This is a genomic window from Salinicoccus jeotgali (genome assembly GCF_055379195.1).
The window spans coordinates 457859-573201 of the sequence record NZ_AP043830.1; the positions used below are offsets into that span (position 1 = coordinate 457859).

The 115343-nt window shown below is 47.9% G+C and carries 113 protein-coding genes, 1 tRNA gene, 1 riboswitch and 1 other annotated feature (2 of these 116 running past the window's edge); of the genes, 78 read left to right on the plus strand and 36 right to left on the minus strand.

Translation table 11 applies throughout. The features are described from left to right. Positions 1–432 carry the 5' portion of an ABC transporter ATP-binding protein gene (locus tag ACZ43I_RS02335; protein ID WP_344703404.1) on the minus strand. Its footprint begins 273 nt before the window's first position, so only the first 432 of its 705 coding nucleotides appear in the window; its start codon is at positions 430–432; its stop codon lies off the left edge, out of view. Between the two features lie 310 nt (positions 433–742). On the opposite strand from ACZ43I_RS02335, the gene ACZ43I_RS02340 reads away from it, so the two are divergent. The 5 genes from ACZ43I_RS02340 (at position 743) to ACZ43I_RS02360 (ending at position 6267) form a co-directional block, all read left to right on the plus strand. Then, complete coding sequence (locus ACZ43I_RS02340; protein ID WP_344703402.1) at positions 743–1591, plus strand: DUF72 domain-containing protein; 849 nt, start codon at positions 743–745, stop codon at positions 1589–1591. Between the two features lie 69 nt (positions 1592–1660). Continuing rightward, complete coding sequence (locus ACZ43I_RS02345) at positions 1661–2482, plus strand: sulfite exporter TauE/SafE family protein (protein ID WP_344703400.1); 822 nt, start codon at positions 1661–1663, stop codon at positions 2480–2482. A gap of 10 nt (positions 2483–2492) precedes the next feature. After that, complete coding sequence (locus tag ACZ43I_RS02350; RefSeq protein ID WP_344703398.1) at positions 2493–3809, plus strand: bifunctional metallophosphatase/5'-nucleotidase; 1317 nt, start codon at positions 2493–2495, stop codon at positions 3807–3809. Positions 3810–3856: 47 nt separating this feature from the next. Then, positions 3857–4021: riboswitch (Lysine riboswitch) on the plus strand. 99 nt (positions 4022–4120) lie between these two features. Next, the gene (locus ACZ43I_RS02355) at positions 4121–5713 is read left to right on the plus strand and encodes a Na+/H+ antiporter NhaC family protein (protein ID WP_344703396.1); all 1593 of its coding nucleotides are present in this window, start codon (positions 4121–4123) and stop codon (positions 5711–5713) included. Positions 5714–5952: 239 nt separating this feature from the next. Continuing rightward, positions 5953–6267: a YutD family protein gene (locus ACZ43I_RS02360; RefSeq protein ID WP_344703394.1), complete on the plus strand. Its 315-nt coding sequence runs from the start codon at positions 5953–5955 to the stop codon at positions 6265–6267. 152 nt (positions 6268–6419) lie between these two features. Here ACZ43I_RS02360 and ACZ43I_RS02365 read toward each other — a convergent pair whose 3' ends face one another. Next, on the minus strand, positions 6420–6686 hold the full coding sequence (locus tag ACZ43I_RS02365; RefSeq protein ID WP_344703393.1) for a DUF3055 domain-containing protein: 267 nt from the start codon (positions 6684–6686) through the stop codon (positions 6420–6422). A 90-nt stretch (positions 6687–6776) separates the two neighbouring features. Between ACZ43I_RS02365 and ACZ43I_RS02370 the strand changes: the two genes are divergently transcribed. The 4 genes from ACZ43I_RS02370 to ACZ43I_RS02385 all read left to right on the plus strand — a co-directional run bounded on the left by ACZ43I_RS02370 (position 6777) and on the right by ACZ43I_RS02385 (position 9576). Beyond that, positions 6777–7208, plus strand: a complete 432-nt coding sequence (locus tag ACZ43I_RS02370) for a DUF86 domain-containing protein (protein ID WP_344703391.1) — start codon at positions 6777–6779, stop codon at positions 7206–7208. Then, complete coding sequence (locus ACZ43I_RS02375; protein WP_344703389.1) at positions 7198–7971, plus strand: TIGR01457 family HAD-type hydrolase; 774 nt, start codon at positions 7198–7200, stop codon at positions 7969–7971. The genes ACZ43I_RS02370 and ACZ43I_RS02375 overlap by 11 nt, the downstream gene beginning before the upstream one ends. Next, positions 7972–8928, plus strand: coding sequence for a 2-hydroxyacid dehydrogenase (locus ACZ43I_RS02380; RefSeq protein ID WP_344703387.1), 957 nt, complete (start codon positions 7972–7974; stop codon positions 8926–8928). 108 nt (positions 8929–9036) lie between these two features. After that, the gene (locus ACZ43I_RS02385; RefSeq protein WP_344703385.1) at positions 9037–9576 is read left to right on the plus strand and encodes a biotin transporter BioY; all 540 of its coding nucleotides are present in this window, start codon (positions 9037–9039) and stop codon (positions 9574–9576) included. 36 nt (positions 9577–9612) lie between these two features. On the opposite strand, the gene ACZ43I_RS02390 is transcribed toward ACZ43I_RS02385, so the two are convergent. After that, on the minus strand, positions 9613–9918 hold the full coding sequence (locus ACZ43I_RS02390; protein WP_344703383.1) for a YuzD family protein: 306 nt from the start codon (positions 9916–9918) through the stop codon (positions 9613–9615). 97 nt (positions 9919–10015) lie between these two features. On the opposite strand from ACZ43I_RS02390, the gene ACZ43I_RS02395 reads away from it, so the two are divergent. Beyond that, complete coding sequence (locus ACZ43I_RS02395; protein WP_344703381.1) at positions 10016–10258, plus strand: NifU family protein; 243 nt, start codon at positions 10016–10018, stop codon at positions 10256–10258. 57 nt (positions 10259–10315) lie between these two features. On the opposite strand, the gene ACZ43I_RS02400 is transcribed toward ACZ43I_RS02395, so the two are convergent. Beyond that, complete coding sequence (locus ACZ43I_RS02400; RefSeq protein WP_344703379.1) at positions 10316–11374, minus strand: NAD(P)/FAD-dependent oxidoreductase; 1059 nt, start codon at positions 11372–11374, stop codon at positions 10316–10318. 103 nt (positions 11375–11477) lie between these two features. Between ACZ43I_RS02400 and ACZ43I_RS02405 the strand changes: the two genes are divergently transcribed. The 6 genes from ACZ43I_RS02405 (at position 11478) to ACZ43I_RS02430 (ending at position 15742) form a co-directional block, all read left to right on the plus strand. After that, positions 11478–11741 carry a DUF1450 domain-containing protein gene (locus tag ACZ43I_RS02405; protein WP_344703377.1) on the plus strand — a complete coding sequence of 88 codons (264 nt, stop codon included), beginning with the start codon at positions 11478–11480 and terminating at the stop codon, positions 11739–11741. Between the two features lie 59 nt (positions 11742–11800). Further along, on the plus strand, positions 11801–12160 hold the full coding sequence (locus ACZ43I_RS02410; RefSeq protein ID WP_344703375.1) for a HesB/IscA family protein: 360 nt from the start codon (positions 11801–11803) through the stop codon (positions 12158–12160). A gap of 124 nt (positions 12161–12284) precedes the next feature. Beyond that, the gene (locus tag ACZ43I_RS02415) at positions 12285–13496 is read left to right on the plus strand and encodes an NAD(P)/FAD-dependent oxidoreductase (RefSeq protein ID WP_344703373.1); all 1212 of its coding nucleotides are present in this window, start codon (positions 12285–12287) and stop codon (positions 13494–13496) included. A 63-nt stretch (positions 13497–13559) separates the two neighbouring features. Continuing rightward, positions 13560–13877 (plus strand): YuiB family protein, encoded by a 318-nt coding sequence (locus ACZ43I_RS02420; RefSeq protein WP_344703371.1) that lies wholly within the window; start codon positions 13560–13562, stop codon positions 13875–13877. A gap of 10 nt (positions 13878–13887) precedes the next feature. After that, the gene (locus ACZ43I_RS02425) at positions 13888–15375 is read left to right on the plus strand and encodes a leucyl aminopeptidase (RefSeq protein ID WP_344703369.1); all 1488 of its coding nucleotides are present in this window, start codon (positions 13888–13890) and stop codon (positions 15373–15375) included. After that, positions 15368–15742, plus strand: coding sequence for a hotdog fold thioesterase (locus tag ACZ43I_RS02430; RefSeq protein WP_344703367.1), 375 nt, complete (start codon positions 15368–15370; stop codon positions 15740–15742). Before ACZ43I_RS02425 ends, ACZ43I_RS02430 begins: the two co-directional genes overlap by 8 nt. Positions 15743–15807: 65 nt before the next feature. Here the strand turns inward: ACZ43I_RS02430 and ACZ43I_RS02435 are convergent, their stop codons facing one another. The 9 genes from ACZ43I_RS02435 to ACZ43I_RS02475 all read right to left on the minus strand — a co-directional run bounded on the left by ACZ43I_RS02435 (position 15808) and on the right by ACZ43I_RS02475 (position 22861). Continuing rightward, positions 15808–16653, minus strand: a complete 846-nt coding sequence (locus ACZ43I_RS02435) for an IS3 family transposase (protein WP_461047626.1) — start codon at positions 16651–16653, stop codon at positions 15808–15810. Further along, on the minus strand, positions 16650–16967 hold the full coding sequence (locus ACZ43I_RS02440) for a helix-turn-helix domain-containing protein (protein ID WP_344703118.1): 318 nt from the start codon (positions 16965–16967) through the stop codon (positions 16650–16652). The genes ACZ43I_RS02435 and ACZ43I_RS02440 overlap by 4 nt, the downstream gene beginning before the upstream one ends. A gap of 103 nt (positions 16968–17070) precedes the next feature. Next, the gene (gene mnhG / locus ACZ43I_RS02445; protein ID WP_344703175.1) at positions 17071–17436 is read right to left on the minus strand and encodes a monovalent cation/H(+) antiporter subunit G; all 366 of its coding nucleotides are present in this window, start codon (positions 17434–17436) and stop codon (positions 17071–17073) included. Continuing rightward, positions 17414–17713, minus strand: coding sequence for a Na(+)/H(+) antiporter subunit F1 (locus ACZ43I_RS02450; protein WP_344703177.1), 300 nt, complete (start codon positions 17711–17713; stop codon positions 17414–17416). The genes mnhG and ACZ43I_RS02450 overlap by 23 nt, the downstream gene beginning before the upstream one ends. Next, positions 17710–18189, minus strand: a complete 480-nt coding sequence (locus ACZ43I_RS02455) for a Na+/H+ antiporter subunit E (RefSeq protein ID WP_344703179.1) — start codon at positions 18187–18189, stop codon at positions 17710–17712. The genes ACZ43I_RS02450 and ACZ43I_RS02455 overlap by 4 nt, the downstream gene beginning before the upstream one ends. Next, complete coding sequence (locus ACZ43I_RS02460; protein ID WP_344703181.1) at positions 18190–19683, minus strand: Na+/H+ antiporter subunit D; 1494 nt, start codon at positions 19681–19683, stop codon at positions 18190–18192. Beyond that, a complete protein-coding gene (locus ACZ43I_RS02465) occupies positions 19673–20014 on the minus strand; it encodes a Na(+)/H(+) antiporter subunit C (protein ID WP_344703182.1) in 342 nt (113 codons plus the stop codon). Before ACZ43I_RS02465 ends, ACZ43I_RS02460 begins: the two co-directional genes overlap by 11 nt. Beyond that, on the minus strand, positions 20014–20481 hold the full coding sequence (locus tag ACZ43I_RS02470; RefSeq protein WP_344703183.1) for a Na(+)/H(+) antiporter subunit B: 468 nt from the start codon (positions 20479–20481) through the stop codon (positions 20014–20016). The genes ACZ43I_RS02465 and ACZ43I_RS02470 overlap by 1 nt, the downstream gene beginning before the upstream one ends. Further along, positions 20450–22861, minus strand: coding sequence for a Na+/H+ antiporter subunit A (locus ACZ43I_RS02475; RefSeq protein ID WP_344703184.1), 2412 nt, complete (start codon positions 22859–22861; stop codon positions 20450–20452). Before ACZ43I_RS02475 ends, ACZ43I_RS02470 begins: the two co-directional genes overlap by 32 nt. Before the next feature lie 207 nt (positions 22862–23068). Between ACZ43I_RS02475 and ACZ43I_RS02480 the strand changes: the two genes are divergently transcribed. The 4 genes from ACZ43I_RS02480 (at position 23069) to ygs (ending at position 24713) form a co-directional block, all read left to right on the plus strand. Then, positions 23069–23659 (plus strand): peptidylprolyl isomerase, encoded by a 591-nt coding sequence (locus tag ACZ43I_RS02480; protein ID WP_344703185.1) that lies wholly within the window; start codon positions 23069–23071, stop codon positions 23657–23659. Between the two features lie 115 nt (positions 23660–23774). Continuing rightward, the gene (locus tag ACZ43I_RS02485) at positions 23775–23981 is read left to right on the plus strand and encodes a hypothetical protein (RefSeq protein ID WP_344703187.1); all 207 of its coding nucleotides are present in this window, start codon (positions 23775–23777) and stop codon (positions 23979–23981) included. Continuing rightward, a complete protein-coding gene (locus ACZ43I_RS02490; RefSeq protein ID WP_344703189.1) occupies positions 23959–24216 on the plus strand; it encodes a DUF1871 family protein in 258 nt (85 codons plus the stop codon). Before ACZ43I_RS02485 ends, ACZ43I_RS02490 begins: the two co-directional genes overlap by 23 nt. A 116-nt stretch (positions 24217–24332) precedes the next feature. Next, positions 24333–24713 carry a S1 domain-containing post-transcriptional regulator Ygs gene (gene ygs, locus ACZ43I_RS02495; RefSeq protein WP_344703191.1) on the plus strand — a complete coding sequence of 127 codons (381 nt, stop codon included), beginning with the start codon at positions 24333–24335 and terminating at the stop codon, positions 24711–24713. Positions 24714–25015: 302 nt separating this feature from the next. Here the strand turns inward: ygs and ACZ43I_RS02500 are convergent, their stop codons facing one another. Further along, a complete protein-coding gene (locus tag ACZ43I_RS02500; RefSeq protein WP_344703124.1) occupies positions 25016–26245 on the minus strand; it encodes an IS110 family RNA-guided transposase in 1230 nt (409 codons plus the stop codon). 373 nt (positions 26246–26618) lie between these two features. On the opposite strand from ACZ43I_RS02500, the gene pruA reads away from it, so the two are divergent. The 4 genes from pruA (at position 26619) to ACZ43I_RS02520 (ending at position 32199) form a co-directional block, all read left to right on the plus strand. Beyond that, complete coding sequence (gene pruA / locus ACZ43I_RS02505; RefSeq protein WP_344704238.1) at positions 26619–28160, plus strand: L-glutamate gamma-semialdehyde dehydrogenase; 1542 nt, start codon at positions 26619–26621, stop codon at positions 28158–28160. Between the two features lie 78 nt (positions 28161–28238). Continuing rightward, entirely contained in the window at positions 28239–29432 is a 1194-nt protein-coding gene (locus ACZ43I_RS02510; protein WP_344704236.1) for an ornithine--oxo-acid transaminase, read from the plus strand. 82 nt (positions 29433–29514) lie between these two features. Then, positions 29515–30759 carry a Glu/Leu/Phe/Val family dehydrogenase gene (locus tag ACZ43I_RS02515; protein WP_344704234.1) on the plus strand — a complete coding sequence of 415 codons (1245 nt, stop codon included), beginning with the start codon at positions 29515–29517 and terminating at the stop codon, positions 30757–30759. Positions 30760–30954: 195 nt separating this feature from the next. Further along, positions 30955–32199: a Glu/Leu/Phe/Val family dehydrogenase gene (locus tag ACZ43I_RS02520; protein WP_344704232.1), complete on the plus strand. Its 1245-nt coding sequence runs from the start codon at positions 30955–30957 to the stop codon at positions 32197–32199. Between the two features lie 54 nt (positions 32200–32253). Here ACZ43I_RS02520 and ACZ43I_RS02525 read toward each other — a convergent pair whose 3' ends face one another. After that, positions 32254–35556, minus strand: a complete 3303-nt coding sequence (locus tag ACZ43I_RS02525) for an efflux RND transporter permease subunit (RefSeq protein ID WP_344704230.1) — start codon at positions 35554–35556, stop codon at positions 32254–32256. Between the two features lie 133 nt (positions 35557–35689). Between ACZ43I_RS02525 and ACZ43I_RS02530 the strand changes: the two genes are divergently transcribed. From ACZ43I_RS02530 to ACZ43I_RS02610, 17 genes are all read left to right on the plus strand, one after another. Further along, entirely contained in the window at positions 35690–36289 is a 600-nt protein-coding gene (locus ACZ43I_RS02530) for a TetR/AcrR family transcriptional regulator (protein ID WP_344704228.1), read from the plus strand. Between the two features lie 316 nt (positions 36290–36605). After that, complete coding sequence (locus ACZ43I_RS02535) at positions 36606–37799, plus strand: MalY/PatB family protein (RefSeq protein ID WP_344704226.1); 1194 nt, start codon at positions 36606–36608, stop codon at positions 37797–37799. Positions 37800–37876: 77 nt separating this feature from the next. Next, positions 37877–38104 (plus strand) — a binding site (T-box leader). 41 nt (positions 38105–38145) lie between these two features. After that, positions 38146–38319 carry a hypothetical protein gene (locus ACZ43I_RS02540; protein WP_344704224.1) on the plus strand — a complete coding sequence of 58 codons (174 nt, stop codon included), beginning with the start codon at positions 38146–38148 and terminating at the stop codon, positions 38317–38319. A 96-nt stretch (positions 38320–38415) separates the two neighbouring features. Next, on the plus strand, positions 38416–39435 hold the full coding sequence (trpD, locus tag ACZ43I_RS02545) for an anthranilate phosphoribosyltransferase (protein WP_344704242.1): 1020 nt from the start codon (positions 38416–38418) through the stop codon (positions 39433–39435). After that, complete coding sequence (gene trpC, locus ACZ43I_RS02550; protein WP_344704222.1) at positions 39436–40200, plus strand: indole-3-glycerol phosphate synthase TrpC; 765 nt, start codon at positions 39436–39438, stop codon at positions 40198–40200. Continuing rightward, entirely contained in the window at positions 40201–40839 is a 639-nt protein-coding gene (locus tag ACZ43I_RS02555; RefSeq protein ID WP_344704220.1) for a phosphoribosylanthranilate isomerase, read from the plus strand. Then, entirely contained in the window at positions 40802–42010 is a 1209-nt protein-coding gene (trpB, locus tag ACZ43I_RS02560) for a tryptophan synthase subunit beta (protein ID WP_344704218.1), read from the plus strand. Before ACZ43I_RS02555 ends, trpB begins: the two co-directional genes overlap by 38 nt. Further along, positions 42010–42810, plus strand: a complete 801-nt coding sequence (gene trpA, locus ACZ43I_RS02565) for a tryptophan synthase subunit alpha (RefSeq protein WP_344704216.1) — start codon at positions 42010–42012, stop codon at positions 42808–42810. The genes trpB and trpA overlap by 1 nt, the downstream gene beginning before the upstream one ends. 59 nt (positions 42811–42869) lie before the next feature. Beyond that, positions 42870–44192 carry a glucose-6-phosphate isomerase gene (locus tag ACZ43I_RS02570; RefSeq protein WP_344704214.1) on the plus strand — a complete coding sequence of 441 codons (1323 nt, stop codon included), beginning with the start codon at positions 42870–42872 and terminating at the stop codon, positions 44190–44192. Positions 44193–44269: 77 nt separating this feature from the next. Continuing rightward, entirely contained in the window at positions 44270–44875 is a 606-nt protein-coding gene (locus ACZ43I_RS02575; protein ID WP_344704212.1) for a TVP38/TMEM64 family protein, read from the plus strand. 11 nt (positions 44876–44886) lie between these two features. Next, positions 44887–45420, plus strand: a complete 534-nt coding sequence (lepB, locus tag ACZ43I_RS02580) for a signal peptidase I (protein WP_344704210.1) — start codon at positions 44887–44889, stop codon at positions 45418–45420. Between the two features lie 48 nt (positions 45421–45468). Beyond that, positions 45469–48972 (plus strand): PD-(D/E)XK nuclease family protein, encoded by a 3504-nt coding sequence (locus ACZ43I_RS02585; protein ID WP_344704208.1) that lies wholly within the window; start codon positions 45469–45471, stop codon positions 48970–48972. Next, positions 48953–52402: a helicase-exonuclease AddAB subunit AddA gene (gene addA / locus ACZ43I_RS02590; RefSeq protein WP_344704206.1), complete on the plus strand. Its 3450-nt coding sequence runs from the start codon at positions 48953–48955 to the stop codon at positions 52400–52402. The genes ACZ43I_RS02585 and addA overlap by 20 nt, the downstream gene beginning before the upstream one ends. Beyond that, positions 52395–53516 carry a DUF418 domain-containing protein gene (locus ACZ43I_RS02595; RefSeq protein WP_344704204.1) on the plus strand — a complete coding sequence of 374 codons (1122 nt, stop codon included), beginning with the start codon at positions 52395–52397 and terminating at the stop codon, positions 53514–53516. The genes addA and ACZ43I_RS02595 overlap by 8 nt, the downstream gene beginning before the upstream one ends. Positions 53517–53551: 35 nt before the next feature. After that, entirely contained in the window at positions 53552–54454 is a 903-nt protein-coding gene (locus ACZ43I_RS02600; protein ID WP_344704202.1) for a fumarylacetoacetate hydrolase family protein, read from the plus strand. A gap of 55 nt (positions 54455–54509) precedes the next feature. Beyond that, a complete protein-coding gene (locus ACZ43I_RS02605) occupies positions 54510–54884 on the plus strand; it encodes a YisL family protein (protein ID WP_344704200.1) in 375 nt (124 codons plus the stop codon). Positions 54885–55007: 123 nt separating this feature from the next. Next, entirely contained in the window at positions 55008–56420 is a 1413-nt protein-coding gene (locus ACZ43I_RS02610; protein WP_344704198.1) for an alpha-amylase family glycosyl hydrolase, read from the plus strand. 78 nt (positions 56421–56498) lie between these two features. On the opposite strand, the gene ACZ43I_RS02615 is transcribed toward ACZ43I_RS02610, so the two are convergent. From ACZ43I_RS02615 to ACZ43I_RS02625, 3 genes are read right to left on the minus strand one after another with little or no spacing between them, the layout of a single operon-like run. After that, on the minus strand, positions 56499–57842 hold the full coding sequence (locus ACZ43I_RS02615; RefSeq protein WP_344704196.1) for a CoA-disulfide reductase: 1344 nt from the start codon (positions 57840–57842) through the stop codon (positions 56499–56501). 2 nt (positions 57843–57844) lie between these two features. Continuing rightward, a complete protein-coding gene (locus tag ACZ43I_RS02620; protein WP_344704194.1) occupies positions 57845–58687 on the minus strand; it encodes a DegV family protein in 843 nt (280 codons plus the stop codon). 18 nt (positions 58688–58705) lie between these two features. Further along, positions 58706–59518: a Cof-type HAD-IIB family hydrolase gene (locus ACZ43I_RS02625; protein ID WP_344704192.1), complete on the minus strand. Its 813-nt coding sequence runs from the start codon at positions 59516–59518 to the stop codon at positions 58706–58708. Between the two features lie 109 nt (positions 59519–59627). On the opposite strand from ACZ43I_RS02625, the gene ACZ43I_RS02630 reads away from it, so the two are divergent. Beyond that, the gene (locus ACZ43I_RS02630) at positions 59628–59936 is read left to right on the plus strand and encodes a metal-sulfur cluster assembly factor (RefSeq protein ID WP_344704190.1); all 309 of its coding nucleotides are present in this window, start codon (positions 59628–59630) and stop codon (positions 59934–59936) included. A 35-nt stretch (positions 59937–59971) separates the two neighbouring features. Here the strand turns inward: ACZ43I_RS02630 and ACZ43I_RS02635 are convergent, their stop codons facing one another. After that, a complete protein-coding gene (locus tag ACZ43I_RS02635) occupies positions 59972–60793 on the minus strand; it encodes an undecaprenyl-diphosphate phosphatase (protein WP_344704189.1) in 822 nt (273 codons plus the stop codon). Between the two features lie 168 nt (positions 60794–60961). Here ACZ43I_RS02635 and clpB point away from each other — a divergent pair, with 168 nt between their 5' ends. The 5 genes from clpB (at position 60962) to ACZ43I_RS02660 (ending at position 66856) form a co-directional block, all read left to right on the plus strand. Beyond that, positions 60962–63550 carry an ATP-dependent chaperone ClpB gene (gene clpB / locus ACZ43I_RS02640; protein WP_344704187.1) on the plus strand — a complete coding sequence of 863 codons (2589 nt, stop codon included), beginning with the start codon at positions 60962–60964 and terminating at the stop codon, positions 63548–63550. Positions 63551–63760: 210 nt separating this feature from the next. After that, complete coding sequence (ehuB, locus tag ACZ43I_RS02645; RefSeq protein ID WP_344704185.1) at positions 63761–64648, plus strand: ectoine/hydroxyectoine ABC transporter substrate-binding protein EhuB; 888 nt, start codon at positions 63761–63763, stop codon at positions 64646–64648. 62 nt (positions 64649–64710) lie between these two features. After that, entirely contained in the window at positions 64711–65373 is a 663-nt protein-coding gene (ehuC, locus tag ACZ43I_RS02650; RefSeq protein ID WP_344704183.1) for an ectoine/hydroxyectoine ABC transporter permease subunit EhuC, read from the plus strand. Continuing rightward, positions 65373–66080, plus strand: a complete 708-nt coding sequence (locus ACZ43I_RS02655) for an amino acid ABC transporter permease (RefSeq protein WP_344704181.1) — start codon at positions 65373–65375, stop codon at positions 66078–66080. The genes ehuC and ACZ43I_RS02655 overlap by 1 nt, the downstream gene beginning before the upstream one ends. Beyond that, the gene (locus tag ACZ43I_RS02660; RefSeq protein WP_344704179.1) at positions 66080–66856 is read left to right on the plus strand and encodes an amino acid ABC transporter ATP-binding protein; all 777 of its coding nucleotides are present in this window, start codon (positions 66080–66082) and stop codon (positions 66854–66856) included. The genes ACZ43I_RS02655 and ACZ43I_RS02660 overlap by 1 nt, the downstream gene beginning before the upstream one ends. 60 nt (positions 66857–66916) lie before the next feature. Here ACZ43I_RS02660 and ACZ43I_RS02665 read toward each other — a convergent pair whose 3' ends face one another. From ACZ43I_RS02665 to ACZ43I_RS02680, 4 genes are all read right to left on the minus strand, one after another. Continuing rightward, positions 66917–68590: a glycerol-3-phosphate dehydrogenase/oxidase gene (locus ACZ43I_RS02665; RefSeq protein ID WP_344704177.1), complete on the minus strand. Its 1674-nt coding sequence runs from the start codon at positions 68588–68590 to the stop codon at positions 66917–66919. 44 nt (positions 68591–68634) lie between these two features. Further along, on the minus strand, positions 68635–70158 hold the full coding sequence (glpK, locus tag ACZ43I_RS02670; RefSeq protein WP_344704175.1) for a glycerol kinase GlpK: 1524 nt from the start codon (positions 70156–70158) through the stop codon (positions 68635–68637). A 37-nt stretch (positions 70159–70195) separates the two neighbouring features. Next, entirely contained in the window at positions 70196–71014 is an 819-nt protein-coding gene (locus ACZ43I_RS02675; RefSeq protein WP_344704173.1) for an MIP/aquaporin family protein, read from the minus strand. A 169-nt stretch (positions 71015–71183) separates the two neighbouring features. Further along, a complete protein-coding gene (locus tag ACZ43I_RS02680; protein WP_344704171.1) occupies positions 71184–71723 on the minus strand; it encodes a glycerol-3-phosphate responsive antiterminator in 540 nt (179 codons plus the stop codon). 142 nt (positions 71724–71865) lie between these two features. Between ACZ43I_RS02680 and ACZ43I_RS02685 the strand changes: the two genes are divergently transcribed. Then, positions 71866–72954, plus strand: coding sequence for an NAD(P)H-dependent flavin oxidoreductase (locus ACZ43I_RS02685; RefSeq protein WP_344704169.1), 1089 nt, complete (start codon positions 71866–71868; stop codon positions 72952–72954). Positions 72955–73007: 53 nt separating this feature from the next. On the opposite strand, the gene ACZ43I_RS02690 is transcribed toward ACZ43I_RS02685, so the two are convergent. Continuing rightward, positions 73008–73205 (minus strand): DUF2929 family protein, encoded by a 198-nt coding sequence (locus tag ACZ43I_RS02690; protein WP_344704168.1) that lies wholly within the window; start codon positions 73203–73205, stop codon positions 73008–73010. Positions 73206–73685: 480 nt separating this feature from the next. On the opposite strand from ACZ43I_RS02690, the gene ACZ43I_RS02695 reads away from it, so the two are divergent. The 7 genes from ACZ43I_RS02695 to fabF all read left to right on the plus strand — a co-directional run bounded on the left by ACZ43I_RS02695 (position 73686) and on the right by fabF (position 82172). After that, complete coding sequence (locus tag ACZ43I_RS02695) at positions 73686–74732, plus strand: ABC transporter ATP-binding protein (RefSeq protein ID WP_344704166.1); 1047 nt, start codon at positions 73686–73688, stop codon at positions 74730–74732. Further along, complete coding sequence (locus tag ACZ43I_RS02700) at positions 74732–75661, plus strand: ATP-binding cassette domain-containing protein (protein WP_344704164.1); 930 nt, start codon at positions 74732–74734, stop codon at positions 75659–75661. Before ACZ43I_RS02695 ends, ACZ43I_RS02700 begins: the two co-directional genes overlap by 1 nt. Positions 75662–75668: 7 nt before the next feature. After that, positions 75669–76631, plus strand: coding sequence for an oligopeptide ABC transporter permease (gene opp4B, locus ACZ43I_RS02705; protein WP_344704162.1), 963 nt, complete (start codon positions 75669–75671; stop codon positions 76629–76631). Between the two features lie 15 nt (positions 76632–76646). Next, a complete protein-coding gene (locus tag ACZ43I_RS02710; protein ID WP_344704160.1) occupies positions 76647–77729 on the plus strand; it encodes an ABC transporter permease in 1083 nt (360 codons plus the stop codon). A 285-nt stretch (positions 77730–78014) separates the two neighbouring features. Continuing rightward, positions 78015–79862, plus strand: a complete 1848-nt coding sequence (locus tag ACZ43I_RS02715; RefSeq protein ID WP_344704158.1) for an oligopeptide ABC transporter substrate-binding protein — start codon at positions 78015–78017, stop codon at positions 79860–79862. A 113-nt stretch (positions 79863–79975) separates the two neighbouring features. After that, positions 79976–80938 carry a beta-ketoacyl-ACP synthase III gene (locus ACZ43I_RS02720; protein WP_344704156.1) on the plus strand — a complete coding sequence of 321 codons (963 nt, stop codon included), beginning with the start codon at positions 79976–79978 and terminating at the stop codon, positions 80936–80938. Next, positions 80931–82172, plus strand: coding sequence for a beta-ketoacyl-ACP synthase II (fabF, locus tag ACZ43I_RS02725; RefSeq protein ID WP_344704154.1), 1242 nt, complete (start codon positions 80931–80933; stop codon positions 82170–82172). Before ACZ43I_RS02720 ends, fabF begins: the two co-directional genes overlap by 8 nt. A gap of 85 nt (positions 82173–82257) precedes the next feature. Here the strand turns inward: fabF and trpS are convergent, their stop codons facing one another. After that, entirely contained in the window at positions 82258–83256 is a 999-nt protein-coding gene (gene trpS, locus ACZ43I_RS02730; RefSeq protein WP_344704152.1) for a tryptophan--tRNA ligase, read from the minus strand. Between the two features lie 286 nt (positions 83257–83542). On the opposite strand from trpS, the gene spxA reads away from it, so the two are divergent. From spxA to ACZ43I_RS02775, 9 genes are all read left to right on the plus strand, one after another. Next, positions 83543–83941, plus strand: a complete 399-nt coding sequence (spxA, locus tag ACZ43I_RS02735; RefSeq protein WP_344704150.1) for a transcriptional regulator SpxA — start codon at positions 83543–83545, stop codon at positions 83939–83941. Between the two features lie 170 nt (positions 83942–84111). Next, the gene (locus ACZ43I_RS02740) at positions 84112–84762 is read left to right on the plus strand and encodes an adaptor protein MecA (RefSeq protein WP_344704148.1); all 651 of its coding nucleotides are present in this window, start codon (positions 84112–84114) and stop codon (positions 84760–84762) included. A 68-nt stretch (positions 84763–84830) separates the two neighbouring features. After that, positions 84831–85787, plus strand: coding sequence for a competence protein CoiA (locus ACZ43I_RS02745; protein WP_344704146.1), 957 nt, complete (start codon positions 84831–84833; stop codon positions 85785–85787). A gap of 68 nt (positions 85788–85855) precedes the next feature. Next, entirely contained in the window at positions 85856–87655 is a 1800-nt protein-coding gene (pepF, locus tag ACZ43I_RS02750; RefSeq protein WP_344704144.1) for an oligoendopeptidase F, read from the plus strand. 477 nt (positions 87656–88132) lie between these two features. Then, on the plus strand, positions 88133–88297 hold the full coding sequence (locus ACZ43I_RS02755; protein ID WP_344704142.1) for a hypothetical protein: 165 nt from the start codon (positions 88133–88135) through the stop codon (positions 88295–88297). Between the two features lie 13 nt (positions 88298–88310). Further along, on the plus strand, positions 88311–88781 hold the full coding sequence (locus tag ACZ43I_RS02760; RefSeq protein ID WP_344704140.1) for a cytochrome c oxidase subunit II: 471 nt from the start codon (positions 88311–88313) through the stop codon (positions 88779–88781). A gap of 3 nt (positions 88782–88784) precedes the next feature. Further along, positions 88785–90428, plus strand: coding sequence for a cbb3-type cytochrome c oxidase subunit I (locus ACZ43I_RS02765; protein WP_344704138.1), 1644 nt, complete (start codon positions 88785–88787; stop codon positions 90426–90428). A gap of 24 nt (positions 90429–90452) precedes the next feature. Then, positions 90453–91070, plus strand: a complete 618-nt coding sequence (locus ACZ43I_RS02770; protein WP_344704136.1) for an SCO family protein — start codon at positions 90453–90455, stop codon at positions 91068–91070. Further along, positions 91067–91639, plus strand: coding sequence for a hypothetical protein (locus ACZ43I_RS02775; protein WP_344704134.1), 573 nt, complete (start codon positions 91067–91069; stop codon positions 91637–91639). Before ACZ43I_RS02770 ends, ACZ43I_RS02775 begins: the two co-directional genes overlap by 4 nt. 30 nt (positions 91640–91669) lie before the next feature. On the opposite strand, the gene ACZ43I_RS02780 is transcribed toward ACZ43I_RS02775, so the two are convergent. The 4 genes from ACZ43I_RS02780 to ACZ43I_RS02795 form a co-directional block, all read right to left on the minus strand. After that, the gene (locus ACZ43I_RS02780; protein ID WP_344704132.1) at positions 91670–92359 is read right to left on the minus strand and encodes a Crp/Fnr family transcriptional regulator; all 690 of its coding nucleotides are present in this window, start codon (positions 92357–92359) and stop codon (positions 91670–91672) included. 342 nt (positions 92360–92701) lie between these two features. Continuing rightward, positions 92702–93493: a DsbA family protein gene (locus ACZ43I_RS02785; protein WP_344704130.1), complete on the minus strand. Its 792-nt coding sequence runs from the start codon at positions 93491–93493 to the stop codon at positions 92702–92704. A 13-nt stretch (positions 93494–93506) separates the two neighbouring features. Beyond that, positions 93507–93878, minus strand: coding sequence for a globin domain-containing protein (locus ACZ43I_RS02790; RefSeq protein WP_344704128.1), 372 nt, complete (start codon positions 93876–93878; stop codon positions 93507–93509). Then, a complete protein-coding gene (locus ACZ43I_RS02795; RefSeq protein WP_344704126.1) occupies positions 93862–94464 on the minus strand; it encodes a CYTH domain-containing protein in 603 nt (200 codons plus the stop codon). Before ACZ43I_RS02795 ends, ACZ43I_RS02790 begins: the two co-directional genes overlap by 17 nt. 118 nt (positions 94465–94582) lie before the next feature. Here ACZ43I_RS02795 and ACZ43I_RS02800 point away from each other — a divergent pair, with 118 nt between their 5' ends. The 6 genes from ACZ43I_RS02800 (at position 94583) to fabI (ending at position 100642) form a co-directional block, all read left to right on the plus strand. Further along, entirely contained in the window at positions 94583–94924 is a 342-nt protein-coding gene (locus ACZ43I_RS02800) for a UPF0738 family protein (protein ID WP_344704124.1), read from the plus strand. Positions 94925–94951: 27 nt separating this feature from the next. Then, on the plus strand, positions 94952–95575 hold the full coding sequence (gene yjbM / locus ACZ43I_RS02805) for a GTP diphosphokinase (protein ID WP_344704122.1): 624 nt from the start codon (positions 94952–94954) through the stop codon (positions 95573–95575). Positions 95576–95601: 26 nt separating this feature from the next. Continuing rightward, complete coding sequence (locus tag ACZ43I_RS02810; RefSeq protein ID WP_344704120.1) at positions 95602–96396, plus strand: NAD kinase; 795 nt, start codon at positions 95602–95604, stop codon at positions 96394–96396. A gap of 75 nt (positions 96397–96471) precedes the next feature. Then, the gene (mgtE, locus tag ACZ43I_RS02815) at positions 96472–97845 is read left to right on the plus strand and encodes a magnesium transporter (protein WP_344704118.1); all 1374 of its coding nucleotides are present in this window, start codon (positions 96472–96474) and stop codon (positions 97843–97845) included. Positions 97846–97855: 10 nt separating this feature from the next. Beyond that, complete coding sequence (locus tag ACZ43I_RS02820) at positions 97856–99715, plus strand: cation:proton antiporter domain-containing protein (protein ID WP_344704116.1); 1860 nt, start codon at positions 97856–97858, stop codon at positions 99713–99715. A gap of 159 nt (positions 99716–99874) precedes the next feature. After that, complete coding sequence (gene fabI / locus ACZ43I_RS02825; protein ID WP_344704114.1) at positions 99875–100642, plus strand: enoyl-ACP reductase FabI; 768 nt, start codon at positions 99875–99877, stop codon at positions 100640–100642. Positions 100643–100909: 267 nt separating this feature from the next. On the opposite strand, the gene ACZ43I_RS02830 is transcribed toward fabI, so the two are convergent. From ACZ43I_RS02830 to ACZ43I_RS02840, 3 genes are all read right to left on the minus strand, one after another. Further along, entirely contained in the window at positions 100910–101422 is a 513-nt protein-coding gene (locus ACZ43I_RS02830; RefSeq protein WP_344704112.1) for a YjcG family protein, read from the minus strand. A 65-nt stretch (positions 101423–101487) separates the two neighbouring features. Beyond that, positions 101488–102213 (minus strand): alpha/beta hydrolase-fold protein, encoded by a 726-nt coding sequence (locus tag ACZ43I_RS02835; protein ID WP_344704110.1) that lies wholly within the window; start codon positions 102211–102213, stop codon positions 101488–101490. 65 nt (positions 102214–102278) lie between these two features. After that, a complete protein-coding gene (locus ACZ43I_RS02840; RefSeq protein ID WP_344704240.1) occupies positions 102279–103841 on the minus strand; it encodes an alanine/glycine:cation symporter family protein in 1563 nt (520 codons plus the stop codon). Positions 103842–103985: 144 nt separating this feature from the next. Between ACZ43I_RS02840 and ACZ43I_RS02845 the strand changes: the two genes are divergently transcribed. Together ACZ43I_RS02845 and ACZ43I_RS02850 are read left to right on the plus strand one after the other, a co-directional pair. Next, on the plus strand, positions 103986–105074 hold the full coding sequence (locus ACZ43I_RS02845) for an AI-2E family transporter (RefSeq protein WP_344704108.1): 1089 nt from the start codon (positions 103986–103988) through the stop codon (positions 105072–105074). A 110-nt stretch (positions 105075–105184) separates the two neighbouring features. After that, complete coding sequence (locus tag ACZ43I_RS02850; protein WP_344704106.1) at positions 105185–105919, plus strand: MBL fold metallo-hydrolase; 735 nt, start codon at positions 105185–105187, stop codon at positions 105917–105919. Between the two features lie 61 nt (positions 105920–105980). Here ACZ43I_RS02850 and ACZ43I_RS02855 read toward each other — a convergent pair whose 3' ends face one another. Beyond that, complete coding sequence (locus ACZ43I_RS02855; protein ID WP_344704104.1) at positions 105981–106376, minus strand: hypothetical protein; 396 nt, start codon at positions 106374–106376, stop codon at positions 105981–105983. Positions 106377–106454: 78 nt separating this feature from the next. Here ACZ43I_RS02855 and ACZ43I_RS02860 point away from each other — a divergent pair, with 78 nt between their 5' ends. The 6 genes from ACZ43I_RS02860 (at position 106455) to ACZ43I_RS02885 (ending at position 113654) form a co-directional block, all read left to right on the plus strand. Continuing rightward, positions 106455–107237 (plus strand): gluconate 2-dehydrogenase subunit 3 family protein, encoded by a 783-nt coding sequence (locus ACZ43I_RS02860; protein ID WP_344704102.1) that lies wholly within the window; start codon positions 106455–106457, stop codon positions 107235–107237. Continuing rightward, positions 107237–108967 carry a GMC family oxidoreductase gene (locus ACZ43I_RS02865; protein ID WP_344704100.1) on the plus strand — a complete coding sequence of 577 codons (1731 nt, stop codon included), beginning with the start codon at positions 107237–107239 and terminating at the stop codon, positions 108965–108967. Before ACZ43I_RS02860 ends, ACZ43I_RS02865 begins: the two co-directional genes overlap by 1 nt. Positions 108968–108976: 9 nt before the next feature. Further along, positions 108977–109867 carry a twin-arginine translocase subunit TatC gene (gene tatC, locus ACZ43I_RS02870; RefSeq protein ID WP_344704098.1) on the plus strand — a complete coding sequence of 297 codons (891 nt, stop codon included), beginning with the start codon at positions 108977–108979 and terminating at the stop codon, positions 109865–109867. A 109-nt stretch (positions 109868–109976) separates the two neighbouring features. After that, the gene (gene galU, locus ACZ43I_RS02875) at positions 109977–110870 is read left to right on the plus strand and encodes a UTP--glucose-1-phosphate uridylyltransferase GalU (RefSeq protein WP_344704096.1); all 894 of its coding nucleotides are present in this window, start codon (positions 109977–109979) and stop codon (positions 110868–110870) included. A 140-nt stretch (positions 110871–111010) separates the two neighbouring features. Then, positions 111011–111991 carry a nuclease-related domain-containing protein gene (locus ACZ43I_RS02880; RefSeq protein WP_344704094.1) on the plus strand — a complete coding sequence of 327 codons (981 nt, stop codon included), beginning with the start codon at positions 111011–111013 and terminating at the stop codon, positions 111989–111991. 433 nt (positions 111992–112424) lie between these two features. Next, on the plus strand, positions 112425–113654 hold the full coding sequence (locus ACZ43I_RS02885) for an IS110 family RNA-guided transposase (protein WP_344703124.1): 1230 nt from the start codon (positions 112425–112427) through the stop codon (positions 113652–113654). Positions 113655–113856: 202 nt separating this feature from the next. On the opposite strand, the gene ACZ43I_RS02890 is transcribed toward ACZ43I_RS02885, so the two are convergent. The 3 genes from ACZ43I_RS02890 to ACZ43I_RS02900 all read right to left on the minus strand — a co-directional run. Continuing rightward, positions 113857–115005, minus strand: a complete 1149-nt coding sequence (locus ACZ43I_RS02890) for a CapA family protein (RefSeq protein ID WP_344703468.1) — start codon at positions 115003–115005, stop codon at positions 113857–113859. 108 nt (positions 115006–115113) lie between these two features. After that, a tRNA-Thr gene (locus ACZ43I_RS02895) sits at positions 115114–115184 on the minus strand. A gap of 82 nt (positions 115185–115266) precedes the next feature. Further along, a protein-coding gene (locus tag ACZ43I_RS02900; protein ID WP_344703470.1) for an MFS transporter crosses the window boundary here: on the minus strand, positions 115267–115343 show its 3' end. 1228 nt of this gene lie beyond the right edge of the window; 77 of the gene's 1305 nt are visible here — the last part of the coding sequence; its start codon lies off the right edge, out of view; it ends in the stop codon at positions 115267–115269.

The window sequence follows — 115343 nt, forward strand, 5'->3', positions numbered from 1 at the left end:
CAATGTACGGGCAATCGAAATGCGGCTTTTCTCCCCGCCTGATAAGGAGCGGATGTCCTGATCCAGCGGAATATCGCCGAGGTCCACACCATCAAGGAGTTCAGTAGCGTGTGCTTTGTCCAGTGATTCATTGAATATTGCTTTAGGGAGGTTGATGTTATCATACACTGTGCCACCAATCATCGGTGCGCTCTGAAAAGCCATCCCTATCTTCTTCCTGAGTTCTATCATATCCATGTTACGGATGTTTTCCCCTCTGAAGAATATCTCGCCTGAGTCCGGGGACAACAATCCGTTTATATGTTTCAGGCACGTCGTTTTGCCGGCGCCGCTCGGGCCGACGAAAGTAGTGATGCGTCCTTCTTTGAAGTGGCCGGTGATGTCATGCAGAATGTCCTTATAGCTGACATTGCTGAATTCTATTATGCTCATTGGATTGTACTCCTTGTATTATAGAATGATGAACCGTAATCATTATCATGAAGAAACGATTGGACCGCATAGCGGGAGAGATATGACAGCGTTCCATTCCGTTTGTCTGCCACCCAAAATTTAGTTTCTCAGTTCACTTTATGATACTGGACTTCGCCAACTTAGTGAAGCACTGTTGTTATTTATAATTATTATAAATAAATAATAACATGATTTGCTGTGATTATAAATGTCAGTATTGGATTTTTTCACCTTGCGCCTAATATAATTATGCGTAGGGGATATGGTATAATGAGGTAAGGTGATTTTTATGATCTATATCGGTTTGACAGGGTGGGGCGACCATCATAGCCTATATGCCGACCTGACAAATAAAAAAGATAAATTAACGGCTTATGCCTCCCATTTTCCTATTGTTGAACTTGATGCTACATATTATGCCATTCAACGTCATACGACAATTGAGAAGTGGTGCAATGAAACCCCGGAACGCTTCAAATTCATAGTCAAAGCACATCAGTATATGACGGGACACAGTGACTACCGGGATCACTATGATTCCATAAAGGATGTATTCGCAGCCTTTCGTGACATGTTAAGGCCAATGGAGCAGGCTGGCAAGCTCAGTTTTGTCCTCCTGCAGTTCCCACCATGGTTTGACTGCACCAGCAGAAACATTAAATACGTCAAGTATGCCAAAGAACAATTGGCCCCTTATAAAACTGCTGTCGAATTCAGGCACCAATCCTGGTTTACGGAACAATTCAAGGAGGATACATTGGCATTCCTGCATGCCAATAAAGCCATCCATACAATCTGTGATGAACCACAGGCAGGTATCGGCAGCATACCCTTCGTCAACCGGGTGACGGATGAGACAGCTTTCATCCGCCTACATGGCCGTAATGTACATGGGTGGACCCAGAAGGACCGTTCGAGTGAAGAATGGCGGAATGTACGCTACCTATATGATTATAACGGTGCAGAACTGGAGTGGCTGAAAAGGCAGGTAGATATACTGCGCCACAAGACGAGGGATATCCATATCATTTTCAACAACAACTCCGGAGGGCACGCTGCCGGAAACGCCCAACAGTTCATGGCACTGATGGGAATACGCTATGAGGGACTCTCACCCAAGCAGCTGAGACTGTTCTAGTTGATTTGAAGCAAGCATGCCATGATAATGACCAAGGTTCCCCTTCGGGTCCTTGAAGGAGTGATGCTTATGGAATATATCATCCTTATAATGATTGGTCTGATGGCCTCTGCCCTCGGCGCACTAGTAGGCATCGGTGGCGGCGTCATCATAGTGCCGCTGCTCATTTTCTTTGGCATCAATATGGGTATCCTTGATCGGATAACACCACAGAGTGCCGTTGGTACTTCGAGCATCATATTGATCGTCATCGGCTTGTCGGCAATGATCTCCTATGGACGCAGTAATCAGGTGGATAAGAAAAACGGTGGCTTGTTCCTGATCGGCATTATGCCAGGGGCCTTCATCGGGTCCTATGCGAGCCGTTTCTTTACAGTGGACAGCTTCAACTTATACTTTGGCATCTTCCTCATCTTCTTAAGCACCTTGCTTATCGTCAGGGATCGTATCAAGCCAATTTCAATTTTCCAGGATGAGCGTTACATGGAACCTCATGTGGATAATATGGGGGATGTGCACCATTATGGCTTTCCGGCTTATATCGCAATCATTTCAACCTTCATAGTAGGATTCTTCACCGGCCTTTTCGGTATCGGTGGAGGTGCCCTTATGACGCCGTTGATGCTGCTCGTTTTCCGTATGCCGGCAACAATCGCAATCGGGACCAGCATGATGATGGTGTTCTTCTCTGGAAGTGCGGCTGCATTCGGTCATATACTGCAGGGGAACGTCGATGTCTGGTATGCTGCCTTAATCGTGCCTGCTGCCTTCATCGGTGCCAAAATCGGGGTGATGGCGAATCGTCATTTCAACTCGGACTCGCTGGTCGTCGTCCTGCGTACAGTCCTTTTATTGCTTGGTATCTACATGATCCTAAAGACCATCCTATAGAGGTGATTCAATGGAATTGAAACTTTTCCATACTAACGATATACACAGCAACTTATATAACTATAAAAAGATCAGTGACTTTCTGATCAACAAAAAACAACAATATAAAGATCACATGGTCTACGTCGATCTTGGGGACCATACCGATCGGGCCCATCCATATACTGAAGCGACACTCGGCAAAGGGAACGTCGAGCTGCTGAATGAAGCGGGGTGCGAGGTGGCGACGATCGGCAACAACGAAGGCATCACTTTGCAGAAAGAGGAGCTTAAGTCGCTCTATGATGATGCCGCCTTCGATGTCATCTGTGCGAATTTGCGGGAAGTTGGCAGTGCCCAACCTTATTTCAAACCTTACGTCATCAAGGAAATCAAAGGTATAAAATTCGGTTTCATTGCGGCTACCGTTGAATTCACGCCCTTCTATAAGGCGCTCGGATGGGAAGTGTCCGAAGCATTCGACTGGATCCTCCACGCAATCCGGGAAATCAATACTGAAGTCGACTGCATCATCATGATGAGCCACCTGGGCCGTTACGATGATGAATCCCTTGCTATGATGTTCCCTGAAATCGATGTGATATTAAGTTCCCATACTCACCACCACCTGGAAGAAGGGGAATGGGTTGGCGATACGCTGCTCGCAGCTGCCGGACGGTTCGGTGATTACGTCGGGGAAGTTACGCTCGATTTTGAAGCGGGCAAATTGGTGGATAAGCGTGCACGTCTGTATAACACTGACTATCTGACGGGAACGGAAGATAAGTATTATGACAGGGGACGCCAACTGTTGTCGACAGTCGTCAAACATGATGTGGCGCCTATAGAAAGGCGGCTCTATTCGACAGGAAGGTTCATCTCCAGACTTGCGGAAATGGTGCGAATATTTACAGATAGTGATGTCGGCCTTCTGCATACAGGGTTGATCGCAAAGCCGTTTGCCGGTGGAGACCTGACCGAATATGACCTGCATAAAGTGTTGCCTCATGCCATCAATGCAGTACAGATCGAGTTGACTGGACGTGAGCTGAAGGAAGTGTTCAATCAGGCTGCCCAAAATGAATTCAAGGATGAAATAGTGCGGGGGCTTGGCTTCAGAGGGGATATATTCGGCTGCTTCGTCATGGACAACATTGGATATATACAATCTGAGCGGGAATACTACATCAACGGTGAAGTGATACAGGACCGTAAGACCTATAAGCTCGGAACATTGGATATGTATACGTTCGGCAGGATATTCCCCCAATTCCGCTATTCGAAGAAAGTCTATAAGATGCCTGAATTCCTGAGGGACATCGTAAAGATGTATGCCGATAAACTGTAGTTGTAATATGACGTATATGTGCTATAATGTCATGTATTAACTTAATAATCGAAAGTAGAGGTTGCAACGACCAATAGTACCGGAAAGGAGCAGACATGCTTTGATGTTCCGGGAAAGGGGAAGTTGCCGAAGAAACCGCCTGGTAGGGGGGTATTCTGGGATCCGGTTCAATAGGCCGGGTACTATCATTACGATGATGCGCTACGTAATTGTGATGGACGTCACAGTGGCTGATTCTGTAATGCTGCTGTGGCGTCTTTTTCTTTATCATCGTAAAATCACATTCACATTTTTTATTGGAGGTTAAAAATATGCAGAGCATATTGAATTGGGAGTACATATCACTGATTCCCCCGTTACTTACATTACTGCTGGTCTTGTTGACGCGTAAGGTGGGCATCAGTCTGGGGATAGGGATCATAACATCAGCGCTTGTCGTGGCAGGTGCTGAGGTGACTGGGACTTTAGGTGTCATATGGGACGCTTTTCTGCTTATTTTCATAGATGGGGGCAGCATTAATACGTGGAACGCTTTCATACTTATATTCTTAAGCCTCCTTGGTATCATGACTGCCTTCATGAACATGTCCGGTGGTGCGAAAGCCTTCACGGCTTGGGCATTGACGAAAGTGAAATCCAGAAGAGGCGCGACATTTGCTACAGCGCTACTTGGAATCATCGTTTTCATCGATGATTATTTCAGTGCATTGATCGTAGGTCAGGTGGCTAAGCCACTGACTGATAAATATCAGGTTTCACGCGCGAAATTGGCCTATTTCATCGACACGACGGCCTCTCCCGTTTCTGTTGTGTCACCGATCTCCAGTTGGGGGGCAGGTATAATGGGACTTGTGGCGCCCCTGATAGCTGCTGCCGGGATGGTCAGTGTTACGCCATTTGAAGCGTTCATCTATATGATCCCGATGAATTTCTACGTCATCACGGCAATTGCGATGATGTTCATCGTCATCTTCGTGAAGTTCGATATTGGTGCAATGAGGAAGCATGAAACCCGCGCGATACAGGATGGAGAACTGTTCGGCAGTACACGTGAGGTGCCGGGTGAGACGGATGAAGATCTTCCGGTCTATGAGAAAGGGTCGGCCAAGGCACTCATCGTACCGATATTGGGTCTTGCTGCGACAGTCATCTTATTCATGTTCATAACAGGGGTGATTGCAGGCGGGTCATTTGATGTCTTCAGCATATTCGAGAACACTATGGTGACACACTCCCTCGTCCTTGGAGGGATCGTCGGTCTTGTACTTAGCCTGTTCTATTATTTCAGATACACAAGAAAAGATGAACATTTCGGTAAAACTGAAATTTGGTTGGGCATCAAAACAGGTTTCATGGCAATGTTCCCCGCTATTCTAGTCCTCACACTGGCTTGGATGATAGGGGATCTGATCGGTCAGATCGGCACAGGGGAATTGCTTGGTGGAATGGTTGAGAGCTCCAATATGCCCACCAGCGTACTCTTGGCAGTAGTCTTTATAGTGGCATGTCTGATGGCACTGGCCACTGGCACAAGCTGGGGTTCTTTTGGAATACTGATTCCGATTACCGGCGAGATCATGATCTCCCTGAATGAAACAGAGTTGTTGTTGCCGAGCATCGCAGCTGTACTGGCGGGTGCTGTGTTCGGAGACCACTGTTCCCCGATCTCCGACTCGACCATACTGTCCTCGACCGGTGCCGGATGCAACCACATCGTTCATGTGATTACTCAGCTGCCATATGCCATCGGTTCTGCATTGATTGCAACAGTGGGTTACTTGGTGCTCGGATTCACATCCAGTCTACTGCTATCACTCGGAGTTATTGCAGTATTATTGATATTGGTCGTCGCCATATCGAAAATGGTTAATTCACCAATAGAAGAAAGAGGCTCTGAAGCCTAGTGAGTAGGAATCCCCGTCCTCAGTCTGAGGCGGGGATTTCGTCAATCCAGTGAAATATCCTAAACCACCGCATGAAGTCCCTCTGAATATGATAATATGAATTTAATGCTTAAATTATAAGTACTATCCCACTCATTCTGAAAAGTTCAAAGGAGTGGCGATGGCAAAATTTACAAGGGTTTTCAGGCCGGGGCGGGCAAGGTAGGCCGAAATTGACGAAGTATTGAAGGGTGAATCAGATGATTACAATCGATCATATGCATTTTGAACTTATAGAAGATTACCGAGAAGCATTCGATGAAGCTCAATTTGAAGGGAAATACAGTGAGGTCCTTAACAAGTATGACTACATTGTAGGAGATATCGGTTATGAGAAGTTGAGGTTGACCGGCTTTTATCGGGACAGTAAAAAGAAGGTTGAGCCTGATAAGAAATTCAGTGCCATTGAAGACTACATCAATGAATACTGCAATTTCGGCTGCGCCTACTTCGTACTCCGCAAAGTACCGAAGTCCGAGCTGAAGGAACAGACGGAGGAGTCGGAGGAAAGGTAACCGGGAAATAATGTTGAAGCCGCAAACTCCCAAAAAAATGACTCGGATAAAAAGACATTGGCAGGCCACTTGACGCCTGAGGAATGAGAAAGACAACAAGAAAGCCTGCTTCCCTTATGGGATAAGCAGGCTTTCTTAGGCAATGCATCCATTTACACGATGACTTCCGACAGGAAAGACTCGACCTCAGCCGCCTGATCATCATCGTAGTCGAGGATGTAGGCGATATATCCTGGTTCCTCGAGGTCGTCGCTGCCGATTATTCCAAACCGGCTGCTTTGGGTATTCAGTACTAGACTTTTGCCGAAATAGCGTCCTGTCTGGATAATGGCCAGATCATAACGGCCATGTTCACCAACGAAACTGACATATCGCGTCTGGGTATCTTCTACATCATCATAAAGAAAGAAGTCGATCAAAGGGGTGTCCTCCAGTTAAAGTTATTGGGATTATGCTATCATATTAATAAGAGTGTTACAAAATTATCGTGATTGGAAGTGGCTTGGAACATGTATTTTGTAGATAAGGATATACTGAACGAACGTCTCCTGTACGTAGAGGGATTGACTGAGACATTCGAAAAAGTGGAAGGACTGGCGTTGGAACGCACTTGCCATATGCTGATCGAAGCGACGGTCGATGTCGGTAATATGATCATTGATGCTTTTATATTGAGGGATCCCGGCAGTTACCAGGATGTCATGGATATAATGGAAAACGAAGGTGTGATCCCGAAAGAAGATAACGAACGTTTCCGTGCTACGTTCAAATGGCGAAGCGAGCTGACACGCAATTATACGCGGCTCGATCATGACCAGATGAAACGGGATTTCGAAAGCGACCTATCCGCGTACAGTGATTTTAAACAGAATGTCCTGAACTTCTTTGAGAACGAAGGGCAGGCTGTCACAGCATTCAAGGGGGATGACAATGATGTATGAAGGCTACCTTATTGACCTGGATGGCACCATGTATAACGGTGGAACGGTCATAGAAGGGGCAATCGATTTTATAGACAGGCTTAACAAAGCCTCAATCCCTTATGTATTTTTGACCAATAATGCGACGAAGACACAAGAGGAGGCTGCCCAGAAGCTGATAGACATGGGTTTTGATATTCATCCCCGGACGCTATACACTTCAACCATGGCGACTGTCGATTATTTGAGCGCGGCCCACTCGGGGGCTGCGGTCTATGTTGTTGGCTCAGATAGCCTTAAACATTCACTGGAATCAGCCGGATTCAAAATCATCCAATCTGCAGATGAGCATGCCGATTATGTCGTCATGGGTCTAGACATAGAAATCAACTACGGAAAATTATCGGAAGCTGCCTTGTTGATTGCTGCAGGCGCAACATTCATATCCACAAATCCGGACCGCAAATTTCCAACAGAGAGAGGACTTGTACCTGGGAATGGCGCTTTGGCAGCGGTACTCAGCAGCGCTACGGATGTCGAGCCAGTCACTGTGGGTAAACCATCAGGAATTATACTGGAAGCGGCGATAAAAGCACTGGGGCTTCCAAAAGAGCGCGTGCTGCTCGTTGGGGACAATTATGATACAGACATCAAGACAGGACTTGAAGGTGGTGTGGACACCCTTCACGTGGACACAGGGGTGACCTCGAGCGAACAGGTCAGGCAACAGTCTCTGCAGCCGTCCTTCATGATTGAAAATCTCAAGGAATGGAGTGTTGAATAGATGAAGAAGATCGTCATTACAAGAAGGATCAATCCGGCTATGGTCGACAAGCTGAAAAAGGATTTTGAAGTGGTGGTGTGGGATGAGGACAACACACCAATGCCGCGGCAGAAATTTTTGAAGGAGACGAAGGACGCTCACGGTGTCATGACCATGCTGAGCGATAAAGTCGATGAAGAAATGCTTGGTGGCGCCCAGAATTTGAAAGTCGTCGCAAACTTGGCGGTCGGCTATGACAATATCGATCTCGAAGCTGCAAAGTCCCATGGTGTAATCATTACCAATACGCCTGATGTATTGACAGAGACGACAGCAGAGCTTGCCTTCACATTGATGTTGACATCAGCACGCCGCGTGCTGGAGGCGAACCGTGAGCTGATGGCGGGGGATTGGTCAGGATGGAGTCCCTACCATATGGCAGGCACAGATGTTTTCGGCAAAACGGTTGGTATATTCGGTATGGGCTCGATTGGCGCTGCTTTTGCGCGCCGTCTGAGCGGTTTCCGTACCAAGATCATATACCACAACCGTAGCCGTTCGGAAGCAGGCGACGAATTGGGCGCTGAATTGGTCTCCTTCGAAGAACTTATGGCAGAATCCGATTTCGTCCTATGTGCAGCACCGCTCACCGAAGAAACAAAGCATCGCTTCGATAAAGCGGCCTTCGATAAGATGAAGCGCAGCGCATATTTCATCAATATCGGCCGGGGCGCGCATGTAGTGGAGGAAGACCTGGCACAGGCTGTCCGAAATGGTGATATAAAAGGCGCAGCATTAGACGTATTCGAAAATGAGCCGATCAGCGACGCTCATCCGTTTACAGACATTCCGAACATGACGCTCCTGCCCCACATCGGCAGCGCTTCAGTAGATACGAGGAACAACATGATGAACCTATGCGTCAATAACATCATGGAAGTGTTGAATGGCGGAAAACCGATCACTCCGGTAAAATAAAAAGCCTGCGGGCTTTTTATTTTACATATATCGTCAACCAATTTAAATTAAAGGGTGACAATGACTCATTGGAAGTGCTATCATACTCAGAAAGAACAGGAGGGAATCATGCCTACAAAACATCTTGTCTATGTCGCAGTCTTCGCGTCACTCATCGCCATCGGTGCCCAGATCCGTATCCCGCTGGGACCTGTGCCCCTGACTTTCCAAGTTCCGCTAGTCCTGCTCGGAGGGTTGTTGCTCGGCCCGAAATTGGGGGCTTTGAGCGCCTTCGTCTACATGCTCATGGGTCTCTTTGGCCTTCCGGTCTTCGCCGGGGGAGGGGGCATCGGGAGCATATTTTCGCCTACCTTCGGCTTTATAGTGGGCTACATACCCGCCGCATGGTGTGCTGGATTTGGCTGCGTCCATCAAGTTACCGTCCTCAGGAGTTTCAGTTTCACATTTGCAGCCATCATGATAATTTTTTTAAGTGGATTATTTTATTTTATCTTTGCAATGAACATATTCCTCGATACCCCGGTAAATGCAGTAGAAGCCTTCAAATTGGCGGTATTGCCTTTCATACTAAAAGATTTGGCAGTTGGAATGGCAACGATCATATTTGCAAAGACACTGGTGAGGCGCGGGTTGAATATTGCGATATAACAAAACAGGGTGCCGCTTCGGCACCCTGTTTTAGCATCATTTCTGTTCGATTGCCCTTTGGATCGGCTTCAATTGGACATGACCATCCTGGATGATGTCATCGTTGATTGTGACGAGTGGATAGAACAGCTCATCATCGTTTATCCGTTCGATGATGTCAGTATCATAATCCGAAAGATTTTCATCATGATCCATATCTATATAATTGAAGTGGAGGTCATGATCTGGGTATTTGCGGTTCAGCACCGCCTGGAGCCATTCGTAGGTATCCTTCGACCCAGGTGCGTTCACACAGCTGGCACAGATGACATCGCGGCCATAGACGTTGATAGCATATTTCATTGAATAACATCCGCCTTTCTGATGATGGATTTTTCTTTCCAAATCCATTATAATACATATATAAGTTAATTGCGTAAGAAGAATAGGAGTGAATGGAATGACTACAGGACAAGATACAATGTACGAACGAGTAGATGAAGTACTGGATAAATTGCGTCCGTTTCTGCTGAGAGATGGTGGGGACTGCGAACTTGTGGATGTTGAGGACGGCATCGTCAAATTGCGCCTTCTGGGTGCATGCGGCACATGCCCAAGTTCCACAATCACACTCAAGGCAGGCATCGAGCGTGCTCTCCTTGAAGAAGTTCCAGGATTTGTAGAAGTAGAACAAGTCTTTTAAAATAACAACAGCCCCTGCATTCGCGGGGGCTGTTGTTTCATTTAGCTGTTCATGAGCCTAGACCCCGAGCTTATACATCCACAGCACACCGCTTTTCAGCATGCGGGCGATACGTCCGGTGACCGTCCTCTCCCTGAGGTAGGCAAAGCCTTCTTTTGAACCGAGTGAGCCGAGAACCCCCTGCATTTTGATGTCGGGCATTTCCTCTGGCAACGGCTTATTCTTAATGACTGCCTCGATGATTTCGGCAATCTGCTCTGCCTGGCCTTCGGCGACTTGGGCCGAAGGTGCGTGCTTGAGTGCTGCCGAGTCACCCACGACATACGCATCTTCAAAGCCTGGTATCTGGTGATATTGGTTCAATACCACACGCCCCCCCGGGCCGAACTCTACAGGAAGGTTGCGGACGACTTCAACAGGCTGAACCCCAGCAGTCCATATCGACATATCGAGGGCATGGGAGTCATCATTGTTGTAGACTGTATCGGCTGCGACTTCAACGATGTTGGAGTTTGGGATGACTTCGACGTCATTATCGTCAAACCATCTTTTGACGTACGCGCTGAGACGTTCAGGGTACATCGGCAAGATCCGGTCCCCGCGGTCGAAAAGCCGGATTTTAAGATCTTCACGTGCTTCACGGAGTTCGCTTGCTATCTCGATGCCGCTTAGGCCGGCGCCGATGATGCCCACTTTCGAGCCGGGATCCAAGTCGCCGATCTTCTCGTAGGTGGCACGGGACTGCCTGAGGCTTTGGATGCTGTATGTATGTTCAGCAGCCCCCGGCACCCCATGGTATTTATCTTCACAGCCAAGGCCGATGACGAGCATGTCATAATGGATCGTCTCCTTTTCAAGGGTCACAGCCTTGTTTTCGAGATCGATGCCGGTTATTGTATCAAAGAGCACTTTGACGTTCTTGTCGTCAGGAAAGTCCATCCGGACTTTGGTCTCGCTTTTAGTGCCCGCTGCGAGCGCATAGTATTCAGTCTTCATCCCGTGGAAGGGATTCACATCCACCAATGTGATGGTATAGCCGGAAGGGAGCTTAGGAGCTATGCGTTGGATGAAGCGCATATTTCCGTAGCCACCCCCAAGACAAACGATATTCTTCATAGTCAGTACCGCCTTGTTTTTAAATTCTAGTATATCCATTATAATAGTTAAGTATGTAAACTACAATGAATGGAATTAATATATAGTGGAAAGAAGGATAATAATGTTCACTCTCGTCGAATTCTGCTCATCCAACATGCTGAAGGGCACCGAAGACATCTACCAAAAACTCGATGAAGACCCAGGCATAGACGTGCTCGACTACGGATGCCTCAACAACTGCGGCTTATGCAGTAAGGCATTCTTCGTCTTGGTTGATGGCGAGATAGTCAGTGCGATGACAGCAGATAAGCTGCTCGAGAAGATATATAAACGCATAGAGAAGAACAATGAAAAGCTGGAAAAGGAATTTGATGATTTGAGTTGATTGCCCCAGTGCTTTATAATCAACAGTATAATATAATAAAAAATTAAAGAGGTGACGGTATGTCTCATATAACATTGACCGAAAGCGCAGCCTACGAAGTGAAGGATATGCTCGAGCAGAACGATATGGAAGACGGATACCTCAGATTCAAAGTGCAAGGTGGCGGGTGTACAGGCTTGACTTACGGCATGGGCGCGGAAACCGAGCAGACTGATAAAGATGAAGTGTACGAATTCTATGGCGTAAAAGTGCTTGTGGACAAATATGATATCCCAGTAATCGACGGGACGGTAATAGACTTCAAACAGTCGTTGATGGGTGGCGGCTTCACCATTGAAAATCCAAATGCCACACTGTCATGCGGATGCGGTTCCTCCTTCCGTACCAACGAAGTTGCGGGCGAACCGGGAGATTGTTAGAATCTGCACTGAATCACTTGAAATATGTGAAAGAAATCGCTAATATTATATAAGAATAATATTAGCGATTTTAGTTGTGGCAATGTTTATCGGAATAAATAACGAGAGAAAAGGTGACGTTACAATGAGTTTTGAAAGAAAGAAGATTCTTGTGTTGGGTGCAGGCTATGCAGGATTGCAGATGGTTTCAAACTTACAGAAGAAGCTGTCCTTCCAAGATGCCGACATTACGCTGATCAACAAGAATGAATATCACTATGAATCTACTTGGCTACATGAGACGGCTGCCGGCACCATGGAGTGGCAGGACGGCGTCTATCCTATAAATAAGGTGATCGATGCCCAGAAAGTGGTTTTCGTACCTGCTGAAGTGACTGCCATCAATAAAGATGAACAGACCGTCGAAACGACACACGGTAATTTCGATTATGATATTCTCGTGGTCGCACTTGGTTTCGAAAGTGAAACATTCGGCATCGATGGCATGGCAGACCATGCGCATTCCATCGTCAACCCTCAGACTGCGGTCAAGGCCTACCGCGAGATAGAAGAAAACATCGCCAACTATAAGCGTTCCAATGACCAGAAAGATCTCTCCATATTGGTCGGCGGTGCTGGATTCACAGGCATCGAATACTTGGGCGAGCTTGTTGAAAGTGTGCCGGAACTGTGTGAGAAATATGGCGTCGACTACAACAAAGTCAATATCACTTGCGTTGAAGCGGCACCAAAAATGCTGCCGATGTTCCCGGAAAATCTCGTGCAGTATGCAATGAAATTCCTTGAAGACCGCGGCGTCAAATTTATGGTCAATACACCTATCGTCGCTGCCAACGAAGATGGCTTTATAGTTGAAGTGAATGACGAAAAACAGCAGCTTGAAGCGAACAGTGTCATTTGGACTGCAGGTGTCCGCGGCAGTAAGCTCATGGATGAAACCTTCGAAGGCGTAAAACGCGGTCGTCTTGTAGTGGAACCTGACTTGACGGCAAAAGGATACGATAACATCTATGTCATAGGTGACGTTGCAGCTGTAATGAACGGTGAGGGTGAAAATGCCCGTCCTTACCCAACCACCGCCCAGATTGCAATGCAGCTTGGGGAACATACTGCGAAAAATATCGAATTGACATTGAAGGGCGACAAGAAGGAACCATTCGTGTTTTCCGATAAAGGCACCGTATGTTCACTCGGTTCGAACGATGGTATCGGCCTTGTGCTGGGGCGCGAAATAAAAGGTAAGAAAGCAGCCTTCATGAAACGTGTAGTCGATACAAGGGCAGTCTTCAAAATCGGCGGCCCGCTCCTCGCGTATTCGAAAGGCAAAATGTTCTGATAAATCGATAGTGCAGGCATGGGTATTTTATGCCCATGCCTTTTTCAGTTGGAGGTCAAATAAATGTCAATAATACAGCTAGCCATATCCATGCTGTTATTTTTTGTGCTGTTCTACGGCATAAGTTTCATCCTCAATATGATCCTGAAAATGACATGGTTGATGGTGGGGGTCTACCCGATCATTGTATTGCTCATCGTCGATGGAATATCGACGGCCGAGTATCTTACGAATACTGCAGGAGCGTTCAGTACGCTTGGGGAACACCTCGTGAACCTGCAGATTGCAGATATACTGATGCTCGGCAGCGGCCTTGTCGGGACCATACTTGCAGGAATGACGATACGTTATCTGCGCAACGCCGGATATCAGATGTTCTAGGGGGAATAGAATGAAATTTCAATATCGAGATAAATATATCGCTACGGATGAGCCGATCATCATCGGCCTGCCGAAGGATCCGGCAACTCTGTTGAATTTTGAAGAAGTGGACACCTTACTTAATGGCCAGCTTGAAGAGATGGTCGAGAAGGACATCCTGTCCGCAGAGTTCAAGAAAATCACCGCGACAGGTGTACATATTCAGCAGGACTACAGAAAAGTAGTCGCAATCGGCCTGGGCGATCAGGAGGCTTTTGAAGAGACGGGGATGCTGGAAGTGTTCGGGACGCTGTTTCAATATCTGAAGCAGTCTGATATCGCCGAAGGACAGATTTTAATGGACACGTTCGAGGTTAAAGGACAGAATTCGGCAGAAGCGCTTGCAATAATGTCAGAAGCGAGCATATATGAGTTCTATTCCTATAAGACCGATTCAGGCCCGGGCTTTGCGGAAACAGCCCACTTCTCATTGACTGGCACACGCGACATCAAAAATGATGTGGCGTACTACAGCACTGTCGGGGAAAGCATAGCATTGGCACGCAATTTCAGTGAGACGCCGCCAAACATCATGACGCCTGAGCACATGGCAGGGAAGATTGCGGATATCTTCAGTACCCATGAACATGTTACCGGAGAGATTAAAGATGAGCAGGTGCTGGAAGAGGAAGGGTATGGTCTGATTATGACCGTAGGCAAGGCTTCCGAGGCGAAGCCAAGGCTGGTCACGATCGAATATGCGCATCCTGAGGCGAAAAATCATAAGCCGGTTGCATTGGTCGGCAAGGGTATCACGTTCGATACTGGAGGCTACTCGATCAAATCCAAGACGGGAATGCCTGAAATGAAGTACGATATGAGCGGCGCTGCGAATGTCATCGGCATGATCCATGCGATTTCGAAAATGAAGCTTCCGGTCCACGTCATTGCCGTTGTGGCACTGGCTGAAAATATGGTTGATGGCAATGCGATGCGCCCTGATGATGTCTACACTTCCTACAGCGGCCAGACGGTTGAAGTGAAGAATACGGATGCAGAAGGCCGGCTCGTGCTGGGCGACGCAGTATTCCATGCTTCACAGTATTCTCCATCAATCATTATGGATTTCGCCACATTGACAGGCGCGGTGGTGGCAGCGCTCGGTACTGAACGGACGGGGATATTTACAAATAAATCGAATGAATTCCTAAAACCTCTGATAGAGGTGTCGGAACAGACCGGTGAAGCAGTATGGCAATTGCCGATTTCTGACGTGGAAGAGCGCAATGTCCGCGCATCAGCTGTCGCTGATCTGACCAACCATGTTGAGAAGCCGGGACGCGCTTCATTCGCAGCATGCTTCATCAAACAGTTCGCGAACGGCACACCTTGGATCCATTTCGACATAGCAGGGACAGGCACTGCAGATTCACCGACCGCGTTCGGTCCGAAAGGGGCCACTGGGGTCATGATACGTACCATCGTTAAACTTTTTGAATCGGGGGAAATACATGAATAGCGGATTGATAGAGCTCTTGTCGATAGAAACAGTGCATGAGGAACCTGGTTTGATGGTCATGGAGATGCCGGTTACCGAAAAGGTCTTCCAACCTTTCGGCTACTTGCACGGCGGCGCCAGTGTCGTCCTTGCAGAAACCGCAGCGAGTATGGGAGCCACCTCCCTTGTCGGGGATGATGAAATCACGTTTGGTATGGAGATCAACGCCAATCATATGAAAACCAAACAATCGGGCACGCTCACGGCGAAAGCCAAATGCCGTCATCAAGGCCGGACGACCCAAATATGGGAAATTGAAATCACTGATGAGGTGGAAGAGATTGTCTGTCTATCAAGGTGTACGATGGCAGTCAAAAAGAAAAGATAAAAAAAACGATGGATAAATTAGACTGACCTAGCAGTATGAGACACATATAAAACACCTTCATTAGGCTACCTTCCTCCAAAATGAATTGGAGGAAGGTAGCCTAATTTTTCTTGTATTCTTTCTTCGTTATAGTACTTTAAGTATTGATTCACACGTGAAATCGTCTCAACATTACTGAGTGAATTGAATCTGGTGTATATAAACGCTTCAGACTTCAGGTTAGAATGGAACGATTCGATGACCGCATTATCCCAACAGTTCCCGCGTCTGGACATGCTGCTCACCAGATTATTTTCCATTACATATGACTGATAGGCATATGATGTATACACACTCCCTTGGTCCGAATGAATGATCACGCCTTTAGGATGTGCCCGTTTCTCCAAAGCTTCTTTCAGTGTATCCAGCACTAATGGCGTCTGCTGATGATTATACAATTTGGCTGCGACAATCTCATTGTTGTAAAGATCTATAATCGTTGACAGGTACTGCACAGTGCGCCCGTATTGGATGTAAGTAATGTCCGTGACCCATTTTTGGTTGGGCGCGGCAGCCTGAAAGTCACGCTTGATTCGATCGGGTGCGATAATAATGGTTTCCCCTTGTGACTGCCATTTCTTTTTCGGCTTAATCCGGCATTGTAGATGATATTTCTGCATGATGCGCTGCACAGTGTTCCGATTCCTTTTGATATTGTAGTCTCGCTGCAACAACGCTCTCACCTTGCGATGGCCGTATCGATACTTCGTCGACTCACATATATCAATGATTGTCCGCTCGACATCGGTCAACGATGAATCAGTGGCTTCCGATCGCCATCGGTAGTAGGTTGAACGCGGCACAAGCAATGCACTTAAAATGGCAGTAATCGTGTATTTGGTCTGCATTCTTTCAACAAGTGTCAGAACTATTTCTTTTTCAACTCCTTTTCGATCGCCATATACTTTTTTAAAATATCGTTCTCCATCTTCAAATGTTCAATCTGACGATCTTTTCGTTCATCAGCTGAGCGCTCTTCAGGACCATGTCCATAGGTATACTGCTTTCCAATCGGTTGATCAAATCGATAAAGTTCCCCTTGCTTATACCATCTGACCCATGTGGAAATTTGAGATTTATTCTTGATGCCGTATTTCTCCATAATTTCATTTGTAGTCAATTCACCCGCCATTTTCGCTTTGACCACTGCCCACTTGGTCTCACTTGAATATACGTTTTTGCCCATGCAAAAACACCTCCGATTCAGTACTTGATGAACATTGTACCATTTCGAAGGTGTTTTATATTGTCTCAAATAATTAGGTTAGTCTAAAATATCCATCGTTTTTTTATTGGGCGGATTCTTCCTCCCGCGTTTCATCTCGCTTCAATTCATTCAACACAGTCGATTCGGCAGGTTCTACATCCGCGTGGAATGCGCTTCGGGAGAGCATATGCGCCGAGACCGGGCCAGTGATGAAGACGAACAGTACTGCCAGGAACAGCTTGCTGTCCACATGGCCCTCTATATACCAGAAGTACAGGAAAGTACCGGTCATCATCATCATCACCCCAAGAGTGGAACTCTTCGAGGCTGCATGAAGCCTCGAGTACACATCAGGCAGGCGGATGACTCCAAGGGCACTGACTGCTGCAAAGAAGGCGCCTCCCAGGATGAAGAAGGCAATGATGCTAGTCATTATCAGTTCTATCATTTTCGAAGATCACGCCTTTCTCCAGATATTTCGCAAACGCGATTGTTGCAATGTAGGCGAGAATGCCGATCAGCAATATGACAACGAGCAGATAAGTGGTGCGCAGCGTCATGGCCATCAGTGCGATCATGGCCATCAGCAAAATGCCAAGCGCATCAAGCGCCACCACTTTATCGTGCAGTGAAGGGCCTTTGACCATGCGGTAGATCATACCGAGCATGGCGAAAGCCAGGATGATGATGCTGATAATTATGATGATGTCCAAAAAAGTTGTCATGCTTTCTTCACCTCTTCTATCGGATGTTCGAAGCTGTCTTTGATGGATTTGATCTCGGACTCCGCATCCTCAATGTCTAAGGCATGGATATATAGGATGGAACGGTCATCTGAAATCGCAACGACTAATGTACCGGGCGTCAAAGTGATGAGAGCCGATAGCAGACTAACTGCCCACTCATCTTTTAAATCGCATGGATAGGCAAAAAATGCAGGCTTCACATCGATTTTCGGACGCAGTACGATTTTAACAACTTCAATGTTCGACTTGATCAACTCGATGATGAAGATGAAGGTGAGGCGGATTATCGCATAGACCCGCTTCAGATAGAATGAACCTGGAAGGAATCCCCTTAGTATATAGACTGACAATAGGCCGAGCAGATAGCCGGTCGTAAAGGCAGGAACGGTAAAATTCGAACCGATGAACATCCATAGGAAAGCAAGTGCCAGGTTTATGAGTATCTGTAGAGCCATCTATTCCACCTCCGTCAAGTAGTTGGAGTAAGAAGCCGGATCATAGAAAGATTGCGCAGCCATATCAAAGAGTGGATATAGGGCATCAGCAGCAAGTCCGAATACAACCGACAGTATGACCATAGCGAAGGATGCAAATAATATCTTATCGCTTTTAATCGGGCGCAGCTTCGAGAAATCCATGTCGCTGCCCCAGAATACCCCGATGAAAATCTTGATTACAGAATACAGTACGGCAAGACTCGAGAGGAGTACAATGATTCCAGAGATGTAATGGTCATTTTCAAAGGTCGACTGGACGATGAAAAGCTTGCCATAAAATCCGGATAACGGTGGGACTCCGGTGAGTCCCATCGCAGCGATGAAGAACATCCATCCAGTCCATGGATGCAGCTTGATCAGACCGCCAAGTTTCTGGATGCCGGTCTCCCCCGTGCGATAGATCAGATAACCCACCAGCATGAAGAGTGCCGCTTTTATGAGCATATCGTGTATGAGGTAGTAGAAGGCCCCGATAAGACCAGTCTGATCCATCATTGCCACACCAACAAGGATGACACCGACGGCAATAAGTATATTATAGATGATGATGCGTTTCATATCAGTGTAGCTGAGGGCACCGATTGACCCCATTACAACCGTCGCCAAAGCAATTAGCAGCAGAATCTGGTTTGTGAAATCTATATTGTCGATGAAGAATAGGCTGTATGTCCGTGCAATGGCATATACACCAACCTTGGTCAAAAGCGCTCCGAAAAGGACGAGTATTGGCATAGGTGGCGCATAATAGGAGCCGGGCAACCAGAAGTAGAGTGGAAACACACCCGCTTTTGTCGCAAATACGAAGATGAACAGGACGGCGACAAGCGTCATGATACTGTAGTTCCCTTCAAAAGCTGATAATTTATTATAGATATCCGCCATATTCAATGAGCCTGTTACAGAATAGAGATACGCCAGGCCAAGCACGAAGAAGTTCGAAGAAATCAGGTTGACCAGGATATATTTGAAGCCTTCCTGAAGTTGAATCTTCGTGCCGCCGAGAGTGATGAGTACATAAGATGCGAGTAGGAACACCTCAAAGAAGACGAACATGTTGAAAATGTCCCCGGTGGAAAATGCACCGTTCACTCCCGTGATCATGAACATTACCATGACATAATAATAGTACTTCTCCCGTTCAATGCCGATCGACTGGAATGAGTAGATGACAGTGAATAAGGTGATGATAGCCGTCGTTAACAGCAGCAGGGCGGCAGCCATATCGATGACGACACTGATGCCGAACGGGGCGACCCAGCTGCCGATGTAGGTGACGATGGTGCCGCTCTGGTAAACATGGATGGTAAGCCAGATGGTGGCGATGAGGGCAAGCAGGCTGCCTACTGCCGCCATTACTCTGTGTGCCAAAGGACGTCTGCCTGTAAACAGCATCACTATTCCGGTGAAGAAAGGAATGATTATGGGCAGCAATGGCAATATGTTAGTCGTCATGTGGAACTCCTTTCATTTCTTCAACATCATCTGTCCCCAACTCTCCGTAGGCTCTTAGGGCAAGGACCAGAATGAATGCAGTCAGCGCGAAGGCGATGACTATCGCGGTCAATATAAGCGCCTGCGGCAGGGGATCGGTGTAGCTTTCGACTGCCTCATCAAGTACAGGCACGTTGCCACGCTTGAGTTTCCCCATCGTCAACAGCATGAGGTGCACGCCGTGGCTCAACAAAGCTGTGCCGATGATGATGCGGATGACGCTCCTTGATAGCATGAGGTAGACGGCAGAACCGATCAGTATACCACTCAGTAGAATTGTTATCAGTTCCATCAGTTTTCCGCCTCCCCGACAAGTACTATGATCAAGAGCGTAGTCGCAGCCACTGTCAGGAACACCCCAAGGTCGAACAGAACGGCGGAGTGGAGAGCCACATCACCGAATAAGGGTATTTCTATGTGGGTGTGCTGGTGCGTGAAAAACGGTGTGCCGAAAAGGAAGGATAGCGTAGGCAAGCCGACTGCAAACGCCAATCCAGATGTAATGATCAACCTGAAGTCGATCGGAACCATCCGTTGCAGTGTCTTCTTGTCATATGCGATCAACAGCAATATCAATGCTGCAGCAGCAAGCAATCCTCCCACAAAACCGCCGCCTGGTGTATAGTGGCCGGCAAAGAAAAGGTTGAATGAGAACATGATGACGATGAGGAATACCAGTTTCGCAGTGAACTGCAAAAAGACGTCGTTCATCCGTCTATCCACTTTATCATGCCCGGTTTTCTTCAGGGTTTGCTTCATCTGTCTCATCCTTTCTGTTTAGTCTTAGTTTCATTAGAGCATAGATGCCGATTCCGGCGATGCCGAACACCAATGTTTCAAACAAGGTATCGAAGCCACGGAAATCGACGAGTATGACGTTGACCATATTGCCGCCGGCACCGAGTTCTTTGACATTATCGATGTGGAACTGGCTGATGCGGTCGAACAGTTGATTGGAGTATGCAATCAGGCCGATCATGATGACGATGATGCCGACTCCAAGGGACACAAGGAAATTAGTGAACTTGAAGCGCATGCGTTCCGGATGCTTGCTTCTTGCTGGAAGATGGTAGAAGCATACGAGGAACAACGCTGTTGTTACCGTTTCGATGGCCAGCTGCGTCAGAGCTAGATCTGGTGCCCTGAAGAACACGAAGAACAGGGCCATCACGAAACCGATTGCGCTGAGCATGATGATTGAAACGATACGGGATTTGGTGACGAGTATGACCGTAATCGATATCAGGACGATCATTACAAGAATCATTTCCTGGATGCCGACAGGTGCCATATCCGAAAAGTCGACCTGTATACCCGTGTTCCATAGTGAGATGGCGCCCAACACGACGAAAAACATGAAGATATAGGCCAGATAGGAACGGATGAAGCCTGTCATGTAGCTATCGGTCACTTTTCTTGAAGCGAATCTGCTGTGCATGAGCCCTTGGTCATAGACATAATTCAAGGTAAAACGCTCTTTATGGTAATCATATATGAACATCCACTTGTCCCGGAAATAGAATAACAATGAACCGATGATGACGATGGCAATCGTCGCCCATAGAGCAGGATTCGTAAACCCATGCCACATGGAGATATGGGTGCCGAGCGGCGCATCAGTCGCCATTATGCTCATGGCGGCCGGATCGATTATTGAACCTGACAATACGTTCGGGAACAGTCCGAATGTAATGACGAGTCCGGCAAGTATCGCTGGGGATATCCACATCAGGGCAGGCGCTTCATGGGGTTCCTTTGGTGTATCATGAGTACGTTTACCGAAGAAGACGCCAAAGATGATCTGTATGGAATAGATGAAAGTGAATATACTTCCGACTATTGCAAGCAGAGGGAATATAAAAGCAATATTCGCCAATGAAGCAAAATCAGCATCTGACACATGGATCATCGCCTCAAGGAAAAGTTCCTTCGACAGGAAGCCGTTGAACGGCGGCAGCCCCGCCATTGATAACGCTGTAATGAAAGTCAACGTAAACGAGATCGGCATAAGGGTCAAAAGGCCGCCGAGGCGCTTCAGACTTCTTGTGCCTGTCTCATGGTCGAGTATTCCAGTAATCATGAAAAGTGCACCTTTGAAGGTCGCATGGTTGATGAGGTGGAATACCGCCGCCACAACGGCAATCGAGAAATATGCCTCGCCGGCACCGGTGACCACGCTCAGTGCACCAAGGCCAAGCAGCGACATGATCATGCCGAGCTGGGAGACGGTGGAAAATGCCAATACTGCCTTCAGATCGTCTTTACGTACTGCATTGAAGGATGCCCAGGCAAGTGTAATCAACCCGCCGAGCAGAATGATCCACACCCATAATTCGGAGAATGCAAATAATGGCGTCAGGCGTGCAACGAGATATATGCCCGCTTTGACCATCGTGGCTGAGTGCAGATAGGCACTGACAGGCGTCGGTGCCTCCATAGCATCAGGCAGCCAGATATAGAATGGAAATTGTGCCGACTTGGTGAAAGCACCGAGCAGGATGAGCACAATGGCAATCGGTGCCACTGGACTTTCCTGGATGAGCGTAACCTGTGCCAGCATCTCACGGATGCTGTATGTGCCTGTAATCGTATGAAGAGTCAGGAACCCCCCAAGCAGCATGAATCCTCCGAACATGGTTATCAGCATGGACTTCTGTGCGCCATATAATGAACGTTCCTTCATGAACCAGAAGGCAATCAGAAGAAAGCTTGAAATGGAAGTCAATTCCCAAAACAGGTAGAGCATCAGAACATTATCGTTCAGGACGACGCCGAGCATCGCGCTCATAAACATGAGCAGGTAGACATAGAAGTTGCCCAGGTCTTCCCGGTGGGACAGGTAACCGATCGAATAGAGTACAACCAGTGCGCCTATCCCTGATATAAGTATGGCGAACAGGAGGCCGAGACCGTCTATGTAGACATCGAAATTCATCCCTATACGGGGCATCACTTGCATAGTCTCAAGTATCGGACCGCTGCTCACCTTTGGGATGAATGTTGCCAGGTAGATGGCAATTATGACAGGGACAGGCAATACGAACCAGCCCAGGTGAATGCGTTTGTAATATTTATAGATGATGCCGATCGCCACCGCAGCGACCAGGGGCAGTAATATCGCCATATGTATCAGCGTCAAAGTATATCCTCCTTCATTTTTACAATATATATTGCAATTATACAGCAATGCGACACCTAAATAAATGTATAGGGTTTGAAAAAATATAGAATGTCTGTATAGTGTTAAATAGGAAAAAAGGCAATATTTTTCATAGAAAATTCATTTTATATTTTTATAATTTCAATGTTAAAATTGCAATAAATGAAATCAGGAGGCATATTATTCATGGCATTTACACAATTGACGACAGAGGTAGCCAGCAACGAAACATCCGCAATCATCCGCACTAATCATGGGGACGTTAAAGTCAAGCTGTTCGGCGACATCGCCCCGAAAACGGTCGAGAACTTCACGACACATGCAAAAAACGGCTATTATGATGGACAGATCTTCCACCGTGTGATCAAGGACTTCATGGTGCAGGGCGGAGACCCGACAGGCACAGGCATGGGCGGAGAGAGTGTTTTCGGCGGAACGTTCGAGGACGAATTCTCAACAGAAGCATTCAATCTTTACGGCGCCCTATCCATGGCGAACGCAGGCCCTGGTACGAACGGCAGCCAGTTCTTCATCGTCCAGGCATCTGAAGTGCCGGCGCAGATGATTAACCAGCTTGAAGGTGCAGGATATCCAGCTGAGATCATTGAAGCCTATAAGGAAAAAGGTGGTACACCTTGGCTCGATCAGCGCCACACGGTTTTCGGTCATGTCATTGAGGGCATGGATGTAGTGGAGAAAATCGCAGACGTAGAGACAGGTGCACAAGATCGTCCGAAAGAAGATGTCAAGATAGAAACAATCGAAGTGACAAAGTAGCCTTAGACTTCCATAAAGAAGTTTGTTATAAACGCTCACAAAATAGTCACTAAAAGGGTCTCGATTCATAATAGACCTTTGTTATACTGTATGGAGCAAAGGTGAGTGAATATTTATGATGCCATTTTTATATTTCCCTGAAGATAAAAGTGAATATATACCCGCCTTCATCACTTTGGCGATCTGCATGCTTCTGGCTTATTTGGCTTATCGCCTGATTAAGCGCTACTCCGAGAAACAGGAGCAGAAAATGAAGGAGTTCGAAGAACAGGTGATGAAGCGGATGGAGCAGGAGAGCGATGAGCCCAGAAGCAGGTATTGAACTCTACAAACTTATTTCAGACTGGAACCCGCTTCAGCTGGAAGCGGGTTTTGATTATGACCCGGAAATATATGACACCATATCCGCCATATATGAAAGTGATGATGCACACGTTGTGGGCCGGGCGATCCAGGAGATCTTCAACCAGTCGTTCGAAACCGTGATACCCTTGGCAGAAATCCATCCGATAACTGAAAGGGCTCTAGTACTCAAACGACTCTATAACGATGTATGACCGCAGGTTCAATCCTGCGGTTTTTTCTTTTGGCAGTGTTTGATTCGATAAACACGATTGCTTGTGATAAAATGGTTCATGCGTATGATAACTGAAAAGTTAGCGGGGTAATCCAATTGGCAAAAAAATATCGGAAAGGCCAGTTCATCAAAGTCAAAGTAACTGGTATCCAGCCATATGGTGCTTTTGTCAAAACCCCTGATAATCAAGAAGGACTCATCCATATTTCAGAAGTGATGAATGATTATGTGCACGATGTGAACCAATTTTTATCCAAGGGCCAGATCGTCAGGGCTAAAGTACTCAGCGTGGATAAGAATGGGAAACTGAACCTTACATTGAAGGAAAATGAATACTTCAAAAACGAGGAGCGGAAACGGGATAGACGTTCCGTTCTGGATCAGATCAAGGACACGGAAGAATATGGCTTCGAGTCCATTAGACAAAAGATGCCGGAATGGATAGATACGGCGAAAAGACATTTGAAGGATAAATGATGGGCCTAGAAGAAGCATGTCCAGGCCACTGCAGCAGAAGTTGTAGTGGCCTGGGCATTTTTTATGGAAATCTATATTTCATCCTGAATAATTTTTACATTCATATTTTGAATGGTCCAAAAGCATCAAGCTATACTGGACGTTTCCGAGGTATTTCTTACGATTAGTCAATAGATTACAAGCATATATTCCATATTTTTCATCCCTATCCAGCGGGGCGCCCCGCTGGATAGGGATGTCGGCATGCCAAATAGGCCCTGCTTTTTCAGTTTTTTCGGAGCAGGGGCTGTGGTATACTTGAGTTACGAATTGACGCAGTGGTGGGTGGCCACAGCGTAATCATATCGCTGTCCAACGGTGACAAGATGGAAGAGGCACTTCAAAAACTTGTTCACACAGGCGATGCAGGCAACCTTATGGTGTTTACCATGGGGTTGCTTTTTTAGTTTCCGATAGTAGTCCACCAGATGGTTATCCGCGTGCCTCTGGTTCCGGATCATATTCTCGATCATGTAGTACAGGATTTTCCTTAGATGCTTATTGCCGCGCCGATTGATCTTATCCTTGTACAGAAGGGTGCCGGATTGATGGCGGCGGATGTCGATGCCGGTATAGGCATTCAGCTGATTGGCCGTGTCGAACCGGCGGATGTCTCCGGCTTCAGCGATGATACGGACCGCTGTAATGTCTGCAATCCCTGGAAAGCTCTTCAGGATATGGTATTCCGCCTGTTCCTGAGACATGGCGACCATTTGCTGGATGAGCCGGTGCTTCAGCTCCAGCAGGGTCTGACAGCGTGCAGCATAGTTTCTGAGCTGTTCAATTCGGACGTCATCTGTAGACAGTGCCGGATAGGCATCTGCGGCCGCCGACATCAGCTGATCGGCTTTCTCTTCTGCGCGTTTTCGGGACTGGCGCTTCCCGGTGCTGCCGAGGATCATATTCTTCACTTTCGTTCTGGACAGCACAGTCACCCGATCCGGATGCGGAAACAGTTGGAGGATGGAAAGATACAGGTCGGAAGTTCGGGTAAAGAGCTGCTCCAGTTCCGGGAAGGTCATCTGAACCAGGGCATGGATCCGGGTTCTCAGTCGGACAATCTCCTGCTCCAATTCAGCGTAGTGGCGGGAGAGGCTGCGCATTTCTTCGTAATACCCTTCTTGAACCTGCTTGTTGCGGGGCGGATGGGTAAAACAGGCCTGGGCGAGTTTATGGGCATCACTCCGGTCCGTCTTGTGCATCCGCATGGACAGGCTCTGCATCTTGGCCGCCAGTGGATTGAGCAGCGCATACTCGAACCCGCATGCCTGCATGAAGCGTTCCAATGCCTTTGAGTAGACCCCTGTGGCTTCAAATACAATATCAGGCAGGACGCCATCCTGTTTCCGTTGCGTCTCAATCTGGATCCGGACATTATCAAAAGCCGATCTGGTATGCGTGATATCCCCTTCAAATATACAGTGCTGCCAAGCATCATAGACGACCATGTAGCTGTGTCCCATACTGACATCAAATGCGATGACACTTTTCATTTGGTTCTCCTCCTTTGTTTTAAGCAGAAGTGACCACGTATCCTCATCGATTCCCTTTTCTCATACTCGATCTCGAAGATCCCACATACTGAACCTGATTCAGATAAGGATAGTGGAGCTGGCCCGTTTTTATTCCGGATTCTAAATCCTAAAACCTCGTCGACCTGATCTCCACTCCTACTATATGAAAATAGTACCACAGGACCTGGCCGGGTCCTGTGGTACTAATCTTAGTATGTTTTTATACGTGTCGATGAATACGTTTGCAGGCTGTGTGTAAGCGCTTTTAAAATAGGTCCTAAAAGGGTTGAAAAAGTCCTACTTAAAGTCCATTATTATGATAGGCATTTATTATTAAAGGAGGCATCTTTAGATGATACCGTACAAGCATGAACCTTTTATGGATTACTCGAAAGAAGAAAACCGTAAAAAACTGGAAGAAGGTCTGGCTACAGTCAAGGACTATCTCGGTCAGGATTATCCGTTGATCATTGGTGGGGAACGCATTACGACTGAGGACAAGAAAGAATCCTATAACCCTGCTGATAAGGCGGAGACGATCGGCTATATGTACCAGGCCAATCAAGAGCATGCACAAAAAGCGATGGACACCGCATTGGAGACGTTCGAATCATGGAGGAAATATTCGTTCGAGTTCCGTTCCGATGTCCTGTTCAAAGCAGCGGCGATCGTCCGCAGGCGCAAGTATGAATTTACGGCGCTGCTTATAAAAGAAGCAGGAAAACCTTGGAAGGAAGCGGATGCGGATGTAGCAGAAGCCATCGATTTCCTGGAATACTACGGACGCAATCATCTTAAGATAAAAGATGGCGAACATGTGGAATCACGCCCTGGTGAGTATAATCAATTCAATTATATTCCGCTTGGTGTCGGACTTGTCATCTCTCCTTGGAACTTCGCCTTCGCAATCATGGCGGGTACGACAGCTGCTGCGCTGGTGACAGGCAACACAGTACTCCTCAAACCATCTTCAAGAACACCGATAGTGGCATACAAGTTCATTGAAGTGCTGGAGGAAGCAGGTATGCCTGAAGGCGTCGTGAACTTTATCCCAGGATCATCGAAGGATATCGGGGACTACCTTGTCGAACATAAGGATACACGTTTCGTCTCCTTCACTGGTTCCCGTGATGTAGGCACGAAGATCTACGAAAAGGCAGGCGTCGTCCAAAAGGGCCAGACGCACTTGAAGCGTGTCATTGCAGAAATGGGCGGTAAAGATACGATAGTCGTCGATTCCGGCGTGGACCTTGAAGAAGCAGCAGAGGCAATCGTCTACTCTGCATTCGGTTTCAGCGGTCAGAAATGTTCCGCCTGCTCCCGTGTGGTTGCTCTTGAAGATATACATGATGAACTCCTTGAGAAGGTTGTAGCCAAAACGAAGGATCTGAAAGTGGGTAATCCGGAAGCGGATGTGAATGTCGGACCAGTCATCGATGATGCCTCCCTTGAAAAGATTTCGAAGTACATCGAAATCGGTAAGAAAGAAGGCCAATTGGAGATCGGCGGCAAAACTGAAAATGAAACGGGACATTTCGTCCACCCGACCGTCTTCTCAAACCTTAAGCATGATGCGGTCATCATGCAGGAAGAAATATTCGGTCCAGTGGTCGGATTTACAAAAGCCAAGGATTTCGATCAGGCTATCGAATATGCCAATGCAACAGACTACGGCCTGACAGGAGCGGTATTCACAACGGACCGCCACCACATCGAACAGGCGCGTGAAGATTTCCATGTAGGAAATCTATACTTCAACCGCGGATGTACTGCGGCCATCGTCGGCTACCAACCTTTTGGTGGTTTCAAAATGTCCGGTACGGATTCTAAAGCGGGTGGTCCGGACTACTTGACTCTTCATATGCAAGGCAAAACGACTTCTGAAATGTTATAATGCAATTTGGCAGCATGATTATGAAAATTACAAAAAGTGAACGGGGGCTTACCCGCCTTTTTAAGAAAGGAAGATAGAATGACTAGATCACAGGAAATTATCGAGCAGACACAACAATACGGAGCACCAAACTACAATCCTCTACCAATCGTACTCTCAGAGGCTGAAGGCGTATGGGTGAAGGACCCTGAAGGCAATGAATATCTGGACATGCTGAGTGCATACTCCGCAGTCAACCAGGGGCATAGACACCCTAAGATAATCAAGGCCTTAAAAGACCAGGCGGACAAGCTGACGCTCACTTCCCGCGCGTTCCACTCAGATCGCCTAGGACCTTGGTATGAGAAAGTATGTAAGCTCGCCGACAAGGAAATGGCCCTACCGATGAACACCGGTGCCGAAGCTGTGGAAACGGCAATCAAAGCAGTGCGCCGCTGGGCGTATGATGTAAAAGGTGTAGAAGATGATAAAGCGGAAATCATCGCCATGAACCAGAACTTCCATGGCCGTACATTGGCAGCAGTATCGCTTTCTTCTGAACCGGAGTACCGCCGTGGATACGGTCCGTTGCTCGACGGCATCAAACTCGTTGACTTCGGTGATATCGACCAAATCAAGGAAGCGATCACTGAAAACACTGCAGCAATCCTGCTGGAGCCGATCCAAGGTGAAGCGGGCATCAATATACCACCTGAAGGCTTCCTGAAGGCGGTACGCGAAGTCTGCGATGAAAACAACATACTTTTTGTGGCAGATGAAATCCAAGCAGGCCTTGGCCGTTCCGGTAAGCTTTTTGCAACGCACTGGGACAATGTGGATGCGGATGTATATATCCTCGGTAAAGCACTCGGTGGCGGTGTCTTCCCGATTTCCTGCGTATTGGCCGACGAAGAAGTACTTGGTGTGTTCAATCCAGGTTCCCACGGCTCCACATTCGGGGGGAACCCGCTTGCTTGTGCAGTATCGGAAGCGGCGCTTGATGTCATGAATGATGAGAACCTCGTTGAAAGATCACGCGAACTCGGTGAATATTTCAAAGAAGAACTGGAAAAAATCGATAATCCTGTAATCAAGGAAGTGCGCGGTCGTGGACTCTTCATCGGTGTCGAGCTGACTGAAGCGGCAAGACCATATTGCGAAGAACTAAAAGAGCTCGGACTGCTCTGCAAAGAAACTCACGAAACAGTCATCCGCTTTGCACCTCCACTGATCATCTCCCAGGAAGATCTCGACTGGGCCATCGTTCAAATCAAAAAAGTGCTGGCAAAATAGTACTTGGAAATAACGCTTTTAAATAGTAACGAATATGGTACAATGATTATGAAAACAGTTCCAAAAAAAGAGGCGGATAAAAATGTCAGAGAAATCAAATCTTATCACTTCCACACAAGCGATCATCCATGAGGCTTTGGATAGACTCGGTTTTGATGAGGGTATGTATGAACTGATCAAAGAGCCGATGCGTCTTTTGACAGTGCGCATCCCGGTGCGCATGGATGATGGTTCAGTTAAAGTATTTACCGGCTACCGTGCCCAGCACAACGATGCTGTTGGACCGACTAAGGGCGGCATACGCTTCCATCCGGATGTTAATGAAGAGGAAGTTGTGGCACTTTCAATGTGGATGACCTTGAAATCAGGCATCGTCGATCTACCTTATGGTGGCGGTAAAGGCGGAATTGTGTGTGATCCGCGTGAGATGAGCATCCAGGAAGTAGAGCGTTTAAGCCGTGGCTACGTCCGTGCAATCTCTCAGATTGTTGGGCCTACAAAAGATATTCCGGCACCTGATGTATTTACGAACTCCCAGATCATGGCGTGGATGATGGATGAATACAGCATGATTGACGAATTCAACTCTCCTGGTTTCATTACCGGTAAGCCAATCGTCCTCGGTGGTTCCCAAGGGCGTGACCGTGCGACTGCGATGGGGGTCATCATCTGTCTGGAACAGGCTTTGGAGAAACGCAACATGGAGTTGAAAGATCTTCGCGTAGTCATTCAAGGCTTCGGTAATGCCGGAAGTTTCCTTTCAAAAATCCTGTTTGACAGGGGCGCTAAAATCGTCGGCATTTCGGATGCCAATGGTGCGTTGCACGATCCAGAGGGCCTGGATATCGATTATCTGCTTGATCGGCGCGACAGTTTCGGCCTAGTGACGAATCTGTTCGATGATGCATTGCCTGGTAAAGATCTCTTCAAAATCGATTGTGATGTCATCATACCTGCTGCGATTGCAAACCAGATCACAGAAGATAATGCAGACGATATTAAAGCGGAGATCATCTGTGAGGCGGCCAATGGCCCGACCACTAAAGAAGCGACGAAAATCTTGACTGATAACGGCAAGCTCATCGTGCCTGATGTATTGGCGTCAGCCGGTGGTGTTACGGTTTCCTACTTCGAGTGGGTCCAAAACAACCAAGGTTACTATTGGGATGAAGATGAAGTCAATGAAAAGCTTGAAATCAAGCTTAAAAAAGCATTCAATGATATCTACGACCTGCATGAAAACCGCCATATCGACATGCGGCTTGCAGCGTATATCATAGGTCTGAAACGAACAGCCGAGGCTGCGCGCTACAGAGGCTGGGCATAGAATAGACACCAATAAAGGATAGGCCGGACAGATAATCTGTCCGGCCTCTTTTGTATGGATATTCATAAAAATGTTGATTTATTGAATTTTTTGTATTATTATGAATGTTCGAATATTCACCTGAAATATGTGTGTGATGAGAGTCTAACTCAGTTTGCCATAAAATAGGGTGAAAGAGAAAAAGGAGAACTGATCATGACAGAAACCTCGAATTTGATTACATCAACACAATCAGTCATCTATAAGGCATTGGATAATCTTGGATACGATGAAGGAATGTACGAATTGATTAAAGCACCGCTCAGGATGCTCAAAGTGCGTATACCTGTAAAAATGGATGACGGTTCTGTAAAAGTATTCACCGGATACCGTGCCCAACATAATGATGCCGCGGGCCCAACTAAAGGTGGCGTCCGTTTCCATCCTGATGTCACGGAAGAAGAAGTCATTGCCCTTGCGATGTGGATGACACTAAAAGCAGGCATTGTAGATATACCATACGGCGGTGGCAAAGGTGGGGTGGTCTGCGATCCAAGGAATATGAGCAGTAGGGAAAAAGAAGAAGTCTCCCGTGGATATGTCAGGGCGATTTCTCAGATTGCAGGGCCGACAAAGGACATTCCGGCTCCTGATGTCTATACGGATGCGCAAACGATGGCGTGGATGATGGATGAATATAGCGTGAAGCACTCCGACGATCCATTCGAATTCATCACAGGCAAGCCACTTGCAGTCGGAGGATCGAAAGGACGCGAAACAGCGACCGCAATGGGTGCGGTGATGTGTGTTGAGCAGGCCATGGAGAAGGTGGGTATATCCATGAAGGATGCACGCATCGTCATACAGGGATTTGGCAATGCTGGAGGTTACATATCAAAGATGTTGCATGATAAAGGTGCAAAGATCATCGGAATATCAAGATCTTCAGGTGCCCTCTATAACCCTGAAGGAATAGATATCGATTATGTGCTGAGAAACCGGGGGAAAGTTAATCTGGCGGAAAAACTACCTGCAGAATCCATTACAAATAAAGCATTGCTCGAAGTGGACTGCGACGTCCTCATTCCAGCAGCAATCGCAAATCAAATTACTGAAAGCAATGCCTGGGATATTAAGGCAGAAATCATCTGTGAGGCAGCCAATGGCCCCACTACGGAGGAAGCAACGCGAATATTGACTGAAAAAGGTGTACTGATCATTCCGGATGTCCTTGCCTCAGCCGGCGGTGTGACGGTATCATATTTTGAGTGGGTGCAGAATAAACAAGGTTTCTATTGGGAAGAAGAAGAAATAAGGCAGCTGCTGGAAGGTAAGATGACAACTGCTTTTGAAGCCATATATAACCTGCACCAATCACGTCAGATGGACATGAGGCTCGCGGCCTACACGTTAGGTATAAGACGCGTATCAGAAGCAGTAAGGTTCAGGGGATGGGCCTGAGCGTCATCAATAAAAAAACGATTGCCCTAAACAGGCAATCGTTTTTTTGTATGCTTATTTTCTTCTGTCATTTTTCATCCTGTTGATGAGCGACTCCATCTCTTTGATATAGTCCCTATCATTTCCGGATGTATCCCGCGGTGGGGTGTCTTCCTGAACGTTCGGCGCTTCATCGCCGTCTTCTGGAACGTCGTCATCAGAAGTATAGCCATATTCATCTTCTGACGAAGCAGCTTCTTCTTTACGTTTTTGTGCATCAATCTCTCTTTGGGTGATGATTTCACCGTCCGGTGTCATGTACTTTTTATTCATCTTGCGTGTTTCAGAATCAAAGTAGCTGTAGATGATTGGAATGATGAACAGCGTCAGGAACGTACTGCTGATCAGACCACCTATTACTACGATGCCCATCGGTGCAATGAGTTCTGCCCCCTCACCAATGGCAAGTGCAAGCGGCAGCATACCGAGTGCGGTCGTCAGCGCCGTGATGACTATCGGGCGGAAACGGTCCTGGACACTCTTTTCGATCGATTCGAGCGTGGTCATGCCTTTGGCTTTCTGCTGATTGATGTAGTCGACCAGCAGTATGGCGTTGTTGACCACTATACCGAGCAGCAGGATGACTCCCACCACGGCAATGACGCTCAATGGATTATTTGTGATGATCAATGAGAACATCACTCCAATGATACTGAGCGGTAATGAGAATATAACTACGAATGGGTGTTTGAAGGATTCAAACTGGGCAACCATTACAAGGTAGATGAAGATGATGCCGAGCGTTATCGCAAGCAATAGTTGAGGGATTGCGTCACTCAGCATCTCCAGATCCCCACCGATTGACGTTTCTGTTTCATCTGCGAAATCCGTATCCTCAATGATGCTCTCAACATGACTGCCTGCCTCATTGAGGCTCATTTCAGGTTTATATGAAACAGTGAGTTCCGTCGTTTCCTTCTGGTCATCGCGGTTGATGAGGGAGAGCATCTCTGCTTCTTCCAATTCAGCGACATCTTCCACTGCGATATATTCGCCCTGGCTATTTGCAATCTGGATGTTCTTGAAGGCCTCAATGCTACTTGTGACGTCGTCTGGGTATTTGACATTGATCGTCAGGAACTCAGAGCCTTCGTCGACGGTGGAGGCCGGGACTCCATTAGTGGCCTCGTAGATTGCTGAGCCTATTTCTGCAGGCTGCAGATCATTTTCCCTGGCTGCTGCACGGTCCACACGTACTTGGAGTTCTTGGGACATGTTTTCGCGGCTTGAAGTGACATTGTCGATATCAGCGTCATCTTCCAATGCTTTTATGATGGTCTCCTCAGACTCCATGAGCCTTTTCGGATCTTCGTCTGCAACATTCAGCGCAAGTGTATTTGGATCAGAGCCTGTACCTGCCTGAGACATCGGGTTGACACTGATGTCGGCGGAAGAATTGACGCTTTCAATTTCATTTTCTATGTCGCTAATGAATTCATTGGTCGTCATGCCGCGTTCACCCGGGCTGACTAAAGTAGCCATTATATTGCCGACGTTGCTCTCATCAACCGGACTCATCGTAGAAGTGGAGCCGATGGTGCTCATATAGGTATCGATTTCCGGATAATCTTCAAATTTTTCTTCTATAAGCTTAATGGTCTCTTCTGTTTCGGAAAGGATGGCATCCTGCGGCATTTCCACTTCAACCGTCAGCGTACCTTCATCGCTCTCCGGCAAAAGATCCAAGCCTTGGATATAGATGCCAATGCCGCCGGCTATAAGGATCAGCGCTGTCAGTATGAGGACTGTCAGGCGATTGTTGAGTGACCAGTGGGACAGTTTCCTGAGCCCTTTCATATAACGGCGGTCCCGTCTTTTCTCTTCTTCATTGTCATCCGGTGCATCCAGAATGCGGCTGGCCAGCATCGGGACCACGGTCAGGGCGACAAAAAGTGAAGCCAACAGGCTGAATACTACGGCTACAGCAAATGGCGTGAACAGTTGGCCGACTAGGCCACTGACGAAGACAACAGGCAGGAAGACTGCTGCTGTAGTCATTGAAGAAGCGGTGATGGCACCAGCCACTTCCTTCGTCCCCACACTTGCTGCTTGCCTCGGTGTCTTACCCATCGACAGATGGCGGTATATATTTTCTATGACGACGACGGCGTTATCGACGAGCATACCGATGCCGAGTGCCAGGCCACCAAGCGTCATCAGGTTTATGCTGATGTCCGTAAAGAACAAAAGAGCAAATGTAGTGATGACGGAAAACGGTATGGCAATACCGATTATGAGTGGTGATTTCAAATTGCGCAGGAATGCGAAAAGGACAATCATCGCAAGTATTGCACCGCTTATCAATGATAGGTAGACACTGTTGATGGCGAGGTCTATATACTCCCCTTCATCATATAGCGTTTCAACATTGAGGTCCTCAAATTCTTCCTTGTCGAGCTGTTCGTCAAGGACAGATTGGAATTCCCCGTTGACGGTCGATGCGTTCGCATCGGATGCAAGACTCATTTCAATCTGCATAGCGTCTTCCTGGTTCAGGCGGGTGATGACAGCGTCATCCTGTTCCGTTATGGCGACATCTGCTACATCATCGAGAGTGAGTGTGCCGGCGCCTTCAGGCAGATCCGCCAAGACCAGTTCCTCGAGTGATTCGACTCCGTCGATCTCACTTACCGTCCGGGTTGTGATGGATTCTTTTTCTTCTTCATCGACGATTGTGGCGTTCGGTATAGAAATGTTATTGGCTTCAATGATGTTGGCCACATCGCTTTGGCTCAGCTGATACTTCTCGAGTGCTTCGGTATCGAGCGCTACTGAAATTTCTTCAGTAATGCTGCCAGTTTCACTGATCGAGGCCACACCATTGATGTTTTCGAGTTCATTGATGAGATCCTCAACCTGACCCTGAAACTCACTGACTGATTTATTGTCAGAGGATACGGCAAGAGTCAGGCTCGGGAGCATCGTAATGTCGAACTCCAGGAAGGATGGATCTCCTGCCTCCTCGGGTAGGCTTGTATTTTCTATCGTACGTACGATTTCATTTTCGACTTCATCTATCGTCATGTCGTATCCGAATTCAAGAAGGACGACAGAAGAACTTTCCTGCGATTGGGAGGATATATTAGTCAAACCGCTGACTGTAGAAAGTTCTGCCTCGAGCGGCTTCGTCACATCTTTCATCACTTCTTCAGGTCCAGCCCCCTGGTAGCTGGTCGCCACTGCAGCGATTGGCGGTTGGACATTCGGCAGCAGCTGCAGTGGCAGTCTGGTCAGGGAAACGGCTCCGAGAAGGATGAGTATAATCATGATGACGATGGTGAATTTTGGTCTTTTTATTGAAAAATCGGCTAGCTTCAAGTGGCTTCACTCCTGTATAATATGAGATGTATATTGTAACCCGACAACGTGTTGTACTATGACAATATTAGTTAAATTATATATATGATTCAACCTACAATCCAATGAGGAGTGTTGGAAAGGAGGAAATATTATGTCCAAAATAAGTCGTAAAGAAGAAACCCGTCATAATTTCGTTGAAGCATTCTGGACCTTGTACGTCTCGAAGCCTCTTGATAAGATTACCGTCAAGGAAATCACGGACCTCGCTGGATACAACCGTGGGACATTCTACACTTATTTTGCAGACGTCTACGAAGTGCTGGAGACGGAGAAGAAATTGCTCCTGCCAAGTGAGGAAACCATCATCGAGCGTTTGAAGATGCTCAGTGATGACCACACCCCCCTTGAGAGATCGTTCGAGAATGTTTCCCATTGCATCAGGGAAAACAGGGCGCGCATCGCCATATTGCTGGGGCCGGAGGGAGACCCCGGCTTCCAGTATGAACTGAAGGCGCGCTTCAGGCGGGTGATATTGGATTTTGCAGGCGATATCGGCATCCAGGAGCTATCAGACTATGAATACATCATTGAATACCATGTATCTGGAATGATCGGCATGTATCAGCGTTGGGTCGAAAATGAAGAGGATATCACTGAAGAGCGGCTCGGCATGATATATGAACGTGTCTTCAATGAAGGCGTGATGAGAATTACAACCGAGATGTTCAGAGCAGCGAAAAAAAGCGACTAGGTGCTTCCAGTCAGTGTATAGAAGGATACAGCAACGGAGAGTTGTAATCTAAGTAGAGGTAACTATTACGTTCCATTATACCAAATGAACAGACAAATCTGTAGAATAGATGGTTGCTTCGTTGAAAAGTGACTGAGCATGCTGAGTGATGTGGAAAATCAGTTGATCAAGGCAGTCGATGAGCCAATTCGATTGTGAGCCGTGCGTCAGATGGCAAGACTGAAGGGCTCTTCAATTCAATTGTTTCAAACTGATCTTTTGAAGCGTTATAATTAAAGGATGAGTGATAATAGAATTACGACAAGGAGCGATTTTGATGAAATATGATTTTGATACACCTGTAAATAGAAGGGAAACATATGCCATAAAATGGGATGGTGGCGAGCTGCTCAAGGAAATGGGGATGACGGACCACTACGATGAAAACACCATCCCATTATTTACGGCCGACATGGATTTTCAGGTGGCGGAGCCGATCATCGATGCGCTGCACAGAACCGTCGATCATAAAATATTCGGTTATACATTAGCCCCGGATGCTTATTATGAAGCGATACAGAAATGGTTTTCAGATAGATACGACTGGACTATAAATAAAGAAGAAATAATTTATGCCCCGGGCACGGTCCATGCATTGAATGTCGCCGTCAAAGCCTATTCGAAGCCGGGTGACGGCATCATCATACAACGGCCTGTCTATCCACCATTCACTGCAGCTGTCGAAGGCAATGGGCGTGTCGTGGAGAACAACGCGCTTATCAGGGATGAGGCAGGGCATCATCATATCGACTTCGATGATTTCGAAGTCCTTGCCAAAAAGGAAGATGTCACCATGTTCATCCTGTGCAGTCCGCATAACCCGACGGGTAACATATTCAGTCCAGAAGATCTGAAGCGGTTATCTGAAATTTGCCGGGAGAATGACGTCATCATCATAGCCGACGAGATCCATGGAGATCTGATACGCATCGGGGAAACATTCACGCCGATTGCGAAAACGTCTGATCATACAGATCACATCATCTCCATGACTGCGATAAACAAGACATTCAATCTGGCCGGCCTGCACTGCACTAATGTCGTCATCACCGATGAGGCAAAGAGGCAGCAGTTCAAGGAGGCTCAGGGGACGAGCATGCCGAGTCCATTCACTGTATCTGCTTTGATTGCAGCATATAATGAGGGAGATGAATGGCTGGAACAGGTGAGGGAATATATCGATGGCAATATAGATTTCGTCATCAATTTCCTGAAAGAAGAAATGCCAACCGTTAAAGTGGAGCACCCTGCCGGCACGTATGTGCTGTGGATGGATTTCAGCGGTTATGGCCTGTCGGATGAGGAAGTGCATGACCGCATCTACAATAAGGCCAATGTCCTGCTGCAGGACGGCAGTAACTTCGGCAAAGAGGGGGAAGGGTTCCAGAGGATATGCGTCCCTTCTCCGAGATCTGTCCTGGAGGAAGCGATGAACTGCATAAAAGATGAGTTCAAAGATGTGGAGAAATAATTGGACTCATAAAATAATTCAGAAATAGGGTTGCAATCATAATTTGATTGTAGTAATATGATTTTCAATTAAATGAATCACTTTGATTGATGAAGACAAGTAGCAATTGCCAAGTTGCAAAAGAGAGCCGGTGGGTGGTGTGAACCGGTGCAATGGCAGTGTGAATGGACTTCTGTGCAACCGGTGGACGATTAAATCCCCGGCGTATTTCCAACGTTACATGGAAGATGCAGCATTATGCTGCATCTTGAGCGGATCGGCTTGACCGATCAATAAAGGTGGCACCACGGCTCCCCGTCCTTTTTACAGTGACAGGGGAGCTTTTTGTATTTAAAAATTGAAGAAGATGCATATCAGAACAAGTAGTGGCGTACTGCATGGTACAGAGAACCGGGGGAGCTGGAAACCGGTCCATGCAACGTCGATGAATGGGCCTGATCAGCATGCATCCGTCTGCCACACGTTACGCGGCAAGAGCAGGGGTGGCGAGTCCGCCCAATGCGAGGTGGCACCGCGGTGAATCGTCCTCCATAGACAATAGGTCTATGGAGTTTTTTTATTTTAGGGAGGGAAAAATATGATGGCAGAAGTACTGGCAAGAACACATTACGGCAGCATGAAGGCACACTTGGCAAAATTATCGGAACGCGCCGATCTGACCGGCAGGGAAATGGCAGAGGCAGTCTCCATACTGCTGACAGACGAAGTGAGCGACAGTGAAATAGCGGCCTTTCTGATGGGCTTGAAAGCCAAAGGGGAGACCGTGGTCGAGATTACGGCGCTTGTGGAGGTGTTGAGGAAACATGCCATGCCCATACTGCGCGATGTTCCAGGTGTCATGGATAACTGCGGGACAGGCGGGGATGGTTCCAACAGCTTCAACATTTCGACGACCTCCGCCTTCGTCCTCGCAGGAGCAGGCGTAAAAGTTGCGAAGCACGGCAACAGAAGCGTCACAAGCAGGACCGGGAGCTCGGATGTGTTGGCGGAACTGGGCGTATCGCTGTCTTTTCAGCCGCGTGATATCGATCATCTGTTGGATGACAATGGCATCACTTTTCTTTTTGCTCCCCATGTCCATCCAAAGATCAAACGCATCATGAAAGTGCGTAACGACCTTAAAGTGCCGACGATATTCAATCTGATCGGGCCACTCATCAACCCGGTGGCACTCGATTACCAGTTTCTCGGTGTCTATCGGCAGGATAAGGTGAGGACGATGGCAGAAGTGCTGAAAAGACTTGGAAGGAGCCGAGCGGTAGTCATCAATGGGGCGGGCGGAATGGACGAAGCCTCGCTGCTCGGTGAAAATCATATGACCATACTAGATGACGGAAAAATCGAAGATATGACCTTCACTCCGGAGTCGGTCGGCCTCCCCTCTTATACACGGGAAGAAATCAACGGCGGCAGCAGTGCAGAGAATGCGCAGATTCTGAAGGACGTATTGACTGATGAAGCGACACCAGCCCAGCGCGACACGATATTGCTGAATGCCGGCATCGGGCTGTACTGCGCCAAACAGGCCCACTCCGTGCAGACAGGCATCGAAATGGCGCGGCAAAGCATTTCATCTGGACATGCCCTGGCCAAACTCAACCGGCTCGTCACGTATTCAAAAAGAGGAGGACTTTGAATGACTACAATATTAGATGACATCATTGCATATAAACGGCGGGAAATGACACGCCTCACCGCCGAGGAAAAGATATTGGACAGAACGCCCATCTCCTTGAAGGATCGGCTTGACACCGCCGGGACGATGGGCATCATCGGGGAAGTGAAGCGGGCCTCCCCGTCGAAAGGGGACATCAATATCGGGATGAAGCCTGATGAACAGGCAGAGAAATATGCAGCAGGCGGTGCGGATGCCATTTCAGTGTTGACCGATGCTGAATATTTCAAAGGGTCAATGGCGGACCTTGAAGCGGTCCGGGAAGTGGTCGGGCTGCCTCTACTGAACAAGGATTTCATCGTAGACGAGCGGCAGATCGACCGGGCATACCGGCATGGAGCTGACATCATCCTTCTGATTGTGGCAGCGTTGGACGACGAAATGCTGGCGCGGCTGTTTGCATATGCCTCCAGTTATGGCCTTGAATGCATAGTGGAAGTGCATACTGCAGAAGAGATGGAGCGCGCATTGGAGATTCAGCCCGCACTCATCGGCATCAACAACCGCAACCTAAAGACATTTGAAGTGGATTTGGGAAATACAGAAAAACTGCTTGAAGCATATGGTCATCATCCGGTGCACTTCATCGCTGAGAGCGGCATCCGTACAACAGAAGACGGCAGGCGGATGAGGGTGGCCGGTGCCGCAGCACTACTCGTTGGGGAGACGTTGATGGCTGCAGAGGACCCGGCCACAACAATCCGCGCCCTGAAAGGGGTGCTGTAGGTGAAGATTAAGATATGCGGCATCCAGACGGTCGAAGCAGCCAGATGGGCTGCAGAAGCAGGAGCCGATATGATCGGATTCGTGTTTGCACCCAGTACTCGTCAAGTCGACATCAACGCGGCTAAAAAAATGGCGGAAGCAGTTAGAGGCAGAGTCGAATGCGTGGGTGTTTTCGTCGATGCCCCGGCTGAATATATCGAACATATCCATCAAACGGTGGGCCTCGATTATGTGCAGTTGCACGGGGATGAGTCGCGTGCATATACTGCAGGCTTGAAAATGCCAGTGATCAAAGCGTTTTCCATCGGCAGTATGCCCATTGCAGAAATGTTCCGGTATGACGCCTGCCATATACTCATCGACAGCCCACCGGCAGAATACCGTGGAGGGAGCGGACGACAGTTTGACTGGTCGGCACTCGAGGGTAGGGCGCTCGACCATTCCCGTCTGGTGCTCGCCGGCGGCATCAATGCAGGCAACATCAAGGAAGCACAACATGTGGTTGCGCCCGCAGCCGTCGATGTATCAAGTGGCGTCGAGACACATGGCGTGAAGGACAAAGATAAGATATTTGAATTGATCAGAACAATGAAAGGTGGAGATGAAAGTGGAAAAAATCTATACTCAGCCCGATGCTGACGGCCATTACGGAGAATACGGAGGGCGCTATGTGCCAGAGACCCTTATGCACGCCCTCAAAGAATTGACGGAAGCCTATGAAGATGCGCAGCATGATGAAGCATTCCAAGCGGAACTGAGCCATTACCTGGAAAACTATGTGGGACGGGAATCGCCGCTCTACCATGCCGCAAGGCTTTCAGAATATGCAGGAGGGGCGAAGATCTACCTTAAACGCGAAGACCTCAACCATACCGGTGCACACAAGATCAACAACACGATCGGTCAGGCGCTGCTTGCCAGAAGGATGGGGAAAAGGAAAGTGGTTGCAGAAACAGGGGCCGGCCAGCATGGTGTCGCAACAGCGACGGTCTGTGCACTGCTTGATCTGGATTGCGTCATTTTCATGGGCAAAGAAGATATACGGCGCCAGGAACCAAACGTCTTCCGCATGGAACTGCTCGGTGCCCGGGTCGTCAGTGTCGATCAGGGCAGGGGAACGCTGAAGGATGCGGTCAACGAAGCCCTCAGATACTGGGTCGCCAACGTGGAGGATACCCATTACGTTCTGGGTTCAGCGATGGGGCCGCACCCATTCCCGATGATCGTGCGTGATCTGCAATCCGTAATCGGCAAGGAGACGAAGCGTCAGATGCTGGATAAGGAAGCGCGCCTGCCTGATTCGATAGTGGCGTGCATCGGCGGCGGAAGCAATGCGATCGGCATGTTTCATCCATTTATAGATGATGAGGATGTCCGCCTTGTTGGTGTGGAAGCATCCGGCGACGGCATAGAGACAGACCACCATGCGGCTTCTCTGAATGAGGGGAGCGTTGGTATCTTGCACGGTGCCAAGATGCATCTGCTACAGGATGAAGCAGGTCAGGTGCAGGAGGCCTATTCCATTTCGGCAGGGCTCGACTATCCCGGTATCGGCCCGGAGCACAGCCATCTGAAAGAAATCGGCCGTGCAGAATATGCCCATATTACAGACGGGGAAGCATTGGAGGCATTCAGGATACTATCCCATAAAGAAGGCATCATACCAGCACTTGAGAGTGCCCATGCGGTAGCGCATGCGATCAAGATGGCCGGTCAGATGACCGGTGATGAAATCCTCGTCATATGTCTATCTGGACGTGGCGACAAGGATGTAGCAGAAATCAAAGCACGTCAGGAAGGTGGATACTAATGGGCAGAAAAAGCATTGCACAACAATTTGAACATCTGGAAGCAGCTGGGGATAAGGCGTTCATCGCGTATATCATGGCTGGAGACGGTGGGCTGTCGAACCTTAAAGATCAGATACTGCAGCTCGAATCGGCCGGTGTTTCCATCGTTGAACTCGGAATCCCGTTCTCCGATCCAGTAGCGGACGGTCCGGCGATACAGGAAGCCGGAAAGCGGGCATTGGCAGAAGGTGTCATATTGAAGGATGTGCTTACGGCGGTTGCGGGCTTTAAAGATGAAGTGAACATTCCGATTGTCGTCATGACTTATGCGAATCCGGTATTGCGGCTTGGCGTCAAACATTTTGCCACGCTGTGTAAAGAAGCGGCCATTTCAGGCGTGATCATCCCGGATGTCCCTTATGAAGAATCGGCAGAATTCGAAACACCGTTGAAGGATGCAGATGTTGCACTGATCCGCTTCGTCACGCTGACCAGTTCAAAAGCACGCATGGAAGAAGTGCTCGAGACGGCGGAAGGTTTCGTCTATGCCGTTACGGTCAATGGTACGACCGGTGTCAGGGATGGCTTCGATGATTCATTGGGTGCGCATCTGGAAGCTGTGCGCCAGGTGAGCCCGGTCCCTGTGTGTGCCGGATTCGGCATCAAGACGCGGGAGCAGGCTAGAGAGATTGGTGCGCATTGCGATGGCGTCATAGTCGGCAGCCGGATCGTCGAACTCATGCATGCCGGGCAGGGCGAAAAGATAGCCGGCCTGATCCCGGGAAGAGCCAGAATCGGAGCGATGCGACAAATTGATTGAAAAACGCGCTGTGTTTTATCTACAATAGTAACGAAGGATAAAATATTCTGGAGGCTACTATGACACATATCAAATTTGACTATTCCAATGCTGCAGGGTTCATGAACCAGGAAGAAATTGAAAATCTTGCTCCTTTCGTCTCAAAAGCGCATGAGATGATCCATGACAAGACGGGGGCTGGCAGCGACTTCCTCGGCTGGGTCGGGCTGCCGAAAGACTACGATAAGGAAGAATTTTCACGCATCAAAGCTTCTGCCGAGAAAATCAAGAAAGATTCCGACGTCCTGCTTGTGATCGGCATCGGCGGCTCATACTTGGGTTCCAAAGCAGCAATCGAAATGCTGAAGCCGACTTTTTCACATGAGGGGACGGAAATAATATTTGCCGGCCACCACCTGTCTGGCCACTACATGAACGAATTGAAAACCTATCTTGAGGACAAGGATTTCTCGATCAACGTCATCAGCAAATCAGGCACGACGACCGAACCGGCAATCGCATTCCGCATCTTCAAGCAGCTCCTTGAGGAAAAACATGGTGATGTAAAGGGCCGCATCTATGTCACTACGGATAAGGAGAAGGGCGCCTTGAATAAACTCGCTCGTGAAGAAGGCTATGAAATGTTCGTCGTTCCGGATGATGTCGGTGGCAGATACTCGGTATTGTCTGCAGTCGGACTGTTGCCGATCGCCGCTTCAGGCATAGATATCGATGCCATGATGCAGGGCGCTGCCGACGCCATGGAGGAACTGGCTGAACCGGCGCTTGAAAAGAACCCTGCATACCAATATGCTGTGGTGAGGAACGCCCTTTATGACAAAGGCTATAACGTGGAGATGCTGATCAACTATGATGAGCGGCTCAAGTATTTTGCAGAATGGTGGAAGCAGCTGTTTGGTGAAAGTGAAGGGAAGGACAACAAAGGCATCTTGCCGCACAGTGCCAACTTCACCACTGATCTGCACTCGTTGGGACAATATATCCAAGAAGGCCGGCGCACGCTCATGGAAACCGTCATAAGCATTGGAACACCTCTCAGCGAACTGACCATCGAAGAAGAATCCCAGGACCTTGATGGTCTGAACTACCTCGCAGGCATGACCGTCGATGAAGTTAATCATCAGGCGATGCGCGGGACCATCCTGGCCCATGTCGACGGAGGAGTGCCGAATATGATGGTGGAAGTACCCCGTCTTGATGCCTATACGTTCGGCAGCATGGTGTACTTCTTTGAGATGGCGTGTGCGATGAGCGGTTATCTTCTTGGCGTCAATCCGTTCAACCAACCAGGTGTTGAAGCATACAAGCAGAACATGTTCGCACTCCTTGGCAAATCAGGTTATGAATCATTGAGAGAACAATTGAATGACAGACTTCGATAAAAACTATATAATTGGTGGAAGATTAGGCTATATTACTTTGTAATATAGCCTTTATTAAATGTGCGAGGTTATGCGTATTGGAACTTGAAACCCTACTTAAGAATTTGACCACCCAGGAAGGCTTGGAATCGCTTTTTGCCGAAGTGGAAGCACTCGGACCCCTAGTCGGATTCGTTCTGACACTGATCGAGTCGTTCCTGCCGTTCCTTCCGCTTTTTGCGATTGTTATCATAAACATCAATTCCTACGGTTTCATAATCGGTTTCCTCCTTAGCTACTCGGGGACGGTCGGCGGCAGTTACCTTGTCTTTCTTACGATCCGTTACTTCCTCCGTGCGCCTGCCCAGAAGTATATCCACAGGCATAAGCGGTTGGAGGGGATGCTTGAATTCATCGATCTGAAAGGGTTCTCCTTTTTGCTGATCCTTCTGTCCCTGCCTTTTACGCCAAGTTCAGTCATCAATCTTATAGCCGCTTTATCGAACATAAAAAAAGTCGTATACTTATATATATTGCTAGTGGCCAAGGCGATTATGATACTGCTGATGTCCATCGTCGGATATGATATTACATCATTCTTCACTTCGCCGCTGCAGTTGACGCTGTCAATCATTTTCCTTGTGGTGCTGTATTTCTTTTCAAAATGGTACCAGAGGTATATCAATAGTAAACTTAAGAAATAGGAGGGAAGCGGATGAAGAAGGAAGTTGGAGAATGGTTGATGGCCATCCTCGTATCAGTCGTCCTGATTGTTTTGATCCGATCCTTTCTTTTCGTATCCTACTCGGTCGATGGCTTGAGTATGGATCCGACATTCGAAGATGGAGATAGGGTCATAGCTAATAAAATCGTGGAATATTTCGGTGGGTATGAAACAGGGGATGTGGTCGTCTTCAATTCTGAGGCAGGGCCAGCCTATGTCAAAAGGGTCATCGGTACACCGGGGGATACGGTGAAGATGGAAGATAAGCAGGTATATGTAAATGGGGAGCCTCTTGAAGAGAGTTATGTGGTGAATACAGGGGATTCCTACATGGATGATTTTACGCTTTCCGATCTTGACGTGGAAGGTGGAGAGATTCCGGAAGATCAATTCCTCGTACTTGGGGATAATCGTCCCATCAGCCGTGACAGCCGTGACTTCGGCATGGTGGATCGGGAACAGATCATAGGTGAAGTGCAGTTGCGTTTTTGGCCACTGAACAGGTTTGGCACTAATTTCGATTGATAGGCACCCTTATTCGGGTGTCTTTTGTCTACTTGAAGGAGTGAGTATATGGGAATCAATATTTGGACTGGAGTGAGCGGCACAGGGAAGACCAGGCAGATGTTCGATGAAATCGGCCAGATTACAAAGATGGCGCCTCTTGGCTCCAGCATATATATAGTGACACCTACCCAGAACACATTGCGGTATGAGAACATAATCACCAATCCGACAGTGGAGAATCCAGGTGTCGGCAGCCTGCGTACAGCTGTCTTCAGCTTTACCCGGCTCATGTGGCATGTGTTTAATGAAACCGGGCATTCGACGCGTGATGCTCTATCGTCAGGCGGGCACATCATGCTGCTCCACAAGATGATGAATGAGATGAAGCAGGCGCTCCGCTTCTATAAAAACAGCGCACAGTACATAAAGTTTTCGGATAAGGTTTTGGATATGCTGAGTGAATTGAGGGCCTACCGGGTGGCGCCTGATGATTTCGAGCGGATAGATGCGCCACCTGGCCGTGTCGCCGATAAGATGCACGACTTGGAGATGATCTACCGCAGATGGGAAGACCGCATCAACGAACTTCAGATAGAGGATATCAACATAGCAGATCAATTCATTGAACTGTTGTATTCAGATGTGCCGATCCGGTCACTTGAAGATGCCGTTATCTACATAGATGGCTTCCATAACTTTACGGAAAGCGAATTTGCATTGATCCAGGCACTTGAGACAAGGGTGCGGACGATCAATCTGCTGCTTACACACGAGGGCACGAACAAACAGCTTTTTCGGAAAACTGATGCGGTGATCGAGCGCCTGCGCTACTACATGGGGCATAACAAGCTTGATTTCACGCACTTCGGTGAAGATTTCAGACGCTCGGATAGGGCCGGACTGATCCAGATAGAACGCTACTTCGATCAGAATCAGAAGATGTTCGACTATGACGGCGTTACCTTTACCGAAGCACCGACGGTGACTGAGGAAGTCAACGATGTGGCGCGTGAAATAGAGGATCTCGTCTTTCAGGGAAAAGCGGCCTATAAGGATATAGGTGTGCTCCACCGGGATCCTAACTACGAACCCGTCCTCCAGTCTGTGTTCAGGCGCTACGATATCGCCTATCATATAGACCGCAAGATACCAATGTATAAGCATCCATTCATCCAGTTTGTGATGGGACTGCTCGAGTGCTACATGAAGCATTATGAGGCTTCTGCATTCATGAACGTGCTGAAGGCCGGATACTTGCATGAAGAGGCTGAACGCGGTTATGTCGACCTGCTTGAGAACTTCATATTGGAACGCGGCATCGAAGGGACCCAACTGTTCGATGATGACCATTTCCGCTATCAGACTGAAGTCACCGACTTTGGGGTGCGGCGCGTCGATAGAGGGGAAGAGCATGCAGGCATGATCGACTTCAAGAACCGTATGCTGACACGGCTTGAAACATTGTATCAGGCATTCAGGGAAGCGGATACGGTGCGCAGTTATATCGGCATCATCTATGATTTCATCATTGATGAAGGAATCGCAGACAGGCTGGTCGGCGAGATCGAGCAGCTTGATGCGGCAGGTGAAGTCGGAAGGCGGGACGAGACGGAACAGGCCTACAATATGTTCATCCGCCTACTCGATGATGCCTATGTCGTCTTTGATGATGAAGAAGTCTCCTTCACCATCTTCTATGAAACGCTCATCGATGGCTTAAAAAATGCAGAGTTCAGTCTATTGCCTTCAACCATCGACCAGGTGATGGTGGGGTCACTCGACCTCTCCAAGGTGGAGAACAAAAAGTACATCTTCATGATCGGCTTGAACCGTGACGTCATGCCACGTGAGACGACAAGCACGGACATCATTACAGATGAAGAAAAAGTGGTATTTGAGCATGCCGATATCGAACTGTCACCGAGCTCCCGGACTTTGGCCCAAGATGAGCGCTTCGTCTTCTACCTGGGTGTGACAAGGGCGACTGAAGGATTGTATTTGAGTTGGTCGAATACATTGCCGTCAGGGGACGGCACCAAGATCAGCCCCTTCATGGCGGAACTGCTGCCGGGAGAAGCAGGCGTCAGGCACTATGAATACCGGAAGACCAATGAATATGACCGCTTCGCACCAAGGCGCCTGATTACTTCGATCGACAGCATGGAGCCTTTACTGCATCTTAAGATGCGTGAAATGATGACGGCTCCGGTCGACGGACCAAAAGCATTCCTTTCGCTGCCGGAGTACAGGGGATGGATTGAGGCCTATCAGATAGTGGCCGAGGAACGTTGGCATGATGTCTATCCCCGCCTCAGGCGTAACCTTACGCATGACAATCGGGCAGAGCCGCTGGCACGGGAGACAGCGGAAGCGCTCTACTCCAATGAGATGAAGGCCAGTGTGTCGAGATTCGAATCGTATTTCAGATGCCCATTCCAACATTTCAGCCGCTATGGACTGAAGCTCCGGATACGCAAGCCGTATGAGGTGGCGCCACTTGAGCTCGGCAACTTGTACCACGAGGTGCTGTATGACGTCGTGAAGCAACTGGACTATACGCTGCTGCATGAGGAAGAGACTATAGAGCGCGCCGTGGACCACGGGATAGAACGGTTTTCCAAAGCGATCCAATACGGTATATTCGAGCGCACAGGCTACTACCAGTCCTTGAAAAAGCGTGCCGGGGATGCCATCATGCGCCTATTACTCTTCATGAAGGATATGGAAGCGAGTGGAGAATACGAGATAAAGGATGCAGAGCTGTCGTTCGGCTTCAGAGACAGTGAAATGGAAGCGGTGACGCTGACGTCGGATGACGGCTACAAGATCCTTCTGCGCGGAAAGATCGATCGCATCGACATGTATGACATCGGGGACTCTGCATACGTCAATCTGATCGACTATAAGTCGAGTACGAGGAGCATATCCCGTGCAGGCATATTGAACGGGCTTGAACTTCAGATGATCACCTATATGTACGTGCTGATGAAGCATGGTCCTGAGCATTTCGGCAAAGAAAAGATAATGCCAAACAGCATGTTGTTCTTTCCGGTGCGTGATCCGCTCATTGCGCTTGATGATGAAGCCTCGCTCGAGACGGTCGAAACGGAACGCCAAAAGCGCATGCGCCCAGACGGGATGTTCATCAACGAGCATCCAGAATATGACGGCATCATCGACGAGCGTTCCATCGGCATCCAGGGCATGCTGTCGGAATTTGAAGATTTCAAGGAATATGGCCGCTACCTCCCCGTATCGGTCACGAAGAATGGGAAGATCAACGGCCGGACCCGGCACCGGTATATGAGTCCTCATCTGTTTACCCATTATGCGACGCACGTATTGGGGATGTACCGGGAGGCAACTGACAAAATCTACAGTGGTGATGTCCGCGTATCGCCGATGGAGATGGAAGGCGGAAGGCTGCCTTGTGAGATGTGCGACTTCAAGTCGGCATGCCATATCGATGCTCTGATGAACCGTGAAGATATAAGAGTCAGCGCCTATGATGAAGAATCGATAGGTGAATTTGAAAGCGAGGTGGCCATAGATGGTCCAGTGGACGGATAGACAGCTCGAGGCAATTGAATATGAGGGGTCTGATGTATTGGTGGCGGCGGCAGCGGGAAGCGGTAAGACCACCGTCCTCGTCGAACGTATCATCCGTAAGGTGCTCAGCGGGAAATACAGCATCGATGAAGTGTTCGTGGCGACATTCACCAATATGAGCGCCCGGGACATGAAAGATAAAATCGAGGCGGCGCTGCAGGCAGCCTACCAGGATAAGCGCGACCCGGCCATATATGCAGAAATCCTGAAGCTCAAAGAAGCCCATATCAAGACGCTCCACAGCTTCTGCCTACATCTTATCCAGATGCACTATAATGCAATCGGACTGCCGCCTGATATGCGCACATTGGGTGATGTCGAAATGAAAATCAGGCTTGAACAGGCCATTTCGAATGTTTTGGAAACCTATTATAAAAAAGCGGATACGGATTTCAACCAGCTGGCTATGATGCTGTCATCCGACAAGAGCAACGACGGGCTCCAGAACACGATACGGGATTTGTACCATACCGCTGTGGCGAGTCCAGATCCGAGAGGGTATCTCGAGGAGAACCTGGACCAGTATCAGGATGAAGCGTATCTTCAGGGCATACTGGCCTCCCACAACCATGATGTCAGCCTGAAGCTCGCCGCACTGTACCCGGATATTGAACGGCTTTTTGAGCATTACAGGACAGCGGTACACACTTCCATAAAAGAAACGCAAGTGCGGGATGCCTTTGACGGGCTGGAAACACTTGAGAAGAGTGTGCGCCAAGCGATGGAGACCAACGGCAACGGTGAGCCGGTCGAGCTCCCGCTCTATATGCTCAAGGACGGCCGCTCGGCGTTCATCCGCAATATCGAAGATGAAGATGAGAAAAAACGATTGCTCGACGTCCAGAACCGGGTTAAGAAGCGGTACCAGGAAATACGTGAACTACCCGCCTACACCTTCTCCCTCGTCAAGGAGGAGTTGTCGCCCCTCAATGGCATAAGGAACACATTGATTGAAATCGCACTGGAAGTACTCGAACGGTTCCAGAGCGAAAAGAGGGCACGCAATGAAATGGACTTTTCGGACTATGAACATTATGCCCTGGCCATATTGGGTGCTGAAGATGGTGACATCAGACGCCGCTACCGTGCACAGTTCAAGGAAGTCATGATCGATGAATATCAGGATGTCAACCGTGTGCAGGAAGCGATTATACAATCGCTGAAGTCGGGGGACGAACAGGACGGCAACCTATTTATGGTAGGGGATGTGAAACAGTCCATCTATAAATTCAGGCAGGCAGACCCTTCACTATTCATTGAGAAGGCGGAACGCTTCAAAAATCCGGGAAGCGGCAGGCTGATCAGTCTGAACCATAACTTCCGTTCACGGGGGGAAGTCATTGATGTGACGAATGATGTGTTCGGACGTATTATGGACAAGGAAGTCGGGGAAGTCGATTACGACGAAACCCATCGGCTTGTTCAAGGGAACTATCTGGATGCCCCACCGCTGGCATCGGAATGCCACATTATAGAAAATGCGGAAGGGACGGGGAGTGATGCGGAGATCCTCCATATTGCAGAAATCGTCCGCAAGCTCAGGAAGAAAGGCGTCGACTATCAGGATATCGTGATTCTGACCCGCAATACGCGGGATAATGAAGCGTACCGCAAACTGCTGTCTGCAGCTGAGCTGCCTGTTTTTGTCAACAACCGTTCGGGTTACTTGGATACTCTTGAAATCCGCACGATGATCAGCCTGCTGTCGATCATCGACAATCCGCTGCAGGACGACCATCTCGTCGGTGTAATGAGGCTCCCCATGTTCGACTTTTCGGAAGATGATATTGCTGAAATCCGGGCACGTTCGGACGAGGATTACTTGTATGAGGCAGTGTTGACATATGAAGGCTCTGCAGTCGTCATGAAAAAGATAGGAATCCTGAGCGAGGCGCTTGAAATGTTCCGTTCCCACGCACGGTATATGAGCGTGCCGGAACTCATCGATGAAATCTATGCCGAACTGAATATACTGGAATATTTCGCAGGCATGCGTGGCGGTCTGACCCGGCGGGCGAACCTGAACGGCTTCATCGAAAAAGCCATGGAGTTTGAAAAGATGTCGCATCTGTCACTTTATGACTTTATTGCGTACATTCACCGCATGATCCAAGATGGTCAGGATTTCGGGGAGGAGAATACAGTCTCAGATGGAGATGACACATTGCGCGTCATGACCATCCATGCATCGAAAGGTCTGGAGTTCGGCTATGTCATCTATGCGGGTCTCCATCGCCAACTGAATATGATGGATCTGTCAAGGAAGGCGGCAGTGCACCCTGATGCGGGCATCGCATTCAAACGCTATATGCCGAAGCATCAGGCAGTACTTCCAAGCATCCATTCGGAAGTCCTTAGGCGGATGGTCCGCCGTGAGCGGATCAGTGAGGAGATGCGTCTCGTCTATGTGGCGCTGACCCGTGCAGTCCACCAGCTCATCATTCCACTTGTCTATAAAGATGAACGGAAGGATAAGTTCAGCTATGAAGGCGGCATGGTCCATGCAGATGACCGTCTGGCCATCCAGAACATCAGGGACCTGCTGGCCCCCGTACTGGATCAGATCCCAAACCAGACACTTGAAATGGCGGAGATCGGAGAAATCAAGGAAGTCAGGCAATCGAAGGAGCATATTACGCTTGATGACATCGAACAGTTGAAGACAAGCGGAAACCAACTGCTTAAGGAACGCATCCTTTACCGTTATCCGGATCAGGCGGCGACGCGCACCGTATATAAGGAATCGGTAACGGAAATAAAAAGGCGGAATGAAACGCCGCCAGATGATAGTGCGGTTATCCGGCATGACCGCACGCCGAATTTGAGGGCCCCCAATTTCAGGAGCAGCTCGATGGAAGCGCCTGTGTTTGGTACCATGATGCACGAATTGATGATGCATCTTCTGAACCGGTACGATGAAATAAGCGGTATGGATAAAATAGAAGAGGGGCCGCTTGAGGATTTCATGCTCGATATGATCAGAGTGCATACTGAAGAAGACCCTCTGATTACGGATGCCCACCGCGACAAGATGATGATCAACATGAATCGCTTCATGTCTGATGACGATATGCGCCAGCTGTTGGATGACAGCCTGGAGATATATACGGAGACGCCTTTCATCATGAACCAGGCAGCAATCGGATATTCGGACTTCAGCAGCCAGATGGTCCAGGGAATCGTCGATGTATTGCTTGAGATGGAGGAGGGCTATGTCATCATCGACTATAAGACAGACCGGCTGCGTCCGGGGGATGAAGTGGATGATCTGATCGATCGTTACCGTACACAGATGGACATATACAGGCGATCCATCATGCAGGCCCTCAATAAAAATGTTACTGTATACCTATATTTCTTTGAGTATGGAGCGGTTAAAATTGATGACTGATAATATGAGGGCCAGAAGTATACTTGGCTTTGCCTTGTTCCTTGCCCTCCTGATGAACGGATTATATTTCATGATGCCCTACGATGCAGTGAACCCATACGAATACTTGCACGGAATCAATCTCAGCACTTTCCTAGCGCTTGATATCTTCATCGGAGGAGCAGTCGTCCCTCTGATTGCACTGTTGGGCGGCTATCTCATCCATTCCTATAGAGGGGTCGGAGTCGGGAATCTGGCCAAGGTGCTCGGATTTCTATTGGCCCTGGGTATAGTGCATACATTTTTTGTCCATGCATTCGATTTCCTTCCCGGCCTGGCGCTGATGGGCCTGGTGACGGTATTATTCGTGAGGGCGCACTGGAGCGCACCGCTGTTTAGCGGCTTAGCCTTGTTTGCTGTACATCTGACAACGAATGTACTTGTCGGTTTCCTTACAAATATAGGGTCTCCGACAGACATCATCTATACGGCGATGCAGGATGTGAGCGAGTACACTTCCGTCTTCCGCGACACGGACTATTTTGCGATTGTCGCGATGAATATTGAAATATTTTCACAGAATGCATTGAGCAGCTTATATGGTCTCATATTCACTGTCCTGCCATGGCTGCTCATCGGACTTTCCTTCGGCAAGCTTGATGTTGTGCGTATGATTGCTGCCGGGCCCGTGATGGCCATCGTACTTTTCGTCGTGCTGGCAGGCGGGGGGATCGCAATGAAGATGGCCCAAGTACTGACGCTTGGCAGCTACAGCGGACGACTGCTTGCTGAAAACTTTGGTGGCCCTGTCCTCGCCCTCGGCTATTTCTTCCTGCTGGCTTATGCCACTATAGTCCTGCCAGCGAGAATCGTCGGCGTGTTCAGCCGTGCCGGTAGATACATCGTCACGCTTTATGTGTTATCGAATATCATGTTCATGCTTGTCTTCTATGGTATTGGCATGCGCATGTATGGAGAAATGGAGATTTCTTCCATGATATGGCTTGCTTCAGCAGCCTACATCTTTCTCCTCGTGCTCTCTGCTGTCATGGAAAAGTATAATGTTAAAGGAATCGAGTATTTGTTTGCGAATAATTCTGAAAATGACATGAAAAACGAGAGAGACATGTTATAATATAATAAATACACATAATAAGAGGAGCGTATTCCATGAAATTTCTAACATTCTATTATCAGGACCATACGTATTACGGCGTTAAAGTAAAGCGTGAAGAGAGTGCGTGGATCCTGCCAAGATTGTTTGAGGCATTCGGCTCGGAAGAAGCATATCCAAAAACACTTCTGGAAGGCATCTCAAAATATCATACACTCGACTTCCAGGAATTAGTCCGCAAACTTGTGGAAAAAGCGGAAGCTTCCGAAAATCCGGACCAATATAAAGCGCCTTTCGATGAAATTACATTCAAAGCGCCTGTAACCCCTCCGAATAATGTGATTGCTTTCGGACGAAACTACAAGTCGCATGCAGAGGAAATGAACAATGAGGTACAAAGCCTCTATGTCTTCACCAAAGCGGCGACGAGTCTTGTGGGAGATGGGGAAACGATACCGAACCATCAGGATATCACCAGCCAACTCGACTATGAGGGGGAACTCGGTGTAGTCATCGGCAAACGTGCCGAGAAGGTTCCAAGTTCAATGGCGCTTGATTATATATATGGCTATACAATCATCAACGATATTACTGCACGCGATCTTCAGAAGGAGCATAAGCAGGCCTTCTTGTCGAAGAGCTTGAAGGGTGGCTGTCCGATGGGGCCTTTCATCGTAACTAAAGATGAACTTCCGAACCCGGAAGAGACATCCATCGTGACTAAAGTGAACGATGAAATCCGCCAGGACGGCAGCACGAAGGAGATGGTCCTCAAATTGGACGAACTCATTGCGGAAATTTCCAAATTCGTCGTGCTTGAGCCGGGCGATGTCATCGCAACGGGTACCCCGGGAGGAGTCGGTGCGGGAATGGATCCGCAGAAATTCCTGCAGCCGGGTGACGAGGTGCGCATCGCAATCAATGGCATCGGTACCCTCACTACGCATATTGGGAAGTAATTTCCTCTTAAATATGATAGAATATTGATGATTCATATTTGAAAGGAAGATTTATGTGATACATCTGCACTTAACGGCACTGGTCCTTGCGATCATCCTGTTTTTCATCACTTATAATTCAATCGATTATCCAGATGGCCAATCGAAATACTCGAAGCCGCTGCACATGGTGTTGAGGCTGGTCTATCTGATCATCCTATTCAGTGGACTTATGCTGTTCCTCGATTTCGGCAGTGGCAACCAGATGCTCTACGGCATCAAATTCCTTCTTGGATTGGTTACGATCGGCCTGATGGAAATGGCTATCATCAAGCAGCGTAAAAAAGGCACAGGCCGCAATCTTATGATCGGACTCATCGTATTCCTGATCATCACGATTGCACTCGGCATCTACTTGCCGATGGGTCCTTTGAGCGCAATGTTCCAGTAATGGCAGAGGCACTCCTTTAGGAGTGCCTTTTTTCATGGAAATTTGTGAACGTTTATTGAAATGAACCTTTTTTAAAACGTTATCTAGTATACTGAACCTATAAAAGCAGAAGGTAGGATCGCAATGAAGAAAACTATGATATATATGGCGATGCTGTTGATGGCATTCGGTTTGACCTATGACACAGCATCTGCAGAGACAACCAACACCAGAATCTATACCATCGTTGTCGACCGGTTCATGAGTGGAGATGACGGTAATGATATCAATGTAACTGACGAGAAAGAAACACCATTGCCATTCGGCGGTGATTTCCAAGGTATCGAAAGCAACTTGGACTACATAAAGGATATGGGGTTCAGCGCCTTGATGCTGTCTCCTGTATTCGACCGGGCCGAAGATGATTATCTGGGCTATGCCGTTAGAGAATATGGTGAGATCGAAGAAGCTCTCGGTGGACCGGAAGCGTTTAAAAGTCTGATAGATGCAGCGCATGAGCGGGGTATGGATGTCATCGTCGATATGCCGGCCACTTTGGCTGAAGGTTATACAGCTTTTGATGCGCCCGTATTGAATGATATCCAACAGGATTATTACGGTATGATAGATGCAGAATTCATAGACCTCCAAAACGCCGACAACCAAAAACGATACAAGGAAATGGCCCGTGAATTCACTGAGGATTATAATATCGATGGACTCAGCATGACGGTAATCCAGGATGGCATCGATGCCAAGGAATTTCTGCCTGAAGATGTCACAACCTATGGAATCAGCGGGGACGATGATATCACATTGGAAGGCTTCGACCACGCTGCTTCAAATGATCTGCAGGAAGCCTTATCATATGGCTTCAGTAAGCCTGACCGTGAAATCCCTGCCTACCCGACAGACGGTACATTGCTTCTTGCAGACCATTGGTTCAGTGAGCGGTTCACCCATAATGTAGTGGAGGCAAATATGTTCCCCGGCACGCGCATCAATCAATTGACCACTTACTTGTATGCCTATCAGGGGCCTATCGCGTTTCAGTATGGTACTGAAATCGCATTGAACGGCGATGAAATCCCGATTGTCCACAGACAGATGGATCTATGGACGGACCAGGAACTGGTGGATGAGATTGAAGCGATCAATGAAGTGACGCAAAAACATCCCCAGATCTACCAAGGAGAGACCGAAGTGATCAAAAATGAGGATGGTCACTTCGTGCAGCGCTATTATACATCAGACGTCGATTTTGTATTGAACATAAACAGCACTTCCGCCACAGAAAACGTAAAAGTGCCCTTTGAAGGTGAAGATGAAAGTAAGATGCTGAGCGGTATGCTCATCGGCGACTTGATCCGTGGCAGTGACATGAAGAATGAGGCGTTCCTTGCGGTATTGGACCGTGAAGAGAGCGAGCTCTATGCCATCATTGAAGAAACCGGGATGAACAATGGCTATATATATGCAGGCCTGCTCATCTTCGGAGGCTTCGGCATCTTCGTCTGGCTGGTCGCAAGAAGGCGCCGGCCAAAGGAAAGAAAGTAATCAGCATGGACAATAGATAGAAGATTGATCAATAAAAGACCAGCCGGCTCCATTACGGAGCCCGGCTGGTCTTTGTTTTCAGCGGTATTCATTCATTTTTTCGATGGCTTTATATCCCACCATGTTCAGGACACTTTTAGGACTGGAATAGGGTGGGGAATAGGCGACTTCTATATTGGCGAGATCTGTAGCAGAGCCACCGAGTCTGATATGGGCGGCAAGGATGTCGATGCGTTTGTCGACACCTTCAGTGCCGACGACCGAAGCGCGCAGTATGCGGCCGTCCTTTTTATGGGCGTATATCCTGACTCGTATCGGCTTGCTGTCTGCCATGTATCCTGCTTTGCTTTTTTGTGTATGGTCGACGGTGAAATAAGGGTAGTCTTTCAACTCTTCTTCAGATAGGCCAAGACCTGCAATGTCATAATTGAAGAAGCGCATGATGTTGGTACCGAGGAGGCCTTCAAAGCGTACGGCTTGGTTTCCGCTGATCTGGTTGCTGATGACGAACGCCAGGCGATGGGCCCCCCATGCCAAGGCGACGTTGACGCGCCGATCTTCCACATGCTGATAGAACGTCTCGATTGAATCTCCGAGCGCATAGACACAATCTTTATTCGTCCGGCCGCGGTCATCGGTGCATATATGGCCGGAATCATTCAATGTGATGCCCGAATCTTCTAAGAATCCGGTTGAAGGGTTAATGCCGATGCCAGCGATGATCATAGGAGCAGAAATCTCCTCGCCGGTCGACAGTGCAGCAGTGCCACCTTCTACTTTTTCGATTTCCGCTTCGAGCTTCACTTCCACGCCGTGCCTGTGAAGTTCCTCCAGGAAGAAATCACTCATGTCGCTCTCAAGGGGTTTGTATATATTCTTGCTGCGGTGCACGAGCGTAACATGAATGCCGCGTTGAACGAGGTTTTCGACCATTTCAAGGCTGATGTAACCGGCACCCACGACGACGACATGATCAATGTCATGTTCTTCGATATACGATTTTATGGCGTCCATATGATGAAGGGCGTGGAGGACAAATGCCTGAGGGACATTCTCAAGAGCAGGGATGATCCGGGGACTGGCCCCAGGTGATAGCACCAAGTGGTCATACGGTGCTTTAAAGACATTGCCGTCCTCAAGGTTTTTGACATCCACTGTCTTGGCATCCGAATCGACGCCAACCACTTCATGCCGTGTTTTGACGATGACATCGCGCTCCTTGAAGGATTCGGGAGTAGCGGCGATGAGTTGATCACGCCTTTCTACTTCCCCTCCTACATGATAGGGCATCCCACAGTTTCCATAACTGATATGCGGGCCTTTTTCATAGATGGTAATATCGATTTCCGGATCGAGCCTACGGAGTTGGGCGGCAGTTGTAGCGCCCCCGGCAACTCCCCCGACGATTATGACTTGTGCCATTTTTACACTCCTTCATTGAAATAGAACATTGCCACAGTACCGTTCCCGGTATGGCTGCTTATGGTAGGTCCGATGGTTGAAATTTTCACATCGGAAACATTTGTATCTTCGAGTATCTTCTTTTTCAGCTGTTCTGCCTGGGATTCCGCATTTGAATGGGTCAGATGCACTTCATGTGTGACGTTGTCGGCAAGGAGGTGCTTGGTCATGCTTGAAAACACCTTTTTTATGCCGCGGTGCTTTTCAAGGGGCACAAGTTTCCCATCTTCGACATGAAGAAGTGGTTTGATGTTGAGCAATCCTCCAAGGAATGCCTGGCCTTTTGACAGACGACCTCCCTTGGCAAGATAATCAAGGTCGTTGACTGTGAAGAAATGGCGGATGTTCTTCACATCTTGTTCTATCTGTGCCATCATAACGTCTTTTTCCATATCTTCCTTCAAATATCCATGGGCGCGCTCTATTATCATGCCGAGGCCATAACTCGCAGACTTAGTGTCGATGATTGTGATGTCCGCTTCCGGAAGCTCATCGATAATTGTATCACGGGCTATCAGGGCACTCTGATAAGTGCCTGACAGCTCGCTTGAAAATGCGATATATAGGATGGGTTCTCCTTTTTTTGTATATTTACGGAATATATTGGTGAAATCTTCTGGGTTTGCCTGACTCGTCAATGGACGCTTGCCTTCTGTGATGGCTTCCAGCACTTCCGAGCTCGAAATCTCATACTGATCATGGTAATCGTTGTCGCCAATGGTGATGCGCAACGGAATCATTTCGATGTCCATCTCCTTAAGCTGCTGCAGGGGGATATCTGAACAGCTGTCCACTAGCAATTTCATATTAACCGCTCCTTCCTTTTATAGACGTAATTTGAAAAAATCATTCAGAAATTGTCCGATGCCGTCATTGTTGTTTGTGTCTGCCGCATAATCAGCTGCATCCTGTATTTCTTTTATGGCGTTGCCCATAGCCACGCCATGTTCGGCATATTTGATCATTTCGGTATCATTGTCCTCATCGCCGAATGCAATGATGTTTTTCTGGTCGATGCCCATGTAGCCACGAACATAATTGACGCCGACTGCTTTGTTGATGCCTTTTTTGACGATTTCTATTACAGGGTAGGGTGCACCCCAGCGCCGATGTTCGATGGTATCCGCAAAAAGGTCATCAAGTGCTTGTCTGATGTTCGGCACTTCAGGCTCTTCTGCCTGAATCAGTATTGTGGTCGGCCCCGATTCGATGGTCTGAGTAAGGTCACCAATCCTTATCTCCGGGTTGCCCATGCTGAAGGCTTCAAAGAGTACTTCATCATGATAGTGGAGATAGACGTTGTCCTTGACTTCAGCAATGATGTTCTGGATGTTGAGGTCAGGCACCCGGCGCACTATCTCCTGGGCGACTTCGAGATCGAGTTCCTCGTGGACCGTCCGGAAATAGAGGTCGCTTGGATGATGGACGAACGCTCCGTTGAAGTTGACAATAGGAGTGGTCATATCCAGTTCCCTGTAGTAGGGTTCGCTCGCCCTGTAGGGACGGCCGGTCGATATCATCAGTTCATGCCCCTTCTTCTTAAGTTCGAGCAGGACCTTTTTGGTAAATGGGCTGATCTCTTTTTCGTCCGTCAGCAATGTGCCATCAAGGTCGAGACATATAAGATGTTTTTCCATTATGCAAAATCTCCTTGTTAATATTCATAAAACTATCATATCATTTATGTTTATCTAGTGCGGTTTTTTTGATATATTAATAGTATATACTCTGGAAGGAGTGAGATAAATGGATAAAATGATGGAAGAAAGCATGATGGGCGCACTCGAGAACGTGATCGACCCTGAACTTGGCATCGATATAGTCAACCTTGGCTTGGTCTACGGCGTACATCTCGATGAAGATGGCAATGCTGGTGTCGAGATGACATTGACTTCAATGGGCTGTCCGATGGGGCCGCAGATTGTCGATTCAGTCAAACAGGCACTTTCGGAATTGCCGGAAGTGGAAGAGACTGAAGTCAACATCGTCTGGAACCCACCATGGGATAAAGATAAAATGAGCCGTTACGCGAAAATCGCGCTCGGTGTCAGCTAAAGGCATGAAAAAAGCACTCGTCAGAGTGCTTTTTTTTATGCAACGAGATGGTAGATGATGGCGAACGCACCGATTGCGAAACAATAGTAGCTGAAAAGTGCGAGATTGCCTTTTTCCATGATGTTCTGCAACCATTTCAATGCAATATAAGTCGCTATCATACTGGAGATGAAAGCCAGCAGGTAAGGGATCCATAACGCAGACAGATTCGGATCGTTGACGAGGTCGTCGACCGAGATCAGTGCTGTTCCGAGGGAGACGGGGATATAGAGCAGGAAGACAAAACGCAGAGCATTCTTCTGGTTCATGCCGACCGCCATGGCACCGACGAGTGTTGCGCCGCTGCGGCTGATGCCGGGCATGAGTGCCACACACTGCGCCGCCCCGACGATGATGGCGTCCCGGAAGCGGATATCCCCGTCCTTCTTCTGACCACGCTTATTTTTGATGAACCAGAGGGCAAGGCCTGTGACAAGCAGCATGAAGCCGACTGTCAGCATGGAGACGTTATCTCCGATGATATCCTTCAGGAGAATACCCAGAATGCCGACCGGGATGGTGGCGATGATGAGGTAGAGGACATAGCGGAAATCCTCTGCCGCCTCTTCATCACGTGCCCCTTTAAAAATGAAGCGCGACAAGTTGACGATGATTTCAGTGATGTCCGCCCTGTATATGTAGAGGACTGCGATAAGGGATGCTGTATTAAGCAATATTTCAAAGGAAAGTCCTTTGGCTTCGACTCCGAGCAATTCACGTGCAATGACAAGATGGCCACTCGATGAAACGGGTATCGGCTCGGTGAAACCCTGAAGCAGGCCAAGAAAGATATAGCGTATAAGTTCAATGATATCCAAAACTGTCCCTCCTAAAATTCCTATACTATAATATAGAATAAATTCGCTCTAAAAGCCATCAATTGCTTGAAAAATGAATGCATAGGTGTATAATATAGTTAAGGTCAAAAAAGGTCAAACACTACTTAAGAACACTGCCACGGCAGATTTTAAAAAGAGGTGAAACATATGGATATCAACAGAATGACTTATACCGTGCAATCGGTTATAGAACAGGCGCAATCCATTTCGGTTGATCTGAAGCTGCAGTCGATTGAATCGGAAGCATTGATGAAGGCTATGCTGACAGTGGATGAAAGCATGGCCAAGGATGTATTGGAGAGGGCGTCCATCAATACCGGTGAAATCATTGCACAGTATGATGAAAAATTGAAGAAGTACAATGTCGTCAAAGGCGACAATGTGCAGTACGGACAATATATGTCGAGCGGCTTTTCCCAGGTGATGGACCGCGCCGAAAAAATCATGACGGAAATGAAGGATGAGTACGTCTCCATCGAACATGTCCTGCTCGCAGGCATGGAAAAGGAACAGATATTGAAGGAAGCAGTCGGCAATAAGGTGGAAGTGATCAAAGAAATCATCAATAAAGCAAGAGGGGGAAACCATGTGACCACACAAAACCCGGAAGTGCAGTACGAAGCGCTTGAAAAATACGGTCGTGACCTCGTCGAAGAAGTCAGGAACGGGAATGTAGACCCCGTAATCGGCCGGGATGAGGAAATCCGCAACTCCATACGCATACTGAGCCGCAAGCGCAAAAATAACCCGGTGCTCATCGGAGAGCCGGGAGTCGGTAAAACAGCCATCGTCGAAGGCCTGGCCCAGCGCATCGTACGCAAGGATGTGCCGGACAGCCTGCTCGACAAGACAATCTTCGAACTCGATTTATCAGCATTGGTGGCAGGCGCAAAATACCGCGGTGAATTTGAAGAGCGCCTTAAAGCAGTCCTGAAAGAAGTGAAGGAGTCAGAAGGGCGCATCATCCTGTTCATAGACGAGATCCATATGCTCGTCGGTGCAGGTAAGACCGAAGGGGCGATGGACGCCGGCAATATGCTAAAACCCATGCTTGCACGCGGCGAACTGCACTGCATCGGTGCGACCACACTGAATGAATACCGTGAGTACATCGAGAAAGACTCGGCCCTGGAACGCCGCTTCCAAAAGGTACAGGTGCCGGAACCTGATGTGGAGGATACCATTTCCATACTGCGTGGCCTTAAGGAACGCTACGAAGTGCATCATGGCGTCAGAATCACGGACCGCGCCCTGGTAGCTGCAGCAGAACTATCCGATCGCTATATTACAGACCGCTTCCTGCCGGACAAGGCGATCGACCTGATGGATCAGGCAAGCGCCACAATCAGAACTGAAATGGGTTCCAATCCGACGGAACTCGATCAGATAAACCGTCGTGTAATGCAGCTTGAAATTGAGGAACAGGCACTTAAATCGGAAGATGATGCGGTTTCCAAAAACCGTCTGATAGAACTTCAGAAGGAGCTGTCGGAAGTGCGCGAGGAGCAGCAGACATTGGCTCAGCGCGTCCAACGTGAAAAGGACCAGATTCAAAAAGTGAACGACAAGCGTGAAGAAGTCGACAGGGTCCGCCAGGAACTGGAAGAAGCGGAAAATAACTATGAGCTTGAAAAAGCTGCAGAACTGCGCCATGGGAGATTGCCGCAACTCGAGAAGGAGCTGGATGCACTGGCAGAAGCGTTGCAGGAAGAAAGTGCCGGTGAGAACCGCATCATCCGCGAAGTCGTCACAGAAGATGAGATAGGATATATCGTCAGCCAATGGACGGGTATTCCAGTATCGAAGCTTGTCGAAACCGAAAAGGACAAGCTACTGAAACTTGCAGATATCCTGCATGAACGGGTTGTCGGCCAGGATGAAGCGGTCGATCTCGTATCCGATGCAGTCATCCGTGCCCGGGCAGGCATTAAAGACCCGAACCGCCCAATCGGCAGCTTCCTCTTCCTCGGACCGACAGGTGTGGGTAAGACCGAGCTTGCAAAAACCCTTGCGGCAACGATGTTCGATTCAGAGAAGCACATGATACGGATCGATATGAGTGAATATATGGAAAAACACGCCGTCTCCAGATTAATTGGTGCCCCGCCTGGATATATCGGACATGAAGAAGGTGGACAATTGACCGAAGCAATAAGGCGTCAACCGTATTCCGTAATATTGCTCGATGAAGTCGAGAAAGCGCACAGTGATGTATTCAATATTCTGCTCCAGCTGCTTGATGAAGGCCGACTCACAGATTCCAAGGGCCGTTCTGTTGATTTCAGGAATACAATCATCATCATGACTTCAAATATCGGCTCGAACCATCTGCTCGATACAGTGGTTGAAGAAGGTGAGATTTCAGAGGATACTAAACAGATTGTCATGCGTGAAGTGCATCAATACTTCAAACCTGAAATAATCAACCGGATGGATGATATAGTCATCTTTACACCACTGTCCCGAGAAGATATGAAACTGATCACGCAGAAATTGCTTGAAGATCTGAACCGGCGTCTTGATGATCAGCATATGACCATCGAAGTCACCGAAGCGGTCAAAGATTGGATCTCAGAGGAAGCCTACGAACCGCAATTCGGTGCAAGGCCACTTAAACGGTTTATCCAGAGGCACATAGAGACACCACTCGCAAGAAAACTCATTGCAGCCGACTTAAGTGAAGGACTCCATGTCAAGATCGATTACGATGATGACGGATTAAAATTTGATATGTAATTGAACGCACTCCCCGAGGGGGTGCTTTTTTTATGGAACAATTTCAATGACAAAGGTCCAGCTTGAAAAGCTAGTAGTGATAGACGTTGCAGGGGACAATCGATACTTAAGGAGCACTTATTGAATTTGACAGGAAAACTCAGTTCTGTATACTAAAAATGTACAACTTACATGGCAGAATAATCCAAATAATTATTAGGAGGAAATTCATTGAAAAAAATTCCACTATTACTCGCACTTGGATTTATATTTATATTGGGCGCATGCGGCAACGGCGATTCAGAAGAATCCGATTCTGGTTCAAGTAAATTGGATGAACTGAAAGAGAGTGGTACTGTAAATATCGGGTTTGCAAATGAACCCCCGTATGCTTATGAAAATTCAGAGAGCGGAGAGCTTGAAGGCGCAGCCATAGAAATCGCCAAGGCTGTATTCTCTGAAATGGGCATCGACAATGTCGAAGGTCATCTAACTGACTGGGGCGAGTTGATACCGGGTGTGCAGGCCGGCCAGTATGATGTTATTACTGCTGGTATGGCGATATTGCCGGACAGATGTGAGAATGCTCTGTTTGCAGAACCTGAAATGCAATACGGAGAGGGTCTGGTCGTAGCGGCGGGCAACCCGAAAAATATTAAAAGCTATGCTGATATAGCAGATAATCCAGATGTGAAGGTTGCTTTGATGGAGGGCACTACGCAGTTTGATTTCCTTGATCAAGAGGGTGTAGATCCAAGCCAGATCATGTCGGTTGGCGACATTCCAGGGCAACTCTCCGCTGTACAATCAGGCAATGCCGATGTTACTGCAGCGACTGAAGCAACTCTAAGAGCAGCCTATGAATCATTGGATAGCGAGGACGTAGAGATCGTCGATGATTTCGAACAGCCAGATATCAAAGGCATTCCAAGTTTCGGTGCTGCGGCGTTCAACCTCGATGATGCAGAGCTGCGTGATGCTTACAATGAAGCACTGGAGACACTTAAAGAAGATGGCACGATTGATCAGATCCTTGATGATGCCGAAGGTTTTGAAGCAGAAAGCAATAGGGTTGAAGTCGGTGGAATGACGACCGAGGAACTCTGTGAAGCTGAATAATCTTTTCAGGCCCAGTGGGGATACCCCTCTGGGCCTTTATTTTAATAGAGGAGTGGGGAAATATGTTTGAAAACTGGGTGAATATACTGACCTACCTATCTCAGGGGGCATGGACGACAATCAGCATATTTCTAGTCGCAGCCTTATTTTCTTTTATAATGGCCTTCATCGCTGGGCTTTCACGTCTATCGACGAATCTGCTGCTCAGAGGGTTTACGGCTTTCTATGTGGAAATATTTAGAGGTACATCGCTGATTGTGCAGTTATTCTGGTTATATTATGCTGTTCCGATGCTCTTTAATATCGATCTTGGCAGCAATTGGTGGGTCGGTGTCATTGCCATTGGATTGAACTATGGCGCATATATGTCTGAGGTGGTGCGAAGCTCGATCCTCTCCATTAATAAGGGTCAGACAGAAGCATCGATCGCATTAAACCTTTCGAGATTCCAAAGAATGAGACAAGTCATCCTGCCTCAGGCTCTAAGGTTGATGCTGCCTGAGTTTGGAAACTACTCGATTCAGATACTTAAAGGGACAGCACTTGTTTCATTGATTGGTTTGAGTGACATCCTCTACTACGGGGATATCTATAGGTCTTCCAACCTCTCAGAAGGCCCAATTGCCTATTTCATGGTGCTTGTCATGTATTTCATCATTGCACTGCCATTGATCTGGCTATCTAAAAAAGGTGAGAAAATCGCCAGGAAAGGGGTGGCGAGCTGATGAATTCACAATATTGGAGCTGGGAAACATTTCTGGAAGCATTTCCGATTATTCTGGAAGGACTTAAAATAACTCTTGGCCTGACTGTTGTAAGTTATCTATTGGCAATGCTTGCCGGTTTTATCTGGCTTGTGCTGGAGTCTACACCGTGGCGGCCATTCAACCTCATCATCTACTGGATCAGGGAATTCATAAGGTCCACACCTCCCATAGTCCAGATATTCTTTCTGTATTTTGCATGGCCGATGGTGCCTTATGTAGGCATGTCATTCACACCATTTGTAGCTGCCATGTTGGCTTTGGGAATCCATTTCTCAACATACATCAGTGAAGTCTACCGTTCAGGCATCGACAGCGTGGAAAAAGGTCAGCGTGAAGCTTCAACCGCACTTAACCTTTCAACGAAAGACAGATGGTTGAATGTCATCCTGCCCCAGGCATTACCACCGACGATACCGATGCTCGGCAACTACTTGATCATACTGTTTAAGGAAGTGCCGCTTGCTGCAACGATAGGGGTAGTCGGTATACTCAGCATCGCAAGAAGCTACGGCGCACAGACTTGGTCTTACATTGAACCACTGACCATCGTGGCACTTCTGTTCCTGCTGCTCAGCTATCCATCAGCATTGCTGATCAACAAACTTGAGGGCAAGATGAACAGACGATTTGATAAGAAGCAGAAGAAAGTGGGAGTGAGTGAGTAATGGAACCAATTGTAAAGTACGATGATGTCCATAAATCATTTGGAGATACACATGTTTTAAAGGGTATCAACCTGGATATTTATCCTTCTGAAAAAATTGCGATAATCGGACCAAGCGGTTCCGGGAAAACGACGATCATAAGATTGCTGATGACTCTGGAAGAGCCGACGGACGGAGATATCATCGTAGCAGGTGAAAACCTTTGGAAGATGGAAGTCGGCGGAAAAAAGAAGAGAGCCAATGAAAAACATCTGCGTTCAGTCAGGAAAGACATCGGCATGGTGTTTCAGCATTTTAATCTTTTCCCCCATAAGACAATCCTGGACAATTGTGTAATGCCTCTTGTAAAAGTGAAGAAATATAAGAAGAAGGAAGCGGAGGAAGAGGCCAGGAAGATGCTTGACCGTGTGGGGCTTGGAGATAAATACGATGCTTACCCGGCGAACTTGTCAGGCGGACAGAAGCAGCGTGTCGCCATGGCACGGGCACTGGTGATGAAGCCGAAAATCATGTTGTTTGATGAAGTGACATCAGCCTTGGACCCGGAACTTGTCGGAGAAGTGCTCGGAGTGATCAGGGATTTGGCCGAGCATGATGAGATGGCCATGGTGCTCGTCACACATGAAATGGATTTTGCGCTCGAGATCGCAGATCGTGTGCTCTTTTTGGATGACGGCGTCATCGCAGAATCAGGCACGGCAGAAGAAGTCATCAACCAATCTGAGAATCCAAGATTGCAGGACTTCCTAAAACGCTTCAGGAAATCATCAAGTTAAGTAGAATTGAAGCATCAGACATAAATAGGGCCCGCCTTTTGAAGGCGGGCCCTATTTATGTTATGCCATTCCTACTGAGGTCTCGCCCCTTACTTCGCGGCAAGCCTGTTCCAGATCTTCAGCATATTTTTTCTTTCTGTCTTCATCATAATCCAATATATCAGCCATCAGTTCGATGACACCATCTTTATATTTATCGACTTGTGCAATCTCGAAGTACAAGTCGCCGGTACGTCTGACAAAATAGTCGAGAGGGGTGTTTGCCATCTCATGCTGTATGCTGTAGATGACTTGTGCGTGCACATCTTTTGGCAGATTATAGTGATCGGACGCTTCACCAAGTCCACCGGCAATTTCAAAGAGGTGCTCTGTATTGCTGCCGTAATGGTTTGCGAGACGCTGTCCATTCGTTATGGAGAGGCCATACGATGGGGCACGTTCTGCAATTCGAGCGACGTAATCATCGAAACCTTCACTGCCACCGACATCTCCTCCTGACATTGGCTGATTTTTTGTATCGGCCTTGTTGAACTTCAGCCCATATTCCTTCGATAGGCGCTTAGCGACAAGGTCGACTATTTCCTCAGCCATATGCCTGTATCCAGTGAGTTTTCCACCTGCGATTGTAATCAGATCGCTCTCTGCTTCCCATATTTCATCTTTACGAGAAATTTCTGAAGGGTCTTTTCCTTCTTCAAGGATGAGCGGGCGGATGCCGGCCCAAGTGGATTCGATGTTCGATTCATCGAGGTCAAGCCCCGGGAACATATAGTTTGCAGCATCCAGAACATATTTCCGGTCATCTTCATCTGCAACTGGATTTTGCTTATCCCCTTCATAATGGGTATCGGTCGTGCCGACGTAGGTCTTACCGTCGCGCGGAATTGCGAATATCATACGGCCATCAGATTTTGCATCGAAATAGACTGCCTGGCGGAGCGGGAAATCTTCCTGACTGAAGACCAGGTGGACACCTTTTGAAAGATAGAGTTGCTTTTTGCCCTTTTCTGAAACAGTGTCCATCGATCTGACTTCATCAACCCAAGGCCCGCCGGCGTTGATCACACGGCGGCCGAGAATCTGGTAGGTGCCTCCGCCGATGTTATCTTCGGCATGGATGCCGACTACTTTACCATTATCGTAGACGAAGCCTGCGGCTTTCACATGGTTGATTGGATCAGCGCCGAATTCCGCTGCCTTTTTCATGACCTCAAGTGTCATGCGTGCATCATCGGTCTTATATTCGACGTAATACCCACCACCGAGCAGACCTTCCTGTCTGACGAGGGGCTCTTTTTCCAGAACTTTGTCGACGCTGAGCATCTTACGCTGTTCGTTCTTTTTGACTTCTGCCAGCATATCGTAGACACGGAGACCGATGCTTGTAGTCGTTTTGCCGAAAGTACCCCCTTTATGGAAAGGGAGCAGCATCCATTCCGGTGTAGTAACATGCGGTCCATTCTCATAGACGATCGCACGCTCAAGCCCCGTTTCACGTACGATGCCGACCTGGAACTGTTTCAAGTAGCGCAAACCACCATGCACAAGTTTCGTGCTGCGGCTGCTTGTGCCTTCTGCAAAGTCCTGCATCTCGACAAGTGCGACTTTCATGCCGCGTTTGGCAGCATCCAGGGCGATGCCTGCCCCTGTGATGCCACCGCCGATTACCACGATATCATAATCGACTTTTTCCATATGCTGAAGCTGATCTTTACGCGTTAAAGTATTAAACATTGATTTACCTCCTATATTGATTGAAGTAAAGACTGGTGACTGTTCTATTCTGTGTCGTCTTCTGCTGTACCTTGTTTAGGTTTGAATGCCTGGGTGGCAGCGACAGCATGCTGCCAGCCATCATACAGTGATTCACGTTCTTCCTGTTCCATATTAGCCTCGAATACGCTGTCAGTATCAGAAACAGATTTGATCTCATCGGTGGAATCCCAGAAACCTACTGCTAGGCCGGCAAGATATGCAGAACCGAGGGCAGTGGTCTCGAGCACTTCCGGACGTTCTACCGGGGTGCCGAGAATATCAGATTGGAACTGCATGAGGAAATCATTTGCTGCCGCGCCACCATCGACGCGCAATGTTTCAAGATCAATGCCCGAGTCTTTCTGCATTGCGTCCAGGACATCCTTCGTCTGGTAGGCGAGGGATTCGAGTGTGGCGCGAACAAGATGCTCTTTTTCTGTGCCACGGCTTAGCCCGAATACAGCACCCCGTGCTTCTGAGTCCCAATACGGTGCCCCGAGACCTGTGAAGGCCGGAACGAGATATACACCACCATTGGACTCAACTGCATTTGCATAGGATTCGGACTGTTTGGAGTCACTGAACATGCGTAGTCCGTCCCTTAGCCATTGGATGGCCGAACCTGCAACAAATATGGAACCTTCCAATGCGTATTTGACTTCTCCGTTATATCCATATGCAATGGTGGTCAATAATCCGTTGTCGCTCTGTATCGCTTCGGTTCCAGTATTCATAAGCAGGAAACACCCTGTGCCATATGTGTTTTTGGCATCTCCCTTATTGAAGCATGTCTGACCGAACAACGCTGCCTGCTGGTCACCTGCGACTCCGGCAATCGGTACATTCTGACCAAAGAAATGGTTTTTGGTGGTCTTGCCATATACTTCACTGGAAGACTTCACTTCCGGCAGCATGCTTTCAGGTACTTCGATTATATCAAGCAGTTCCTTATCCCATTCAAGCTCATGTATATTGTAGAGCAGCGTACGGCTGGCGTTCGTATAATCAGTTACATGCGTCTCGCCTTCTGTAAAACGCCAGATGAGCCATGTATCAATCGTGCCGAAGAGCAGTTCGCCATTTTCAGCCTTTTCACGGGCACCATCGACATTATCTAATATCCATTTTATTTTGGTTCCTGAGAAGTAGGGATCGAGCAGCAATCCGGTTTTACGGTTGAACAGCTCTTCATGTCCCTGTCCCTTCAATTCATCGCATATTTCAGCGGTCTGGCGAGATTGCCAGACAATCGCATTGTAGATGGGGCGTCCCGTATTCTTATCCCATACGACTGTAGTCTCACGCTGGTTGGTGATGCCTATTGCTTCGATTTGTTCTGCTTTAATGTCGTTTTCTGATAGAACACCTGCTACAACCGAGAGTACGGAACTCCATATTTCATTGGCATTGTGCTCCACCCAACCGGATTGCGGAAAATATTGATTGAATTCCTTTTGACTTGTAGCGACGACTTCACCTTCCTTATTAAAAAGGATGGCTCGCGAGCTTGTTGTCCCCTGATCGAGTGACATAATATACTTTTCCATTATAAAACCCCTTTATATGAGTATATATTGCGTATTACTACATCATCTTAGCTGCATCATCCTTAAGGATGCTCTTATTAAGAAATACCCCTGAAACGAGAACCAAAACAACGGCGATAATAGCTAAGAAAAGAAAAATATCGGATTTTCCTAGGAAAACACTGTTATAGACCGCAGCTCCAAGTGCACCGCCAGCCAAAGGTCCAACAACTGGTACGGCTGCATAGCGGAAATTGGAATCACGTTTGCCGGGTATCGGCAAAATTAAATGGGCGAGACGCGGGCCAAGGTCACGTGCCGGGTTGATTGCGTAGCCCGTTGTGCCACCGAGACTCAGCCCGATTGCGGTGATCAGGAAACCGACGATCAGTGGATTAAGCCCTTCTGTAAAGTCATTAGCCCCAATGAAGAGCAGTCCCATGACCAGTATGAAAGTGCCGATGATTTCACTCGCAAAGTTTGCGACATAATTCGGTAGAGCCGGGGATGTAGAGAATACATCCAATTTCGTCATGGCATCTTCTTCTGCTTTGAAGTGCGGCATGAAATGCAGCCAAACGATGATGCCTCCGAGTAGGCCACCGAGTACTTGGGCGATCATATAAGGGATGACTTGGGCCCATGGGAATGCGCCGGCGACGGCGAAGCCAAGGGTTACTGCAGGGTTGATGTGACCTCCTGAGAACTGTCCGATGGCATAGACGGCGAATGTTACGGCAAATCCCCATCCGAATGCTATAACTGCCCAATCGGCGCCATTTGATTTAGTCCCCTTCAGAGTGACGTTGGCGACAACACCTCCCCCAAAAATGATCAATATGGCTGTACCTACAAATTCTGCAACGAGTTCATTCATTGCTTCCACTCCTTCGTTTGTCGAATTCATTAATAGAACATAAAAAAACCCACACTGGTAGCTATGTCAAAAGCTACAGATGTGGGCTCTTTTTCTCCGTGTCATATTAACTTACTTCTAAAATTACCCTAATGAGCCGGAAGTGTCAACTTATTTGTTGGAGACGTATTCATATATTATCGAACCACAGGGAAGTTTTGCTTGTCGTGACATAGCTGGCACCTGCCATAATGGCATCATCCACTTCGGATTGCGTTTCAATCAGTCCGCCGGCGATGACATCGGCCGCAACCTCCTGCTTGAAGAGGTGGATGACTTTTGGCACGACCCCGGGCAGCACCTCTATCAGATGGGGGTGACATTGATCGATGAGTTCGATGCTTTTTTCTATGGCCGAAGAATCGATGGCAAAGACACGCAGGATGGTCTTCATGCCTAGCTGCCGTGCTTTTTTGACGATCCTCCCCCGTGTGGTCACGATGCCGGTCGGCTTATATTTCTGATGGATGTATTCAAGGGAAGCGGTGTCGACGGCCAAACCTTTTATAAGATCCAGATGAAGATAGACCTCGAATCCATGACTTTTGATGGTGCGGATATGACTGTCGAGATGGCCGATATGGATATCCAATACGACGCATGATCTATAGGGACTTCCAATCAGTTTTTCAAAATCTTTTAAGGAGCGGATTGCTGGAAGAATCTTCATATTTTCCCCCTTCAATAAAAAATTGGTATTGCGTTAATGATAAAGTATTGGTCCACTATTGTATAGTAGGCACTAAAACGGGGTATAGACAGTCAAAGTATGACGTAAAGACATTTCAGGCAACTGCCAGGAGGGCTGATAAATGATTGATACACGTGATAATGCGATGCTAAAGGAAATGCTTGGGATAAAACATGCGATAATCCAAGCCCCGATGGCCGGAGGCATCACAACAGCGGAGCTGGTGGCCGGGGTGTCTGATGCAGGCGGACTCGGCATGATTGGCGGCGGTAGCCTCGAAGCACCGGCACTTAGCAAGCTGATCCGGCAAGTTAAAAAGAAGACTACGCATTCGTTTGGAGTGAACCTTTTTGTTCCATGGGACTTCCAAGTGACGACCGCAGATATGGCGCGCGCTTTTGACACGCTGAAGCTGGTCTATGATAAATTGGGGATTGAACAAGAGCCAGTCACCCCGGCGACACCTGAGTCGGTTGAGTTACGCTTCGAGCAGCAGATTGATGCTGTAATTGAAGACCGGGTTCCGGTCTGCTCATTTATATTCGGGATTCCGGATAATCGTCATATCGAACGGTTGAAGGAAGCAGGCATTGTTGTACTCGCTACTGCCACCACCGTCAGTGAAGCAGAGGAAATCGAACGTGCAGGATTTGATGCGGTTGTCATGCAAGGCGCTGAAGCGGGCGGGCACCGTGGATCTTTCCTGAAGGGTGTTGAAGACAGCTTGAATGGTCTGATGACCTTAATCCCGGAAACACAAGATCACACCAATATCCCACTTATTGCGGCAGGAGGTATCATGGATGGCCGGGGGATAGCGGCTGCACGTATTCTTGGAGCTTCAGGTGTCCAACTTGGTACGGCATTTCTCTCTGCAGAAGAAAGCGGGGCACATAAAGTGCATAAGCAGGCGCTCTCAAAAGACCGCGATACACCGTCAGTTTTGACGCGTCTGTTCACAGGACGTGCGGCGCGGGCAGTCAAGAACCGGTTTATACAGGAAATGACCGAACATGATGAGCACGTGGTCGAGTATCCTGTGCATAGAAAATTGACCCAGCCCATCCAAGACGCTTCAAAGACAGCGGGCTCTACCGAGTATGCGATGCTGCTTGCCGGTCAGGGTAAGAATATGGCGCGCCAGTTGCCGGTAAAGTCATTGGTCGCAAAATTGGTTGAGGAGACGGAAGCATTCAGTCTCAGAATTTGAATGGAAGCATAAAAAACGACCTGCCGTATATGGCAGGTCGTTTTTTATGGTGATTAATGGTTATGCTGTACTTCGTCGGTATCTTCAGGTTTGAGCATGAAATCCAGAACAAAGATTGTCAGCGTGACGATCACTGCAAGCAGTAAACCGCTCCAGACATTCAGTGGGCCACCGCCGCCAAGGCTGTTGATTACGAAGTTAACCATCTGGGTTAACATTAGAGCCCAGATAAAACTGATAAGATACTTCATGGTCCTGCCTCCACTACAAATTTATATATTTTAATGATACCTTAAATGGAATTACATGTATAGTGGCAATCTATCGAAAATATTCCTTTGAATTTTATTTTCATAAAATATTAAATCTATAGACAGAAATACACTTTATTGAAAGCGATTTCATAATTTGCTGGTTTTTATTTAAATACAGTTGAAAAGCATTATTTTCTAGTGTATATTTAACTCTTGGAAATAGTTAAAAATTGCTACAATTCAAAAAATGGTTATTGCGTTTTGAAATATAGAAACTTACAATAGTACTAGAGACACAAAATCTGCCATTTATTGCTACAGAACAAGTATTATTTATCCGGAATAATATTACATGTTTGCGATTGATGGATATAAGCCACTGCGAGTCGATCTCCAGCAGCCTCAGATTTAAGGTCACAAAAGCAGTAAAGCGATATGGAGTACATTATGAAACAGAGGAAGAATGGGTGAAATAGAATGTCTGAAAATTTGTTAGAGGTCAAAAATCTTACAACTGCCTTTAAAATAGGCGGCGAATACTTTCCGGCAGTAGACGATGTTTCATTGAATATTAAACCGAATGAAGTGCTTGCGTTAGTAGGCGAGTCAGGCTCGGGTAAGAGTGCTACGGCCTTTTCACTTATGGGGCTTCATACTAAAGCACGCATGGAAGGGGAAGTGAATTTTCTTGGTCGGAATTTGCTGAAACAAAATGAAGGTAAAATGAATAAAATACGCGGTGGCGATATGGCTATGATCTTCCAAGATCCGATGACAGCATTGAATCCGCTTATGAAGGTCAAACAGCAGATTATCGAAACACTGAAGATACATAACACCAAACCAAAGAATGAAAGGGAATCATATGCTATAGAACTGCTTGACCGAGTGGGAATCCCGCGGCCAAAAAGGGTGGGAGAAGCCTATCCCCATGAATTGTCGGGTGGTATGCGCCAACGTGTGGTCATCGCCATCGCCATTGCAAACCGTCCGAAGATGCTGATAGCGGATGAGCCGACTACGGCACTTGACGTCACAATCCAGGCCCAGATATTGGACCTCATCAGGGAACTCCAGGAAGAATTGAATTCAGGTGTCCTACTCATCACACACGACCTCGGTGTCGTCGCAGAAATGGCGGACCGTGTCGCAGTTATGTATGCCGGTCAGATCGTTGAAGTGGCGCCTGTCAGGGAATTGTTCAAGAATCCACAGCATCCCTATACGAAATCGCTGCTCAATTCCTTGCCGACTGAAGATATGCTCGGTAAGAAGCTGCATGTCATCCAGGGCGTCGTCCCTGCACTCGACAAGATGGACCGCACAGGCTGCCGGTTTGCGCCGCGCATTCCTTGGGTTCCTGCTTCAGAGCACGAATACAATCCACAGTTACGTGAAATCGCACCAGGCCATCATGTACGTTGCACATGCTATAAGAACTTCAGCCTGGAAGGGGCAGGGGAAACTTATGTAGACATTGATGAGCGTGAGTATGAAATGGCCACCCGGGGAGGAAATGTGTAATGAATCTACTGGAGATAAAAGATCTGAAAGTCCACTACCCGATAAAGGGTGGGTTCTTCAATACGGTCAAAGACTATGTCAAAGCAGTTGATGGCGTCAGCATCAGCATACCGGAAGGTACGACATATGGTCTAGTCGGTGAGTCGGGTTCAGGCAAGACTACGACTGGCAAGGCGGTCATGGGCCTTAACCACGTTACCGCCGGAGAAATTTATTTTGATGGCCAGAAGCTTAACGAAAAGAGCCGTAAAGTGAATGTGCGTGATGATATCCAGATGATATTCCAAGATCCCTACTCTTCATTGAATCCGCGTAAACGCGTTTTCGATATAGTGGCAGAGCCCATCAAGAACTACCATAAAAGGTCGAAGGAAGAACTGATCAACGAAGTCCTCGGCCTGTTGAACCGGGTCGGCCTGCCACCAGGCTCGCTTTATAAGTATCCGCATGAATTCTCGGGTGGACAGCGCCAGAGGATTGGTGTGGCCCGGGCGATTGCATTGAACCCTAAACTCATCATTGCAGATGAGCCTGTGTCGGCACTGGATGTGTCCGTACAGGCCCAAGTGCTCAACTTCATGCAGGACATCCAAAAGGATATGGACTTGACGATGATGTTCATCGCCCATGATCTGGGAGTAGTCCGCCATATGTGCCGCCATATCGGCATCATGTACCATGGTCGTCTCGTAGAGGAGGGCACGACTGAAGAAATCTTCAGCAACCCTCAGCACATCTATACGAAACGGCTGATTGCAGCGATTCCTGATACGGACGTGGATGAAGTGGAAAGGAATTTGGCCCTGCGCCAGAAGATCAAAGAAGAGTACGATCAGAATTTCGACGAAAACCTCGACGAAGAAGGTCGGGCTTTCCCGCTGCAGTCCATTTCAAAGACGCACAGAGTTGCGCTACCGGTGAAAGGTTGATGAATATATGCTGAAATTTACAATTAGACGGTTGCTGATCACTTTCCCGCAGCTGATCATTTTGAGCATCCTCGTATTCTTTCTTGGTTCGCTCATGCCGGGGGATGCACTCTCAGGTCTGCTTGATCCGAACATCCCTGCAGAGGCCATCCAGGCCAAAAGGGAAGAGCTTGGACTTGATAACCCTTGGCACATCCAATACAGGGACTGGATATTCGCCATGTTCCAGGGAGATTTCGGAACTTCGATATTCCACCAGAGACCTGTCATGGACGTCATAGGGGACCGGTTGATGAACACAGTATGGTTATCACTGTTCTCCACCATCCTGATCTACTTGATCGGCTTGCCGCTCGGTCTCGTTTCAGGACGCTACAATGATTCTCTCCTTGATAATACAATCACCGGGTATACATACCTCGGATTTGCTACACCACAGTTCATATTCGGTCTGGTCATCCTATGGTTGTTCGGTTACAGCCTCGGTTGGTTCCCAACCGGCGGTTCAGTCGGCCCAGGGCTTGAACCAGGTTCGATAGATTATATACTGAGCAAGATAAACCACCTCGTACTGCCGAGTTTCGCAATAGCACTGATCGGGCTCGTCGGCACAGTGCAGTACTTGAGGAGCGGCATCATAGAAACGAAGCAGAAAGACTTCATCATACTTGCGCGTGCGAAAGGTGTGAAAGAATCGTCCGTCTACAATAGACACATCTTCAGAAACTCAATCTTGCCGATCGCAGCATTCTTCGGCTATGAGATTGTGGCCCTTCTCGGCGGTTCAATCTTCATCGAAATGATCTACAGCTACCCTGGCATGGGCCGGCTGTTCCTGGATTCCATCTCGACACGCGACTTCAGTGTAGCGAATGTTCTGATCCTGTTCTACGGCATCCTGGCAATCTTAGGTGCGCTGTTGTCCGACATCATTTTGAGCATCGTTGATCCTAGGATCCGAATAAAATAGGAAGGAGCGTAAAAATTGGCTAATAAAGATAACTACAATAAAAATATAGATCATGAAAATGAAGAGTCCCGCTTGAATAATGACCCAAGAGAAGAGCGTCCGGTCCAGGGAGATCCGTTCGAAGCGCATGATGATGAAGCCCATGAATACGAAAAGGGCGATATGGACATGACAGTCAAGGCAGACATCCCGCATGGGGCGGCGGGACACGGGGCACTGGACTCCAAAAATCTGCCCAAGAGTCCGCCCGGGTGGAAAGTGATCATGAAGGAAGTGATTGCAGATAAGCTCGCGCTCTTTTCACTGATCCTATTCGTCATCATCACCGCCTATGTGTTTGGTCTGACGATGTTCCTGAACCGTCAGGAAATCGTCACGGTCGACCTTTTCGCCATCAATGAGCCGCCGAATGATATGTTCAGGCTTGGAACCGATTATGGCGGACGGGACATTTTTGGCCAATTGATCATAGGGACACGGAACTCATTGGCGATCGGTATGCTGGTCACTTTGATGAGTGTTGGTTTCGGTGTCGTCTATGGAGTGGTATCGGGATACTTTGCAGGCCAGATTGATAACGCCATGATGCGTGTTGTAGACTTTTTCATGGTACTGCCTTTCCTGATGATCATCATCGTATTTGTAACGATTTCGCCATCCTATGACATCTTCTCATTCTCCTTTATAATGGCGGCATTCCTATGGACAGGCACAGCTAGGCTGGTGCGTTCATTGGCCATGCAGGAAAAGGAGCTCGACTATATCAACGCGTCTAAGACGCTTGGCAGTTCCCACATGAAAGTCGTCTTTACCCAGCTGATCCCGAACCTTGTCGGTATCATCATCGTCAATGGCACGCTGTCTCTGGCAGCAAATATCGGGATTGAATCAGGGTTATCTTTCATCGGATTCGGATTTCCGGAAGATTACCCATCACTTGGAACACTGATGGCCTATGCAACCAATTCCCAGACACTCCAGCATAGACCTTGGATATGGGTACCGGCTGCCATCATGATTCTGGTTCTGATGCTATGCGTGCGGAATATAGGAGAAGCGATGAGACGCGCTGGAGATGCAAGACAACGTAAAGCATAATGTTAGGCTCTACCCCCATTAGTTTGGGGGTTAAGTTTCAATATACTTGTAAGCGATTTCAAAAACTTAACAGAAAATTTTCAAAAGACGAAAAAATTAATGCAATAATACACTTATAATGGAAAACTTTAACTGACAGTCGTTGATATTTCTGACAATTGTGATAATATTGTGGATGGATTACATTACATATCCACGAATGCATGGCATTTTTGATACTAAGATTCAGCCCAGAGCTGAACTGAGTATATATTGTTTTAATTTCATCAATAGGGAGGAAATAAGATGGGGAAATATTCATGGTCTAAATTGATGTTCTTCATGATGCTGGTACTTGTATTGGCACTTGCTGCATGCGGCGGGGGATCATCGGAAGAAGAAACGTCAGAAGACTCCGGCGACTCCGGTTCTGAAGGCTCATCAGAAGAATCGAAAGATGAAGGTGAGGCAGAAGGGGAGTCTGGAGAAGTATATAATTATGAAGACTTCAACCAAGTTGTCTCCAACGATGGAGAAGCAACTGGGGAAGGCACACTGAAAGTCGGTCTGACTTCAGATACGCCTTTTGAAGGCACATTGAACTGGAACTTGTATCAAGGTAATCCAGATGCTGAAGTATTGGGATTGTTTGATGAACCATTGCTTACAATGGATGAAGACTTCCAGTTTACAAATGACGGGGCATTGAACTTTGAAGTCAATGAAGACGACAAGACAGTGACGTTCACAATGGAAGAAGGCGTCAAATGGCATGATGGGGAACCAGTTACAATAGATGATTATGTATACTCATACGAAGTCATCGGTCATCCTGACTATCCGGGTATCCGCGGTGCAACCGATGGATTCACTCTGATTGAAGGCTATGATGAGTATAAAGCAGGAGATGCAGACTCCATTTCAGGCATCGAGGTAATCGATGATCAGACTGCTGTATTCACATATAAGGAAATCGCACCATCACTTACAGCGGGCGGTTTCTGGTACTACGCAATGCCTGAGCACCACTACGAAGGCGTTGAGATTGCAGATATGGCTGAAGCACCTCAAACACGCGAAAACCCACTTGGCATTGGGCCATATAAAGTAGACTCCATTACACCTGGAGAATCGATCGTAATGAGTAAGTTTGAAGATTATTGGAGAGGTGAACCAAACCTTGAAGGTCTTGAGTTGAGTGTTGTATCACCTTCATCAATCGCCAATGCTCTTGAAACAGGTGAAGTAGACTATGCAATCAACTTCCCGACCGACCAATATCCGGACGTAGCTGAGATGGACGGTGTCGAGTGGCTTGCCAATATCGATGGTGCCTACACTTATATCGGCTTCAAGCTCGGTGAGTGGAACGAAGAAGAAGGTAAAGTGGACTACAAACCTGAAGAATCCAAAGTCGGCGATAAAGAACTGCGCCGCGCGATGTGGCACGCGATGGACAATGAAGCTGTAGGTAAACGTTTCTACAACGGCCTTCGTTGGGAAGCAACTACACTGATCACGCCTTACCACGCTGAGTGGCACGATGACAGCATCGAAACACCAGAATATGATCCTGAAAAAGCGAAACAGATTCTGGATGATGCAGGCTATGAAGATACAGACGATGACGGTTTCCGTGAAACACCAGAAGGCGAACCACTCGAATTGAACTTCGCTTCAATGTCCGGTGGAGACACTGCTGAACCGCTCGCAAACTACTACATCCAATCTTGGAAGGATATCGGCTTGAACGTCAGTCTGACAAATGATCGTCTGATAGAATTCAATACATTCTACGACATGCTTGAAAACGACGATCCTGAAGTCGACATCTACCAAGGTGCATGGGGCGTAGGCTCTGATGTAGACCCGTATGGCCTGTATGGCCCGGATGTGGCATTCAACTATCCACGTTACGAAACTGAAGAAAGCACTAAGTTGATGGAAGATGGCAACTCGCCTGATGCACTTGATGTAGAGAAGAGGAAAGAAATCTACAACGAATGGCAAGCACTTATGGTCGAGGAAATGCCGGTCGTACCGACTCTTTATAGGGCATATGTCGTACCTGTCAATGAGAGGGTTACAAACTTCGGTATTGAACTAGGATACGATGAAGAGACACTTCCGTACAAATGGGGCGTAACTGAATAAGGTTGCACCCAGGTAGCACCCATGCAGAGCATGGGTGCATTTTTGTTGTGCAGAATAATTCATTATGATAAATTAGTACCTAGTTATAATATGAGAGTATAAGGTGTGGTCTAATGAAAAATGTTGGCGTATTGGGGCTCGGAACCTACGTGCCGGAAAAAGTGTTCACCAATCATGATTTCGAAAAAATTCTGGATACATCAGATGAATGGATTACAGAAATGACAGGTATAAAAGAACGGCGTTTTGCTGAAGGAATGGAAACGAGTGATATGGCGTATGAAGCAGCGGAGGAGGCGATAGCAAACTCCGGAGTCGCCAAGGAAGACATCGATCTGGTCATTGTTGCGACATCGACCGGACATCATAAATTTCCGACGGTAGCGACGACAATCCAAAATAAGCTAGGGCTTGAAGCGGTACCGTCAATGGACCAGCTCGCTGCGTGCACTGGATTCATCTATGCCATGGTGACAGCCAGTCAGTTCATCGAAACCGGCACATATAAAAATGTATTGGTGGTCGGAGCAGATAAGCTATCCAACATCACCGATTTCGACGATCGTTCCACTGCAGTGCTTTTCGGCGACGGAGCTGGTGCTGTAGTAATGGGGGAAGTGTCCGAAGGATATGGCATACGCTCCTTTGAACTCGGCAGCAACGGTAAAGGCGGTTCTTATCTGTACGATGACGAAGACACCGGCGACATCCGGATGAACGGCCGCGAAGTATTTAAATTTGCGGTCAGACAGATGGGAGAATCGAGTGTCAACGTTACCGAAAAAGCAGGTCTTACTAAGGAAGATATTGATATGCTGGTGCCGCATCAGGCCAACATACGCATCATGAATGCTGCACGCGAACGCATGGGGCTGCCTGAAGACCGTATGAGTGTAACAGTTGATAGGTACGGCAACACTTCAGCCGCTTCAATACCGTTAAGTATCCATCATGAAGTTAAAAATGGTAAGATAAAGGACGGAGACACCCTCGTACTGGTCGGCTTCGGAGGCGGGCTGACCTGGGGTGCAATTTGCCTGACCTGGGGAGATAATAAGGAGGAGACTCATGGATAAGAGAAGAGTAGTTGTAACAGGGGTTGGAGCGCTGACGCCGATTGGGAATACAGCGCCTGAAACCTGGGAGAATGCCCTAAAGGGAGTAAATGGGATAGATAAGATTACACGAATAGACAACAGCGAATATAATGTCCATGTGGCAGGAGAACTGAAAGATTTCAATGTAGAAGACTATATGGACAGGAAAGAAGCGCGCCGCATGGATCGCTTCACCCAATATGCCATGGTGGCTGCTGATGAAGCGGTCGCAGACAGCGGCCTCGACATTACAGACGACAACCGTGAACGCATCGGTGTCTGGATCGGTTCCGGCATCGGCGGCATCCAGGCTCTGGAAGATGGCTTTAAAGTCTTGTATGAACGAGGACCACGCCGGGTGAGCCCGTTCTTCGTACCGATGATGATCCCGGACATGGCAAGCGGCCAGGTGTCCATCAAGCATGGCTTGAAGGGACCGAACGGGGCAACGGTCACGGCATGCGCGACAGGTACGAACTCGATCGGTGAAGCGTTCAAGTTCATCGCACGCGGCCAGGCTGATGCGATGGTCACAGGCGGTACTGAAGCACCGATCACCCGTATGGGCATCGCCGGCTTCCAGGCCAATAAGGCATTGACGACTGCAGAAGATCCGGACAAAGCATCCAGGCCCTATTCCAAGGACCGTGATGGTTTCGTCATCGGCGAAGGGGCAGGTGTCGTCATGCTGGAAGAATTGGAACATGCCAAAGCGCGTGGCGCCACAATATATGGTGAAGTAGTCGGCTACGGTACAACTGGCGACGCCCATCATATTACAGCACCGGCTGAAGGTGGAGAAGGTGGAGCGCGTGCAATGCAGGAAGCGATGAAAGATGCAGGCTTGAAACCGGAACAGATCGACTATATCAATGGACATGGTACAAGCACACCATACAACGACTTGTTCGAAACGATGGCGATCCGTTCGGTATTTAGAGAGCACGCAGATAAGCTGCTCGTAAACTCCACGAAATCCATGACTGGTCACCTACTCGGAGCGACAGGCGGCATGGAAGCAATCATTACAGTGCTCAGCCTGAGAGAAGGCAAAGTCCATCCGACCATCAATCTGGACACACCAGATCCTGAATGTGACTTGAACTATGTCTCTCAGGGCATGGTGGAAGCAGATTTGGAATATGCAATTTCCAACAGCTTCGGTTTCGGTGGGCATAACGCAAGCCTTGTGTTCAAAAAGTATGTAGACTGATGTTTAATTATAAAAGCGCCTCCCTTCATGAAGGGAGGCGCTTTTATATGCTATGGTGAAGCACTTTGTATGGAGATGATGAGATTTATTTCCGCTTTCTGCCGAGACCCATGGCCCGTTCCATTTTAGCGACCATCTTATCCGCTTTGCGCGATGCTTTCACGGCACCTTCATCAAGGATGTCATCAAGCGCACCGCTTTCAAGGTAATGGTTGACCTTCTCCTGGAATTCGATGAGGAACTGCTCCACCACTTCCCCGAGATCCGATTTGAATGTACCATAATTGCTGTCTGCATATTCCTGCTCCAATTGCTGGATGCTTTTGTCGGTCAGGGAGGTATAGATCGTCAGAAGGTTTGCGATGCCCGGTTTATTTTCCTTATCGTACTTTATGTCGCTGCCTGAATCTGTAACGGCACTGCGTATCTTTTTGGCAGCTGCCTTAGGGTCATCGAGAAGCGATATGAACCCTTTTTGGTTGTCGTCACTTTTCGACATTTTTTTGGTAGGGTCGTTCAGGCTCATGATGCGGCCTCCGTATTCCGGGTGCTTGACCTCAGGTACGGTCAGGACATCATTGTATTTTGAGTTGAAACGTTCCGCGAGTGTACGGGTGAGTTCAAGATGCTGGCCCTGATCTTCCCCGACCGGTACGATATCGGTTCCATAGATCAGAATATCAGCAGCCATCAGTGAAGGATATGTAAGAAGACCTACACTGATGCCGTCGCGCTGGTTTTGTTTACGTGCTTTATCTTTATATTGTGTCATACGCTCAAGTTCCCCGATATATCCGACGCACTGCATCATCCATGCTGCTTTCGCATGGGCTGGCACTTCGCTCTGGATGAACAATGTGATCTTCTCCGGATCGAGTCCTGAAGCCAGATAGATCGCTGCGAGTTTTTTTGTATTATCCCGCAGTTTAAGACGGTCTTGGGGCACGGTTATGGCATGCTGGTCGACGATGCAGAAATACGCATCATATTCATCCTGCAACTCGACGAATTGCTTGTATGCGCCGATATAGTTGCCGATTGTGGGAATCCCACTCGGCTGGACGCCGGAAAATAATGTTTTCATGTGTCATCACCTTTAAGTTAGTCATTACTCCTATAATAATAGACTTCTCGGTTGCTTGCAATAAAGCAAATAGTCTTGTATAAATATAAAAACATCATAAATTAATTGAAAATTTGTGTGATTATTAAGGAATTCTCATTTTATTTTAATGTTCGTGCAGTATAATACAAAGTGTAGATGAAGTTGAAGTCGGTTTCCCATTAAATTTAATCAATTAGGATTAAAAAATAACGGAACCGGGTAAAGACTAGCATTACAAATCTTTTGAAATTGGAGTGTGAGCCCCATGGTAACATTATTTACTTCTCCAAGCTGCACATCATGCCGTAAAGCGAAAGCATGGTTACAAGAACATGAAATTCCATATACTGAAAGAAATATATTTTCTGAACCTCTCACATTGGAGGAGGTTAAGGCGATTCTTCGCATGACTGAAGATGGAACGGATGAAATCATTTCGACCAGATCTAAAACATTCCAGAAACTCAATGTGGATATCGATACTATGCCGATGCAGGAATTGTATACATTGATTATGGATAACCCTGGTCTGTTGAGAAGACCTATTATTATGGATGAGAAACGTCTCCAAGTCGGCTATAACGAAGATGAAATACGTCGTTTCCTTCCACGTAAGGTAAGGACATTCCACCTCAAGGAAGCAAAACGTCTCGCCGAACTCTAAAAAAAGAGCACTCGAGATCAGTCATATACTTAAAGTGCTATGCCCGCAGATTGTTTGAAAACTGTGGGTATTTTGGCGTATAATGATATGACAATTCCAAAAGTGGTTTTACCCTAGCACATTAAGGTATAGTATAAGTAAGACCATACTTTATGGAGAGGAGTGGGAGTATGAGGATTGAAAGAATTGATGAATCGACGATCAAATTTTTCATCACCTATCAGGACATCGAAAAACGCGGCTATGATAAAGAAGATCTATGGTTGAACCGCAAGCGCGGAGAAGAATTTTTCTGGTCAATCATGGATGAAGTGAACCACGAGCATGAAGAAGAATTTTCAATGGACGGGCCGCTATGGATTCAAGTGCATGCCTATGACAAAGGAATCGAAGTGGTCGTGTCCAAATCTCAGGATGATAAACCATTCTCAATGGAGCAGAACCCTATGGATATAAATAATAAAGATGTTGAATCATTCCTGGAAAACATTTCAGGAGAGAAGGACCAGACCATTCCGACAACGAAGGAACCCGTAATGGTTAGATTTGCAGACTTGGAAGACCTCATCAAGTATTCTTACGAAGTCGAAGTGGATGAAACACAGTATGAAGATCTACTTATCGTCCATGAAGGCAGATATTACTATCAAATATTCTTCGACCACCGTATGGAGTATATGGACACAGAGCGGATTGAAGCAAAACTCCTCGAGTATAGCGCACCTGCTGAAACATCCAGCCTTATTGTAGAAGAATATGGCAAGATCATCATGAGCATGAACGTCAGGGGCAAAGTAAGAAAAGTTTTTCAAGAAAATTAAATTATCTGTATCTAAAATAAATCATTTTTAACCTTTTCATCCATATATATAGATGAGGAGGTTTTTTTATGTTTATAGCCCACGATGAAACCGGCGGCAACGTCACTGCGAGTGAAGCGGTAAAGAACAGGAAATATTTCTGTCCGGTCTGCCTGGAGCGGGTCGTATTGAAATCAGGCAATGTAAAGACACACCATTTCTCCCACCATCGCATAGTAGACTGCATACGCCATCTCTACAAAAAGGAATCACTGGCACATTTATCAGCAAAACATGAACTTTATCTTACACTGAGTAGAAATCATAAAGTCACAATGGAATATTACCTGGCTGAAATAGAACAGATTCCAGACCTGCTTGTAGGGAAGCGCGCCATCGAAATCCAATATTCTGCGATTTCTCCCATGCTCATCATCGAACGTTCAAAAGGATACCATACGCTCGGCATGGACGTCATATGGTTGCTTGATGAGATGGCACTTCGTGTCAATGGGATTCATGTTATTCCAACTCATTTCCAGTTGTCGACACAATTCCATGGTGCCTTGTTTACTTATCAGGGGACAAATAGACAATTAAAGAAATGGGTACTGCATCATCACATCGGTGCAGGCCGATGGCTGTTCAGTGTAGAGGACATGGATGCGGAAGCATTGCTTTCTGAGCATAATTTGACACCCCACCAGACGCATAAGATGAATGAACAGGATATCAAACGGCTCATCCAACATGAACGCCGGCAGAAAAGTCGTTTGAATCCTACTCTTACATATATTTATCAGCTTGGGCTCAACCCGAATGATTTGCCGAAGCACTTGCTGTACATTACAGAATCCGAGCGCTGGATCATGAACAGTCCCCTCGAATGGAAACTGTATCTGATGTATGTCCTGGAGCGGGGAGGCTTTACGATTGATGGTTTCAGACGCTTCATACGTCTGCGGGAAATCCAGGGGACACCTCAAAGCGAGCAGGTGATCCACAGGCTGCTTATCGATTATAAGACGTTATACAATTCACAATAAGTTTCGAGACTTGAAATTTATACGCAATATTGAGAAAATTAGACTATCTGAAAATTGGAGGGTACAGAATGGCAAAAGTAATAACACGTGAAGAACAACAGGAGAAGTATACATGGAATCTTGGAAACATCTTCGAGTCGGATGATGCATTCGAAGAGAAGTATAAAGAACTAGAAGGCAGACTTGATGAAGCGGAGAAGTTCGAAGGGGGCATTGGTTCCCTGGAAAAACTATCAGAAGCGCTTCATACCCAGCGGGAGTTGACGGAGGAGATAGGCAAATTATTCGTCTACTCGCACCTTAAGCATGACCAGGACACATCGAATGACACTTATAGCGGCATGGAAGCCAAAGCGCGCACACTGGTCGTCAAATTCAATACGGCGTGGAGTTTCCTGGTGCCTGAAATCCTGCAGATTGACGAAGATACATTAGAAGAATGGCGCCAGGATGAGCGTCTCTCCGAGTTCTCCTTCGACCTTGAGAAATTGAACAGGAAGCGGGAACATATACTCAGCGACAAAGAAGAGAAACTTATGGCGCAGGCAGGAGAAGTGCTCTCCAACCCGACGTCGACGTTCGGCATGTTCAATAATGCTGATCTTGAATTCCCGGATGCGATTGATGCTGAGGGAAATGCGCATACACTCACACAGGGGACCTACATCGATCTCCTCAAATCAAGCGACCGTGAACTGCGCAAATCAGCCTATGAAAACTTGTATAAGACTTACGGTTCATTCAAGAATACATTGAGCCAGACATTGCAGGGTGTCGTCTCCACACATGTCTTCGAAGCCCAGGCACGCGGCTATGAATCGGCAAGGCATCAGGCACTCTCCAACAACTTCATTCCGGAGGAAGTGTACGATAACCTGGTGACGACCGTCAATGAGCATCTGCATCTGCTGCATCGGTATACTGAACTGCGCAAGCAGCTGCTCGGACTCGATACGTTGAAGATGTATGATGTCTATACACCGATGGTGAAAGATGTCGATTTCAAGATCGAGTATGAGGAAGCGAAGGAATGGATGCTCAATTCATTAGAACCGATGGGCGAAGAGTATGTGGGCATCGTCAAGGAAGGTTTGGAGAACCGCTGGGTCGACGTCTATGAAAATAAAGGCAAGAGAAGCGGCGCCTATTCTTCCGGCACTTACGGCACAAATCCTTTCATCCTCATGAACTGGCAGGATAATGTCAACAACCTGTTCACCTTGACCCATGAGTTCGGCCACAGTGTCCACAGTTACTACAGCAGGCAGAACCAGCCATCTAACATGTCCGGCTACTCCATATTCATCGCCGAAGTTGCGAGTAATTTCAATGAGGCGCTGCTTGCAGATTACATGTTCAGGAACCTTGAGGATAAAAAGAAAAAACTTTATCTACTGAATGAGCAGCTCGAAGGTTTCAAGGGATCAGTATTCAGGCAAACCATGTTTGCTGAATTCGAACACAAAATCCACACTATGAAAGAACAGGGCGAACCGCTGACTGCCGGAAGCCTCAACGAAGTATACGGGGCGCTCAACCGCAAATACTTCGGGGACGTGATGGAGTACGATGAATATATTGAAGCAGAGTGGGCACGCATCCCGCACTTCTATATGAACTATTACGTCTATCAGTATTCTACAGGTTACGCAGCTGCAGCCAGCCTATCGAAGCAAGTACTTGAGGAAGGGTCTGAGACAGCTGAGCGCTATATCAATGAATTCCTGAAGAAGGGGTCTTCAGATTACCCGATCAACGTCCTCAAGAATGCAGGAGTTGATATGACGACAGCTGAACCAGTTGAGAACGCGATGAAAGTATTCGAATCACAGCTCGATCAGTTCGAGGCACTGCTCAAGGAAATATGATGATGGGATCCGAACCTTTGAGGTTCGGATTTCTTTAATTGTGTAGACATGTAGACGAAAATTGTACAAGTATAATCTGAATACGTTTTCATTTTGTCTATATTGTGAAAAGACATGCAAAATGTTGTTTGAGGCCTTTAACCGTGGTATATTACGTATATGGAATTTTTCTCACTGAAACATACCCCTTTGTTGTAACAGTGAAAAATTTCTCCCATCCCCTTTGTTTGAGCAGCACACTAAAGAAGGTGTGCTGCTTTTTTTTAAAAAAAGATAATAATATATATGAAGCACGGAATCCTTTTGGATTCCGTGTTTTTTTATTGGCAAAAACGCATGAAGGATGGATGAACAACAACTGTCACAAATTCGTCCTGGCTATCCGTGATATATATCACGTTAAAAATGTCCACTCTCACCTATAATTGAAACCAAGTCAGACGGACAGCTATTTCAATGGAGAGAGGAGACTTCGATATGAAGCAGAAATACAGAAAACCACCGTTCAATACAGTTTATGAACAAACGGACGAAGAAATGGAGTCCTTGAAGGGTACGCTGTTTTCAACAGTGGTATTTGTGGGCGGCACAATCGCCCTTGTGATGATTCTATTGTTGATGATCTACATCATGAGATATTAAGGGGGATGAAGAGATGAAAATTCATAAATTTGAAGAAATATGGCTAGTCATCGGAGTGGCCATACTTGTCATATCGATGGCTATCACCGGCTATCAGGCATTTGCACAAGGAATGGCCCCACCGAGCCACAAGGAGACGATTGACCCGGAAAAAGTTGAAGAGACGGCACCATTTGATAATCCAGGCGTCTATGAAGTCGGCAACAACAAATATGAGGTAGTGATGACGCTTCAGGCGTTTGCATTCGAACCGAGTGAAATCACTGTACCAAAAGGCGCGGAAGTGACCTTTATCATGACTTCAAAAGATGTCATCCACGGCGTCAATGTACCACATACGAACTTGAATACGATGGTGGTCCCAGGGCAGATCCAGCGCATTACCCAGACATTCAATGAATCTGAGGAATTCATCATGATCTGCAATGAATACTGCGGCACCGGGCATCAGATGATGTCTGCCAACATTAAAGTGGAGGAATAGATCATGACACAGACACTAAATTCGAAAATGAAACAGAACCGTCTTCCGCTGGTCCACTTTTTCCTGGCCTTCATCATGTTGCTGATCGGTGGGACACTCGGATTGCTGCAGGGGTTGAATAGAGGTGGGCTTTTCGAACTGCCGGCTGAGTTCAATTATTATGAAGTCCTTACCCTGCACGGCATATTGCTGATCCTCGCCTTTACGACATTATTCACCAACGGTTACCTATATGCAGCTGTCAACCATGTACTCGGCGGCTTGTCGAAGACGGTCCGTATACTTGGCTGGTCGAGCTTGGCGAGCTTCCTGGTCGGAGCAGTGCTCGTCGTTTCCATGGTGCTCGCCGGCGAAGCGACGGTCATGTATACTTTCTACCCACCGTTGCAGGCTTCCCCATGGTTCTACATCGGTCTGGTGTTCGTCGTACTGTGCATCTGGCTGGCGGGCCTGGGTATTTTCATCAGTGCCTTCCAATGGAAGAAGCGGAATAAAGGGCAACATCTGCCTCTCCTTGCATTCTTCGCAGTCGGCATCTACACCTTGGTCATTATCGGGACGATTGGGGTGACGATGGAAGTCCTGATGCTCATCCCTTGGGCATTCGGATGGACGGAGACGATCAACGTCATGCTTAGCCGCACCCTGTTCTGGAGTTTTGGCCATACACTCGTCAACGTCTGGTATCTCGTCGCCATTTCAATCTGGTATGTGACATTGCCGAAAATCATCGGCGGCCGCCTATTCAGCGATTCGCTCGCCAGAATGGTCGTCATCCTGGTCGTCATCCTCAATGTGCCGGGTGGGTTCCACCATCAGATTGTGGATCCGGCTTTTTCCGAAGGGCTTAAATTCATGCATGTATTCATGAGTCTTTCCATCGCCTTCCCATCATTGATGACTGCTTTCGCGATGTTTGCGATGCTTGAGCGGACAGGACGGAAAAGAGGCGGACGCGGACTCCTCGGCTGGCTGTGGGTATTGCCATGGGGCGATGTCAGGTTCCTGACCATCATGATTGCGATGATTGGTTTCATCATCGGTGGTGCCGGCGGCATCGCGCAGACCAACAACCAGCTTAACCAGGTGGTCCACAATTCACTTTGGGTAGTCGGACACTTCCATATTACAGTAGGCGTTACAGTCGTGATGTCCTTCTTTGGCCTCATCTTCTGGCTCATTCCACATCTCTCAGGCCGGGTGTTGACGCCGTTCATCCATCACCTGGGAATGTTCCAGACGGCCCTATGGACAATCGGCATGGTGCTGATGGCTATAGTCATGCATATGGTCGGCCTCTTCGGGGCACCGAGACGGACTTCTTATACCACTTACGGGGACAACAGCATGGCCCTTGGCTGGGAGCCTTATCTGACCTTCATAGCCACAGGCGGCATACTGCTCTTCATGGGCGCAGTGCTGATCGTCTATATCGTCATCCACCTGATGTTCTTCGCACCGGAAGGGAAGACGCCGTTCATGAATTCCAAAGTTGAAGATAATGCGCATCCTACACCGAAGTGGACTGAGAACTGGGGTCTGTGGGTCATCGTGGCGATACTCATCATCTCGATGGGCTACATCGTTCCGCTGGTCGACCTCATCCAGAATGCGCCTCCAGGATCTCCACCGCACAGGACCTGGTAAATATCCGGAAAGGAGGGGGCAATCATGAAAAAAGATATCATTTCGATCATCGTCATCCTTGTGCTCGCGAGCCTTCTGTTCGGCATCTCGACGGATGGCTTCCGGATCTATACGATCGAGGCTGAACGCATCGAATCATTGAAGAGTGAGAAACCCGACTTTCCAGATATCGAAGTGATGGATAATAAAGGACGGACTTATCCGTTCGATCATTTCGAAGGCAAGCACATATTGATGACATTCATCTATACCTCATGTTCTACTGCATGCCCACGCATGGAAGCGAGCATGCAGGAAGTATATGAAAAATTGGATGCTGTGAAGCATAAGGACGATCTTGTCTTCCTCAGCATGTCATTTGACCCGGAGCGTGATACGGTCCCGGTACTGGATCGGTATGCCGATTACTTCAATGCGGATGGGGAGACGTGGCGAATGCTCCGTGTCCCGGAATCAGAGGATCTTGAAGCCGCCCTCGACACATATGGCGTGACGGTCATACCAGAAGGCGACAGCGATTTTCAACACAATACATCATTTTATCTGATCGGACCGGATGGGGGCTTGCTTGAAGTATTGGATTATCGCGACGTGGATGCCGCAGTGGAAGCATTGGAACATAGGGTGGGGGGAGCATCATGAAGCAATTCTGGTATGGCTTGATCCTATTCATATTTTTGGCCCTGCCTCCTGTCAGGTTCCTGATGGAATCGATCATGGCTTTCCATATGCATATGCAGATGCCGTTATTGTTCGTGTCTGGAATACTGATGTATCCGTTCTTTAAGAAACACTTCGGATCATTCTTCAATCAATGGAACAGCAGCGGCATCCCCGGAATCATTTTGTTTCTGCTGATCGTGATATATTGGATGATCCCGAAGGCGATGGATGAATCACTCGAAATTTTTACAGTGGAGCTGTTTAAATTTGTGTCACTCCCTTTCTTGGCTGCTGTACCGCTGCGGGATAGTTGGTCCAAGGTCGGCAAGGCGACTGAGAGCATCGTCTTCATCATCCTCGCTGTAATATTCAGCATCATGGGCTACTTATATGTATTCTATGAAAGCACTCTGTGCAACAATTATCTGATGGTCGACCAGAAGACGGTCGGCTGGGGATTCGCTTTCTTCAGCCTATGCCTGATTTTGTATATAGTGTTGACGCTATTTACAGACCAATCCCAATATTACGATAAAACGTCCCCCTGAGTGGGGGACGTTTTGTTGTTCATATGCATTTTATAAGTATAGGTGCAAGGAGGGGTGGTGAACGATGTAATAGCCCGCTTCATCTTCTGTAAGGATATTCTCTTTTTTGAAAGTGCTGATGCTGCGGCTGACAGTCTCCCTCGATGTGCCGATGATATTCGCGATATCCTGCTTTGTCATGTCTGTACGTAGCCGTGTACGTTCTTCGTCGACCCATTCACCATGGTTGGCGAGGAGACGCTCGAACAGGAGGAGGATCTGTTTGTCGGTTGACTTGAATATTTTATCCTGCAGACGTTTCTGCAGATCGACGATCAGTTGGCCGAGGGTACGGAACATTTTGATTGATACTTCCGGATGGGCCATAAGCAGATCCTCGAAATTCTCTTTCGAGATGGAAAATAGTTCTGATTTCTCCGTCGTTATAGCATTTGCAGGATAGAGGTCTTTACGGAACAAGCCATGGTGGGGGAACATTTCGCCGGACTGGAAAAAATTCACAATCTGTTCCCGGCCGCTCCCATCAGTCCGATAGATCTTTACTTTACCGTGCGAGACGAAATAGACATGGGTCATCGGTTCATCTTGGCGGAATATATGTGAATTACGGTAAAATCGACGCTGCGATGTAATATTTATAATAAGTTCCAGTTCTTCTTCAGTTAGAGTCCGGAAGATTTCTATATGTGAAAGCAGATGCTTCAAATCATTTGCCGGCATCAAGTGTCACCTCTCTATTTGTGACTATATCATAGCATAAATGGAGAACGTCCGATATTAGGCGTCTAACTCTCGTTGGTTCGGGCAACGAAGGCGAATTGGGCGTCTAACTCACGTTGGTTTGGGGAACGAAGGTGAATTGGGCGTCTAACTCTCGTTGGTCTGGGCAACGAAGGCGAATTGGGTGTCTAACTCTCGTTGGTTCGGGCAACGAAGGCGAATTAGGCATCTAACTTTCGCTCGTCCGCCTAACGAACGAGAATAGGCAACCTCTCCCAGCAATCAAAAAACACCCCCGGCCGCCGAATCTTCATCCAGTTGACAGGGGGTGTGCTGTTAAAACTATTCTCTCAATACCGACGATCCGCCGTGTATCTGATAGTAGAAGCCGGCTTCCGTCTCGACTTCTTCAATCAGCCGCTGCAATCTGAGTTTTTTCAATTCATTTAATAAAAGACCGGTACGCCATTCGAAAACTGTCTTGAGTTCGTGGAAGCTGACGACTTCATATGTCTCAATGTAGTCGTGGATGCTTGGCAACGGGTTCTTTTCTATTTCATGGTCGATGAGTTCATTGATGATATACGTGTAGATATGGTATGGGTATACACCTTCCACTTTAATGCCTTCTGCTTCGACATCTCCTGAAAAGAAGACGAGTGACGGAAGGGATTCGACATCCATTTCACGGTAGACCATCAGATCGCGCCTGAGGAGACTCCGTACCGAACTCGATTGGGCATCTGCCGTGAACGACTTGACATCGAGCCCCGCAAGGCGAGCGCTCTCTTCCATATGTTCAATCGTGCAGATGTTACGGTTTGGCATTATGCGGTTCAGCACATAGCGCATAAATGCGCGGGCTTTGTTGCGGCCTTGGATTTCGGCGGCTTTATAGGCCAGTGCAATATTGTCGATATCTGTTGTGGATTGGGCCTGACATTTGGTCAGGACCTGAAGGGAAGGTGCAAGTATCTTTTTGACTGTCACATGTCCGCGATATTCGATCTGGAGCCGGTTGATGACGGGCTCCAGAGCGCGACAGTCTTCTGAGAACGGATCGAAAAAGTAGAATATCTCAATCTGATGGGATACGGGTTCCAATACAAGTGCCTGTTCTCCAGTTCTATTCATGTCCTCACCCTGCTTATTCTTCTATCGTATTCACCATATGATTGGCCGTCATTTCGTAGCGCTTCATGATGAACGTGCGTAAATCACCATCAAGTCCGACATCATCCATCGCTTTATCCATATTTTCAAGCCACGCATCCTTTGCTTTTGGAGTGATGCGGAATGGATTATGGCGTGCCTTCAGCATTGGATGTCCATATTCTTCCATGTAAAGATTCGGACCACCCAGGAATTGGGTCTGGAATAATTTCTGCTTATATGCCGTTTCTGTCAAATCTTCCGGAAACAAGTGGTTGATGCGCTCATCATTACCCACGTAACCGTAGAATATATCGATCATTTCATAAAGCTTTTCACGGCCGATATCGTTATAGGGTATTGGCATAATTGTCACCTGTCCTGATTTCCGTCAATTTATTGTAGAAACGCTCCACTTTGGTTATCTCTTCGCGTTGTTCGATATCATACTCCTTGAGCAGGTCCTGGAAGATGGTCTCACCTTTGTCCCGATTAGACACCTCATATTCCAACTCCAGATCTTCTGTATCAAGGTAATTGTTCTTATCCAGAACAAGCAGCCCATCCTTATACGGCACTTCACGTCTCTCGGTCGATAAAGCGCCATATATCCTGAGCTGCGTCGTATCGATATTGAAGCGTTCCAGTTCGTTGCAGATTATTGTGGGCAGTTCCTCTTGGCGGATGTTCTGGTCGAAGCTTAGGTCACTATCCACTTCCCCATGATATTCCATGACGCCTTTATCGGTCGGTTCTTTGAGGGTCATGACCTGGCTGCCGCGCGCTGCACGTATTCTGAGCAATAGGCGGTTGTGTTTAAGATCCAGATCCGGGGTATCTATATAGAAATTGGTCTGTATGACCGGTTCGGCATTTTGGAAGAATGCCTTATCCAACCGGCCATATTCATCGCCGGTCAAAAGATTTTTGAATTCGATCTCGAGTTCTTTCATTAAATCCACTCCTTAATGTACATTATCTATAAATTGAAAAGGACTGTAAAGTAAACAGTTTATGTCGTTATCAAATACCACTTACTATGGTAGAATAAGGTGCGCAAGGAGTGAGGAAATGGACATTTATGTTAATGAAATCAAATTCGAAGATGAAGCGCTCAAATGCTTGTCTGAAGAGCAGACGGAAGGGCTTCAAGCGGCGGCGCGCATGACTGTCGGTTCGGAAGATCAGAGTCTGATTTATCTTTTGGACGACGGCGAAGCATTCAGAAGAGTGCATTTTGGAGAAAAGACGTGGCACATGCTGCGCGATCACCATGGCAGCGAAATCATTTTGAACACCGATGTCATATTGACTGACTTCTGGGATCAGCTGGATCACCTGGTCGATACCATCGAAGGCAACAACTACGGGGAAGCATTCGAAAGGGCAGTCAAGGAAACATTCAAACAATAGAAGCGTTTTAAGACTGGAGTGTAGAGGATGGAACAATGGGAGAAGTTCCTCGCACCGTACAAGCAGGCAGTGGAGGAACTTAAGATAAAGCTCAAAGGCATGAGACGGGACTACCAGCTCAACCGCCAAGCCTCCCCTGTAGAATTTGTAACGGCGCGGGTTAAACCAGTACAGAGCATAATAGAAAAGGCAAGTGTCCGCAATATACCTTATGACAAGCTGCAAGAAGGGATGTATGACATTGCAGGAGTCAGAATCATGTGCCAGTTCGTGGACGACATCGAGCTGATATGCAGTCAAGTCCGCAACCGCACCGACATGAAAGTCGTCGAGGAAAGGGACTATGTGACGAATACCAAGGAAAGCGGCTACCGTTCGTACCACCTCATCGTGGAATATCCGGTCGAACGGATCGGCGGACCGGTGATCATATTAGCAGAGATTCAGATCCGCACCTTGGCGATGAACTTCTGGGCGACGATTGAGCATACATTGAACTATAAGTATAGCGGGGAATATCCACCGGAAATCAAGAAGCGTCTGCAGAATGCAGCTGAAGCGGCGTATCTGCTCGATCAGGAGATGTCCGAAATACGTGAAGAGATACAGGATGCACAAAAATACTACACAAAAAAACGCAGCATGCGCTAGCGCTCTATAGAAAGGCGGGGTGACACATGAAGTTCTTCATAGTGTCCAAGGGGGACACGAAATCGAACGCACTTAAAGATAAGATGATGAACTATATGATTGATATGAACATGGAACTGGATGACAAGAAGCCGGATATCGTCATTTCCGTCGGCGGGGATGGCACGCTGCTGCAGGCTTTCCACAGCTATCAACATCTGCTCGACCATACGGCATTCGTCGGTGTACATACCGGGCATCTCGGTTTCTATGCAGACTGGCTGCCCCACGAAGTGGAACGGCTCATCATCGCCATCCAAAATGATGAATTCCAAGTCATAGAATATCCACTGCTTGAAACGATTATACGATATGAATCGGAAGGAACCGAAACGAGGTATCTGGCACTCAATGAAGCGACGCTCAGGACGGATGACGGCACGACCCTGGTGATGGATGTCGACCTCAGGAACCAGCATTTCGAACGTTTCCGTGGAGACGGGTTGTGCATCTCGACCCCATCCGGCTCGACAGCCTACAACAAGGCGCTCGGCGGTGCACTGATCCACCCTTCACTGGAAGCAATCCAGATCACTGAAATCGCGTCGATCAACAACCGGGTCTTCCGGACCGTAGGTTCACCGCTGGTGTTGCCTAAGCATCATACATGTCAGGTGCTGCCGGTCAACAGCGAAGTCTACCAGATGACGATCGATCACATAAATCTTGTGCATAAAGGCGTCAAATCGATACAATTCAGGGTTGCTGATGAAAAAGTGAGATTTGCCCGCTTCCGTCCGTTCCCATTCTGGAAACGGGTGCACGATTCTTTCATATCGTAGGAAAAGCACTAGCAGGGTGCTTTTTTCTTTTGTTTTGATGTAGAATGAAATTCAATATGAACAGGTGGTGGCAAAATGGTTGAGACAATCGAGAAGACTGAGATGGAGATGGAGTACGATGTGCTCCTGGATCATCTCAGGAATGAACGTATAGATGACTTCCGGGAGGCTTTCCTGGACCTGCATAATTATGATCAGAGTGAATTTTATCTTCTGCTTGAAGAAGGGGATCGGCAACGGCTCTATCATTTCCTCAGTCCGGAAGAGGTAGGGGAGTTCTTCGACAGTCTGGAGCTTGATGCGGACGAATACGATGAAATATTCGAAACGATGGACGCCCGCTACGCTGCAGATATGCTTGCAGAGATGCAGTACGACAACGCAGTTGATATATTGAGCGGCGTTTCAAAGGAAAAGCTGACCTCTTTTCTGACGTTGATGCCGAGGAGGGACGCGCAGGAAATACGTAAGCTGATGAATTACGAGGAAGATACTGCAGGTGGTATCATGACGACGGAGTTCGTCAGCCTCACTTCACTTATGACTGTCAGGGAAGCAATGCGTCACCTCAAGCTGAAGGCACCGGATTCGGAGACGATCTACTACCTGTTCGTCGTCGATGAAGGGCGCAAGTTGGCGGGTATCCTCTCTTTGCGTGAACTGATCATTGCGGATGATGATGCCTATATCGGTGATATCATGATCGAGCGTGTCGTCTCCGCCCGCGTTTCGGACGATCAGGAAGAAGTGGCGCAGATTATGCGCGACTATGACTTCCTGGCGATGCCGGTCGTCGACTACCAGGGTCATCTGGTTGGGATCATTACAGCCGATGACATAATGGACGTCATCGATGAAGAGGCAAGTGAGGACTACTCGAGACTCGCCGGTATGAGCGAAATCGAGCCGACTTCGGATTCTTCCCTCTCCACAGCCAAAAAGCGCCTGCCGTGGCTGATCGGCCTGACCTTCATGGGGATGATCACCGCCACTATGCTCACACGCTTCGAAGACACGCTGGCGCAGGTCGCCATATTGGGTGCATTCATCCCGATCATCGGCGGGATGGCCGGAAATAGCGGCACACAATCATTGGCGGTTGCGGTGCGGGGGATTGCGACTGGTGAAATAAAGGAATCAAGCAAGGTTAAACTTGCCTTCCGTGAGATGGGTTCTGGCTTGATAACAGGGTCGGTCTGCGGCATTCTTCTGTTCACCATCATTACCTTATTGTATGATTCGTCAATTCTTGGTATGATCGTGGGCTTCAGTCTGCTGATCGCTATGACGTTGGCGACACTGCTCGGCACACTCGTCCCACTGGTGATGGATCGCTTGAATATCGATCCGGCAGTGGCGAGCGGGCCGTTTATCACCACGTCCAACGATATCATCAGCCTGCTCATCTATTTCACACTTGCAAATGCACTAATGTCTTACCTCATATAAGGAGTAGCTTATGGAACACGGACCATCCGTAGTGTCGCTGGCCATTGTTGTGCTGGCGGCATTACTGACCCCTATACTCATCAGTAGATTGAAAGTCAGCTTCCTGCCGGTCGTCGTGGCGGAGATTATCGTAGGTGTCATCATCGGCGACTCCTTTTTCGATATCGTCGATGGCAACGACCCTTGGCTGAAGATATTGTCTACACTTGGTTTCATCTTCCTGATGTTCCTGAGTGGACTTGAGATTGATTTTGACGCCTTTACACAGAAATCGGGTAGCCAGAAGAAATCCAAGATTCTAAAAAGGCCTCTGCCGAACATACTGGTGCTGACAATGGGCATATTCTCAGCCATGCTTGGCCTAAGCCTCTTATTTGCACTGCTTATGCGGGGCTTTGGGATATTTGACGATGTTTTTCTGCTCGTCATCATAATCTCAACCATTTCGCTTGGCGTCGTGGTGCCGACTTTGAAGGAAGCGAATCTGATCAGCACCCGGATGGGGCAGATCATCTTGTTGATTGCAGTCATTGCAGATTTGACGACGATGATAATGCTCGCCCTCTATTCCCAGCTCTACGCGGATGCAAGTAAGCCGTTGTGGCTGATGGGGATACTTGTGGCCTTCGCCATCCTGTTCTATTTCCTCGGTCGTGTCATGAACGGTTCGGAGTTCATCAAATCTCTGAATAACGGTACGATGCAGATCGGGATGCGTGGCGTTTTTGCGCTTATCATCATGCTCGTCGCCTTGGCTGAGGGCGTCGGTGCCGAGAATATCCTTGGTGCCTTCATCGCCGGCTGTATCGTCAGCCTGCTGAAACCGGATCAGGATATTGTCCATAAGTTGGATTCGTTCGGCTACGGATTCTTCATTCCGATATTTTTTATCATGGTCGGAGTCGAGTTGAATCTGCCAGCGCTGTTTTCGGATAGTCGCGTGTTCGTACTGATTCCGGTACTGTTGTTTGCTTTTCTGTTCAGCAAACTGATCCCTGTGGCATTTCTGCTGCGTTATTTTGACTTGAAGCGCGTCACGGCAGCCGGCTTCCTGCTGACCTCGACGCTGTCACTCATCATCGCAGCGGCAGTCATCGCTGAGCAGATCGGTATGATAACGAATTCCGAGAGCGGTATGTTCATCCTGAGTGCCGTAATCGCCTGCATCATCACTCCGGTCGTCTTCAAGCAGCTCTATCCGGAAGGTGAGAATGAAGACCGCGTCATCAACGTGACGATTTTCGGCAACAACCAGCTGACGGTGCCGGTGGCGCACAGTATCGCCGGCGGTCTGTATAACGTCAGGCTCATTTTCCACAAGAACTTTTCCGACTCCAGGGAAAGGAATACAGAGAACCTCTCATTCCAGGAAATACCGGAGTATTCCGAAGAGGCCCTAGATGCAGTCGATGCATTCGACAGCGACATTGTGGTCGTCGGAGCGAATGCGGCAGACATCAATCGGCGTGTCGCGGAGATGGCTAAAAACCGGGGAGTGGAACGGATCATCTACAGAGTCGAAGATCCGACAAGGGAACAGGCCATCAAAGAACATGGGTATGAGCCTTTCTCTGCACTGCTAAGCTCGAAGACGCTGCTGCGTGGATTGATCGAATCTCCACATATGATGGATCTACTGACAGATGAAGAGACGGCCATCTATGAAATACAGATGAATAACTATCGTTACGATGAAATGATCCTCCGTGACTTCCCGTTCACTGCAGATATCATCTTCCTACGGATCATGCGTGGACAGGAATCGATTGTGCCCCACGGGGACACCAGACTCCAAGTGGATGACCGTATATTTATGACGGGATCTAGGGAGTATGTGGAAGAATTGAAGCGCGAACTTGAACTGTATTAATGAATGCACCCTTCGGGGTGCATTTTTCTCTATGAGCCTCTCCTTTCTTTTTTGTTGCATTCGGAGATGAAAAACTGTAGATTAGTAGTAGGTACTAACATTAAATCATAAGCGCATGGATAAGGATCCATGTGTGATGAAAAAGGGAGTTTACGACTTATGAATCTCGAAGGTAAAACTTTTGTTATCATGGGTGTTGCCAATAAGCGCAGCATCGCCTGGGGTGCAGCACGGGCCCTCGATAAAATGGGTGCAAAACTGGTGTTTACAATATTGAATGAACGCTTCAGGCGCGAACTGGAGAAAATCTTGGGTGACCTAGAAGGCAACCACGACATCATCGTGGAATGCGATGTCACGGACGATGAGCAGGTAGAAGCAGCGTTCAAGGAAATCGGCGAGAAGACAGGCGGCATCGATGGTCTGATGCATGCGATCGCATATGCTGGAAAAGATGAACTCCAAGGCGGCTACAGCGATACGACCCGCGAAGGCTTCAAAAATGCCCTCGACATCAGTGCGTATTCACTGGCAGTGGTTTCAAAGCATGCTAAAACAATCATGAATGAAGGCGGTAGCATCGCAACAATGACCTACCTCGGCGGAGAGCGCGCAATGCCGAACTACAACGTCATGGGTGTTGCTAAAGCAGCCCTCGAATCCAGCGTACGCTACCTTGCACTCGACCTCGGCGAGTCCGGCATCCGCGTCAACGCCGTTTCAGCCGGCCCGATCCGTACCTTGAGCTCTTCAGCGGTCGGAGATTTCAAATCCATCCTGAAGGAAATTGAAGAACGTGCGCCACTTAAGCGCAACGTTGATCAGCTGGAAGTCGGCAACACTGTTGCATTCCTGCTCAGTGATTTGGCGAGCGGCATCACAGGAGAAGTCCTCCATGTCGATTCCGGTTATCATATCATGGCTTAATATAGTTGAAGCAGCACCTCCGGGTGTTGCTTTTTTTATTTGGAGATGTATCGGTTGTTGAGGTGAGTGGCGTTAAATCTCGTTCGTTGAGCAAACGAGGGCGAGTTGAGGAGTTAATTCTCGTTCGTCGAGCGGACGAGAGGGAGTTGGGGTGTTAATTCTCATTCGTCAAGCAAACGAACGGGAGTTACATTAAAACTGAACGTTATACAGCTTAAGGAAGCAATAAAAAAAGCGTTCCAAATATATTGGAACGCTTTTTGCAACTCAGCCTTCGCCGAGTTTATATGTTTCATATACCTGCCAGACACCATTGTCGAGCTGGTAGAGGAGACTCATTTTATCGAGTGTTTCTTGGTGATCGATGCCAATCATGCTGAGTTGGCCGAAGATGTCTTCGTACTCCTGGGTAGTCTGTCCTTGGGCAATCGTCAGGTGTGGCACGAAAGGATGGCTGTTTTCGCCGTAGAATTCGCCATCATTCAAATCGTCATGCAGTGCAACCAATTCGTCATTCTTTTCTACTTTGAAATAGATGACTAGAGAGTTCGGTGAAAAACTTGAAACTTTCTTGATTTCAATGTCAGTTGGTTTGTGCTTTTTAGCAATTTCTTTCAGGTGTTGTGAAATTTTTTCTTTTTCGGATTCGTCCGCTTCAAATTTTTCTTTTAGAGTGATGTGTGGGGGGATCAGTGCATAATGCGCATCATATCTTTTTCTATATTGGTTGACTTTATCTTGAAGCTGTTTAGATGGAAACATAGCTATTCCGAAATTCATCGTAATTCCTCCCTGCTTTGTTATACCTTAAGTATATCAAAGTTTTCTCAAAATGCCATAATATTCTAACTTAAGAAGTGTTTCATTGCTGGTTCCAAAATTGGTTTCCACGTTTTCCAGATGTGGCCTCCGTCTAACTCTTCATATTTATATTCAAGCAGCCGGGTGGAAAGATGCTCATGCAGTTTACGGTTCGGCGTCAGGAAATCCGCACGATCTTTCGAGATGCTTTCAAAATCATCCTCTTCCAATCCTATAGTATGGTACATGTCGAGATGCATGAGTGCACTTTGGGATTCGAAGCGGTTGATGAAATCATCATCTACGTATGGACTGAGTGCCAATACGTTGGAAAATGTCGCCGGATAGGTGATGGCGACCGACAATGCGAAGCTTGCAGCGAGCGATTCCCCCATCAATGTTCGGGAAGTGCCGACCTTTAGTGTCGGGAAATGCTCATCAATCCAACTCATCAGCTCATGGGCAGTGAAAGAAACGAATTTCTCATGGTGCTTGCCGTTCGGGCTGAAGTAGTCATAACGCCAGTCGACGTCAGGGTAAGGTACCCCGATAATAATAGCCCGGTCTATCTCTTCTGATTCACGCAGCTTTTCATACGTCTGTTCAAGCTGTCCGAAGCGGAAGAAATCCTGGCCGTCGAATGTAATGATGACCCTGTGTTTATAAAGGTCTGAAAAGTTTTTTGGTATATAGTACTGGATTTCATAAGTGTCACCTAAAATTTCGGATTTGAAATCAATACTGTGTATTTTTCCTGGTGTCATTTCCATAAAAATTACCCCCTCTTGGTTATTCTACCAACAAGGGGGCAAGTGTGAAACATCAATGATGATATTTAACGCTCATCATCGCCGTAATTCATATTATATTCCTTTTCCTCTTTAAGACGTTTCGGGTAGTCCACATGCCAAAAATCTGCCGATTTGACTGTGGCTGGGTCTGGAGAGTAGATTGCGTACTTTCCTGATCCCTTTTCCTTCTTCTGCTTCTCGAAGTCCTTCAGTGCGGCAATGGCCGGCTTCTGCAGGATGAGTATGCCGATGACGTTCAGCCACGCCATGAGACCTACACCAAGGTCACCCATATCCCAAGCCAGTCCTGCCGAGTTGATCGTGCCGTAGAATACCGAGCCGATCAGCAGCACGCCGAGCAGAGTCTTCACGATCGGCCAGCGGCCTTTCGTCAGATAGACGAGGTTCGTCTCTGCGATGTAGTAGTATGCAAGTATTGTAGTATAACAGAAGAATAGAAGTGCAAATGAGATGAAATAAGAGCCGAATCCGACGAAACCAGCCTGGAAAGTATCCTGGCCACTGAATGCCTTATCGAGGCCGGCCTGTGTATAGGCCACTGTGCCTTCTACGTTCTGCTCGCCACCCGGCGTTTCCTGATAGACACCACTGTCTACTAGGAGGCCACCATCACCATCTGAAACGTTGTACATGCCTGTCATGAGGATCATGAGGGCTGTCGCCGTACATACGAAAAGTGTATCAACATATACGGAGAATGCCTGTACAAGTCCTTGTTTGGCAGGGTGTGAGACTTCAGCTGCACCTGCTGCGTGAGGACCGGTTCCTTGACCGGCTTCATTGGAGTAGATGCCGCGTTGGACGCCGATTGCGATCATTGCGCCGATGATACCGCCGAACTGCTGCTCCATGCCAAAGGCACTTTTGAAGATAAGAGCGAACATGGCAGGCACTTCCTGGATGTTCATGATGACCACGATGATGGCTACGAACACATATACAAGAGCCATAAATGGAACCACTGCCGTTGCAACGTTGGCGATTGATTTGATACCGCCAAAGATGACCAGGCCGACGAGCACTACAAGAATCGCACCGATTACCCAGTGTGGCATGGTGAACGAGTTTGTCATGGAACCTGCTATAGAGTTGGACTGGATGCCCGGAAGCAGGAAGCCGGTGGCAAGAATCGTTACAAGCGCGAAAACTGCGGCATAGATTTTACCGAATTTCCCACCTATCCCCTTTTCTATGTAGTACGCTGGACCACCGCGGTACTGATTGTCTTCATTCTGCTTATAGATCTGCGCCAGAGTGGATTCTACAAATGCGCTGCCTGCCCCTAAGAAGGCAATGAGCCACATCCAGAATATCGCACCTGGGCCCCCGATGTAGATGGCTGTAGCAACCCCGACAATGTTTCCTGTACCTACACGGCCGGATAAAGATACCGCCAAGGCTTGGAAACTGGAAATTCCGACCGGTGATTTCTCCCCTTGGAACATAAGCCGGATCATTTCTTTGAAGTGTCTGATCTGGAAGAAGCGCATCCTTAAACTGAAGTACAGTCCTACAGCCAGCAGGCCGTATACAAGAGGCGAGCTCCAAACGAGGCCATTAAGAAAATCAACGATTGTCTGCATAATATTTCCCCTTCCCCTTTGTCCTGAAGATTCTGACAACATCAATATTACGTGTATACATTTCATTTGTCCATATAAATATTATTAGATATTCTAATTTATGATACAATGGGTTCTACTTTAACAACCCGTAAGGAGATTATGCCAATGACTAATAAAGTATGGTTCCAAACTGGTATTGCAATCATCATTACGCTGCTGATCATCATGCTGGTCATCAGGGTCCAGGTCATTTTTGAACCGATATTCACGGTAGTAGCGACGATTTTCTTCCCGCTTCTGCTGGGTGGCCTCCTGTATTATATAACTGAGCCGATACAGCGCTTCTTGGAAAAACGGCGTGCGGGGCGCCTGACGAGCATCCTGGCAGTTTTCGTCATCATCCTGCTAGTGCTTGCTCTCCTCACCATCCTGATCGTACCGATGGTGACGCAGCAGGTTCAGAATCTGATTTCCCGTGCCCCAGTAATTCAGAATGAGATAGAACAGCTGTTCAATTATGCACTTTCCCAGCGGGATAAATTGCCGTTCGATCCGCAGAAATATATCCAGGACGCCCTGGACCGCGGTTCGGAGATGCTGTCGAACGTAGCGAGCAATGTCATGGCTATCCTATCAGGTACGGTCAGTGTCCTGATTACGTTCATTCTGATTCCGTTCTTCTTCTTCTTCCTGCTGAAGGATCATGAGAAATTCGTGCCGGCAATGGTCTCTCCATTCAAAGGCACATTCAAGCAGTTCATAACCGAGCTGCTGCATGATATAGACAATACTTTACGTGCATTCATCCAAGGCCAGATGCTGGTTAGTTTCATCCTTGGCATCATCCTCTATATCGGATACATCTCCATTGGGCTTGAATATGCACTATTGCTTGCGATATTCGCATTGTTCATGAATCTGATTCCATTCATCGGACCTTGGATGGCTTTCATCCCGGCTGCTATGCTCGCGTTGATTCAGGATCCATTCATGCTGATATGGGTGTCTCTGATTACTTTGGTCGCCCAACAGATTGAAAGCAATCTAATCACGCCGAACGTCATGGGACAGACGCTCAACCTTCATCCACTAACTGTCATAACAGTCGTCCTCGCAGCGGGCAACATCGCCGGATTCATCGGCATGCTGATTGCGATACCGACCTATGCGGTGATCAAAACTGTCATCAGGAATATATGGAATTACCGTGCCAACATCAAAAATACAATGTTGTCGGAACCGCGCAACACCTAGACCTGGCGGGGTATTCCCCCGTCTTTTTTGATGATGAAATGCCGTATTGCCGCTTGTCTGGTGTAAAAACGGGTATAAGTAATGGAATAATCCTGATGGGGGATGATGCCATGAAAGTGACAATAGTGGGCATGTGGAACGGTTTCCCGAAGTATTCGGAACCGACATCCGGCTGCCTGGTGCAAAAGAATGGTGTGAATCTGCTGATCGATGCAGGCAGTGGCGTAGCCGGCCAAATACAGAAGTATGTTGATATCCACGCCATCGACCACATATTCCTGACGCACTACCACCATGATCATGCAGGGGATATCCAAGCTTTCGTATTGGCGCGCAAATTGACCAGGGAACATAAAAGGACCAACCGTAACCTGAAGATATATGGCCCGGAAGGCGGTCTGCCCGTACGCGAGATCCGCCGTGCACAATATAGTACATTCCAGCCCATCCGGGCTCAAAAGACTTATACAGTCGGTCCCTTCAAACTGGAGTTCCACCGCAACGAACACAGTACGGAAACTTATGCAATACGGGTGACGGATGATACCGGTGCCGTCCTCGTCTATACGTCGGATACATGTTACCGGGGCAGCCTGGTGCGTTTTGCATTCGGGGCGGACCTGCTCATTACCGACTGTAGACTGTATGAGGGCCATGACGGCAAAGTGGAAGGTCATATGAATGCAGAAGAGGCTGGACGCCTGGCGTCTAAGGCAGACACCTCCAAGACGATACTGACAAATCTGCCCCACCACGGGGCGTTGGAAGTGTTGCTTGATAGTGCCAATCAGCATTCCATTAAAAATGTTAGATTGGCCGAAGTCGGCATGCAAGTTGAAATATAGAAGGTGTAAATTTTATATACGCAACAAAAAAGGATGGACCCCAAATAGGGTCCATCCTTTTTTATGCGGCATCTGAAGTACGCCGCTCCTCTGAATCAATCTGATACAATACCCGATTGATCTCCACCTGGTTGATTGCTTCCACAACGAAGTATGCAATGATGGAATAGATGATGATAACTGCAATCAGCAGCACATTCGATTGGATGACGCTTAAAACGAGCGCCGGCATGAAGACGAGGGCCATGAAGATGAGGAGCATGCCCATGCGATTGCCGCTTATCGCCCGTTGGGCTGTGGCGACCTCCTCGCTATATTCACGGTTGATGCGTTCAAGGTCTATCGCAGACGGATCCCGGTAGAGTTTTGTTATCCTGATATCTCCACCATATGGATTTTCGACATAACGCAAGTCCATATGACTGTTATTCCATGTCAGATACTTAAAAAAATTCACAATATTCCCCCTAACTATTCAAAAGATTGTGAGTTTATTATATACTGTATACATATTTAATTCAAAGGGGTGTTTTATATGGCTCAGAAAGGATCGGATGACAAACAGTTTTCGAGACGCGATTTCCTTAAAACGACCGGTGTGGCGACAGGAGGCATCATAGGCGGCTCTTTGCTTGGTGGCTTTGTCGGCTATAATTTGGACGATGGCGACACCGCGTCAGACACCAGTGGCGAGAACAAGGGTGAGGGCGCGGCAGACGGCAGCGCAGAGAACCCGGGCAGGATCTTCTTCCATAATGATGCACAGTTCGAAACGATTTCACAGGCTATGGAGCGCATTTATCCGGAAGATGATATGGGGCCTGGCGCAATCAAGCTCGGTGCACCGTATTTCCTTGATATGCAGCTGGCAGGCGCATACGGCAACAACTCCAAAGAATATATGAAAGGGCCGTTCTATGAAGGGGAACCGACCCAGGGCTACCAGTCACGGCTGACGCGGGCGGAACTGTTCACTTTAGGCATAGAGCGCCTGGATACGGAAGCGAATGAGGCATTTGATGATGATTTTTCAAAACTCGACGGGGAAGACATGGACGAAGTGCTGACGCGTTTCCAAAAGGGTGAAGCGGATATGGGGGTACCCCCGGCGACAGCAAAGTCAGAGGACTTCTTCAACCTGCTGCGTTCTGCGACAATCGAAGGGGTCTACTGCGATCCGATGTACCGCGGCAACCGTGGTATGGAAGGATGGAAGATGAAGCAGTTCCCGGGACACCAGCACCAGTATATCGATAAGATCGACAGCGGGGAATTTGAGGATATCAAACCGCAATCTCTATATGGAGGTAAGAGCTGATGGCAAAAGAACTTGAAAAGGTAGATGTATTGACGGTTGGTGTTGGATGGACAGGCGGCATCATAGCAGCTGAAGCAGCCAAGGAAGGACTAAAAGTAGTGGGGTTGGAGCGCGGTAAGGAACGTGGTACGGAAGATTACCAGAATATCCATGATGAATACAAATACGCGATACGCTACGAATTGATGCAGGATGTCTCCAAAGAGACGCTGACGTTCAGAAATTCACCTGATCAGCGGGCGCTGCCGATGCGCCAGCTGGGATCGTTCCTACTCGGTGAAAACCTTGGTGGGGCGGGGACGCACTGGAATGGGCAGACATGGCGTTTTCTACCTTACGACTTCGAAATCCGCAGCATGACGGAAGAGAAGTACGGTGAGGATAAACTGATGGAAGATGACGGTTACAGACTTCAGGACTGGGGCATTACATACGATGAGCTAGAACCTTATTTTGACCGGTTTGAGAAGACGTGCGGCCTTTCCGGTGAAGAGAATCCATTGGGCGGCAAGCGTTCGGATGCCTATCCGACACCCCCGATGATCAAGACGCCGATTCTTAAGAAATTCGAAAAAGCATCATCCGGCCTCGGCTACAGCCCTATCATGATGCCTTCAGCAAATTTGAGTGAAGCATTCGAAAACCCGGATGGCCAAAAGATCCAGGCTTGCCAATACTGTGCTTTCTGTGAACGTTTCGGCTGTGAGTACGGCGCGAAGTCTTCTCCTGAAATCACGGTGATACCAACCGCTCGGGAGACCGGCAATTTTGAAGTGCGTACACACTCCAATGTCGTAGAAATCCTTACAGATGAGGACGATGATAGCCGCGTGACCGGCGTCAAATACGTCGATACGCGTACACGTGAGGAGTTTATCCAACCAGCGGATGTGGTTGTACTGAACAGCTATGTATTCAACAACTACAAGCTCCTCAGAGTATCGGACATCGGCAAGCAGTATGATCCGGAGACCGAAGAAGGAACACTTGGACGCAGCTATTGCTATCAGATATTCGGCGGGGCAACGGGCTTTTTCGATGAACAATTCAATACGTTCATGGGAGCCGGTGCACTTGGAATGGCATTCGATGACCACAATGGCGATAACTTCGACCACTCAGACCTCGACTTCCTGCATGGCGGCAATATTTCGGTCACACAGACAGGCAGCCGTCCGATTGCGAACAATCCCATCCGTCCAGACACGCCGTCATGGGGCAGTGAATTCAAAAAGGAATCCATTGAAAACTACACGCGTACATTGAGTGTGTCAGGTCAAGGTGCAACATTGCCGCATAAGGACAATTACATCGATATCGATGAAACGTATAAGGATGACTACGATGTGCCACTCGTCAAATTGACATACAACTTCAAAGATCAGGATCGTGCCCGTCACCAGCACCTCGCTGAACGTTCGGCTGAAGTGCTTGAAGAGATGGGTGCGAAAGAAGTATCGAAAGCTGCAGAACTCGGTGACTACAGCATCGTTCCATACCAGTCCACGCATAATACAGGTGGCACGATCATGGGGGATGATCCCGAGAAGAGTGTCGTCAACAATTGGTTGCAGCACTGGGATCGCGATAATCTTTTTGTAGTCGGCGCGGGAAATTTCGTGCATAATAGTGGATATAACCCAACCGGTACTGTGGGCGCACTTGCATACCGCTGTGCTGAAGGGGTGATCCGATTCGCCAAGGAAGGCGGACGTCTTGAAGATAAGTAGGTGATATAAATGGATCCATATCAGAATATGAACATCAGCCCCTCCGATAAGCGCAAAGCAGAGAAAAATAAAAGCGCTGGAGCGGGGGGCGGTGGTGGAAATGGGAACGGGTCGGACAATAATACCCCGACACCACCGGAAGAACCACCGCGGAAGCGTAAGCGGGTGACGCATGAAGAGCCTTTTGCGCCGCTTATGGACCATATTGAAGATCTGAGGTCTATGCTCCTCAAGTCGGCCATAGTGTTCGTCATCTGGTTCTTCACCATATTCTCCACCGTCGGATGGTGGTTCCCGGTAGTGTCGAAGGGCGCGGATATCGTAGTGCTTGGACCGTTTGAAGTGATCCGCTTCTACATCCAGACCTCAGCAGCCATCAGCCTTGGGCTGAGCATTCCGTTCATATGCTGGTTCCTATGGCAGTTTGTACGGCCGGGCCTGGTCGAGAAGGAGACCCAATTCCTGAAGGGGTCCCTGCCGATCATGCTCGTGCTATTCGTTATCGGAGTGTCGTTCGGCTATTTCGTCGTGCACCCGATCAGCTATTTCTTCCTGATCCAGATGGGGCAGGTCAATTTCGATGTGCTCGTGACGGCGGATGAATATATGTCCTTCCTGCTTATTACCACGATTCCCTTCGGTCTGATTTTCCAGCTGCCGATAGTGGTCCTGTTCCTGAGTCATATTGAACTGCTTGACTCAGAGTTCATGCGGAAATCAAGGAAGTATGCATATTTCGCCTTGATGGTCGTCACAGCCATCATCGCACCACCCGACTTCTTCACGCATATCATCACTCTGTTGCCGATGATCGGCCTCTATGAAGTGAGTATTGTACTGGTCAGGCGCAAAGAACGGCGCACCGCCAAAAAAGAAGCGGAAAAGGCAGAAGCAGCTTAAAAGGAGGCTCTAGGAGCCTTCTTTTTTGTGCCTGGTTATTTTATCCAGAATGTACCTGCAAGGTGAATATCTGGTATAGTACAATATAGGAAAAGGAGGGGCTTCATAAATGAAAAAAGTAAGAAAAGCGGTCATCCCAGCGGCTGGACTCGGTACCCGGTTCCTGCCGGCGACCAAGGCCATGCCAAAGGAAATGCTGCCGATCCTCGATAAGCCGACGATCCAGTATATAGTGGAGGAAGCGGTCGAAGCGGGTATTGAAGATATCATCATCGTCACCGGCAAGCACAAGCGTGCCATTGAAGATCATTTCGATCATCAGCTGGAACTTGAAATGAACTTGAAAGAGAAGGAGAAGTACGAGTTGCTTGAGAAGGTTGAGCATGCGACCGGACTTGCAAATATCTTCTATGTCAGACAAAAATCCCCTAAAGGGCTCGGACATGCCATACATACTGCCAAGCAGTTCATCGGGGACGAACCGTTCGCCGTGCTGCTCGGGGATGATATCGTCGATAATGAAGGCGGAAAGCCCGCCATCGGCCAGCTGATCGCCCATTACGAAGAATGCCAAAGTTCGGTCATCGGTGTGAAGCAGGTGCCGGCAGAGGAGACTTCCCGCTACGGGATAGTCGAATACGATGGCCAAGAGGATAACCTTTACCATCTGACCGATATGCATGAGAAACCGGGCCCGGGCGTAACAGATTCCACACTCGCCATCATGGGACGCTACGTTCTTGCGCCTGAGATTTTTGATCATCTTGAAAAAGGGGAAGTTGGAGCAGGCGGTGAAATCCAGCTGACCGATTCCATCCGGGCGATCATCGAGTCGGGCGGCGATGTCCATGCCGTTGATTTCGAAGGCACACGTTACGACGTCGGCGACAAGGCCGGATTCGTCAAAACGACGATGGAATATGCGCTTAAATCCGATATGCGCGATGAACTGCTTGAATTTATGGAAGACTCCCTGAAGCGTTACGACAGGATAAGAGAATAGAAAAACTGCGGCAGTCCATGCCCCAAAATTCCGGGGAATCGCATGGGGTGCCGCTTTTTATCTTCAAAGTGTAAAATTAGTCAAAATAAAAAGAGCAAATCAGGCATTTTCCTCCATATATTATGTAGGAGGTGCATGTCATGTTTATAACAGATAGAAGAAAATCAAAGGAACTACTGTTTTACGAAGCGTTGGAAGTGCGCTGTAGCTTGACGGGACAGGAAGTGAAAAGGCTTAGGGCATTGCGTCGGGGCTTCGAAGGTGAGAGGGCCTATGACGCGCTGTGGGAAGCGGCCGGCCATGATCACCTGTTGATTTTCCGGGACATCTGGCTACAGGTCGGAAATGCAGTGCTCCAGGCAGATGTGCTTATTATTGATGACGGCCAAGTGACTGTGAATGAGATAAAAAATTATTCAGGGTTATATCGGCTGGAAAATGCTGTATGGTCAGTCAACGGCTACCGTATTTCTGAAGACCCGGTCGCCCAGGTGAGGCGGACTGTCGGCAAGCTGACACATATAAGGTCGAAAGGCGGGCATTCATTTCAGATTGACGGGAAAGTCATTTTCATCAATCCCGACTTTAACCTCACCTCTGATTCAGAAACAGATGACCGGCATATCATCAACCGAACAATACTGAAACCCTATATGGCGGATATTGCAGCAGGGTATGCCAGTAGAGAAGCATCGGACGTCGCCGAGACCATCAAGTCATGTATCATCGATGACCCGATGCGCGTCCCAGAACTCGATCCCAGCCGTATAAAGCCAGGGATTCGCTGTGCCCGCTGTAGCGCTGTTGATTTATCGATAAAAAGGTATGCAGTCGAATGCCGGCAGTGCGGCCACCACGAAACCACCGAGCGGCTGGTCGTGCGCGCTATAGTCGATCATTCCAATCTATTTCCCGATGCTTCCATGGATAAAAAGCAGATCCGGTGGATGCTTGCCGATCAGGTTGGGCTCAGATGTATAGAACACGCCCTGACGAAATATTGCATAGCCATAAAAAGAGGCAAACATGCAGCATACACTGTCGAAACACACTATCTTGAAGAATTATTGGCAATCAAGCAGTATAAATCAAGATATGAGAAGAAACCCTCTCAAATTTGAGTTGAGTCTCCAATTCCCGTTCGTCGTCGGAACGAAGGCGAGTTGACGTTCTAATTCTCGTTCGTCGCCGGAACGAAGGCGAGTTAACGTTCCAATTCCCGTTCGTCGCCGGAACGAAGGCGAGTTAACGTTCTAATTCTCGTTCGTCGCCCAAACGAAGGCGAGTTGCCCCAATCAATCACCCCGCAACAAAAACATACTAAGATTAGTACCACAGGACCCGGCCAGGTCCTGTGGTACTATTTTCATATAGTAGGAGTGGAGATCAGGTCGACGAGGTTTTAGGATTTAGAATCCGGAATAAAAACGGGCCAGCTCCACTATCCTTATCTGAATCAGGTTCAGTATGTGGGATCTTCGAGATCGAGTATGAGAAAAGGGAATCGATGAGGATACGTGGTCACTTCTGCTTAAAACAAAGGAGGAGAACCAAATGAAAAGTGTCATCGCATTTGATGTCAGTATGGGACACAGCTACATGGTCGTCTATGATGCTTGGCAGCACTGTATATTTGAAGGGGATATCACGCATACCAGATCGGCTTTTGATAATGTCCGGATCCAGATTGAGACGCAACGGAAACAGGATGGCGTCCTGCCTGATATTGTATTTGAAGCCACAGGGGTCTACTCAAAGGCATTGGAACGCTTCATGCAGGCATGCGGGTTCGAGTATGCGCTGCTCAATCCACTGGCGGCCAAGATGCAGAGCCTGTCCATGCGGATGCACAAGACGGACCGGAGTGATGCCCATAAACTCGCCCAGGCCTGTTTTACCCATCCGCCCCGCAACAAGCAGGTTCAAGAAGGGTATTACGAAGAAATGCGCAGCCTCTCCCGCCACTACGCTGAATTGGAGCAGGAGATTGTCCGACTGAGAACCCGGATCCATGCCCTGGTTCAGATGACCTTCCCGGAACTGGAGCAGCTCTTTACCCGAACTTCCGACCTGTATCTTTCCATCCTCCAACTGTTTCCGCATCCGGATCGGGTGACTGTGCTGTCCAGAACGAAAGTGAAGAATATGATCCTCGGCAGCACCGGGAAGCGCCAGTCCCGAAAACGCGCAGAAGAGAAAGCCGATCAGCTGATGTCGGCGGCCGCAGATGCCTATCCGGCACTGTCTACAGATGACGTCCGAATTGAACAGCTCAGAAACTATGCTGCACGCTGTCAGACCCTGCTGGAGCTGAAGCACCGGCTCATCCAGCAAATGGTCGCCATGTCTCAGGAACAGGCGGAATACCATATCCTGAAGAGCTTTCCAGGGATTGCAGACATTACAGCGGTCCGTATCATCGCTGAAGCCGGAGACATCCGCCGGTTCGACACGGCCAATCAGCTGAATGCCTATACCGGCATCGACATCCGCCGCCATCAATCCGGCACCCTTCTGTACAAGGATAAGATCAATCGGCGCGGCAATAAGCATCTAAGGAAAATCCTGTACTACATGATCGAGAATATGATCCGGAACCAGAGGCACGCGGATAACCATCTGGTGGACTACTATCGGAAACTAAAAAAGCAACCCCATGGTAAACACCATAAGGTTGCCTGCATCGCCTGTGTGAACAAGTTTTTGAAGTGCCTCTTCCATCTTGTCACCGTTGGACAGCGATATGATTACGCTGTGGCCACCCACCACTGCGTCAATTCGTAACTCAAGTATACCACAGCCCCTGCTCCGAAAAAACTGAAAAAGCAGGGCCTATTTGGCATGCCGACATCCCTATCCAGCGGGGCGCCCCGCTGGATAGGGATGAAAAATATGGAATATATGCTTGTAATCTATTGACTAATCGTAAGAATAAAACCACTCCCACAAACGGCGAAAACCGCATGATGGAAGTGGTTCAATATGTCTATTCCAAATATTCGACGACTTCGACTTCGTCGGTATAGTATTTCATATGATCGCTGACATCCTGATAGACGCCGCCTGCGTCATTGAGGCCGTACTCGGCGGCGTCGGTGAGCGGAACGAGTTCAAAGTCATCAAACTCATTGCTGTGCATATAAGTAGGCATGAATTTCACCGCATCGACGGATATATCTTCATCGCCTCCACTATACGTGATGTCAAAGCCGATTATTCCACCGAGCTTCGTCTCTAAGCTCTGCTGGGCGCTGAAGAAATTGCCGAGCGAGTAGGCGATCACAGTCTCCTCACCGTCCTCGCGCTCGTAGATATCGACGGGTTGCAGCACGTGGGGATGGTGCCCCAGTATAATGTCGGCCCCGGCATCGGCGATCTGTTCAAACTGCTGGACATGTTCATCCCTCGGGAACTCTTCATACTCATTCCCCTGGTGCATACTGACAACCAGCATGTCGACCTCATCCCGCAAGTCTTCCATATCGGATAAAATCGTCGGCATATCAATCAGGTTGACGAGGTGGTCCTCCCCTTCAGGAACCGGGATGCCGTTCGTGCCGTAAGTGTAGGCGAGGAAGCCGACTGACACCCCTTCAACATCGATGATGCGCTGGCGCTTCCGGTCTTCTGGACTGATATTCGCCCCGACATATTCTATTCCTTTTTCCTTCAAAATATCAGTTGTGCGTTCGACCCCTTCAGTGCTGCGGTCGAGCGTATGGTTGTTGGCCAGTGAGACGATGTCTGCATTCAGATGTTCAAGCAGATCGGCAGCCTCAAGCGGCGCGTTGAACATCGGATAGCCACTCAATCGCAACTCCTCACCGCCGATCGGGGTCTCCTGGTTCATGAATACGAGATCTTTATCCTGCAGATAAGGCGCAACCTCATCGACCCGTGAAATGAAATCGTATCCTGATTCGGTCTCGACATCTTCATAGAGATGATCATGTATCAGCACATCACCTACTGCAGCGAAGTTGAAGGATGTCTCAAGGTCGAAATGGGTCTCGACCACGGTATGTATCGCGTCTCCGGGTATTTGTTCGAGCGTTTTATCATATACAGCATGCGCCTCATGGTCAGCATCACCGAAAGGGAGGCTGAGCATCAGGAGCATCATCATCTTCAACATATATAAATCCCCCTTGTCCTTTATATTGATTCTACAATGAAGGCACATATATAACCAGTGATTGCATAAAAAAACTTCCCGATCCTAAAATGGATGGGAAGTCATAAATGCCGGTAGCGAGAATCGAACTCGCAGCTCTGCCTTACCATGGCGGTATTTTGCCATTAAACTATACCGGCTGGGTGGAATGGTCGGATTAGATCCGCCAAACACCATTCATATTATCATGCGGGTTGGAAGTTGGCAAGGGTCATTTTGACACTATTGGCGGGCCGTGCGCCAATTCGTGAAGAAAAGGACACCGTAGTACAGGAAGAGGATGATGAAAATCAATCCGC

What these genes read in the sequence shown, in the direction of transcription:
- ACZ43I_RS02340 (WP_344703402.1), top strand. Translation starts at nt 743, where the DNA reads ATGATCTATATCGGTTTGACAGGGTGGGGCGACCATCATAGCCTATAT.
- ACZ43I_RS02345 (WP_344703400.1), top strand. Translation starts at nt 1,661, where the DNA reads ATGGAATATATCATCCTTATAATGATTGGTCTGATGGCCTCTGCCCTC.
- ACZ43I_RS02350 (WP_344703398.1), top strand. Translation starts at nt 2,493, where the DNA reads ATGGAATTGAAACTTTTCCATACTAACGATATACACAGCAACTTATAT.
- ACZ43I_RS02355 (WP_344703396.1), top strand. Translation starts at nt 4,121, where the DNA reads ATGCAGAGCATATTGAATTGGGAGTACATATCACTGATTCCCCCGTTA.
- ACZ43I_RS02360 (WP_344703394.1), top strand. Translation starts at nt 5,953, where the DNA reads ATGATTACAATCGATCATATGCATTTTGAACTTATAGAAGATTACCGA.
- ACZ43I_RS02370 (WP_344703391.1), top strand. Translation starts at nt 6,777, where the DNA reads ATGTATTTTGTAGATAAGGATATACTGAACGAACGTCTCCTGTACGTA.
- ACZ43I_RS02375 (WP_344703389.1), top strand. Translation starts at nt 7,198, where the DNA reads ATGATGTATGAAGGCTACCTTATTGACCTGGATGGCACCATGTATAAC.
- ACZ43I_RS02380 (WP_344703387.1), top strand. Translation starts at nt 7,972, where the DNA reads ATGAAGAAGATCGTCATTACAAGAAGGATCAATCCGGCTATGGTCGAC.
- ACZ43I_RS02385 (WP_344703385.1), top strand. Translation starts at nt 9,037, where the DNA reads ATGCCTACAAAACATCTTGTCTATGTCGCAGTCTTCGCGTCACTCATC.
- ACZ43I_RS02390 (WP_344703383.1), bottom strand. Translation starts at nt 9,918, where the DNA reads ATGAAATATGCTATCAACGTCTATGGCCGCGATGTCATCTGTGCCAGC.
- ACZ43I_RS02395 (WP_344703381.1), top strand. Translation starts at nt 10,016, where the DNA reads ATGACTACAGGACAAGATACAATGTACGAACGAGTAGATGAAGTACTG.
- ACZ43I_RS02400 (WP_344703379.1), bottom strand. Translation starts at nt 11,374, where the DNA reads ATGAAGAATATCGTTTGTCTTGGGGGTGGCTACGGAAATATGCGCTTC.
- ACZ43I_RS02405 (WP_344703377.1), top strand. Translation starts at nt 11,478, where the DNA reads ATGTTCACTCTCGTCGAATTCTGCTCATCCAACATGCTGAAGGGCACC.
- ACZ43I_RS02410 (WP_344703375.1), top strand. Translation starts at nt 11,801, where the DNA reads ATGTCTCATATAACATTGACCGAAAGCGCAGCCTACGAAGTGAAGGAT.
- ACZ43I_RS02415 (WP_344703373.1), top strand. Translation starts at nt 12,285, where the DNA reads ATGAGTTTTGAAAGAAAGAAGATTCTTGTGTTGGGTGCAGGCTATGCA.
- ACZ43I_RS02420 (WP_344703371.1), top strand. Translation starts at nt 13,560, where the DNA reads ATGTCAATAATACAGCTAGCCATATCCATGCTGTTATTTTTTGTGCTG.
- ACZ43I_RS02425 (WP_344703369.1), top strand. Translation starts at nt 13,888, where the DNA reads ATGAAATTTCAATATCGAGATAAATATATCGCTACGGATGAGCCGATC.
- ACZ43I_RS02430 (WP_344703367.1), top strand. Translation starts at nt 15,368, where the DNA reads ATGAATAGCGGATTGATAGAGCTCTTGTCGATAGAAACAGTGCATGAG.
- ACZ43I_RS02440 (WP_344703118.1), bottom strand. Translation starts at nt 16,967, where the DNA reads ATGGGCAAAAACGTATATTCAAGTGAGACCAAGTGGGCAGTGGTCAAA.
- mnhG (WP_344703175.1), bottom strand. Translation starts at nt 17,436, where the DNA reads ATGATAGAACTGATAATGACTAGCATCATTGCCTTCTTCATCCTGGGA.
- ACZ43I_RS02450 (WP_344703177.1), bottom strand. Translation starts at nt 17,713, where the DNA reads ATGACAACTTTTTTGGACATCATCATAATTATCAGCATCATCATCCTG.
- ACZ43I_RS02455 (WP_344703179.1), bottom strand. Translation starts at nt 18,189, where the DNA reads ATGGCTCTACAGATACTCATAAACCTGGCACTTGCTTTCCTATGGATG.
- ACZ43I_RS02460 (WP_344703181.1), bottom strand. Translation starts at nt 19,683, where the DNA reads ATGACGACTAACATATTGCCATTGCTGCCCATAATCATTCCTTTCTTC.
- ACZ43I_RS02465 (WP_344703182.1), bottom strand. Translation starts at nt 20,014, where the DNA reads ATGGAACTGATAACAATTCTACTGAGTGGTATACTGATCGGTTCTGCC.
- ACZ43I_RS02470 (WP_344703183.1), bottom strand. Translation starts at nt 20,481, where the DNA reads ATGAAGCAAACCCTGAAGAAAACCGGGCATGATAAAGTGGATAGACGG.
- ACZ43I_RS02480 (WP_344703185.1), top strand. Translation starts at nt 23,069, where the DNA reads ATGGCATTTACACAATTGACGACAGAGGTAGCCAGCAACGAAACATCC.
- ACZ43I_RS02485 (WP_344703187.1), top strand. Translation starts at nt 23,775, where the DNA reads ATGATGCCATTTTTATATTTCCCTGAAGATAAAAGTGAATATATACCC.
- ACZ43I_RS02490 (WP_344703189.1), top strand. Translation starts at nt 23,959, where the DNA reads ATGAGCCCAGAAGCAGGTATTGAACTCTACAAACTTATTTCAGACTGG.
- ACZ43I_RS02500 (WP_344703124.1), bottom strand. Translation starts at nt 26,245, where the DNA reads ATGAAAAGTGTCATCGCATTTGATGTCAGTATGGGACACAGCTACATG.
- pruA (WP_344704238.1), top strand. Translation starts at nt 26,619, where the DNA reads ATGATACCGTACAAGCATGAACCTTTTATGGATTACTCGAAAGAAGAA.
- ACZ43I_RS02510 (WP_344704236.1), top strand. Translation starts at nt 28,239, where the DNA reads ATGACTAGATCACAGGAAATTATCGAGCAGACACAACAATACGGAGCA.
- ACZ43I_RS02515 (WP_344704234.1), top strand. Translation starts at nt 29,515, where the DNA reads ATGTCAGAGAAATCAAATCTTATCACTTCCACACAAGCGATCATCCAT.
- ACZ43I_RS02520 (WP_344704232.1), top strand. Translation starts at nt 30,955, where the DNA reads ATGACAGAAACCTCGAATTTGATTACATCAACACAATCAGTCATCTAT.
- ACZ43I_RS02530 (WP_344704228.1), top strand. Translation starts at nt 35,690, where the DNA reads ATGTCCAAAATAAGTCGTAAAGAAGAAACCCGTCATAATTTCGTTGAA.
- ACZ43I_RS02535 (WP_344704226.1), top strand. Translation starts at nt 36,606, where the DNA reads ATGAAATATGATTTTGATACACCTGTAAATAGAAGGGAAACATATGCC.
- ACZ43I_RS02540 (WP_344704224.1), top strand. Translation starts at nt 38,146, where the DNA reads ATGCATATCAGAACAAGTAGTGGCGTACTGCATGGTACAGAGAACCGG.
- trpD (WP_344704242.1), top strand. Translation starts at nt 38,416, where the DNA reads ATGAAGGCACACTTGGCAAAATTATCGGAACGCGCCGATCTGACCGGC.
- trpC (WP_344704222.1), top strand. Translation starts at nt 39,436, where the DNA reads ATGACTACAATATTAGATGACATCATTGCATATAAACGGCGGGAAATG.
- trpB (WP_344704218.1), top strand. Translation starts at nt 40,802, where the DNA reads ATGAAAGTGGAAAAAATCTATACTCAGCCCGATGCTGACGGCCATTAC.
- trpA (WP_344704216.1), top strand. Translation starts at nt 42,010, where the DNA reads ATGGGCAGAAAAAGCATTGCACAACAATTTGAACATCTGGAAGCAGCT.
- ACZ43I_RS02570 (WP_344704214.1), top strand. Translation starts at nt 42,870, where the DNA reads ATGACACATATCAAATTTGACTATTCCAATGCTGCAGGGTTCATGAAC.
- lepB (WP_344704210.1), top strand. Translation starts at nt 44,887, where the DNA reads ATGAAGAAGGAAGTTGGAGAATGGTTGATGGCCATCCTCGTATCAGTC.
- ACZ43I_RS02585 (WP_344704208.1), top strand. Translation starts at nt 45,469, where the DNA reads ATGGGAATCAATATTTGGACTGGAGTGAGCGGCACAGGGAAGACCAGG.
- addA (WP_344704206.1), top strand. Translation starts at nt 48,953, where the DNA reads ATGGTCCAGTGGACGGATAGACAGCTCGAGGCAATTGAATATGAGGGG.
- ACZ43I_RS02595 (WP_344704204.1), top strand. Translation starts at nt 52,395, where the DNA reads ATGACTGATAATATGAGGGCCAGAAGTATACTTGGCTTTGCCTTGTTC.
- ACZ43I_RS02600 (WP_344704202.1), top strand. Translation starts at nt 53,552, where the DNA reads ATGAAATTTCTAACATTCTATTATCAGGACCATACGTATTACGGCGTT.
- ACZ43I_RS02610 (WP_344704198.1), top strand. Translation starts at nt 55,008, where the DNA reads ATGAAGAAAACTATGATATATATGGCGATGCTGTTGATGGCATTCGGT.
- ACZ43I_RS02615 (WP_344704196.1), bottom strand. Translation starts at nt 57,842, where the DNA reads ATGGCACAAGTCATAATCGTCGGGGGAGTTGCCGGGGGCGCTACAACT.
- ACZ43I_RS02620 (WP_344704194.1), bottom strand. Translation starts at nt 58,687, where the DNA reads ATGAAATTGCTAGTGGACAGCTGTTCAGATATCCCCCTGCAGCAGCTT.
- ACZ43I_RS02625 (WP_344704192.1), bottom strand. Translation starts at nt 59,518, where the DNA reads ATGGAAAAACATCTTATATGTCTCGACCTTGATGGCACATTGCTGACG.
- ACZ43I_RS02630 (WP_344704190.1), top strand. Translation starts at nt 59,628, where the DNA reads ATGGATAAAATGATGGAAGAAAGCATGATGGGCGCACTCGAGAACGTG.
- clpB (WP_344704187.1), top strand. Translation starts at nt 60,962, where the DNA reads ATGGATATCAACAGAATGACTTATACCGTGCAATCGGTTATAGAACAG.
- ehuC (WP_344704183.1), top strand. Translation starts at nt 64,711, where the DNA reads ATGTTTGAAAACTGGGTGAATATACTGACCTACCTATCTCAGGGGGCA.
- ACZ43I_RS02655 (WP_344704181.1), top strand. Translation starts at nt 65,373, where the DNA reads ATGAATTCACAATATTGGAGCTGGGAAACATTTCTGGAAGCATTTCCG.
- ACZ43I_RS02660 (WP_344704179.1), top strand. Translation starts at nt 66,080, where the DNA reads ATGGAACCAATTGTAAAGTACGATGATGTCCATAAATCATTTGGAGAT.
- ACZ43I_RS02665 (WP_344704177.1), bottom strand. Translation starts at nt 68,590, where the DNA reads ATGTTTAATACTTTAACGCGTAAAGATCAGCTTCAGCATATGGAAAAA.
- glpK (WP_344704175.1), bottom strand. Translation starts at nt 70,158, where the DNA reads ATGGAAAAGTATATTATGTCACTCGATCAGGGGACAACAAGCTCGCGA.
- ACZ43I_RS02675 (WP_344704173.1), bottom strand. Translation starts at nt 71,014, where the DNA reads ATGAATGAACTCGTTGCAGAATTTGTAGGTACAGCCATATTGATCATT.
- ACZ43I_RS02680 (WP_344704171.1), bottom strand. Translation starts at nt 71,723, where the DNA reads ATGAAGATTCTTCCAGCAATCCGCTCCTTAAAAGATTTTGAAAAACTG.
- ACZ43I_RS02685 (WP_344704169.1), top strand. Translation starts at nt 71,866, where the DNA reads ATGATTGATACACGTGATAATGCGATGCTAAAGGAAATGCTTGGGATA.
- ACZ43I_RS02690 (WP_344704168.1), bottom strand. Translation starts at nt 73,205, where the DNA reads ATGAAGTATCTTATCAGTTTTATCTGGGCTCTAATGTTAACCCAGATG.
- ACZ43I_RS02695 (WP_344704166.1), top strand. Translation starts at nt 73,686, where the DNA reads ATGTCTGAAAATTTGTTAGAGGTCAAAAATCTTACAACTGCCTTTAAA.
- ACZ43I_RS02700 (WP_344704164.1), top strand. Translation starts at nt 74,732, where the DNA reads ATGAATCTACTGGAGATAAAAGATCTGAAAGTCCACTACCCGATAAAG.
- opp4B (WP_344704162.1), top strand. Translation starts at nt 75,669, where the DNA reads ATGCTGAAATTTACAATTAGACGGTTGCTGATCACTTTCCCGCAGCTG.
- ACZ43I_RS02715 (WP_344704158.1), top strand. Translation starts at nt 78,015, where the DNA reads ATGGGGAAATATTCATGGTCTAAATTGATGTTCTTCATGATGCTGGTA.
- ACZ43I_RS02720 (WP_344704156.1), top strand. Translation starts at nt 79,976, where the DNA reads ATGAAAAATGTTGGCGTATTGGGGCTCGGAACCTACGTGCCGGAAAAA.
- fabF (WP_344704154.1), top strand. Translation starts at nt 80,931, where the DNA reads ATGGATAAGAGAAGAGTAGTTGTAACAGGGGTTGGAGCGCTGACGCCG.
- trpS (WP_344704152.1), bottom strand. Translation starts at nt 83,256, where the DNA reads ATGAAAACATTATTTTCCGGCGTCCAGCCGAGTGGGATTCCCACAATC.
- spxA (WP_344704150.1), top strand. Translation starts at nt 83,543, where the DNA reads ATGGTAACATTATTTACTTCTCCAAGCTGCACATCATGCCGTAAAGCG.
- ACZ43I_RS02740 (WP_344704148.1), top strand. Translation starts at nt 84,112, where the DNA reads ATGAGGATTGAAAGAATTGATGAATCGACGATCAAATTTTTCATCACC.
- ACZ43I_RS02745 (WP_344704146.1), top strand. Translation starts at nt 84,831, where the DNA reads ATGTTTATAGCCCACGATGAAACCGGCGGCAACGTCACTGCGAGTGAA.
- pepF (WP_344704144.1), top strand. Translation starts at nt 85,856, where the DNA reads ATGGCAAAAGTAATAACACGTGAAGAACAACAGGAGAAGTATACATGG.
- ACZ43I_RS02755 (WP_344704142.1), top strand. Translation starts at nt 88,133, where the DNA reads ATGAAGCAGAAATACAGAAAACCACCGTTCAATACAGTTTATGAACAA.
- ACZ43I_RS02760 (WP_344704140.1), top strand. Translation starts at nt 88,311, where the DNA reads ATGAAAATTCATAAATTTGAAGAAATATGGCTAGTCATCGGAGTGGCC.
- ACZ43I_RS02765 (WP_344704138.1), top strand. Translation starts at nt 88,785, where the DNA reads ATGACACAGACACTAAATTCGAAAATGAAACAGAACCGTCTTCCGCTG.
- ACZ43I_RS02770 (WP_344704136.1), top strand. Translation starts at nt 90,453, where the DNA reads ATGAAAAAAGATATCATTTCGATCATCGTCATCCTTGTGCTCGCGAGC.
- ACZ43I_RS02775 (WP_344704134.1), top strand. Translation starts at nt 91,067, where the DNA reads ATGAAGCAATTCTGGTATGGCTTGATCCTATTCATATTTTTGGCCCTG.
- ACZ43I_RS02780 (WP_344704132.1), bottom strand. Translation starts at nt 92,359, where the DNA reads ATGCCGGCAAATGATTTGAAGCATCTGCTTTCACATATAGAAATCTTC.
- ACZ43I_RS02785 (WP_344704130.1), bottom strand. Translation starts at nt 93,493, where the DNA reads ATGAATAGAACTGGAGAACAGGCACTTGTATTGGAACCCGTATCCCAT.
- ACZ43I_RS02790 (WP_344704128.1), bottom strand. Translation starts at nt 93,878, where the DNA reads ATGCCAATACCCTATAACGATATCGGCCGTGAAAAGCTTTATGAAATG.
- ACZ43I_RS02795 (WP_344704126.1), bottom strand. Translation starts at nt 94,464, where the DNA reads ATGAAAGAACTCGAGATCGAATTCAAAAATCTTTTGACCGGCGATGAA.
- ACZ43I_RS02800 (WP_344704124.1), top strand. Translation starts at nt 94,583, where the DNA reads ATGGACATTTATGTTAATGAAATCAAATTCGAAGATGAAGCGCTCAAA.
- yjbM (WP_344704122.1), top strand. Translation starts at nt 94,952, where the DNA reads ATGGAACAATGGGAGAAGTTCCTCGCACCGTACAAGCAGGCAGTGGAG.
- ACZ43I_RS02810 (WP_344704120.1), top strand. Translation starts at nt 95,602, where the DNA reads ATGAAGTTCTTCATAGTGTCCAAGGGGGACACGAAATCGAACGCACTT.
- mgtE (WP_344704118.1), top strand. Translation starts at nt 96,472, where the DNA reads ATGGTTGAGACAATCGAGAAGACTGAGATGGAGATGGAGTACGATGTG.
- ACZ43I_RS02820 (WP_344704116.1), top strand. Translation starts at nt 97,856, where the DNA reads ATGGAACACGGACCATCCGTAGTGTCGCTGGCCATTGTTGTGCTGGCG.
- fabI (WP_344704114.1), top strand. Translation starts at nt 99,875, where the DNA reads ATGAATCTCGAAGGTAAAACTTTTGTTATCATGGGTGTTGCCAATAAG.
- ACZ43I_RS02830 (WP_344704112.1), bottom strand. Translation starts at nt 101,422, where the DNA reads ATGAATTTCGGAATAGCTATGTTTCCATCTAAACAGCTTCAAGATAAA.
- ACZ43I_RS02835 (WP_344704110.1), bottom strand. Translation starts at nt 102,213, where the DNA reads ATGGAAATGACACCAGGAAAAATACACAGTATTGATTTCAAATCCGAA.
- ACZ43I_RS02845 (WP_344704108.1), top strand. Translation starts at nt 103,986, where the DNA reads ATGACTAATAAAGTATGGTTCCAAACTGGTATTGCAATCATCATTACG.
- ACZ43I_RS02850 (WP_344704106.1), top strand. Translation starts at nt 105,185, where the DNA reads ATGAAAGTGACAATAGTGGGCATGTGGAACGGTTTCCCGAAGTATTCG.
- ACZ43I_RS02860 (WP_344704102.1), top strand. Translation starts at nt 106,455, where the DNA reads ATGGCTCAGAAAGGATCGGATGACAAACAGTTTTCGAGACGCGATTTC.
- ACZ43I_RS02865 (WP_344704100.1), top strand. Translation starts at nt 107,237, where the DNA reads ATGGCAAAAGAACTTGAAAAGGTAGATGTATTGACGGTTGGTGTTGGA.
- tatC (WP_344704098.1), top strand. Translation starts at nt 108,977, where the DNA reads ATGGATCCATATCAGAATATGAACATCAGCCCCTCCGATAAGCGCAAA.
- galU (WP_344704096.1), top strand. Translation starts at nt 109,977, where the DNA reads ATGAAAAAAGTAAGAAAAGCGGTCATCCCAGCGGCTGGACTCGGTACC.
- ACZ43I_RS02880 (WP_344704094.1), top strand. Translation starts at nt 111,011, where the DNA reads ATGTTTATAACAGATAGAAGAAAATCAAAGGAACTACTGTTTTACGAA.
- ACZ43I_RS02885 (WP_344703124.1), top strand. Translation starts at nt 112,425, where the DNA reads ATGAAAAGTGTCATCGCATTTGATGTCAGTATGGGACACAGCTACATG.
- ACZ43I_RS02890 (WP_344703468.1), bottom strand. Translation starts at nt 115,005, where the DNA reads ATGTTGAAGATGATGATGCTCCTGATGCTCAGCCTCCCTTTCGGTGAT.